103 protein-coding genes (1 of these 103 only partly in view) are annotated in these 114346 nt (G+C 64.0%); 46 read left to right on the top strand and 57 right to left on the bottom strand.

Annotated features, from left to right (window positions below; translation table 11 throughout):
* Nucleotides 1-14 precede the first annotated feature (14 nt).
* The gene (locus OOT43_RS12395) at nt 15-497 is read right to left on the bottom strand and encodes an FKBP-type peptidyl-prolyl cis-trans isomerase (protein WP_266020898.1); all 483 of its coding nucleotides are present in this window, start codon (nt 495-497) and stop codon (nt 15-17) included.
* 169 nt (nt 498-666) lie between these two features.
* Between OOT43_RS12395 and OOT43_RS12400 the strand changes: the two genes are divergently transcribed.
* Genes OOT43_RS12400 through OOT43_RS12410 form a run of 3 tightly spaced genes read left to right on the top strand, consistent with a single transcriptional unit; the run spans nt 667 to nt 5541 of the window.
* On the top strand, nt 667-1677 hold the full coding sequence (locus OOT43_RS12400; protein WP_266020899.1) for an efflux RND transporter periplasmic adaptor subunit: 1011 nt from the start codon (nt 667-669) through the stop codon (nt 1675-1677).
* Nucleotides 1677-4778, top strand: a complete 3102-nt coding sequence (locus tag OOT43_RS12405; RefSeq protein ID WP_266020900.1) for an efflux RND transporter permease subunit — start codon at nt 1677-1679, stop codon at nt 4776-4778. Before OOT43_RS12400 ends, OOT43_RS12405 begins: the two co-directional genes overlap by 1 nt.
* Before the next feature lie 40 nt (nt 4779-4818).
* Nucleotides 4819-5541, top strand: a complete 723-nt coding sequence (locus tag OOT43_RS12410) for a hypothetical protein (RefSeq protein ID WP_266020901.1) — start codon at nt 4819-4821, stop codon at nt 5539-5541.
* Between the two features lie 7 nt (nt 5542-5548).
* Here the strand turns inward: OOT43_RS12410 and OOT43_RS12415 are convergent, their stop codons facing one another.
* From OOT43_RS12415 to amrS, 3 genes are read right to left on the bottom strand one after another with little or no spacing between them, the layout of a single operon-like run.
* On the bottom strand, nt 5549-5878 hold the full coding sequence (locus tag OOT43_RS12415; RefSeq protein ID WP_266020902.1) for a DUF1840 domain-containing protein: 330 nt from the start codon (nt 5876-5878) through the stop codon (nt 5549-5551).
* A gap of 11 nt (nt 5879-5889) precedes the next feature.
* Nucleotides 5890-6501, bottom strand: coding sequence for a glutathione transferase GstA (gstA, locus tag OOT43_RS12420; protein WP_266020903.1), 612 nt, complete (start codon nt 6499-6501; stop codon nt 5890-5892).
* A gap of 40 nt (nt 6502-6541) precedes the next feature.
* Complete coding sequence (gene amrS / locus OOT43_RS12425) at nt 6542-7639, bottom strand: AmmeMemoRadiSam system radical SAM enzyme (RefSeq protein ID WP_266020904.1); 1098 nt, start codon at nt 7637-7639, stop codon at nt 6542-6544.
* A 100-nt stretch (nt 7640-7739) separates the two neighbouring features.
* On the opposite strand from amrS, the gene amrB reads away from it, so the two are divergent.
* The 3 genes from amrB to OOT43_RS12440 all read left to right on the top strand — a co-directional run bounded on the left by amrB (nt 7740) and on the right by OOT43_RS12440 (nt 10124).
* Nucleotides 7740-8543 carry an AmmeMemoRadiSam system protein B gene (gene amrB, locus OOT43_RS12430; protein ID WP_266020905.1) on the top strand — a complete coding sequence of 268 codons (804 nt, stop codon included), beginning with the start codon at nt 7740-7742 and terminating at the stop codon, nt 8541-8543.
* On the top strand, nt 8512-9096 hold the full coding sequence (gene amrA / locus OOT43_RS12435; protein WP_266020906.1) for an AmmeMemoRadiSam system protein A: 585 nt from the start codon (nt 8512-8514) through the stop codon (nt 9094-9096). Before amrB ends, amrA begins: the two co-directional genes overlap by 32 nt.
* A gap of 62 nt (nt 9097-9158) precedes the next feature.
* Complete coding sequence (locus OOT43_RS12440; protein WP_266020907.1) at nt 9159-10124, top strand: hypothetical protein; 966 nt, start codon at nt 9159-9161, stop codon at nt 10122-10124.
* Here OOT43_RS12440 and OOT43_RS12445 read toward each other — a convergent pair.
* On the bottom strand, nt 10116-11726 hold the full coding sequence (locus tag OOT43_RS12445) for a Na/Pi symporter (protein ID WP_266020908.1): 1611 nt from the start codon (nt 11724-11726) through the stop codon (nt 10116-10118). The two genes, OOT43_RS12440 and OOT43_RS12445, sit on opposite strands and share 9 nt — an antisense overlap.
* A gap of 61 nt (nt 11727-11787) precedes the next feature.
* On the bottom strand, nt 11788-12525 hold the full coding sequence (locus OOT43_RS12450; protein ID WP_266020909.1) for a hypothetical protein: 738 nt from the start codon (nt 12523-12525) through the stop codon (nt 11788-11790).
* A gap of 214 nt (nt 12526-12739) precedes the next feature.
* On the opposite strand from OOT43_RS12450, the gene ppk1 reads away from it, so the two are divergent.
* Complete coding sequence (ppk1, locus tag OOT43_RS12455) at nt 12740-14854, top strand: polyphosphate kinase 1 (RefSeq protein WP_266020910.1); 2115 nt, start codon at nt 12740-12742, stop codon at nt 14852-14854.
* Nucleotides 14855-14933: 79 nt separating this feature from the next.
* Complete coding sequence (locus tag OOT43_RS12460; protein ID WP_266020911.1) at nt 14934-17432, top strand: glycogen/starch/alpha-glucan phosphorylase; 2499 nt, start codon at nt 14934-14936, stop codon at nt 17430-17432.
* A gap of 22 nt (nt 17433-17454) precedes the next feature.
* Here the strand turns inward: OOT43_RS12460 and coaD are convergent, their stop codons facing one another.
* Genes coaD through OOT43_RS12480 form a run of 4 tightly spaced genes read right to left on the bottom strand, consistent with a single transcriptional unit; the run spans nt 17455 to nt 21190 of the window.
* On the bottom strand, nt 17455-17943 hold the full coding sequence (coaD, locus tag OOT43_RS12465; protein WP_266020912.1) for a pantetheine-phosphate adenylyltransferase: 489 nt from the start codon (nt 17941-17943) through the stop codon (nt 17455-17457).
* Nucleotides 17940-18506, bottom strand: coding sequence for a 16S rRNA (guanine(966)-N(2))-methyltransferase RsmD (rsmD, locus tag OOT43_RS12470; protein WP_266020913.1), 567 nt, complete (start codon nt 18504-18506; stop codon nt 17940-17942). Before rsmD ends, coaD begins: the two co-directional genes overlap by 4 nt.
* The gene (locus tag OOT43_RS12475) at nt 18496-19821 is read right to left on the bottom strand and encodes a M16 family metallopeptidase (protein ID WP_266020914.1); all 1326 of its coding nucleotides are present in this window, start codon (nt 19819-19821) and stop codon (nt 18496-18498) included. Before OOT43_RS12475 ends, rsmD begins: the two co-directional genes overlap by 11 nt.
* Nucleotides 19811-21190 carry a M16 family metallopeptidase gene (locus tag OOT43_RS12480; RefSeq protein ID WP_266020915.1) on the bottom strand — a complete coding sequence of 460 codons (1380 nt, stop codon included), beginning with the start codon at nt 21188-21190 and terminating at the stop codon, nt 19811-19813. Before OOT43_RS12480 ends, OOT43_RS12475 begins: the two co-directional genes overlap by 11 nt.
* Nucleotides 21191-21269: 79 nt before the next feature.
* Between OOT43_RS12480 and cyoE the strand changes: the two genes are divergently transcribed.
* The 7 genes from cyoE (at nt 21270) to rho (ending at nt 28629) form a co-directional block, all read left to right on the top strand.
* Nucleotides 21270-22166: a heme o synthase gene (gene cyoE / locus OOT43_RS12485; RefSeq protein ID WP_266020916.1), complete on the top strand. Its 897-nt coding sequence runs from the start codon at nt 21270-21272 to the stop codon at nt 22164-22166.
* 183 nt (nt 22167-22349) lie between these two features.
* Entirely contained in the window at nt 22350-23984 is a 1635-nt protein-coding gene (locus OOT43_RS20465; RefSeq protein ID WP_317133987.1) for an ExeA family protein, read from the top strand.
* Between the two features lie 21 nt (nt 23985-24005).
* Nucleotides 24006-24803: a general secretion pathway protein GspB gene (locus tag OOT43_RS12500; RefSeq protein WP_266020917.1), complete on the top strand. Its 798-nt coding sequence runs from the start codon at nt 24006-24008 to the stop codon at nt 24801-24803.
* Between the two features lie 372 nt (nt 24804-25175).
* On the top strand, nt 25176-25952 hold the full coding sequence (locus tag OOT43_RS12505; protein WP_266020918.1) for a GNAT family N-acetyltransferase: 777 nt from the start codon (nt 25176-25178) through the stop codon (nt 25950-25952).
* Nucleotides 25927-26694 carry a lysophospholipid acyltransferase family protein gene (locus OOT43_RS12510; protein ID WP_266020919.1) on the top strand — a complete coding sequence of 256 codons (768 nt, stop codon included), beginning with the start codon at nt 25927-25929 and terminating at the stop codon, nt 26692-26694. The genes OOT43_RS12505 and OOT43_RS12510 overlap by 26 nt, the downstream gene beginning before the upstream one ends.
* A 163-nt stretch (nt 26695-26857) precedes the next feature.
* A complete protein-coding gene (gene trxA, locus OOT43_RS12515) occupies nt 26858-27187 on the top strand; it encodes a thioredoxin TrxA (RefSeq protein ID WP_266020920.1) in 330 nt (109 codons plus the stop codon).
* Between the two features lie 185 nt (nt 27188-27372).
* Entirely contained in the window at nt 27373-28629 is a 1257-nt protein-coding gene (gene rho / locus OOT43_RS12520; RefSeq protein WP_266020921.1) for a transcription termination factor Rho, read from the top strand.
* 15 nt (nt 28630-28644) lie between these two features.
* Here the strand turns inward: rho and OOT43_RS12525 are convergent, their stop codons facing one another.
* Genes OOT43_RS12525 through apbC form a run of 4 tightly spaced genes read right to left on the bottom strand, consistent with a single transcriptional unit; the run spans nt 28645 to nt 33526 of the window.
* On the bottom strand, nt 28645-30555 hold the full coding sequence (locus tag OOT43_RS12525) for a VTT domain-containing protein (RefSeq protein WP_266020922.1): 1911 nt from the start codon (nt 30553-30555) through the stop codon (nt 28645-28647).
* Nucleotides 30552-31832: a glutamate-1-semialdehyde 2,1-aminomutase gene (gene hemL / locus OOT43_RS12530; RefSeq protein WP_266020923.1), complete on the bottom strand. Its 1281-nt coding sequence runs from the start codon at nt 31830-31832 to the stop codon at nt 30552-30554. Before hemL ends, OOT43_RS12525 begins: the two co-directional genes overlap by 4 nt.
* A gap of 28 nt (nt 31833-31860) precedes the next feature.
* Nucleotides 31861-32430 (bottom strand): dCTP deaminase, encoded by a 570-nt coding sequence (gene dcd / locus OOT43_RS12535; RefSeq protein ID WP_266020924.1) that lies wholly within the window; start codon nt 32428-32430, stop codon nt 31861-31863.
* Between the two features lie 10 nt (nt 32431-32440).
* On the bottom strand, nt 32441-33526 hold the full coding sequence (gene apbC, locus OOT43_RS12540) for an iron-sulfur cluster carrier protein ApbC (RefSeq protein WP_266020925.1): 1086 nt from the start codon (nt 33524-33526) through the stop codon (nt 32441-32443).
* Between the two features lie 262 nt (nt 33527-33788).
* Between apbC and gcvH the strand changes: the two genes are divergently transcribed.
* A complete protein-coding gene (gene gcvH, locus OOT43_RS12545; protein WP_266020926.1) occupies nt 33789-34172 on the top strand; it encodes a glycine cleavage system protein GcvH in 384 nt (127 codons plus the stop codon).
* A 46-nt stretch (nt 34173-34218) separates the two neighbouring features.
* Here the strand turns inward: gcvH and OOT43_RS12550 are convergent, their stop codons facing one another.
* On the bottom strand, nt 34219-36423 hold the full coding sequence (locus OOT43_RS12550) for a cellulose-binding domain-containing protein (RefSeq protein WP_266020927.1): 2205 nt from the start codon (nt 36421-36423) through the stop codon (nt 34219-34221).
* A gap of 244 nt (nt 36424-36667) precedes the next feature.
* Between OOT43_RS12550 and OOT43_RS12555 the strand changes: the two genes are divergently transcribed.
* Genes OOT43_RS12555 through nfi form a run of 4 tightly spaced genes read left to right on the top strand, consistent with a single transcriptional unit; the run spans nt 36668 to nt 39481 of the window.
* Nucleotides 36668-37030, top strand: coding sequence for a diacylglycerol kinase (locus OOT43_RS12555; RefSeq protein WP_266020928.1), 363 nt, complete (start codon nt 36668-36670; stop codon nt 37028-37030).
* Nucleotides 37031-37085: 55 nt separating this feature from the next.
* Nucleotides 37086-38018: a carbohydrate kinase family protein gene (locus OOT43_RS12560; protein WP_266020929.1), complete on the top strand. Its 933-nt coding sequence runs from the start codon at nt 37086-37088 to the stop codon at nt 38016-38018.
* 2 nt (nt 38019-38020) lie between these two features.
* Entirely contained in the window at nt 38021-38809 is a 789-nt protein-coding gene (gene mazG / locus OOT43_RS12565) for a nucleoside triphosphate pyrophosphohydrolase (RefSeq protein WP_266020930.1), read from the top strand.
* A gap of 3 nt (nt 38810-38812) precedes the next feature.
* A complete protein-coding gene (gene nfi / locus OOT43_RS12570) occupies nt 38813-39481 on the top strand; it encodes a deoxyribonuclease V (protein WP_266020931.1) in 669 nt (222 codons plus the stop codon).
* Between the two features lie 9 nt (nt 39482-39490).
* Here the strand turns inward: nfi and OOT43_RS12575 are convergent, their stop codons facing one another.
* From OOT43_RS12575 to OOT43_RS12590, 4 genes are all read right to left on the bottom strand, one after another.
* Entirely contained in the window at nt 39491-39712 is a 222-nt protein-coding gene (locus tag OOT43_RS12575; protein WP_266020932.1) for an acetyltransferase, read from the bottom strand.
* Between the two features lie 128 nt (nt 39713-39840).
* A complete protein-coding gene (locus OOT43_RS12580; protein WP_266020933.1) occupies nt 39841-40644 on the bottom strand; it encodes an SDR family NAD(P)-dependent oxidoreductase in 804 nt (267 codons plus the stop codon).
* A gap of 60 nt (nt 40645-40704) precedes the next feature.
* On the bottom strand, nt 40705-41133 hold the full coding sequence (gene rpiB / locus OOT43_RS12585; RefSeq protein ID WP_266020934.1) for a ribose 5-phosphate isomerase B: 429 nt from the start codon (nt 41131-41133) through the stop codon (nt 40705-40707).
* 39 nt (nt 41134-41172) lie between these two features.
* A complete protein-coding gene (locus tag OOT43_RS12590; RefSeq protein ID WP_266020935.1) occupies nt 41173-41679 on the bottom strand; it encodes a peroxiredoxin in 507 nt (168 codons plus the stop codon).
* A gap of 181 nt (nt 41680-41860) precedes the next feature.
* Between OOT43_RS12590 and OOT43_RS12595 the strand changes: the two genes are divergently transcribed.
* Both OOT43_RS12595 and dhaK read left to right on the top strand, forming a co-directional pair.
* The gene (locus OOT43_RS12595) at nt 41861-42877 is read left to right on the top strand and encodes a Gfo/Idh/MocA family protein (protein WP_266020936.1); all 1017 of its coding nucleotides are present in this window, start codon (nt 41861-41863) and stop codon (nt 42875-42877) included.
* Between the two features lie 26 nt (nt 42878-42903).
* Entirely contained in the window at nt 42904-43893 is a 990-nt protein-coding gene (gene dhaK / locus OOT43_RS12600) for a dihydroxyacetone kinase subunit DhaK (protein WP_266020937.1), read from the top strand.
* A 119-nt stretch (nt 43894-44012) separates the two neighbouring features.
* On the opposite strand, the gene dhaL is transcribed toward dhaK, so the two are convergent.
* The 3 genes from dhaL to edd all read right to left on the bottom strand — a co-directional run bounded on the left by dhaL (nt 44013) and on the right by edd (nt 47431).
* Nucleotides 44013-44651: a dihydroxyacetone kinase subunit DhaL gene (gene dhaL, locus OOT43_RS12605; protein ID WP_266020938.1), complete on the bottom strand. Its 639-nt coding sequence runs from the start codon at nt 44649-44651 to the stop codon at nt 44013-44015.
* Nucleotides 44652-44946: 295 nt separating this feature from the next.
* Nucleotides 44947-45570, bottom strand: coding sequence for a bifunctional 4-hydroxy-2-oxoglutarate aldolase/2-dehydro-3-deoxy-phosphogluconate aldolase (locus OOT43_RS12610; protein ID WP_266020939.1), 624 nt, complete (start codon nt 45568-45570; stop codon nt 44947-44949).
* A 31-nt stretch (nt 45571-45601) separates the two neighbouring features.
* Nucleotides 45602-47431: a phosphogluconate dehydratase gene (gene edd / locus OOT43_RS12615; RefSeq protein WP_266020940.1), complete on the bottom strand. Its 1830-nt coding sequence runs from the start codon at nt 47429-47431 to the stop codon at nt 45602-45604.
* A 262-nt stretch (nt 47432-47693) separates the two neighbouring features.
* Here edd and zwf point away from each other — a divergent pair, with 262 nt between their 5' ends.
* Both zwf and pgl read left to right on the top strand, forming a co-directional pair.
* Entirely contained in the window at nt 47694-49181 is a 1488-nt protein-coding gene (gene zwf, locus OOT43_RS12620) for a glucose-6-phosphate dehydrogenase (RefSeq protein WP_266020941.1), read from the top strand.
* A 1-nt stretch (nt 49182) separates the two neighbouring features.
* Nucleotides 49183-49890, top strand: coding sequence for a 6-phosphogluconolactonase (gene pgl, locus OOT43_RS12625; protein WP_266020942.1), 708 nt, complete (start codon nt 49183-49185; stop codon nt 49888-49890).
* Nucleotides 49891-49906: 16 nt separating this feature from the next.
* Here pgl and OOT43_RS12630 read toward each other — a convergent pair whose 3' ends face one another.
* On the bottom strand, nt 49907-50800 hold the full coding sequence (locus OOT43_RS12630; RefSeq protein ID WP_266020943.1) for a sulfite exporter TauE/SafE family protein: 894 nt from the start codon (nt 50798-50800) through the stop codon (nt 49907-49909).
* Between the two features lie 62 nt (nt 50801-50862).
* Here OOT43_RS12630 and OOT43_RS12635 point away from each other — a divergent pair, with 62 nt between their 5' ends.
* Complete coding sequence (locus tag OOT43_RS12635) at nt 50863-52101, top strand: multifunctional CCA addition/repair protein (RefSeq protein WP_266020944.1); 1239 nt, start codon at nt 50863-50865, stop codon at nt 52099-52101.
* On the opposite strand, the gene OOT43_RS12640 is transcribed toward OOT43_RS12635, so the two are convergent.
* Nucleotides 52098-52991: a phosphoribosylaminoimidazolesuccinocarboxamide synthase gene (locus OOT43_RS12640; RefSeq protein ID WP_266020945.1), complete on the bottom strand. Its 894-nt coding sequence runs from the start codon at nt 52989-52991 to the stop codon at nt 52098-52100. The two genes, OOT43_RS12635 and OOT43_RS12640, sit on opposite strands and share 4 nt — an antisense overlap.
* 87 nt (nt 52992-53078) lie before the next feature.
* On the opposite strand from OOT43_RS12640, the gene djlA reads away from it, so the two are divergent.
* Entirely contained in the window at nt 53079-53909 is an 831-nt protein-coding gene (gene djlA, locus OOT43_RS12645; protein ID WP_266020946.1) for a co-chaperone DjlA, read from the top strand.
* Between the two features lie 3 nt (nt 53910-53912).
* Here the strand turns inward: djlA and OOT43_RS12650 are convergent, their stop codons facing one another.
* The 20 genes from OOT43_RS12650 to pap all read right to left on the bottom strand — a co-directional run bounded on the left by OOT43_RS12650 (nt 53913) and on the right by pap (nt 75194).
* Nucleotides 53913-54374 carry a CopD family protein gene (locus OOT43_RS12650; protein ID WP_266020947.1) on the bottom strand — a complete coding sequence of 154 codons (462 nt, stop codon included), beginning with the start codon at nt 54372-54374 and terminating at the stop codon, nt 53913-53915.
* A gap of 34 nt (nt 54375-54408) precedes the next feature.
* Entirely contained in the window at nt 54409-55140 is a 732-nt protein-coding gene (locus tag OOT43_RS12655; RefSeq protein WP_266020948.1) for a 16S rRNA (uracil(1498)-N(3))-methyltransferase, read from the bottom strand.
* Nucleotides 55141-55144: 4 nt separating this feature from the next.
* Nucleotides 55145-56500 carry an adenosylmethionine--8-amino-7-oxononanoate transaminase gene (locus OOT43_RS12660; RefSeq protein WP_266020949.1) on the bottom strand — a complete coding sequence of 452 codons (1356 nt, stop codon included), beginning with the start codon at nt 56498-56500 and terminating at the stop codon, nt 55145-55147.
* Nucleotides 56501-56507: 7 nt separating this feature from the next.
* Nucleotides 56508-59153 (bottom strand): methionine--tRNA ligase, encoded by a 2646-nt coding sequence (metG, locus tag OOT43_RS12665; RefSeq protein ID WP_317134075.1) that lies wholly within the window; start codon nt 59151-59153, stop codon nt 56508-56510.
* Between the two features lie 86 nt (nt 59154-59239).
* Complete coding sequence (gene glmS, locus OOT43_RS12670; protein ID WP_266020951.1) at nt 59240-61072, bottom strand: glutamine--fructose-6-phosphate transaminase (isomerizing); 1833 nt, start codon at nt 61070-61072, stop codon at nt 59240-59242.
* Entirely contained in the window at nt 61060-62445 is a 1386-nt protein-coding gene (gene glmU / locus OOT43_RS12675) for a bifunctional UDP-N-acetylglucosamine diphosphorylase/glucosamine-1-phosphate N-acetyltransferase GlmU (protein WP_266020952.1), read from the bottom strand. The genes glmS and glmU overlap by 13 nt, the downstream gene beginning before the upstream one ends.
* A 116-nt stretch (nt 62446-62561) precedes the next feature.
* Nucleotides 62562-62984, bottom strand: coding sequence for a F0F1 ATP synthase subunit epsilon (locus tag OOT43_RS12680; RefSeq protein WP_169601955.1), 423 nt, complete (start codon nt 62982-62984; stop codon nt 62562-62564).
* A 25-nt stretch (nt 62985-63009) separates the two neighbouring features.
* Nucleotides 63010-64392 (bottom strand): F0F1 ATP synthase subunit beta, encoded by a 1383-nt coding sequence (gene atpD, locus OOT43_RS12685; protein ID WP_266020953.1) that lies wholly within the window; start codon nt 64390-64392, stop codon nt 63010-63012.
* Nucleotides 64393-64427: 35 nt separating this feature from the next.
* Nucleotides 64428-65291, bottom strand: coding sequence for a F0F1 ATP synthase subunit gamma (gene atpG / locus OOT43_RS12690; RefSeq protein WP_266020954.1), 864 nt, complete (start codon nt 65289-65291; stop codon nt 64428-64430).
* Nucleotides 65292-65301: 10 nt separating this feature from the next.
* A complete protein-coding gene (gene atpA / locus OOT43_RS12695; RefSeq protein WP_449406819.1) occupies nt 65302-66843 on the bottom strand; it encodes a F0F1 ATP synthase subunit alpha in 1542 nt (513 codons plus the stop codon).
* Nucleotides 66844-66857: 14 nt separating this feature from the next.
* Entirely contained in the window at nt 66858-67394 is a 537-nt protein-coding gene (locus tag OOT43_RS12700) for a F0F1 ATP synthase subunit delta (protein ID WP_266020955.1), read from the bottom strand.
* A 6-nt stretch (nt 67395-67400) separates the two neighbouring features.
* Complete coding sequence (locus OOT43_RS12705) at nt 67401-67874, bottom strand: F0F1 ATP synthase subunit B (protein WP_266020956.1); 474 nt, start codon at nt 67872-67874, stop codon at nt 67401-67403.
* A gap of 62 nt (nt 67875-67936) precedes the next feature.
* The gene (gene atpE / locus OOT43_RS12710) at nt 67937-68182 is read right to left on the bottom strand and encodes a F0F1 ATP synthase subunit C (protein ID WP_010959380.1); all 246 of its coding nucleotides are present in this window, start codon (nt 68180-68182) and stop codon (nt 67937-67939) included.
* Between the two features lie 56 nt (nt 68183-68238).
* Nucleotides 68239-69018, bottom strand: a complete 780-nt coding sequence (atpB, locus tag OOT43_RS12715) for a F0F1 ATP synthase subunit A (protein ID WP_266020957.1) — start codon at nt 69016-69018, stop codon at nt 68239-68241.
* Between the two features lie 21 nt (nt 69019-69039).
* Nucleotides 69040-69417, bottom strand: coding sequence for an ATP synthase subunit I (locus OOT43_RS12720; RefSeq protein WP_266020958.1), 378 nt, complete (start codon nt 69415-69417; stop codon nt 69040-69042).
* Between the two features lie 55 nt (nt 69418-69472).
* The gene (locus tag OOT43_RS12725) at nt 69473-70321 is read right to left on the bottom strand and encodes a ParB/RepB/Spo0J family partition protein (RefSeq protein ID WP_266020959.1); all 849 of its coding nucleotides are present in this window, start codon (nt 70319-70321) and stop codon (nt 69473-69475) included.
* A gap of 21 nt (nt 70322-70342) precedes the next feature.
* On the bottom strand, nt 70343-71131 hold the full coding sequence (locus OOT43_RS12730) for a ParA family protein (protein WP_266020960.1): 789 nt from the start codon (nt 71129-71131) through the stop codon (nt 70343-70345).
* Entirely contained in the window at nt 71132-71764 is a 633-nt protein-coding gene (rsmG, locus tag OOT43_RS12735) for a 16S rRNA (guanine(527)-N(7))-methyltransferase RsmG (RefSeq protein ID WP_266020961.1), read from the bottom strand.
* The gene (mnmG, locus tag OOT43_RS12740; protein ID WP_266020962.1) at nt 71755-73641 is read right to left on the bottom strand and encodes a tRNA uridine-5-carboxymethylaminomethyl(34) synthesis enzyme MnmG; all 1887 of its coding nucleotides are present in this window, start codon (nt 73639-73641) and stop codon (nt 71755-71757) included. Before mnmG ends, rsmG begins: the two co-directional genes overlap by 10 nt.
* Nucleotides 73642-73721: 80 nt before the next feature.
* Nucleotides 73722-75194: a polyphosphate:AMP phosphotransferase gene (gene pap, locus OOT43_RS12745; protein WP_266020963.1), complete on the bottom strand. Its 1473-nt coding sequence runs from the start codon at nt 75192-75194 to the stop codon at nt 73722-73724.
* Between the two features lie 323 nt (nt 75195-75517).
* Here pap and OOT43_RS12750 point away from each other — a divergent pair, with 323 nt between their 5' ends.
* From OOT43_RS12750 to OOT43_RS20685, 3 genes are read left to right on the top strand one after another with little or no spacing between them, the layout of a single operon-like run.
* Entirely contained in the window at nt 75518-76447 is a 930-nt protein-coding gene (locus OOT43_RS12750; protein ID WP_266020964.1) for an SPFH domain-containing protein, read from the top strand.
* Nucleotides 76444-76887: an NfeD family protein gene (locus OOT43_RS12755; RefSeq protein WP_266020965.1), complete on the top strand. Its 444-nt coding sequence runs from the start codon at nt 76444-76446 to the stop codon at nt 76885-76887. The genes OOT43_RS12750 and OOT43_RS12755 overlap by 4 nt, the downstream gene beginning before the upstream one ends.
* A 39-nt stretch (nt 76888-76926) precedes the next feature.
* Nucleotides 76927-80163 carry a DUF748 domain-containing protein gene (locus OOT43_RS20685; RefSeq protein ID WP_449406820.1) on the top strand — a complete coding sequence of 1079 codons (3237 nt, stop codon included), beginning with the start codon at nt 76927-76929 and terminating at the stop codon, nt 80161-80163.
* A 7-nt stretch (nt 80164-80170) separates the two neighbouring features.
* On the opposite strand, the gene OOT43_RS12770 is transcribed toward OOT43_RS20685, so the two are convergent.
* From OOT43_RS12770 to OOT43_RS12780, 3 genes are read right to left on the bottom strand one after another with little or no spacing between them, the layout of a single operon-like run.
* Nucleotides 80171-80929 carry an HvfC family RiPP maturation protein gene (locus tag OOT43_RS12770; RefSeq protein ID WP_266020967.1) on the bottom strand — a complete coding sequence of 253 codons (759 nt, stop codon included), beginning with the start codon at nt 80927-80929 and terminating at the stop codon, nt 80171-80173.
* Nucleotides 80922-81776, bottom strand: a complete 855-nt coding sequence (locus OOT43_RS12775) for an HvfB family MNIO-type RiPP peptide maturase (RefSeq protein ID WP_266024909.1) — start codon at nt 81774-81776, stop codon at nt 80922-80924. The genes OOT43_RS12770 and OOT43_RS12775 overlap by 8 nt, the downstream gene beginning before the upstream one ends.
* A 26-nt stretch (nt 81777-81802) precedes the next feature.
* Nucleotides 81803-82129: a hypothetical protein gene (locus OOT43_RS12780; protein ID WP_266020968.1), complete on the bottom strand. Its 327-nt coding sequence runs from the start codon at nt 82127-82129 to the stop codon at nt 81803-81805.
* A 234-nt stretch (nt 82130-82363) separates the two neighbouring features.
* Here OOT43_RS12780 and clpB point away from each other — a divergent pair, with 234 nt between their 5' ends.
* The 6 genes from clpB to nadC all read left to right on the top strand — a co-directional run bounded on the left by clpB (nt 82364) and on the right by nadC (nt 90489).
* Nucleotides 82364-84943, top strand: a complete 2580-nt coding sequence (gene clpB, locus OOT43_RS12785) for an ATP-dependent chaperone ClpB (protein ID WP_266020969.1) — start codon at nt 82364-82366, stop codon at nt 84941-84943.
* Nucleotides 84944-85044: 101 nt separating this feature from the next.
* Nucleotides 85045-85743 carry a phosphate regulon transcriptional regulator PhoB gene (gene phoB, locus OOT43_RS12790; protein ID WP_266020970.1) on the top strand — a complete coding sequence of 233 codons (699 nt, stop codon included), beginning with the start codon at nt 85045-85047 and terminating at the stop codon, nt 85741-85743.
* Between the two features lie 3 nt (nt 85744-85746).
* On the top strand, nt 85747-87072 hold the full coding sequence (phoR, locus tag OOT43_RS12795) for a phosphate regulon sensor histidine kinase PhoR (protein ID WP_266020971.1): 1326 nt from the start codon (nt 85747-85749) through the stop codon (nt 87070-87072).
* A gap of 196 nt (nt 87073-87268) precedes the next feature.
* Nucleotides 87269-88321, top strand: a complete 1053-nt coding sequence (locus OOT43_RS12800) for an OmpA family protein (protein WP_266020972.1) — start codon at nt 87269-87271, stop codon at nt 88319-88321.
* A gap of 170 nt (nt 88322-88491) precedes the next feature.
* Nucleotides 88492-89643: a substrate-binding domain-containing protein gene (locus tag OOT43_RS12805; RefSeq protein ID WP_266020973.1), complete on the top strand. Its 1152-nt coding sequence runs from the start codon at nt 88492-88494 to the stop codon at nt 89641-89643.
* A 3-nt stretch (nt 89644-89646) separates the two neighbouring features.
* Entirely contained in the window at nt 89647-90489 is an 843-nt protein-coding gene (gene nadC, locus OOT43_RS12810; RefSeq protein WP_266020974.1) for a carboxylating nicotinate-nucleotide diphosphorylase, read from the top strand.
* Between the two features lie 8 nt (nt 90490-90497).
* On the opposite strand, the gene OOT43_RS12815 is transcribed toward nadC, so the two are convergent.
* Entirely contained in the window at nt 90498-90866 is a 369-nt protein-coding gene (locus OOT43_RS12815; RefSeq protein WP_266020975.1) for a response regulator, read from the bottom strand.
* Nucleotides 90863-92638 (bottom strand): sensor histidine kinase, encoded by a 1776-nt coding sequence (locus OOT43_RS12820; RefSeq protein ID WP_266020976.1) that lies wholly within the window; start codon nt 92636-92638, stop codon nt 90863-90865. Before OOT43_RS12820 ends, OOT43_RS12815 begins: the two co-directional genes overlap by 4 nt.
* Before the next feature lie 51 nt (nt 92639-92689).
* On the opposite strand from OOT43_RS12820, the gene OOT43_RS12825 reads away from it, so the two are divergent.
* Nucleotides 92690-93763: a hypothetical protein gene (locus OOT43_RS12825; protein ID WP_266020977.1), complete on the top strand. Its 1074-nt coding sequence runs from the start codon at nt 92690-92692 to the stop codon at nt 93761-93763.
* A gap of 5 nt (nt 93764-93768) precedes the next feature.
* Entirely contained in the window at nt 93769-94215 is a 447-nt protein-coding gene (locus tag OOT43_RS12830; RefSeq protein ID WP_266024910.1) for a type 2 periplasmic-binding domain-containing protein, read from the top strand.
* Between the two features lie 13 nt (nt 94216-94228).
* On the opposite strand, the gene OOT43_RS12835 is transcribed toward OOT43_RS12830, so the two are convergent.
* Nucleotides 94229-95002, bottom strand: coding sequence for a SixA phosphatase family protein (locus OOT43_RS12835; protein ID WP_317133990.1), 774 nt, complete (start codon nt 95000-95002; stop codon nt 94229-94231).
* Here OOT43_RS12835 and OOT43_RS12840 point away from each other — a divergent pair.
* The 5 genes from OOT43_RS12840 (at nt 94960) to ppnN (ending at nt 101286) form a co-directional block, all read left to right on the top strand.
* Nucleotides 94960-96546, top strand: a complete 1587-nt coding sequence (locus OOT43_RS12840; RefSeq protein ID WP_266020979.1) for a glucan biosynthesis protein — start codon at nt 94960-94962, stop codon at nt 96544-96546. The two genes, OOT43_RS12835 and OOT43_RS12840, sit on opposite strands and share 43 nt — an antisense overlap.
* Nucleotides 96543-97022, top strand: a complete 480-nt coding sequence (locus OOT43_RS12845; protein WP_266020980.1) for a hypothetical protein — start codon at nt 96543-96545, stop codon at nt 97020-97022. Before OOT43_RS12840 ends, OOT43_RS12845 begins: the two co-directional genes overlap by 4 nt.
* A gap of 14 nt (nt 97023-97036) precedes the next feature.
* Nucleotides 97037-99076, top strand: coding sequence for a glucans biosynthesis glucosyltransferase MdoH (gene mdoH, locus OOT43_RS12850; protein WP_266020981.1), 2040 nt, complete (start codon nt 97037-97039; stop codon nt 99074-99076).
* Between the two features lie 65 nt (nt 99077-99141).
* Nucleotides 99142-99696 (top strand): uracil-DNA glycosylase family protein, encoded by a 555-nt coding sequence (locus OOT43_RS12855; protein WP_266024911.1) that lies wholly within the window; start codon nt 99142-99144, stop codon nt 99694-99696.
* A 225-nt stretch (nt 99697-99921) separates the two neighbouring features.
* Nucleotides 99922-101286, top strand: coding sequence for a nucleotide 5'-monophosphate nucleosidase PpnN (ppnN, locus tag OOT43_RS12860; RefSeq protein ID WP_317133991.1), 1365 nt, complete (start codon nt 99922-99924; stop codon nt 101284-101286).
* Between the two features lie 13 nt (nt 101287-101299).
* Here ppnN and OOT43_RS12865 read toward each other — a convergent pair whose 3' ends face one another.
* Together OOT43_RS12865 and argS are read right to left on the bottom strand one after the other, a co-directional pair.
* A complete protein-coding gene (locus OOT43_RS12865; RefSeq protein WP_266020982.1) occupies nt 101300-101941 on the bottom strand; it encodes an SPOR domain-containing protein in 642 nt (213 codons plus the stop codon).
* Between the two features lie 2 nt (nt 101942-101943).
* Entirely contained in the window at nt 101944-103704 is a 1761-nt protein-coding gene (argS, locus tag OOT43_RS12870; protein ID WP_266020983.1) for an arginine--tRNA ligase, read from the bottom strand.
* 115 nt (nt 103705-103819) lie between these two features.
* Between argS and OOT43_RS12875 the strand changes: the two genes are divergently transcribed.
* Nucleotides 103820-104020: a hypothetical protein gene (locus tag OOT43_RS12875; protein ID WP_266020984.1), complete on the top strand. Its 201-nt coding sequence runs from the start codon at nt 103820-103822 to the stop codon at nt 104018-104020.
* Here OOT43_RS12875 and OOT43_RS12880 read toward each other — a convergent pair.
* From OOT43_RS12880 to OOT43_RS12900, 5 genes are read right to left on the bottom strand one after another with little or no spacing between them, the layout of a single operon-like run.
* Nucleotides 104017-105765 (bottom strand): BatD family protein, encoded by a 1749-nt coding sequence (locus OOT43_RS12880; protein ID WP_266020985.1) that lies wholly within the window; start codon nt 105763-105765, stop codon nt 104017-104019. The two genes, OOT43_RS12875 and OOT43_RS12880, sit on opposite strands and share 4 nt — an antisense overlap.
* Nucleotides 105766-105767: 2 nt before the next feature.
* Nucleotides 105768-107558, bottom strand: coding sequence for a vWA domain-containing protein (locus tag OOT43_RS12885; protein WP_266020986.1), 1791 nt, complete (start codon nt 107556-107558; stop codon nt 105768-105770).
* On the bottom strand, nt 107555-108541 hold the full coding sequence (locus OOT43_RS12890; protein WP_266020987.1) for a vWA domain-containing protein: 987 nt from the start codon (nt 108539-108541) through the stop codon (nt 107555-107557). Before OOT43_RS12890 ends, OOT43_RS12885 begins: the two co-directional genes overlap by 4 nt.
* Nucleotides 108542-108552: 11 nt before the next feature.
* Nucleotides 108553-109029, bottom strand: a complete 477-nt coding sequence (locus OOT43_RS12895; RefSeq protein WP_266020988.1) for a DUF4381 domain-containing protein — start codon at nt 109027-109029, stop codon at nt 108553-108555.
* A 4-nt stretch (nt 109030-109033) separates the two neighbouring features.
* A complete protein-coding gene (locus OOT43_RS12900) occupies nt 109034-109975 on the bottom strand; it encodes a DUF58 domain-containing protein (RefSeq protein WP_266020989.1) in 942 nt (313 codons plus the stop codon).
* 232 nt (nt 109976-110207) lie between these two features.
* Here OOT43_RS12900 and OOT43_RS12905 point away from each other — a divergent pair, with 232 nt between their 5' ends.
* The 3 genes from OOT43_RS12905 to OOT43_RS12915 form a co-directional block, all read left to right on the top strand.
* Nucleotides 110208-110609 carry a hypothetical protein gene (locus OOT43_RS12905; RefSeq protein ID WP_266020990.1) on the top strand — a complete coding sequence of 134 codons (402 nt, stop codon included), beginning with the start codon at nt 110208-110210 and terminating at the stop codon, nt 110607-110609.
* A 120-nt stretch (nt 110610-110729) separates the two neighbouring features.
* Nucleotides 110730-114158: a hybrid sensor histidine kinase/response regulator gene (locus tag OOT43_RS12910; RefSeq protein ID WP_266020991.1), complete on the top strand. Its 3429-nt coding sequence runs from the start codon at nt 110730-110732 to the stop codon at nt 114156-114158.
* Nucleotides 114155-114346, top strand: partial view of an EAL domain-containing response regulator gene (locus OOT43_RS12915; protein ID WP_266020992.1) — the 5' portion only. The gene runs 1941 nt beyond the window's last position; 192 of the gene's 2133 nt are visible here — the first part of the coding sequence; it begins with the start codon at nt 114155-114157; the stop codon falls past the right edge of the window. Before OOT43_RS12910 ends, OOT43_RS12915 begins: the two co-directional genes overlap by 4 nt.

Below are 114346 nucleotides of genomic sequence, written 5' to 3' on the forward strand. Positions count from 1 at the left end.
CGAGCCTTGCGAAATCAGTGGTGGTGACCGCCGGGACCGTGGACGTGGCCGTGTTCGAGCTCTTCGGAGGTTGCATCGCGGATTTCGGCCACTTCGACGTCGAAATGCAGGGTCATGCCGGCCATGGGATGGTTGCCATCCAGCACCACCTCTCCTTCCAGCACTTCCAACACCGTCACGATCTGCATGCCTTCGTTGGATTCGGCATGGAACTGCATGCCGGGCAGGATTTCGTCGACGCCTTCGAATGCGTCGCGCGGCACCGCCTGAACCAGGTTCTCGTCGTGCAGGCCATAGGCTTCTTCGGGCGGAACGGTGACCTTGAAGCTGTCGCCGACGGTCCGGCCGGTCAGCGCCTCTTCGAGGCCGGAAATGATGTTGCCCAGCCCGTGGATGTAGGCCAGCGGCTCGTCCGCGCTGGAGCTGTCGAGGACGTCTCCCTCGTCGTTGGTTAGGGTATAGTGGATGAGAACAACCTTGTGGGGGGAGATTTGCATGGGAATACCTGCTGAGATTGGAATCGCCATCATAGTCTTTTTCCCCGGATGCAGACAGGTTTTCGACGTCACAGCGGACGGTGGACGGCTCCCCCCATCTTCTCCCGCCTGACCGGGATCCGTCCCTTTTCGAGAATACTCCCGGTCCTCCCCGATGCCGCATTTCCGCATGGCGCCCCGTTCCTCGCGCGCGGCCGCCCTGCTCTGTTGTCTGCTCGCAGGCTCTGCTCGCGCCGGTGACGAAGCCGAGGCGGTTTCCGAACATCCGGCCCGGGTGGCACAAGAATTCGGGGTCGTACTTGAACCGGCGCGGCAGCGACTCGCCGGCATCGAAACCCGTGTCCTGGAGGCCGTCGAATACCAGCCCGAGACGCGGTCGTTGGGCCGGATCGTGGACATCCAGCCGCTGCTCGAGCTGCGCTCGCGCTACCGCGCGGCCCAGGCCGACGCCAAGATCACCGACGCCGCCCTTCGGCTCGCCCGCAAGAACCGCGACCGGCTCGCCAGCCTGCACAGCGAAGCCATCGTCGCCACCCGCGAACTGATCCATGCCGAATCCCAGCTCGCCGCCGACGAAGCGCGGGCCGTGACGGCACGCCAGCATCTCCGGGAATTGCAGGAGGAAGGCCTGCAGGTTTGGGGGGCCGAGCTTTTCAAGGCCGCCGTGGCGGGGGACTCCCGCTTGTTCGACGACCTGCTGCAACGGCGCCGGGTGCTGATCCTGGTCACCCTGCATCACAACCAGGCTCTGCCCGCGGACGCTTCCCGCGTCATGGTGGCGCGCGAGGGCGACCGGCAGGCGGCGCAGCCCGCCGAACTGGTCTCGGCGGCGCCGAGAACCGACGACATCGTGCAAGGGGAAACCTGGTTCTTCCACACCGACGCCCGCAAGCTGCGCACCGGAATGCGCATCGAGGCCTGGATTCCGGTATCGGGCGAAAAGCTGAGCGGCGTCGTGATTCCCCGCTCGGCGCAGGTCTGGCACGAGGGCCGGACCTGGGTCTACCTGCGGGCCGCGGAAGACCGTTTCATCCGGCGCCCGGTGGACGCCCACCGCGACTACGGCGACGCCTGGTTCGTCGATGCCGGCATCGCGCCGGGCGAGTCGCTGGTGACACGGGGAGCCCAACTCCTGCTGTCGGAGGAACAGCGCCACGCGATCCCCGAAGAGGACGACTGATGCTGGGGCCGGTGGTCCGCTTCGCCGTGCGCCGCAGCGGCGTCGTGGTCGCGCTCGCCGTCCTGCTGGCGGCCTACGGCCTGTACCGCGCGGCGACGGCGAAACTGGACATCTTCCCCGAATTTTCCGCCAAGCGGGTGGTGGTACAGACCGAGGCCCAAGGCCTCACCGCCCGCCAGGTCGAGACCCTCCTGACCCTGCCCATCGAACGGAAGCTGGCCGGCATCGTCGGGCTGGACACCCTGCGCTCGGAGTCGATCCAGGGCTTGTCGGTGGTGACGGCAGTGTTCGAGGACGACACCGACCTCTACCGCGACCGGCAGCTGGTGAGCGAGCGCTTGGCGCTCCTGGCCGGGCAGCTTCCGGAGGGCGCCGGCACGCCTGTGCTGGTGCCGCTGTCCTCCTCTTCGGCCACAGTGCTGACGCTGGGCCTGACCGCCAAAACGGTCAGCCCGATGGAACTGCGGACCCTGGCGGACTGGGTAGTGACGCCGCGTATCCTCGCCGTACCGGGCGTCGCCGACGTCAACGTCTTCGGCGGCGCGGTGCAGCAGTTGCAGGTCGAAGTCGACCCCGCACGGCTCAAGCGCTTCGGCTTGGACCTCAACGCCGTGAGCGTGGCGGTGCGCCAGTCGTTCCGCACCCAGGGCGCCGGCTTCGTGGAGAACGAGAACCAGCGTTTGGCCCTTCAGGTCACGGGCCTCCCGCTCGGCCCGGAAAGCCTCGGCAACGTCATCCTCAACCGTTCGCCCGGCGCGGTGCTCAAGCTGCAGGACGTCGGGACGGTCGCTTTCGGTCCCAGGCCGCCGATCGGCGCGGCCGCGGTCAATGGCGCCGCCGGGATCGTCATGATGGTGATCGGCCAGTATGGCGCCAACACCCTCGAGGTATCGCGCGGCGTGGAACGCGGCCTGGCGGAACTCGCCCCCGTGCTCGCCGAACAAGGCGTGACGCTGCATCCCCATCTCTTCCGCCCCGCCGACTATATCGAGCGGGCGCTGGACAGCCTTGCCGGCCACCTGTTGGCGGGCGGGCTGCTGGTGGTGGCGGTGCTCTACGCCTTCCTGTACAACCTCCGCAGCGCCCTGATCTCCGCGGTGGCGATCCCGCTCTCGCTGCTGGGCGCCTTCGTGGTGCTCCAAGCCTTCGGCGTCAGCCTGAACCTCATGGTGCTGGGGGGACTGGCGATCGCCCTGGGTGAAGTCGTCGACGACGCCATCATCGACACCGAGAACATCTTCCGCCGGCTGCGGGAAAACCGCGCCGCTGCGCTTCCCCGCCCGGCGCGCGAGGTCGTTTACGAAGCCTCCATGGAAGTCCGCGGTTCGGTGGTTTACGCCAGTTTCATCGTGGCCCTGGTGTTCGTGCCCCTGCTGGGGCTGGGCGGGGTCGCCGGCCGTCTGTTCGCGCCGCTGGGCTATGCCTACATCGTCGCCATCCTGATCTCGCTGGCGACCGCGCTGACCGTCACGCCCGCGCTTTGCGTCGCCCTGCTGGCGGGCTCGAAGGAAACCGCCGGGACGCCGCCGCTGATCCGTTGGCTCCAGCCCCTTTACGGGCGATGGCTGCGGCGGACCGCGAAGCGGCCGGGACGGCTCGCGGCCGGCAGCCTCACGATCTGCATCCTGGCGGTTGCCCTGGCACCCGGGCTGGGCGGGGACTTCCTGCCGCGCCTGCGCGAGGGGCATTACATCGTGCACACGGCCAGCCTCCCCGGCACCTCGCTGCAGGAGTCGCTGCGCATCGGCGGCTTGATCGTGCGCGCCATCCTGCAGATTCCCGGCGTCGAATCGGCCTCGCAATGGGCGGGGCGGGCCGAGCGCGGCGCCGATACCTATGGCAGCCATTACAGCGAATACGAGGTGCGCCTCCACCCAATGTCCGGCGGCGAACAGCAGGCCGTGCTGGACCGGCTGCGCGGACTGCTGGAAGGCTTTCCCGGGATACGCGCCGAGGTGAACACCTTCCTGACCGAGCGGGTCAACGAGACCATTTCGGGCTACACCTCGCCGGTCGCGGTCAACCTGTACGGCGACGATCTGGACCTGCTGGACCGGAAAGCACGCGAGCTCGCGGCCGAGATCGGCAAAGTCGCGGGAGCCGCGGACGTACAGCTACGCTCGCCGCCCGGCTCGCCGCTGGCGGAAATCCGGCTGCGGCCCGATCAGCTCCAGATCTGGGGGCTGCGTCCGGGAGACGTCATGGATGCCGTGGACACCGCCTTCGCCGGCCGGACCGTGGGCCGCTTCGCGCTCGGCCAGCGCATCTTCGACGCTGCCGTCATCCTCCGGCCGGACCTGCGGCATTCGCTCGAGGGGCTGCGCGAACTACCGCTCAAAGGCCAGGACGGCATTCTCGTGCCCCTCGGCGAGGTGGCCGAAGTCGCGGAAACCGGGGAGCGCTACAACATCCTGCACCGCGGCGGCCGCCGCATCCAGACCGTGACCGCTGGCGTCGAGGGACGCGACCTCGCCTCGTTCCTGGAGGAAATGCGGACCCGGCTGGACGCAGTGCTGAAACGCTCGTCCGGCGTTTACGGGGAGATAGCCGGCGCCGCGGTAGAACAGGGCATCGCCCGGCGTGACCTGATCGCCCGCGCCTGCCTGGCCGGCGGCGGTGTGCTGATCCTGACCTATCTCGCGATCGGCAGCTTTCGGCACACCGTCATCGCCCTGGCCAACCTGCCGTTCTCGCTGGCCGGCGGGGTGCTGGCGGCGGTATTGTCCGGCACCAGCCTTTCGGTGGGCGCGCTGGTCGGCTTCGTGACGCTGTTCGGCATCACCATCCGCAACTCCATCATGCTGCTTTCGCATTACCGCCATTTGGTGGAAAGGGAAGGGCAGAACTGGAACCTCGACACCGCCGTACAGGGCGCCCAGGAACGCCTGCCGTCGATTCTGATGACGGCGCTGGTGACCGCCCTGGCGATGCTGCCCATCGCCATCGGCAGCGACAATCCGGGGCGGGAGATCATGGGGCCGATGGCCGCCATCATCATCGGCGGACTGCTCTCTTCCACCTGCCTCAATCTCGCTCTGCTGCCGGCGATGCTGCTGCGCTGGGGCCGGTTTTTTCGAAAACCGGTAGAATGTCGCCCGTGAGACCGAACCATTCCCCTCCGCCTCAAGGATCGACCGCTCGATGATCAAAAAAATCCTGGCGGTGCTGATCGTCCTGGCCGCCGTATTCGGCTTTTCGTGGCACATGGGAGTTCGCCAGCGCCTCGCGAACGAGGCGAAGCTCGCCCAGGCGCGGACACCGGCACCAACGCCAACCGCCAGTGCGACTCCCGCACCCATACCGCTTGCAGCGCCGGAAGAGCAGGCGGCGCCCGCGGCCTCGGCCGAACCCCAGCCGCCGGTGGATCTGCTGAAAAAAGCCGCGAAGATTCACACGGGCGGACAAAAAAAGGTTTGCAAAAAGGTATTCGGCCTCGAGACTTGCGCCGATACCGAATGGAACGTCGACGTGGTGACCGAAGGCCAGCCGTCCGTCATCCGCAACGGGGACCTCTTCCATGTCTCCATCCCCGTCCGGTTCACCGGCGAAGCGGCGGCCTCCAGCGAGGACTTCAAGAGCCTGAAGCTCGACAGCCGGAAATTCACCGGAGCGGTCGATGCCTGGGCCGATGTGGGCATCGATCCCGCCGACGGCTGCACGATCAACGCGGTGTCGACCGGCATCGAATGGCGGGAAGAGCCGGAAATCGAGCTCGTGGGCGGCCTGCAGGTGAAGGTGGGCGATCTCGTGAGGAGCCATTTCGAGAAAGCCCTGCAGGAGGCGGTCGACTCGCTGAAACTCCGGGCCACCTGCGAAATGGTCAGGCAGCAGATCGAACGGCTGCGCGAAGCGGGCGGAAACTGACGCCGCGTCAGAACTTGAGCGGAGCCTCTCCTTCCTGCTCCCACAGCACGTCGCAGTCGTGCTTCAGTGCGTCCTTGAACAGTCCGATCAGCGGGAAAGCCCGGACGCGCAGGGACGGCTTCTCTTTCTTGTCCTCTTCCTCGTCTTCGGGCGAAGCGGAAACCGGAGCCGCTTCGGCCGTCAGGGCACCTTCGAGCTTCTCGAGCGCAGCCGGGATGTCCCCGGCCAGCAAGGCGCCCGGTACCGAGCCGGAGTTCCCCATCATCCTCAGCAGTTGCAGCGCGACATCGCCGAACATCGTCACCCGTCCGACTTTGCTTTCGAAGGTTATCAGCATGAGGGCCTCCTTTATCCGGTCAGTCCTTCGGCCTTCATCGCGGCCTGAACCGTCGGCCGTGACAGACTCCGCTCCAGGTAGGCGAGAATGCGCGGCCACTTCGAGAGATCGATCTTGAGGTATTCGCACCAACCCAGCACGGTAAAGAGATAAGCGTCGGCCACGCTGTAGCGGTCCCCCATCAGCCAGGGACCGCCCGCCGCCAGCTGATCTTCCACGTAATCCAGCCTCCGCGACAGCAGCCCGAGTGCAATCTGCTTGCTGGCCTCGGGAGATTCCGGATTCCAGAACGGGCCGAAGGTTTTGTGGATCTCGGTGGAGATGAAGGCCAGCCACTCCAGGAGCCGGTAGCGCTCGAACGTCCCCGACGGCGGCATCAGGCCGGACTCGGGCTTGAGGTCCGCGAGGTATTGCAGGATGACCTGGTCCTCGGTCAGCACCTGACCATCGTCCAACTGCAATGCCGGTACGTAGCCCTTGGGATTGACCTGGAGAAACTCTGCGCCGCTTCCGGTCTTCTTGGTGCCGAGATCGACGTTCTCCAACTCGAAATCCAGACCTGCTTCGCGCAGCACGATGTGGGGCGCCAGGGAACAGGCACCGGGGAAATAGTAGAGTTTCATGGGTGCATCCTCATTTCGGTAGGATTGAAGGGGGCTGCCGTCAGACACGCCCGGCCATGCTGACGGGCATGCGTTTCGCGCCCCAGTCGCCCGGCTCGGCCTCGAACACGCCGGCACAGGGCGTGCCGCAGCGGTTGCAGCGGCCTTCCGGCGTGAGGTTCCACTCCGACAGCTCGTACCAGTCGCGGCCGATCAGCATCTGTCCGCAATGGTGGCAATAGGTGCTGTCGCCTTCCTTGTGATGGATGTTGCCGACATAGGCGTAGCGCACGCCGTTCTTCATGGCGATCCGCCGCGCCTCGAGCAGCGTCGTGGGCGGGGTGGCGCTCTTGTTCAGCATCTTCCAGTCGGGATGGAAGGCCGAGAAATGCAGCGGCACGTCCGGCCCCAGCTTCTCGACCACCCATCGCGTCAGCGCCTCCAGCTCCTGTTCGGAATCGTTTTCGTCCGGAATCAGCAGGGTGGTTATTTCCAGCCAGACGCTCGTTTCATGTTTGATGTATTCCAGCGTCTCCAGCACCGGCTGCAGATGGCCGCCGCAGATCTTGTGGTAGAAGTCCTCGGTGAAGGCCTTCAGGTCGATGTTGGCGGCGTCCATGTAGCGGTAGAACTCGGCGCGCGGCTCGGCGCACTGGTAGCCGGCGGAGACGGCGACCGACTTGACGCCGAGCTCCCGGCAGGCGCGCGCGGTATCGATCGTGTATTCGTGGAAAATGACCGGGTCGTTGTAGGTGTAGGCGACGCTGCGGCAGCCGAGCGCCTTGGCGGTCTGGGCGATCGCCTCGGGGCTGGCCCGGTCCAGCAGCGAATCCATTTCGCGCGACTTGCTGATGTCCCAGTTCTGGCAGAACTTGCAGGCCAGGTTGCAGCCGGCGGTGCCGAAGGAGAACACCGGCGTCCCCGGCAGGAAATGGTTCAGCGGCTTCTTCTCGATGGGATCGACGCAGAACCCGCTGGAGCGGCCGTAGGACAGCAGCGCCACCTTGCCGCCGACGTTGCCGCGCACGAAGCACAGGCCCCGCTGGCCCTCGTGCAGCTTGCAAAAGCGGGGACAGACGTCGCACTGGACGCGGCCGTCGTCCAGGGTATGCCAGAAACGGGTGGGAAAGGCTTCCGCGGCATCGATGTAGGTGTCCATGGCGCACCCCCGGAACGACGGGAAGTTGACAGATGAGGCTACAGTATGAATTCTGTATCCGCCAAGCAAGTGTTTCTTCTTCGCAAAGCCGGAGGGCGCCATGCGATCCGTTCGAACTCCCGCCGTCGCCGGCCTGTTCTATCCCGCGGACCGTCGCCAGCTCCACGCCATGCTGCAAGGCTACATCGGCGAAGCGAGAACCGTCGGCACACCGCCCAAGGCCCTGATCGCCCCTCATGCCGGCTACGTCTATTCCGGCCCCGTCGCCGCCAGCGCCTATACCTTGCTGAAGCCTGCGCGGAGCAGCATCCGCCGCGTCGTGCTGCTGGGCCCTTCGCACCGCGTAGCCTTCCGGGGCCTCGCCTTGAGCAGCGCGCAAAGCTTCTCGACACCGCTAGGGGACATCCCGCTGGACCTCGACGCCGAAGCGACCCTGGCCGCGCTGCCGTTCGTACATGTCCTGGATCAGGCCCATGTGCTGGAACACAGCCTCGAAGTCCAACTGCCGTTCCTGCAGGAAGTACTGGAAGATTTCAAACTGGTGCCGATCGTGGTCGGCGATGCCGCTCCCGCCCAGGTCGCCGAGGCGATCGACCTGTTGTGGGGCGGAGACGAAACCCTCATCGTCGTCAGCTCGGACTTGAGCCATTATCACGACTACGCCACGGCCAAGCGGATGGACCGGGCGACCTCCGAGGCCATTGAGTCGCTGCGCCCCGAGGACATCGGCTTCGACGACGCCTGCGGACGGCTGCCGGTGGCGGGCCTCCTCATCGCCGCACACCGCCGGGGCCTCACGGCGATTACGGTCGATCTGCGCAATTCCGGCGATACCGCCGGTTCCAAGGACAGCGTCGTAGGATACGGAGCCTATGTCATCGAATCAGGACACTTGTCCGCTTGAACCCGCCTACCGGCAACACCTGCTCGACCTTGCGCTTGCCTCGATCCGGCACGGCCTGGAAACCGGCAGGCCTCTCCCGGTCGATCTCTCGAACCTGCCCCCGCCGCTCCGTGAACGGCGGGCGACTTTCGTCACGCTGAAAAAGGGCGGCGAACTGCGCGGCTGCATCGGCTGCCTGGAAGCGGTGAAGCCGCTGGCCGCCGACGTGGCCGACAATGCCTTTTCCGCCGCCTTCCGCGACCCGCGCTTCCCGCCCGTCACGGCGGACGAAATCGACGGCCTGGACATCCATATCTCCCTGCTCACCCCGCCCGAACCCATGAATTTCGTTTCCGAGCGCGACCTGATCGGACAACTGAGGGCCGGCATCGACGGCCTGATTCTTCAGGACGGCCTTCTGCGCGGCACCTTTCTGCCTTCCGTGTGGGAAGCCTTGCCGCGGCCGGGGGAGTTCTTCCGCCAGCTCAAGCTCAAGGCGGGTTTGCCGGAGGACTATTGGTCGGACACATTGAGGATTTCCCGGTACCGGGTCGAGAGCATCGAACAGGCTTAATATCGTCCGCTTAACTTTCTTCCAGAATTGCACACAATCCCCAACTGCCCGGAAAAACCACCATGAAAAAACCCAGGCCAGCCCAAGGCGCTGCTGAACCGGAAGCGAGCGGCATGTCGAACCCGCTCGAGCGCGCCGGGATCAAGCTGGCCGAGATGGCAAGGCGGGCAGCGTCCTTGGGCAGCGCAGCGGCGAAGAAGGTGCGAAATACGGCGCGGTCCGCAGCCAAGAAGACGGCGATAACGGTCACTCCGGCGATCGAGGCGACGAAACAGGCGGCCCAAAGTGCCAGTGAAAAAGTGGACCCTGCGGCAGTGGGCGGAGCCGTAGCGGGCTTGGCGGCGGGGGAAGCGCTCGGGGGGGTGATCGGCGGCGTGCTGGGCTCGGTAGCAGGACCGGGAGGAACCGTGGTGGGTGCCCAGATCGGCGCCTTCGCCGGCCAGACCGTGGGGGCGAAGATGGGCTACGACCTGACCCACGAGGCCATGCACCCGGAGGCCGCCCAACCGCAGGCCGGCTCCGGAAAGCACTTGGGAGATGTCGCCAAGGCCGTCACCCGCAAGGCGGGCGAAAAAGCCGGAGAAGCCGCCGGCATCGCCGCAGGCACAGCCGTTGGCGCAGTGCTGGCCGGACCGGCGGGCGGCCTGGTAGGCGCCATGATCGGCGAGGCACTGGCCAGCGAGGCCGGGGGCAAGGCCGCCGCGGAAGTCTGCCGCCAGGTGCAAGGCGACGATCCGGACAAACCGGTGCCAGCAGATGAGCCGGCCAAGGCCGGGGTGGGCGAGTGGCTGGGCCAGGTCGCTCGCGACTACACTGGGGAAACCGTCACGGCTGCCGTTTTGGGCGCGGTGGGAGGGAGCCTGGCGGGCCCGGCCGGCGCCGCGATCGGCACTCGCGCCGGCGTCATCGCGGCAACCCGGGTCGACTGGTCGTTCAAGAAGACGCCCCGGGCGAAAAACTCCGTTAAGACCAAGCGGAAGAGAGGAAAGCGCGGCGGTGGGAAGGACGGCGAGCCGGAGTCACCCTGAAGCACGGGCCATCGGCCTGAAAGCCAAGCCTGGGAGCAGTTTGGCGAAGCGATGCAACAGCCAGACGCACAGCTCGAAGTCCGTATCCAAGATGCCGGCCTCGATGCTCTGCTCTGTTTCCAGGGCAGCGACCCCGTCCAAATACGCCTGCCGGAGCGCTGTGACCGGCTCGCCGTGGCGGCGGGTCTGCGCGTGGAATTCGGCGATCCCTGCCGAGTCCAGCGAGGTGACCGCTCCCGCCGCCAGGATGAGCAGGTGCTCCAACCGGGCTCGCAGAGGAGCGGCCACCACCTCGACCGGTCCGGGCAGGGCACCGAGATGGATGGAGAACTCGGCGGAAGCTTCCGCGACATGCCACACGATGGCGAGCGCCGTCCGGAATCGGTGCAGACGGGCGGTCTCGGCCGGCCCGAGCCCGTCGCGCAAGGCCAGCTTGACGCAGAAGCTCTCGATGGCGGCGGCGAGCCGGAGGAATTCCGGCTCCAGCAGGTCGGGGTCGGTATCGGCGGACGGCTTTCTTCCGTCCGATCGGCGCGGTGCCACCCGCACAGAACCGAGCAGCCTCCCCAGTTCCTTCGCGAGAAGATCGAGCGCAGTCGGCGGATCCGTGAGCGCATGGCTGAACAGGAACGCCGGCTCGCCCAGCGCCTTTTCCGGCGCGGGCGGCCAGAAGCGGTCGAGCAGGCGGGCGCAGGCGGGCAGGAAAGGCGAAAGCGCCAGCGCAGGCAGCAGATTCGAGAGCAGAAACGCCACGGCGAGTTGGCCAGAGGAAGAAGCCGTCAGTTCCGCCGCCAAAGCGCCCACCAGGGGCACGCCGAAGTGCTCGCCCACGAACAGCGCCATCATCAGCAGCCCGCTGGCGAGGCAGAACAGGTCCTCGGTGCGGACCAGACGGATGGCGTCGCCTTGCATGCCGAGAGCCAGCATGGCCCGCAGCGGAATCGCTCCCAGGTTGGTGCCGTAAATCATCGGAAGCGCGGCGGATGCCGGCATCGCACCCGCCCCGCACAAGGTGATCACCAGCATCGTTGCCCCCGCGTTGGATTGCAGCAGCGCCGCGGCACCGAAGCCGCAGGCGAAGGCGAACCACGGCGAAGCCAGCGCCGTCTCCAGACCTGCCCGGAACCAGGGCTCGTTCTTCAACGGGGCGGCACCTGCCCCCATGTTTTCCAGCGCGAACAGCAACAGGCCGACGCCGAGTAGGGCAGCGGCGACGGTACTCCAGGGCTTGGCGCGCACGGAACCCAGGGCGATGCCGGTCCCGCCGACGAAATAGGCCACCAACGGATGGATGTCGACGGCGGCGAGAAAAGCCAGGGCGGTGAGGCCGACGTTGGACCAGACGACAACGAGGCGGGCCGCCGCCGGCTTGATCAGGCCGCTGCCGAGCATGCTGGCCAGAATGAAGGTCACGGCGGTGGCGCTCTGGGTCAGCGCACCGCTCATGACGCCGAGCATCGAAGCCAGCGGCGGGGTATGGGTGGCAGCCTTGACCGCGTGGCGGAATCCGCCGCCGCCCAACTCGGAAAGGCTCTGGCCGATCAGTCTGAGGCCGAGAAAGAACAGGCCCAAGCCCAGGACGAGTTGGTCGAAGGATTCCATGGAACGCGTGGCTATGCAGTTCGGGGGCTGTGCGGCAGCGGCATGGCAAGGAATACGGCGCCTATTCCTTGCACTCGCTGCCGGAGGGAAACTCGGGTTTCTTCCCCCAGTCGTTCGAGGGCAGATCGTCGTACGGCGCGGCGTAGACCTGCTTCAGCATCCGGAAACCGGTGGGGACGGCCGAGCCGGGGTTGCCGTAGGTGACGATCCACAAGTAGTCGTAGTTGGAGCCATCCCAGCTCGCCGGCACACCGTCGAGGCGGTCCAGGTTGAGAAGCTGGCGCAGCGTGATTTTCTCCCCCGGATAGTCCTTTTCCAGACTCTTGCTGGCGATGCGCTTGTGCTCCCATGCCATCACGACCGTCTTGCCCTCCCACAGCGGATTGTTCAGCACATCACGGGCGGCAGCTTGGGTAAGCTTGTTGAGCAGCAGGTCTTTCTCCTCGTCGGACTGGTCCGGCAACGGTACGGCAGAATAGGTGACGACTGGCTTGCCCCAGATGTTCGCCACCGGCGAGACGGTTTCCAGCGTGTGCAGGGTGATGGCGAGCAAGGCCGCCGGGCCTTCGGACGGTAGAACCGAATCGGCGGCATTCCCGCCCAGATACCGAAACCCCAGCGCCAGTGAGCGCTCTCTGCCGACATCGCACAATGCGTATTTGTCCTGCTTTTCGCCGTGGCGCAGGATGACGATCTTGCCCGGAACGGCAAGTGCATGGGAAGAAACCGCCAGCATCCCCGCCACCACTGCGAGGCGGCAGAATCCGGACCGCTTCTCGCCGCTTCTCGTACCCGTCATCTGCAACCTAGCCTCCAGAATGCTCGACCGGCATCAAGGGGACGCCATCGGCCCCATGGTATCCGAGCTTAGACGCCGAATGTTACGAATGAATCCGCAAAGGCATCCGTTTCCGTCAATCTGCCTTAACAAACGTCCGGTACCGTTCCTGACGAGTTTGACCGCTTAGGTCCGCCTTTGGGAACGGGCCAGCCCCTTTGCCAGGAAATCCGACATGAGCATCGAGACCGCCAAACCCGCCGCCGCTGCGGCCACGGAGCATTTTTTCAACCGCGAACTGAGCTGGCTCGATTTCAACGACCGGGTTCTGCAAGAGGCGCTGGACGCACGCACGCCGCTGCTGGAACGCCTGAAATTCGCGGCGATCTTCAGTTCCAACCTGGACGAATTTTTCATGGTCCGGATTTCGGGCCTGATCGAGCGGGAACGGGCCGGCGCCGCCGGTTCCGCGCCGGACGGCATGTCGCCCTCGCAGCAGCTCGACGCCATTCGCGTCCATCTGGCCAGGCAAACCGACCGGCAACACCGGCTGTTCGACGGCGAACTACGGGAGCTCATGAGGCGGCACGGCATATTTCTGCTCGACTACGCCGCGCTGGACGAGCCGCAGCGCAGCGCACTCGAAGCGCATTTTTCCGAACAGGTGTTTCCGGTGCTCACGCCGCTGAGCGTCGATGCGGGCCATCCGTTCCCGCAGATGTCGAATCTCAGCCTGAACCTGGCCGTCGTCGTGGAGGATCCGGCAACCGGCCTGCGGAAATTCGCCCGGATCAAGGTGCCGGACACCCTTCCGAGGTTTGTCGCATTGCCGCAAGGACCAGCGGAGCCGGTCTGGGCCGGGGTCCCGCTGGAACAGCTCATCGCCGGCAACCTGGCGCGGCTGTTCCCCGGCATGATCGTCCGCGGCCACCATATGTTCCGGATCACCCGGGATGCGGATTTCACGGTCCGGGAGGATGAAGCCGAGGACCTGATGCTGGCCATCGAGGAGGAAATCGGCAAGCGCAGGCTGGACGGCTTCGTCTGCCGCCTGGAAATCGAAGGTTCGATGCCGGCCGAGCTGCGCGAGTCGCTGATGGAGGAACTGGAGGTTTCCGGCCGGGACGTCTACGAATTCGACGGGCTGCTGAACCTCAAGGACCTGTTCTATTTCCTGTCACTCCCGCTGCCCGAACTCAAGGATGCTCCCTGGACGCCCGTGGTGCCGGCCCGCTTTCACGCCGCGCCCGATGAATCCGGCGAGCCCCGCGCCACGCTGTTCGACGAGATCAGGAAGGGCGACCTCCTGGTCCACCATCCCTACCATTCCTTCGCCGCCACGGTGCAGGAGTTCATCACCCAGGCCGCCCACGATCCCCAGGTGCTCGCGATCAAGCTGACCCTGTACCGGACGTCGGGCGATTCGCCCATCGTCCGCGCGCTGGTCGATGCCGCTGCGGCCCGCAAGCAGGTCGCCGCGCTGGTCGAGCTGAAGGCGCGGTTCGATGAAGAGAACAACATCGCCTGGGCGAACAGGCTGGAAGACGCCGGAGCGCACGTGGTCTACGGCGTCATGGGACTGAAGACCCATACCAAGATCGCCCTGGTGGTCCGCAAGGAGGGCGACGCCCTGCGTCGCTACGTTCACGTCGGAACCGGCAACTACAACCCGAAGACGGCGAACCTTTACACCGACCTCGGCCTGTTCAGTTGCCGGGACGATCTGGTGGCCGATGTCGGCGACCTCTTCAATTACCTGACCGGCTATTCCCGCCAGGACGCCTACCGCAAGCTGCTGGTCGCTCCGCTCACCCTGCGCCGCCGGATGTACGAGCTCATCGCGCGGGAGATGGAGCATGCCCGCAGCGGCGCCGGCGGCCACATCGTCGCCAAGATGAACGCGCTGGTCGATCCCGACATGATCCGGCACCTGTACGACGCCTGCCGCGCCGGGGTGCGGATCGAACTGGTCGTCCGCGGTATCTGCTGCCTGCGCCCCGGCATCGCCGGCCTCAGCGAAAACATCCGGGTGGTCAGCGTCGTCGGCCGTTACCTCGAGCATTCGCGCATCTTCCGCTTCAAGAACGGCGGCGCCGACGAATTCTACATCGGCAGCGCGGACTGGATGACGCGGAACCTCGACCAGCGCGTCGAAGCGGTCGCGCCGGTGGAGGACCCCGCCGCCGTCCGCCACCTCGAGCAGGTGCTGGATTTCCTGCTGAATGACAACCGCCACGCCTGGGACCTGCAGCCGGACGGACGCTATCTGCAGCGGCAGCCAGCGGAAGGCGAACCCGAACGAGCCGCGCAGTCGCTGTTGATGGAAGGCGCCCGGCTGGGCGAATTCTAGGCCCGATCTTGACAGGAACGAGCGTTTGACCCTTTATCGGGAGAGTTGCCGACACACCCTCCTCGACCCGGAGTTCCCCATGGCGAGCAAGAAATCCGACCCGAAAAAGACCACACCGGCCCCGGACGCGCCGGAGCACACCCGCACCGGCATGAGCCAGGAGATCCTCAAGGCCGCCTTCGTCGACAACCTCAACCTGGCCGTGGGGCGGCCGCTGGAAACCGCCGTGCCCGAGGACTGGTACCAGGCCATCGCGCTGTCGGTGCGCGACCGCATCATGCAGCGCTGGGTCCGCCAGTACGAAAAGCGGAATGCCCCCGACGTCCGCCAAGCCGCCTATCTGTCGGCGGAATTCCTGCCCGGCCCTCATCTGGGCAACAGCCTGCTCAACCTCGGCCTCGCCGACAATGCCCGCGAGGCGCTGGCCGGCCAGGACCTCGACCAGTACATCGGGCTGGAGGAGGAGCCGGGCCTCGGCAACGGCGGCTTGGGACGGCTCGCCGCCTGTTACCTGGACTCCCTGGCGACGCTGCGCTATCCGGCGACCGGCTACGGCATCCGCTACGAATTCGGCATCTTCGACCAGGCCGTCAAGAACGGCTGGCAGGTGGAGGTCACCGACAAGTGGCTGCTTTACGGCAATGTCTGGGAAATCAAGCGCCCGAATTTCGCCCAGGTCGTCAAGCTCGGAGGGCACACCGAGACCTATACCGATGAGCACGGCGCCTTTCGCGTGCGCTGGATGCCGGACCGCGTGGTGGTCGGCGTGCCCTACGACACGCCGGTCATCGGCTACCGCTCCGACTCCTGCGTCCTGCTCCGGCTGTGGAGCGCGGAAGCCGCCCAGTCGTTCGACTTCGCCGATTTCAACCGGGGCGACTATTACGGCGCGGTGGAGGAGAAGGTCTTTTCCGAGAACATCTCCAAAGTCCTTTATCCCAACGACGAGCAGCTCGAAGGCAAGCGGCTGCGGCTGGAGCAGCAATATTTCTTCGTCGCCTGCTCGATCAAGGACATGATCCGCCTGTGCCTGCGGCGCGGCTCGACCCTGGAGCGCTTCCACGAGATGTACTGCATCCAGCTCAACGACACCCATCCCGCCATCGCGGTGGCGGAGCTGATGCGCCAACTGGTGGACAAATACGCCCTGTCCTGGGAGCAGGCCTGGGACATCACCCGCAAGACCTTCTCCTACACCAACCACACCCTGCTTCCGGAAGCCCTGGAGAAATGGCCGCTGCCGCTGTTCGGCTCGGTCCTGCCCCGGCACCTGGAGATCATCTACGAGATCAACCGCCGCTTCCTCGACGAGGTCCGCACCCGTTTCCCTGGGGACGAGGGCAAGATCGCGCGGCTGTCGATCATCGACGAAAGCGGGGAGAAATACGTGCGCATGGCCAACTTGGCGATGGTCGGCAGCCACACCGTCAACGGCGTTGCGGAATTGCATTCGGAACTGGTGAAGACCCAGCTCTTCCCGGACTTCCACGACCTCGACCCGAAGCGTTTCCAGAACGTGACCAACGGCGTCACGCCGCGGCGCTTCCTGGGGCTGAGCAATCCGGGGCTGACCCGACTGATCGACGGCCGCATCGGCGACAGCTGGCTGTCGGATCTGGACCGGCTCATGGAGCTGGAAACGTTCGCCAACGATGCCGGCTTCCAGCAGGACTGGGCGCGGGTCAAGCGGGAAAACAAGGCGCGGCTGGCCCGGATCATCCGCGACCGCACCGGTGTCGTCGTCGACCCGGTTTCCCTGTTCGACATCCAGGTCAAGCGCATCCACGAATACAAGCGCCAGCACCTCAACGTGCTGCACATCATCACGCTGTACCAGCGCCTCAAGCACGACCCCAGGCTGCAGATCACGCCGCGGACCTTCCTGTTCGGGGGCAAGGCCGCGCCCGGCTATTTCATGGCCAAGCTGATCATCAAGCTGATCAACGCCGTCGGCGAAACCGTGAACCAGGACCCGGCCGTGCGCGATCTCATCAAGGTCGTGTTCCTCCCGGACTACAACGTCAAGCACGCGCAGAACATCTATCCGGCGGCCGACCTGTCCGAGCAGATATCGACCGCGGGCAAGGAAGCCTCGGGCACCGGCAACATGAAGCTGTCGCTGAACGGCGCGCTGACCATCGGCACGCTGGACGGCGCCAACGTCGAAATCCGCGAAGAGGTGGGAGCGGAGAATTTCTTCCTGTTCGGCCTGACCTGCGAGCAGGCGGCCAGACTCAGGGCCGACGGCTACAACCCCGGTGACTATTGTCATGGCGACCCCGAACTGCGCGGCGTCATCGAACTCATCGACAGCGGGCTGTTCTCACACGGCGACACCGAGCTGTTCCGGCCGCTCACCGCACATCTGCTGGAGCGGGACGATTACTTGCTGATGGCGGACTACCGGCCCTATGTCAACTGCCAGCAGGAGGTGGATCACGCCTACCGCGACTGGCAGCACTGGACGCGCATGTCCATCCTCAACGTCGCCCGCATGGGCAAATTCTCCTCGGACCGGGCGGTGCGGGAGTATGCGGAGAACATCTGGAAGCTGCAGCCGTTCGCGCCCGATGCGTGAACGGAGAGGATGAGAAACCGGTTCAGCCGGAAACGGCGAACTTGCGCATCAGCGCCGCCTTCACGTGCCCCGGCACGAAGGCCGAAACGTCGCCGCCGAATTTGGCGATCTCCCGGATGACCGAGGAGGAAAGGAAGGCGTAGCGTTCGCCGGGGGTAAGGAAGATCGTTTCGATCTCCGGGCCCAGCGAGCGGTTCATGCCGGCCATCTGGAACTCGAATTCGAAATCGGAGACGGCGCGCAGGCCGCGCAGGATGACGGTGGCGCCATGGGTCCGGGCGCAGTCGACCAGCAGCGAATTGAAGCCGACCACCTCGACGTTGGCCATTTCGGCCACCGCCTCCCGGGCCAGCGCCAAGCGCTCGGCGAAATCGAACAGCGGGGTCTTGGCCTTGCTCTCGGCCACCGCCAGGATGACGCGGTCGAAGATCCGGCTGGCCCGGCATACCAGGTCCACGTGGCCCAGCGTCATCGGATCGAAAGTGCCGGGGTAGATCGCGGTGACATTCAAACTCGAGACTCCTTGAGACGCTGATACAGACGGTAGGCGACGTCGCCGCTGGCTTTCTCCCGCAGCAGCGTCCAGTTTGCCGGGATCCCTTCGGGCTGAGGGCCGGCCTCCGCCTCCACGTAAATCCTGGCTCCGGCCTCAAGCCAGCCGCCATCCTCCAGTCTCCGGCAGCACGGCCCGACTTGGCCGGTGCGGAATGGCGGGTCGAGAAACACCAAGTCGAATGCCTCCGGCTTGCCTGAGAGAAATTTCATGGCTTCGGCGCACACCACGGTGATCTGCCCGGCATCCAGCATCGCACAGGATTGTTTCAGTACCGCGCAGACCCTGGGATTGCGCTCGACCTGGACGACCCGGGCGGCCCCCCGCGAGGCCGCCTCGAAGCCCAGGGCGCCGCTGCCGGCGTAAAGATCGAGGCAGGCCGCTCCGGCCACAGCGGTCTGCAGCCAGTTGAAGACGGTTTCCCGCACCCGGTCGGGCGTCGGGCGCAATCCCGGCTCCGGCGCGAACCGGATCCGGCGGCTGCGCCACAGCCCGCCGATGATGCGCAGCTCATTGCGCACTTTTGCCGGCGGAATTCGCACCCACCAGCACCGTCTGCAGCCGGTCCGGATGAATGCGCGCCTGCCAGACCCGGCGGACGTCGTCCTTGGTCACGGCCTCGATTTTCGGGATGTAGGTCGCCAAGTAGTCGAGCGGCAAGCCGTAGAACGCCATGGAGGCGATCTGCTCGACCAGTTTCTGGTTGCTGTCGAGCCGCAGCACGAAGCCGCCGACGATGTTCTTCTTCGACGCCTCCAGCTCCTTGTCGGTCGGTCCCTTGGCGATGAAATCCCTGAGCGTCTGGAGCAGCACGTTCAAAGCCTCGTCGGCCTTTTCGTTGCGGGTCTGCAACCCCATCAGGAACGGGCCCTCGACCCGGAACGGATAGAAGTGGCTGTGCGCGCTGTAGGACAGCCCTCGCTTCTCCCGCACCTCCTCACTGATCCGCGACACCAGTCCGCTGCCGCCGAGGATGTGGTTGCCGACATACAGCGGGAAATAGTCCGGATCGTTGATGCGCATGCCGGGCTGGCCGGAATACACGTGGGTCTGCTCCGAGGGGAAGGCCCGCTTGAGCGTCTGTGCCGGCTTGTCCATCGGCACCGGCGGCAAGACGGAGGGTGCTTCGCCCGGCGCGAGGCCCGACATCAGCTCTTCCGCGATCTTTTCCGCCTGGGCCCGTTCGATGTCCCCGACCAGCGCCACCACCGCGTTCCTGGCCACGTAGAACTTGCGGTAGAAGGCTTCCAGGTCATCCCGCGTCAGCTTCTCCACGGTCGCGATATGGCCGTCCTTGGGGTGAGCGTAAGGGTGATCGCCGTACATCGCCTCGAAAAAGGCGATGCCGGCCAGGTCGGCGGGCGATTCTTCACGCTGTTTCAGCACCAGCAACACGCGGTTCTTTTCCCGTTCGAAATCCTCCGCGGCGAAACGGGGTTTCGCCAGGATGACCTTGGCGGTCTCCAGCGCCGGCTCCAGCAGGTTCGGCTGGGTCAGGCTGCGCAGCGAGAGCGAGGCGGTGTCGCGGGAAATCCCGGTGCCGAGCACCGCGCCCACGCCGTCCAAACGCTGGGCGATGGCATCGGCGTTCCAGTCGCCGGCACCGGTGTCCAGCACCGAGGACGTCAGCGAGGCCAGACCGAACTGGTCGCGGTCGCGGGCGCTGCCGGCGTCGAACACGACGCGGACGTCCAGCAGCGGCAGGCCGTGGGTCCGGGCGAAATACACCCTGGCCCCGTTGGCCGTGCTCCAGGTCTGGATTTCCGGGAGGGCGAAGACCGTCCGCAACGGCAGCAGGACGAAAAAGAGAATGGCGACGAAGCGCTTAGTGGACATGGCCGCCTCCCATGCTGTCAGCCCCTTCCTGGATCTTCGCCCCTTCCGGGATCGGCTGCGGGTCGAGATGGGCGATGGTGAGCCCGTCTTCGATCAGGTATTTCCGGGCCACTTCACGTACCTGCTCGGCCGTCACGGCATTGATCTTGTCCACGTATTCCTCCACTTTGCGCCAGCCCAAGCCCACCGTCTCGGCCATGCCGAGCTGCATCGCCTGATAGAACACCGAATCCCTCTGATACACGTTGCTCGCCAGCACCTGGGCCTTGACCCGGGCCAGCTCATCCTGGGCGACCGGCTCCTCGCGCAGCCGCCGGACCTCGTCCAACAGCGCCGCTTCCAGCTCCGGCATGGTCTTGCCCTGTGCCGGCGTGCCTTCCAGGGTGAACAGCGACGACAGCCGCGCATAAAGGTCGTAGCCGGCGCCCGCGCCCGCGGCGACTTGCTGGCCCCGGACCAGGCGGCTGGAGAAACGCGCGCTGTTGCCGCCATCGAGGATGCCGGCCGCGACTTCCAGGGCGTAGGCCTCCCATTCCGCGCCAGCGGTCTTGAGCGAGGGCACCTTGTAGCCCATCTCCAGATGCGGCAGCTTCGCCGGCACCTTGACCACCATCCGCCGCAAGCCGAGCTGCTGCACCTCGCCCTGCGGCTTCAGCACAGGCAGCTTGCTCGGCTTGAGCGGACCGAAGTGCTTCTTCGCCTGCTCGAACACGGCCTTGGGATCGACGTCGCCGACCACCACCAGCGTGGCGTTGTTGGGCGCGTACCAGCGCTGGTACCAGGTGCTCAGATCGTCCAGGCTCAGGCCGGCCACGTCCTCGGGCCAGCCGATCACGGGATTGCGGTAGGGGCTGTCGGTGAAAGCGACCGCCTGGAAATGCTCGTCCATGCGCGCATGGGGCTGGTCCTCGGTGCGCAGGCGCCGTTCCTCGATCACCACCTGCTGCTCCTTGACGAATTCGTCCTGCAGCAGCCGCAGATTGCGCATCCGGTCCGCCTCCAGCTCCAGGCTAACCGGCAAGCGGCTCTGCTCCAGGGTCTGGAAATAGGCGGTATAGTCCTGGCCGGTGAAGGCGTTTTCACTCCCTCCGTTTGCTGAGATAATGCGGGAAAACTCGCCCGGCGGATGCTTTTTCGTGCCCTTGAACATCATGTGTTCGAGCATGTGCGACACGCCGGTGATGCCGCCGTATTCGTAGCTCGAACCGACCTTGTACCAGACCTGCGACACGGCGACCGGCGCACGGTGGTCCTCCTGAACCAGTACCCTGAGGCCATTGGCCAAGGTAAATTCGTGCACCTTGGGCGGTGCCGCCGACGCAGCCAGAGGCAGCGCCATGAGCAATAATCCGAATCTCGGCATCGACATTGAATTGAACTCCGTTGATAAAGCGGCCGGCTTGGCCGTCGTGAAGCCGGGGCATTTTAACCCAACAGATTCTTGAGCGATGACGACGAATTCCAGCGTCAAGCCGGCTGGCGGCATCTCCTGGCGCACCTATCTGGCCCTGTGCAAGCTGAAAGTGGTGGGCCACATCGTGTTCACCGCCATCATCGGCATGTTCCTCGCCGTGCCGGGCGTGCCGCCGCTGGATACCGCCTTCTGGGCCTCGCTCGGCATCGGCTTCGCCGCGGCCTCGGCGGCGGCGCTCAACCATTTCCTCGACCGCCACGCCGACGCCGAGATGGCCCGGACCCAGAATCGTCCGCTGCCCTCCGGCGACATCCGGCCCGCCCAGGTCGTCGGCTTCGCGCTGTTGCTGGGCATCCTCGCCATGGCGATCCTGATCGCCTTCGTGAACCTACTGACCGCCTTCCTGACCTTCCTGTCCCTGATCGGCTATGCGGTCATCTACACCGTCTATTTGAAACGGGCGACTCCGCAGAACATCGTGATCGGCGGCGCCGCCGGGGCCGCGCCGCCGGTGCTCGGCTGGTGCGCCATCACCGGAACGGTGCACCCCTATGCGCTGCTGCTGTTCCTGCTGATCTTCGTCTGGACCCCGCCGCATTTCTGGGCCTACGCCATCGCCAAGCGCGACGACTACGCCAAGGTCGATATCCCGATGCTGCCGGTCACCCACGGCATCGCCTTCACCCAGCTCCATATCCTGCTGTACACCATCCTGCTGTTCCTGGCCGGCCTCATGCCCTATGTCACCGGCATGAGCGGGGAAATCTACCTGGCCGCCGCGGTGGTCTTCGGCGGCATCTTCGTCTACTACGCCATCCGCCTGAAGCGCAAGGCCGATCCCCGCCTCGCCATGCAGACCTTCGCTTACTCGCTGGTCTATCTCGTCGGGATATTCACGGCGCTGCTGGTGGATCACTACGTGGTGCTGTGAACGGTTGACCTGCATCCGTCCGCTCGAACCTAAGGACGCTTCGCTTCTGCTGGCAGGCGTCAGTGGTTCCCTGCGCATTCGCGGCAACTTGCCCCGGTCGTGCATTTTTCGCGTTCCTGCGATTGTTGCCCATGTTCCGTTGATTCGGATTACCATTGCCGAATTCTCCCCGGTCGAGAAACGATGTACACCCAATTCTTCCGGCTCAATGACGCGCCCTTTTCGATCGCGCCGAACCCCCGGTTCCTTTACCCCAGCGCCAAACACCGCGAGGCCCTGGCACACCTGCTTTACGGCATCAAGGAAGAGGGCGGGGGGTTCGTCGCGCTCACCGGCGAAGTCGGCACCGGCAAGACCACGCTGTGCCGCTGCCTGATCGAGCAGTTACCGGAAAACGTCGACGTCGCCCTGATCCTGAATCCGCGGCTGGATGCGCTGGAGCTGCTGGCCGCCGCCTGCGACGAACTGCGCATCACTTACCCGCGGGCAGGCGCCAGCCTGAAAATTCTGGTCGATGCCCTGAACGAGCACCTGCTCGCCGCCCATGCCAAGGGACGGCGGACGGTGCTGGTGATCGACGAGGCGCAGAATCTCAGCTTCGACGTGCTGGAGCAGGTTCGCCTCCTGACCAATCTCGAAACCAGCGAGCACAAGCTGCTCCAGATCATCCTGATCGGCCAGCCGGAACTGATCCGGCTGCTGGAACAGAAGCGGCTGCGGCAGCTCGCCCAGCGCATCACCGCGCGCTACCATCTGGCGCCTCTCACCCGCGCCGAAACCGTCGACTACATCAAGCATCGGCTCACGGTCAGCGGCTGCCCCGCCCCGCTGTTCACTCCAGGGGCGCTGGCGGCGGTTCACCGGCTGTCCGGGGGCATTCCGCGTCTGATCAACATCATCTGCGACCGGGCATTGCTGGGCGCCTATGCCCAGGGCAAGTTCCAGGCGGACCGTGCCACGGTGCGGCGGGCGGCCCGCGAAGTGCTGCCCTCGGACCTGCTTCCCCGCTACTGGCGGCCGCTGGCCCTGGGGGCAGCCGTCGCGATCCTGATCGGCGCCGCGGCCCTGATCAGCGACCGCTCCCCGGACGGCAATGCGGCGTCATCCGCTCAGGAAGCACCATCGCCCACACCGGCAAATGTGCCCGCCGCCTCACCGCAAGCCGCTCCGGAACAACCCAGCGACGCCGCTCAGGAAACGCCCCTCCCGACCACGCCAACCGGCCGCGCCCGCTTCGAAGATATGCTCAAGTCGAAGGGAACCGGCGAAGCCGCAGCCTTTGGCCGGCTGTTCGCGCTCTGGAGAGTCGAAGGAGACGCCGGCAAGCCGTGCGAAACCGCCGAACGCCAAGGCTTGCGCTGCCTCAGCGAGAGCGCCACCTGGCCGGCTTTGCGCCTGCTGAACCACCCGGCGGTCCTTGAATTCGCTCTTCCCGGCGGCGAAAAGCGCTTCGGCACCCTGACCGGCATTGCCGGCGGTCTGGCGACGGTGGAAATTGGCGGCGAGCCGGCGGCCCTACCGCTGGCGGAAAGCCCGCCGTTCTGGGAAGGCAGGTTCACGCTGCTGTGGCGCCCACCGGTGACGGACGTCGCGGTGCTGAAACCGGGCCAGTCGTCGCCGGCGGTGAAATGGCTGCGCCAGCGCTTCCCTGCGAAGAAGAAACCCGCCGATCCGCAACGCTTCGACGAAGCCTTGAAAGCCCAGATCGCGGCCTTCCAGAAACAGCACGGCCTGATTGTCGATGGCGCCGTCGGACCGCATACTTTCATCGTCCTGACCAATGAAATGAAGCGTCCCGATATTCCCCGCCTGGATTGACCCCTTCGCCCAAGTAGATCGATGTCCTATATTCTCGATGCGCTCCGCAAGTCGGAGCGGGAACGAAAACTCAGCCAACCCGCTTCGCTGGACAGCATGATCTTCTCGCCGGAACCGGCGCGGAGGCGCCCCTGGCTGCCGTGGGCTCTGGGCGCGGTGGCCGTGGCCAACGTGGCTGCCCTGGGCTATTTTCTCGGGCTGACCTCCGGCACCCCGACGGAGCCCCAAGCGACGGCAAGCCAGTCGCCGCCGACTTTGGCCCGGGAAAACCCGCCGCAACCGACTCCCGCTACGACGGTTCCGCCCTTCGCACGACGGTTCGGCGGCGCCGACGCGCCCCCCGGAGGGCCCCATCAGCGCTTGGCCGCGCCGCCTGCAGCCAAGCCGGCAGTTCCGCCGCCGGCGGCAGTCCAGCCCGCCGGACGCAAGGGACCGGAAACCGAGGCCGAAGACACGGCGGGAGAGAATGCCGAGGAAGAATCGATGGCAGGGGAAACCGACGATACGGCCGATGCGGAGGACGGGCCGGAAACCGGCGAGCCGGCGCGGAAGACGCCGCCGGCCGCTACCCCTGCACCGCGGCGAAATGCGGTTCCGTTGCTCAGCGAAATGCCGCCCTCATTCCAGAGCCGGGTCCCCCAGCTCAAGATCAACCTGTTCGCGTACGGTTCGCACCCTGACGAGCGCTTCGTCGTCATCAACATGAACCGGCATTCGGCGGGCGACACCGTCGCCGAAGGGGTAAGCCTGGAAAGCATGGACGAGGACAGCGTGACCCTGGTGTTCGAGGGCCAGCGCTTCCGCCTCGAGCGCCCCTGAAGCCGCCGCGGCGCGTCTTGAACGCGCCGCGGCCGGAAAAACTCAGGCGACGAACGCAGCCACCAGCATCATGGCCGCCAGCCAACCCAGCGCCAGGCTGAAACCGGCGATCAGCCCTTCGAATACCGTGGAAAAAAGACGTGTGCCAAACATGAGAGGACCCTCCGAATCGGTCAGTGGTTTGCGGGGCTTCCAGAACCAGTCCCCGACCGGATGGTAGAAGAGGTTCTTCAGGCCTGTCCAGATGACGCCAGGGCGGCCTGACCGAAAGCTTGGGCTTTCATCCAAACGTCACCGAGTCTTAGCAAATCTGTCAATTCCGCTCCGTATCTTCTGCCGAACGTCCTTACCAAGTTCGCTGGGAGATATACGTTGGGAGCACCGGAATCACGCACAAGCCGGCCGGGCCGGCTACAGGCATTCGTCGCGAGAGACGAAGCAACGATCGTCGCCGCGCAGAAACTGCGCTACCGCGTCTTCGCCGAGGAAATGGGCGCGCGCCTTCACACCCCCGTCGACGGTCTCGACATCGACGAATTCGACGCCTACTGTGACCACCTGGTGGTCGTGGACAACCGCGAGAAACGCGTCATCGGCAGCACCCGCCTGCTGAGCGACAGCCAGGCCAAACGGCTGGGCCGCTTTTATTCGGAGGGCGAATTCAGCCTGTCTGGCATTCTCGCCCTGGAGGGCCGATTCCTCGAGATCGGCCGCACCTGCGTGGACCCGAACTACCGCGGCGGCGCCGTCATCGCCTGCCTGTGGGGAGCATTGTCGGAATACGTCACGCAAGGCGGCTTCGACCACCTGATGGGTTGCGCCAGCATCCCGCCGGGCCCCAGCGGTTTCGCGGTGGACGCGGTCTACCGCAACATCGGGGAAGAGCGGCTGGGTCCGACGGAACTGGGCGTCAAACCCCGCCAGCCGGTCCCCGCATGGAAACGCTGCCAGCGCGACGAGAGCGGGGTCCCGCCTTTGCTGCAGGCTTATCTGCGGCTGGGCGCCTGGGTCTTCGGCGAACCTTGCTGGGATGAGGACTTCGACGTCATGGACGTCTTCGTCCTGCTGAAAATGGAACGTCTGCAAGGACGCTATGAACGCCACTTCGTCGGAGGCGACCGGAATGCCACGCTTCAGACAGGCCTATAGAGCCCTCCTGGTCGCGCTGGCCTGCCTCGGCGGCATAGCGGCGGCAGTACTGTTCTTTCCGCCGCTGCGCATCCTCGGCGAAAACCGCGCGCAGGCGCTGAGGGACAGGGTACAGATGGCCTGGTTCCGCAGTTTCCTGCTCATCCTCGGCGTGCATGTCGAATGTCGGGGCCAATGGAGCCCGAATGCGCCGCTGTGGGTCGCCAACCACATCTCGTGGCTGGACATCGTCGTCATCGGCGCCCAGGCCCCGCTGACTTTCATTTCCAAGCAGGACGTCGCCGGCTGGCCGGTCTTCGGCTTCCTGGCCAGCCGCACGGGAACCCTGTTCCTGCGGCGCGGCGACCGCGAAGACACTCAGCGGGTAGGCGAGCGGATGACCTGGCTGCTGCGCCAAAAACGCACCCTTCTGCTGTTCCCGGAAGGCACCAGTTCAAGCGGCGAAAGGGTGCTGCGCTTTCATCCCCGCCTGTTCCAGCCGGCAAAGCGGGCATGCGTCGCGGTTCAGCCAATCGCGCTCGCCTACCGCGGCAGCGCGGGCGAGATCGTGCCTTTCGTCGGCGAGGCATCGTTTCTTCCACACCTGCTGCAGATGCTCATGGTTCCTCGGACCGTGGTCGAACTCAGCTTCGGCCCCGCTATCGACAGCGAGCATCTCAATCGCGACGAGCTGGCCCATGCGGCCCGCCAGACCGTGGTCGACTGCCTGGGTAAAACCGAAGTGCGGCGTCAGGTCGCCTGAATCCGTCGCCTCCACGGCCCCCGGGGCACCGCCATCGTGAAGAGGGCTTGCATCCATTACGTTTTGGCCCGAAAATGCCAGCCATCTACGCAATCACAGCCCGCTGCAGGCACGCCTTTAGTCCAGGGAGCGGGCCGGTGATCACCTACGAGGAGCCGCCCAAGTGAGCAGTGATAAAATCCTTCACGTTACCGACGCTGAATTCGAAGACAAGGTCCTCCAGGCATCCGGACCGGTGCTGGTGGACTACTGGGCCGAATGGTGTGGCCCCTGCAAGATGATCGCACCGATCCTCGACGAAATCGCAGGTGAATATGAAGGCCGCCTCACCGTAGCCAAGCTCAACATCGACGAGAACCCGGCGACACCGCAGCGTTACGGCGTGCGGGGCATCCCGACCCTGATGGTATTCAAGGGCGGCGAAGTGATCGCCACCAAGGTGGGCGCATTGACCAAATCCCAGCTCGCGGCGTTCCTCGAAGGCAATCTGTAAGCTCCCGGGGCATTCGCCGTCATTCCCCGGAGCGAGTGCCCTTTTCGTCCGAAGCATCGAGCACCCCGTTTTTTCCCCTGACCCGGCAGTTTCTGCCGGATTGACTCTGACCCCAAGTCCAGCGGCCTTCCTGGCCACTTCTCCCGGACTTTTTCCATATCCCGATAATTCCTTAATGGAAACGCATGAACCTCACTGACCTCAAGCGCAAACCCGTATCCGAACTGATCGAAATCGCCGAATCCCTGGACATCGAAGGCGTCGCCCGAACCCGCAAGCAGGACCTGATCTTTTCCATCCTGAAGAAGCTCGCCAAGAGCGGCGAAGACATCTACGGCGACGGTGTGCTGGAGATTTTGCAGGACGGCTTCGGATTCCTGCGCTCGCCGGACAGCTCCTTCCTGGCCGGACCGGACGACATCTACGTCTCGCCGAGCCAGATCCGGCGCTTCAGCCTGCGCACCGGGGACACCATCTCCGGCAAGATACGGCCGCCCAAGGACAGCGAGCGCTATTTCGCCATGCTCAAGGTCGAGCAGATCAATTACGAGCCGCCGGAAAACGCCAAGCACAAGATCCTGTTCTCGAACCTGACGCCGCTGTTCCCGGTCGATCGCTTCGTGCTGGAACTGGGCAACGGCACCACGGAGGACCTGACCGCCCGGGTCATCGACCTGGTCGCCCCCATCGGCAAGGGCCAGCGCGGACTGATCGTCTCGCCGCCGAAAGCCGGCAAGACGATGATGCTGCAGAATGTCGCCCATTCCATCGCGGAAAAGAGCCCCGAGTGCTATCTCATTGTCCTGCTCATCGACGAGCGGCCGGAGGAAGTGACCGAGATGCAGCGCAGCGTCAAGGGCGAGGTCGTGTCCAGCACCTTCGACGAGCCGCCGGCTCGGCATGTGCAGGTTGCCGAAATGGTCATCGAAAAGGCCAAGCGTCTGGTCGAACACAAGCGGGATGTGGTCATCCTGCTCGATTCCATCACTCGCCTGGCTCGCGCCTATAACACCGTGGTGCCCTCCTCGGGCAAAGTGCTGACCGGCGGCGTCGACGCCAACGCCCTAGAACGCCCGAAGCGCTTCTTCGGCGCGGCGCGCAACATCGAGGAAGGCGGCAGCCTGACCATTATCGCCACGGCCCTGATCGACACGGGATCGCGCATGGACGAAGTGATCTACGAAGAATTCAAGGGCACCGGCAACATGGAGCTGCACCTCGAGCGCAAGATCGCTGAGAGGCGCATCTACCCCGCGATCAACATCAACCGCTCCGGCACCCGCCGCGAGGAATACCTGGTCGGTCCGGACGAGCTGCAAAAATCCTGGATTCTCCGGAAGATTCTCCAGCCCATGGACGAAATGGCGGCAAACGAATTCCTGCTGGGCAAGCTCAAGGATTCCAAGACCAACCGCGAGTTCTTCGACATGATGAAGCGCTGAAGGAAGGCAGCGCCTTCAGCGCCCCCGGATCAGAACGGTACGGTATCCGGCGTCCCGGATCGCCACGGTGACCATGAGATCGGGCATGTGCTCCGGCGCCAGCAGCGCCGCAGCGTCGACGCGGTCAGACACCCTCGCCTCCCTGAAATAGCCCAGAAAGCCGAAGCGGCTGGTCGTTTCGAGCAGATCGACCCTCCCCACCCAAAGCGGGACCCCGCCCTCCGTCAGGACGTGCCGGCTCGGCCACAGGCGCAGCACCGCCCACCGCCCACCGCCTTCGGGATGCAGCATCCGCAAGGCGTCTTCGCTGTCCTGGTTGAAGCGCGCCAGCACCGGCCAGTCTTCCGGCTTCGCACGGGGATTGAACCACTGGAGCGCCGAGACCCAGGATAACGGTATCGCCATGCGCCAGCCCTGCTTTTCGAGATCCGCCCGGGCGGCAGCCAGATTGGACGCCCACTGAATCGGCAGGGGCTGATGCGGCCTCCCCAGAGGCTGTATCCGGTAAGCCGGCAACCGTTTCCAGCCGTCCGACAGCCACTCGGCGGTCGTCATTGGCCGAATCCGCTGATCGTGGGCGAAATCGGCTGGACCATGCCGGATCGCTTCGGCCGCCAGGACCGCCGCCAGGCTGGCCGCCAGCAACGGCGCGGCGCCGAGTGACGCCGCCTTCGCTTCGCAATGTCTGCGGCAGGCGATCCCGAGCGGAACCAGCCAGGCCAGGCCGATTACCAGCGCGAACAGGACTGCGGGTATTTCGCTGCGGTCCAGGTAAATCCGGGCGAACCCCAAGGCCGCGACCAGTGCCGCCGCGAACGCGTACACCACCCGTCCCCCGATCGTCCGGAATGCAGGGGCGAGCAAGGTCGCGACAAACCCGAATCCCACACATCCGCGGAGGAGATAGGCGTCGAAGGGCGGCGCGGCGAACGCGTGCTCTCCGATCCAGGCCATCAGCAATGCGAAAGTCACCGCAATCAGCCAGTGGGCAAGGGCGACGAACGAACGCCGGGAGCCTAGCCAAAGTGCCAGGGCGCCAAACTCGATCAGCAAGGACTCGGGACTCCCCAGCGACTCCAGCACCGTAAAGCCGTAGTCCGCCTCCGGCGTGCGCCAGGCGTCGAAAGAGACGGGCAGCGGGGGGCCGGCGAATATCCGCCCCACGGCGAACGACATCGCGATGATGAGGCCGCCGACCAGCGCCAAACCGCCGTAATCGCGCTGCTCGGCGTCGAGCAGCGGCAGGGTGATGCGTCCGAGCAGACGGTGTTCCCCGGCGAGGCGGAACATCATCAGGATCAGGTCGCGAGTTCTGGGCTGAAGGAAAGCGTAAACCCGCGCCGTCAACCAGACCGCGAACCAGAGCAGGGCGATGAGGCCGAGGCCGAGGCCGACCAGTCTGGCCGTCGTTCCAGAGGCCAGTTCCAGCGATGCGCCGAACAGGATGCCGGGGGCCAGGAAGACCGGAACCCACAAGGCTGCCGCCACGGCGCTGTAACCGACGAAGCGGCCGGCCGGCATGCCGGCCATGCCGGCCACCAACGGAACGATACCGCGCACGGCGCCGAAAAACCGCCCGAACAGGACGCTATGGCCGCCGTAGCGCCGGAAGAAGCCGATGCCGCGCTCCAGCACCGCCGGGAAGCGGCTGAACGGCCAGGTGGTCCGGATCCGCTGGCGATGGCTCCAGCCCAGCCAGAAGCTGATGCCGTCGCCCAGCAGCGCACCGCTCAGCGCCCAGGCGTAAGTGGAGGCGAAATCCATGGAGCCGCCGCCCACCAGCGTCCCGAAGGTGAAGATCAGCAGCGTGCCCGGCAGCAGCAGGCCGACGACCGCGAGCGATTCGGCCAGGACGATGGCGAAGACCGCCAGCCCGGCGAGATGCGGGTGCTGGCCAACCCAGAGATGGACGGCTTCCAGGCTCAAAGCCCGGCGAACACCCGCTCGGCCGCGGTGAGGGTGCGGTCCAGGATGTCGTAGTCATGGGCCGCGGACACGAAGCCTGCCTCGAAAGCCGAAGGCGCGAGGTAGACGCCCTCTTCGAGCATGCCGTGGAAAAACCGGCGGAAACGCTCCGGGTCGCAGGCCATGACCTGATCGAACCGGCTCACCCCCTGCTGTTCGGTGAAGAACAGGCCGAACATGCCGCCGACCCAGTTGACGCTCAAGGGCACTCCGGCTTGCTCGGCCCGGATCCTCAAGCCTTCGGCCAGATGGCGGGTCTTTTCCGCCAGGTCTTCGAAAAACTTCGGCCGCGAGATCAGTTCCAGGGTCTTCAGCCCCGCCGCCATGGCCACGGGATTGCCCGACAGCGTGCCGGCCTGATACACCGGACCCAGAGGCGCGAGCTGGTCCATGATGTCGAGCCGCCCGCCGAAGGCACCGACCGGCATGCCGCCGCCGATGACCTTACCCAAGGTCGTCAGATCCGGGCAGATGCCGTAATGCGCCTGGGCCCCGCCCAGGGCCACCCGGAATCCGGTCATCACCTCGTCGAAAATCAGCACCGCGCCGCTGGCGTCGCAGACATCGCGCAGGGTCTCCAGAAAGCCCGAAACCGGCGGCACGCAGTTCATGTTGCCGGCCACGGGTTCCACGATGATGCAGGCGATCTCGCGGCCATGGCGTTCGAAGGCTTCCTGGACCGCGGCGGCGTCGTTGTAGGGGAGGGTCAGGGTGTGTTCGGCGAGGCCTGCCGGTACGCCGGGAGAACTCGGCACGCCCAGGGTGAGGGCCCCCGAGCCGGCCTTGACCAGAAGCGAATCGGAATGGCCGTGGTAGCAGCCCTCGAACTTCACGATCTTGTCGCGACCGGTATAGCCGCGCGCCAGCCGGATCGCGCTCATGGTCGCCTCGGTGCCCGAGCTGACCATCCGCACCCGGTCCAGCGACGGCACCAGCGCGCAAACCGTCTTGGCCATGGCCGTCTCGCTCACGGTGGGAGCGCCAAAACTCAGACCGCGATCGACGGCGTCGTGCACCGCTTGCAGCACGTCCGGGTGGGCATGGCCGAGCACCATGGGTCCCCAGGAGCCGACATAGTCGATGTAGGCCTTGCCGTCAGCGCCATAGAGGTAAGGACCTTCGGCGCGTTCGACGAACACCGGTGTCCCGCCCACGCCGCGGAATGCGCGGACCGGCGAGTTGACACCGCCTGGGATGAAGCGGTTGGCATCGGCGAAAAGGGTAGTCGAATCGAGCATAAACGACGTTCTCCAAAAATCGTTGAAATCAAGCCTTGGGCAGGGTCACGCCGGTCTGGCCCTGATATTTGCCGCAGCGGTCGCGGTAGGAGGTTTCGCAGACGTCGTCGGCGCCGACGAACAGCACCTGGGCGACGCCTTCATTGGCGTAGATCTTGGCGGGGAGCGGTGTGGTATTGGAAAACTCAAGGGTGACGTGACCCTCCCATTCCGGCTCCAAGGGCGTCACGTTGACGATGATGCCGCAGCGGGCATAGGTCGACTTGCCCAGGCAGATGGTCAGTACGTCGCGGGGGATGCGGAAGTACTCCACGGTCCGGGCCAGCGCGAACGAATTGGGCGGAATGATGCACACGTCCGACACCAGGTCGACGAAACTGTTCTCGTCGAAGTTCTTGGGATCGACGATGGCGGAATTTATGTTGGTGAATATCTTGAACTCGTTGGAACAGCGGACGTCGTAGCCATAGCTCGAGGTGCCGTAGGAGATGACGCCGGCGTCGCCGCCGCCGTGCCTGACCTGATGCGGCTCGAACGGCTCGATCATGCCGTGCTCATACGCCATCTTCCGTATCCAGCGGTCTGATTTGATGCCCATGTCGATCCAGTCAGTTGTTTACGATGCTGATGGTGGGGAAGCGGCTGCTGTAGTCCTTGGCCTTGAGCGCCAGCCGCGCCGCGATCTTACGGGCGATGTTCCGGTACATTCGGGCAGGCTCGCTGTCCGGCGCCGCGATCACCGTGGGCCGGCCGCCGTCGACACTCTCGCGGATGCTGCGGTCCAGCGGCAACTGGCCGAGCAGTTCGGTGCCGTATTTCCGCGCCATCTTCTCGCCGCCGCCCTCGCCGAAAATCGGCTCGGCATGGCCGCACTGGCTGCACACATGGACGCTCATGTTTTCGATGATGCCCAGCACGGGGATGCCGACCTTCTCGAACATCTTGAGACCCTTTTGCGCGTCCAGCAGGGCGATGTCCTGCGGGGTGGTGACGATCACCGCCCCGGACACGGGAATCTGCTGCGCCAGCGACAGCTGGATGTCGCCGGTGCCGGGCGGCAGGTCGACGATGAGGTAATCGAGGTCATCCCACAAGGTGTCGCTCAGAAGCTGCTGCAAGGCGCCGACGACCATGGGACCGCGCCAGATCATCGGGGTGTCTTCGTCGATCAGGTAGCCGATGGACATGGATTGCAGGCCGTGCGCGATAATCGGGTGGATTTTCCTGCCTTCCGTTTCGGGCCGTCCGGACACGCCCAGCATCAGCGGCTGGCTGGGGCCGTGGATATCGGCGTCGAGAATGCCGACCCGTGCGCCTTCCGCCGCGAGCGCCAGCGCCAGGTTGACCGCCGTGGTCGATTTGCCCACACCGCCCTTGCCCGAGGCGACCGCGACGATGTTCCTTACCCCCGGCATCGGCTTCAAGCCCTTCTGCACGGCATGGGAGACGATGTCCGACACGATGTCGATATCGACTTCGGCCGCCCCGGTCGCGGTGCGAACCGCCGCCGTCGCGGCCTGCGCCAGTTCGCCGCGACAGGAATCGGCGGGATAGCCCAGCACGATGCGCAGGCTCACGCGGTCGCCGTTCACGTCGACCTTTTTCACCGACTTCGCGGCGAGCCAGTCGACGCCGAGGTTGGGATCGATGAAGTCTTTCAGGGCGGTTTCGACATCCGCCGTTGTAACGCTCATTTCGGGGCTCCTGACTTGGCATGTCTTGAACTGAATTGCGGCTAGTTTACCCGCAAACGGTCGAGGCGGAGTCGGACACCTCTCACGGCGCCAGCTCCCGCGCCGCAAGGAACGGCCCGATGCAGGGAACAGCGCAGACAGGGACCGGGATCGCACAGGTAAGCGACACAGCGTTCCTGCCGCGCGGCTTTACCTGCCTTCCGATTTCACTTAAGTTGTGGCCACCGCCGTTTCACCCACCAGAGGAAGAGGACACGGACTCATGAGCAATTTGCCGGCCGGGCTGAAATACGCCAAGACCCACGAATGGGCCCGCCAGGAACCCGACGGAACCGTCAAGGTGGGAATTTCCGACCATGCCCAGGAAGCGCTGGGGGATCTGGTCTACCTGGAACTGCCGGCCATCGGCCGCCGGGTCGGCGCCGGCGAGGCGTGCGCAGTGGTCGAATCGGTGAAAGCGGCATCGGACGTCAACAGTCCCTTGAGCGGAGAGATCGTGGCCCGCAACGAGGCGCTGGCCGATTCGCCGGAACGGGTCAACCAGTCGCCCTACGAGGCTTGGCTGTTTGCCGTGAAGCCCGACGACATCTCCGAACTGGACCGGTTGCTCGATGCCGAAGGCTACCGCGCCGTAGCCGAAGATTGAAAAGGGAGCGGGAACTAGACAACCCGCTCCCCGGTTCGATTGGAGCCTATTGCGACAGTAGGCTTTTCACCGCATCGTACTTGGGCGCGGAACCCTGGTCGCGGTATTCCAGCAGTCCCCAAGCCCCCCATTTCGAATAGGGCTCCACGCTGTTCCACAGGTTGTAGAGTCCGCCGCCCGCGGCGCTCCAGGCGTTCAGGTGCTGGGTGTAGGCCGCGCCCATCCGGCTGTCGCGGTTGGCGGCCAGAAACAGATCGGTGACGGCGCTGTTGTCGACCACCGCTCCGACGCCCGCCAGGTGCTGCCCGCCTTCGTAGGCGATCAGCTCCAGGCCGTATTCCGCTGCGATGGCCTTGTTCTGCACCATCTGCTGCCTTGCGTCCTCCAGCGCGCCGCCCGCCGGGCTGTTGGCGAACGAACCGCCCTGCAGGAGTTCGGCGAACAGGCTGGCCAAGCCACCGTCGGCTTGGCCGGTCCACGCGTTTACGGCGGTCAGATGCTCCGGCAATCCGAGGTAGTAGCCGAAATAAGGTGCGATGGCCAGCGCACGGATGTTGTGCTGCACACACGAGGTTCCGCCGTTTTCCGCCGCCCATAGCGGACAATCCAGCGACTGCGCGGCGGTCCAGGTGTTGGCCGCCTGGGCACCCATGACGCACACCACCCGGCCGAACGACGCTCCCCAGACCGCCTTCCAGATGTCGCAGACCTGCGCGGTCCGCATGCCGTACCATTGCAGTCGCTTGCCGAAGGTCGTATCGCCGGCGCTGGGCCAGCGCGTCAAGGCCTGGTTCTCCATCCAACTACCGGCGGAAAACGCGCCGTTCCAGGCTTCGTTGCTGTATTCGACGTAGACTTTGCGGCTTGAGGCGAGCGTGTTTTTTACCAGGGTGGCGAAACTGCGCACATAGTCGTCGTCCGCGTGCGTCGGAATGTTCACCCAGATATCGGCATTCAGCTGATTGCCGAGCGCGACTGCCATTTCCACCGGGCCGCCGTCGCCCTGGTCGGATACCCAGGTCACGTCGTCGGGCAGGGTGCGATCGGCCCAGAGTTCGACCCGCGAATTGTTGGTGTTCTGGAACGCCATGAAGCGAACGGCTTTAAAGCTCCCCAGGTTGCGGAGGAAACGGGGGTCGAACGGCTGGGCCGCGTAAACTTGTTCGAACGACTGGCACGAACCGCCACTTGCGCAGCCGCTCTGCACCGTCGAAGGATCGCAATACGCGGCCGGATCGTTGCTGCACACTCCGCCGCCCTGCAACACTCGTATATTCCTGAGGTAATTGCCGGTCTTGTTGGGATCGGTGGCCTTGATGGAGAACTGGAACCAGCTCTGAACCCCGTCGGTCGAGACGTCTATCACGTCGTGCCCCGGTGAGGACAGCGAGGCATTCCTGCTCGCGCCGCGGCCGTAAGCCAAAGTGCCTTCGCCGTCGTAAAGGACGACGAATCGTCCCGCCGGCGCAGCGGAAGTCAGGCCGGTCGGAACCAGGGTCGCGACCGACGTGTAGTTGGTGCCGGTGTTCGCGCCCTGGCTAGGGTCGGGCAATGAACGCGGATAGCCGTTCGAATCCAGCACCAGCTTAGCCTGCTCCCGCGTGTTCCAGGCGCTGCCGCCCGGCTCGACGAAAGTGCTGCAGTACGGGTCCTGGTACGAGTCGCACTGGGTCAGCCAGGGCTCCGACAGCTTGAACAGATTCAGGAACGGCACCTCGGTCCCGTAGTAGGTCAGCCCGGTGATGTTGATGCCGATCGGGCTCGCCGCCGCGCCCGGCGTCGGCGTCGGCGTCGGCGTCGGCGTCGGAGTCGGAGTCGGAGTCGGAGTCGGAGTCGGAGTCGATGAGCATTGTGCCCCATTGAGCGTCATGCCCGAAGGAATCCCGTTGACTCCGGAATAGCTGGCATCGAATCCGAACTCGATGATCCCTCCGCTCGGTACCTTGCGGTTGGAATCCAGGTGGCGCACGGTGACCGCGGATCGCTTTTGCGACCATCGGCCGTTCCACAGCCGGGTGACCCGTTGTCCATTGGGCATGTTCCAGACTACGGTCCAGCCGCTCAGCGCGCTGCCCGAGTTGGTTACCCTCACGCCGGCGGTAAAGGTGCTAGCCGCCTGGCTGGTAATGGTGTATTCGAAGCTGCACGCATTGGCCGCCCATGCCGGAACCGAGGAAACGACCCAAACACATGGGCTCAAGGCCAAAAGCCAGAGTGGATTCTTGAGATGACCGCTTCGCTTCGTATCCATGACTCACTCCTCTGCGTAGGCCGATTGCACGACGCTCTCGGACGGATGCGTGGCCCACGGCCCGCTCAGCACCGTCAACCCGCCATCATCCTGGCGATAAAGCCACCATCGCTTCTTGACTGCAAAGCATAGCGCTTTTTCGCGTTCAGTTTGATAGCCGAGCCACAACACGGTTGTAACCTCTAAGTGTGATAGTGGCTGATTGCAACTTTGGCTTTTGACAACCGTTTTCGAAGGAAATTGCATGGCTGGACAAAATCTCAAGGGCTTTGCCCGCCTTTACGCCGCGTTCATCAATTCTCTCGCCGGCTTCCGCGCTACCTGGCACCACGAAGAGGCTTTCCGCCAGGAGTGCTGGCTGGCCCTGGCCGGCGTGCCGCTCGGACTGTGGCTGGGCCAGACGGGGATCGAGCGGGCGTTGCTGGTAGGCGTGCTGATCAACGTCCTGATCGTGGAGCTGCTCAACACCGCCGTCGAGGTGACGATCGACCGCATCGGCATCGAGCGGAATAACCTCTCCGGCCGGGCCAAGGACATCGGTTCCGCGGCGGTGCTGAGTTCGCTGATCCTTGCCGGAGCCGTGTGGCTCCTCGTCTTGATTCGTTGAAGCACTCTCGGCACACTAGGTCGTTTAACTCCGACCACAGCAGGACGATACCGGCATGAGCGCTCTCATCTGCGGCTCCATGGCCTATGACACCATCATGGTGTTTCAGGACCGTTTCAAACACCACATCCTGCCCGATCAGGTTCATATCCTGAACGTTTCCTTCCTGGTACCCGAGTTGCGCCGCGAATACGGCGGCTGTGCCGGCAACATCGCCTACAACCTCAAACTGCTGGGCCACGACCCGCTGCCGATGGCCACCGTCGGCAAGGATTTCGGACCGTATGCCCAATGGATGGCGTACTGCGGCGTCCGGCGCGACTACATCCGCACGGTCGAAGACAGCTACACCGCGCAGGCGTACATCACCACAGACATGGACGACAACCAGATCACGGCTTTTCATCCGGGAGCCATGTCCTTCTCCCATCTGAACGACGTGCCGGCCGACGCCGGCATCCGCCTCGGCATCGTGGCACCCGACGGCAAGGACGGTATGCTCCAGCATGCGCGCCAGTTCGCCGATGCCCGCATCCCCTTCATCTTCGATCCGGGCCAGGGCATGCCCATGTTCGACGGCGAGGAGCTGCTCAAGTTCATCGAGCTGGCGAACTGGGTCACGCTGAACGACTACGAGGCGCGCCTGATGCAGGAGCGGACCGGCCTGAATCCGGCCCAGCTCGCCGAACGGGTCGATGCCGTGATCGTCACGCGCGGTGCCGGCGGCTCGGTCGTCTACGCCGCCGGCGCCTGCCATGAAATCCCCGCCGCGCGTCCCACTGCCGTGCTCGATCCCACCGGCTGCGGAGATGCCTACCGAGCCGGGCTGATCTACGGCCTGCTCGAAGACCTGGACTGGGTGACCACGGGCCGGATCGCCTCACTCATGGGCGCGATCAAGGTGGAAACCGCCGGTACCCAGAATCACAGCTTCTCGCTCGAGGCCTTCCGGGAACGCTTCCGCGAAAACTTCGACTACACCTTCTGACCGTGCAGCAGACCCGCCGCCTCATCGGGATCATGGCCCGCTTGCGGGACCCGGACACGGGCTGCCCGTGGGACCGCCAGCAGGACTTCGCCAGCCTGATCCCGTACACGCTGGAAGAGGCCTACGAAGTCGCCGATGCCATCGAGCGGGGAGATTTCGCCGATCTGCGCGACGAGCTGGGCGATCTGCTCTTGCAGGTCGCGTTCCATTCGCGGATGGCGGAGGAACAGGGACTGTTCGATTTCGAAGCCGTCGCCGCAGCGATCGCCGACAAGCTGGAGCGCCGCCATCCACACGTCTTCGCCGGCCTCGACTTCGACAGCGACGCAGAACGGCTGCGCTACTGGGAGGCGTCCAAGCTCGAAGAACAGTCGGAGAAGACCGGCCGGACCCCCGGCAGCGTTCTCGAAGGCGTCGCCGCCGCGCTGCCAGCTTTGATGGAAGCCCAGAAGCTGCAGAAGCGCGCGGCCCGCCACGGCTTCGACTGGAATGCGCCCGAAGCGGTATTCGGCAAAGTCCGCGAAGAGTTGGACGAGTTGGAAGAAGCCGTGGCCTCCGGCGATACGGCGCATGTGCGGGAGGAAATGGGCGATCTGCTGTTCGTGCTGGTCAACCTCGCCCGCCACCTGGACGTGGATGCCGAAACCGCGCTGCGCGACGGCAACCGCAAGTTCCGCCGGCGTTTCCAATTCATCGAGGAATGCGTCAACCGGACCGGCAAACGGCTGGCCGACTGCACCCTGGCCGAACTCGATGCCTTCTGGGACGAGGCCAAGCGGGCCGGGCACTGATTCATGGGCTTGGCGCTCTGCCACGAGCATCGCTGGGATCTGAGCCCAAAGGAAGCGGCCAACCTGCAGACCCAGCTCCGCCCGCTGGTGCTGGCCGAAGACGCGCTTCCTGCCGAAATCCGCACCGTGGCCGGCGTGGACGTGGGCTTCGAGGACCAGGGCAGCATCACCCGGGCCGCGGTCGCCGTGCTCGAATTTCCCTGCCTCCGCCTGATAGACCAAGCCATCGTTCGCCAGCCGACCCGTTTCCCCTACGTTCCCGGCCTGCTTTCCTTTCGCGAACTGCCCGCGCTGCTCGAAGCGCTGGAGCGGCTGAATCTCCTCCCCGAACTCATCCTGGTGGACGGCCACGGCTACGCGCACCCGCGGCGTTTCGGCATCGCCTGCCATCTCGGGGTGCTTACGGGAATTCCGACCATCGGCGTCGGCAAGACGCGCCTCGTCGGAACACAGGGAGAATTGGGGGAGGAGCGGGGAAGTTGGATACCGCTGATCGACAGGGAGGAGACCATCGGCGCGGTAGTGCGGACCCGCCGGGGCGTCCAGCCGGTGTACGTCTCGGTCGGCCATCGGCTGAGCCTGCCGACCGCGGTGGACTGGGTGCTGCGCTGCGCCCCCAGGTACCGCCTGCCGGAAACGACCCGGCAGGCACACCGTCTCGCTTCCGGCTGAAGCCGGAAGTTATTTTTTCAACTCGCTATCGCGGTAGTGGGGATCGACCCAGCAGCGGGGCAAATCCTCGCCCGAGGGGAACACCAAGTCCGACTTGTCGAACTTCTCCGGATCCTGCATCTCTTCCCCGTAATGCAAACGGCCCGGCACCAGCTTGTGGATGGGATTGAACAAATCGCCGAGGCCGAGAATCTCGACCAGATGTCCGTTCTGTTTTTTCTTGAGAAACATGGGTCTTCTCCATCTATGGCTGAAACGGCAATCCGAAGGCGATTCGCATATCGACGATCGATCCATCGGTCCCGCGCAAAGACTACTCCCTCCGCGAAAACATTTTCAACATGCGGTGCGCTTAGACATCACCCTCGCGGCCTAAGCAGCATCGCATTGATCGCGAGGGTGATGCGCCGGGGCGCCATCTGCCCGCCAAACGCGAGAAGTTTCGCGAACGGCCCGGGAACGCAGACCATCCGACCCCGCTGCATCGCGCGATAGCCCGCCTTCGCCACCGACTCGGGCCGGCCGGTCATGAAAGAGCGGTATAACAGGGTCCTGGCAAACTCCCCCGCTTCCTGGAACCGGGTCTCGATCGGACCGGGACACAAGGCCGTGACACCGACCCCCGAACCTCGCAGCTCGGCGCCGAGCCCTCCGGAAAAGGAAAGCACGAACGCTTTCGACGCGTAATAGACCGCGGCGCCGGGGCCGCCCGGCTGCAGGGCGGCGAGCGAGGCCACGTTCAAAATCCTGCCGGACCGGCGCATCAGCATGCCGGGCAGGAACAGTTTGGTGAGATGAACCACGGCGGCGGTGTTCAACCGCATCATCGCCAGTTCGTCCTCCAGCCCCGTGTCCCGGAAACCGCCCTGCACTCCAACTCCCGCGTTATTGACCAGATAGTCGACGGCAATCCCCGCCGCAGCCACGGCGGCGTGGACGGAGGCGGGCGCTTCCGGTTCGGACAGATCCGCCGTAATGGTCATCGCGTCGATGCCGTGGCGGCTCCTGAGCTGCCCGGCGAGGGTGTCCAGACGATCCCGGTTGCGTGCCACCAGGATCAGGCCAATGCCGTCGGCGGCGAACAGCCGAGCGAGGTCGGCGCCGATGCCGGAAGAAGCCCCGGTGATCAGCGCCGTTTTCTTGCCATCTGCTGTCGTATTCATGACAGTGTCTCCATTGCGGTTTCACACACCCCGTTCAACATTCCCCGGCGGACGCTGGATCTATTCGTCGATCGCCACGATCCGGGGAATGTGCCTGCCGCCCTCGAAGCCGGTCGAGAGAAACGTCTCCACGATCTTCTTGGCCATGTCCAAAGTGACGATGCGCTGGCCCATGGCGATGCAGTTGGCGTCGTTGTGCCAGCGGGTGAGGTAGGCGGTTTCTTCGTTGAAACAGTAGCCGCAGCGGCAGCCTTTGACCCGATTGGCGACGATGGCCTCGCCATTGCCGCTGCCGCCGAGGACGATGCCGCGCTCGACGTCGCCGCGGGCCACGGCCAAGGCGCAGGGGCGTATCCAGGTGGGGTAGTCGGTACGCTCGTCGCTGAAGCAGCCGTAGTCGACGACTTCATGGCCGAGCGAGGTCAGCCAGGCGCGGAGTTGTTCCTTGTGGTCGAAACCGGCGTGATCGGATGCGATGCCTATTTTCATGAGGGATTCCTTGCGTAAGGTTGCGGACGGGTAGCCTCGCTACAGATGCGCCAGCACGGCCTCCGCATTCGAGACTTCGAACTTGCCGGAGGCTTCGACGCCGAGGTATTTGACCACACCGTCGTCGACGATCATGGCGAAGCGGTGGCAGCGGACACCCATGCCATTGGCGGTGAGGTCGCGATCGAGGCCGAGCTTTTTGGCATAGTCGGCGCTGCCGTCGGCCATCATGCGCACCTTGCCGGCGGCCTTTTGCTCGCGGCCCCAGGCGGCCATCACAAAAGCGTCGTTGACGGCCATGCACCAGATTTCGTCCACGCCTTTGGCCTTGAGCGAGTCGTAGTTGGCCACGAAGCCAGGCAAATGCTTGACCGAACAGGTGGGGGTGAAGGCGCCGGGCACGCCGAAGATCACGAGCTTCTTGCCTTTGGCCTGTTCGCCGACAGCGAGCCCCTTGGGATTCATCGGACAAGCGGTGGCCGGATCGAACTCGGTGCATTCGGTGAGCGTGCCGTCGGGCAGGCGATCTCCTACTTGGATGGTCATGGAATATCCTCCGGATACTTTGTTATAGGATGGGCGAAACGGAGAATGGCCCAAGCGATTGCGGAAGTCAAAACCTGGCGGCCGACAAAACCTCATGAGTTTCATGGATTTGGAACGCCGAGCCGGCGCCGCCGTCCTGTGCTAGAGTCCCCGCCCTGAATCTGCGATCAGGAGACACACCATGGACAAGCCATCCAAACTCCGCTGGGGCATCCTCGGCGCGGCGCGCGTCAACGAGCGCCTGATGCCCGCCATCGTCGAAGCCTCGAATTCCGAACTCATCGCCATCGCCAGCCGGCGCCCTGGCGCCGCCGCGGAAACCCTGGCCAAATACGCCCCGCACGAGCTGGGAGTACGCTGCTACGACCAGCCCGAAGCCCTGCTCGCCGATGCCGAGGTGGAGGCCGTCTATCTCCCCATGGCCAATCACGAGCACGCCGAATGGGCGGTGCGGGCGCTGCAGGCCGGCAAACACGTGCTGTGCGAGAAGCCCATGGCGCTGACGGCGGCGGATATCGACGCGATCGAGGCCTCGGCCCGCGGACGCGGCCTCACGGTGATGGAAGGCTTCATGTACCGCTTCCATCCCCAGCACGCCCGTGTGCTGGAGATCGTCCGCTCCGGTGTGATCGGCGAAGTGCGCTATGCCCGCGCCAGCTATTCGTTCATGATGCGCCCGGCCCGGCGCTATCGCCTGGCGCAGGATGTCCGGCACGGCGGCGGCGCGATGTGGGACATCGGGCCCTATGCAGTGCATTCCTTGCGCCTGTGCTTCGAACAGGACCCGATCGCGGTAGCGGCGATGGCGAAATACGTCGAGAGCGGCGCGGACATCGCCACCAGCGGCATCATCGACTTCGGCGACGGCCGGCGCGGCCATTTCGACATCAGCTTCGAATGCGCGCGGCGTTCGGAGTACGAAATCACCGGCACCCTGGGCGGCGTGAAATGCCACACCGCCTGGCAGAATCCGGGCGACGTGCCGGTCATCTCGTGGTGGACCGAGGACGGCCGCCAGTGGGTCGAGCAGCTGCCGGTCGCCAACCATTTCCGGCTGGAGATCGAACACTTCGCCGACTGCGTGATGAACGGCAAGCTGCCGCTGCTGTCGCTGGACGATGCCAAGATGAATTGCCGGACCCTCGTGGCCGCGCTGGAATCCGCCGCCAGCGGCCAAACCGTGAAATTGAACGACTGAATCTTTTGTCGGCCCCAAGGAACCCCATGAAAAAATTCATCAACACGGTCGAGGATTTTCTGGACGAAAGCCTGCGCGGCTTCGCCAAGGCCCATGCCGACATCGTCGATTTCAGCCCCGAACCCCGTTTCGTGTCCCGCAAGGCGCCGGCAAAGGCGGGCAAGGTGGCGCTGGTCTCGGGCGGAGGATCGGGGCACGAGCCCCTGCATACCGGCTTCGTCGGCCTGGGCATGCTGGACGCCGCCTGCCCCGGCCAAGTCTTCACCTCGCCCACCCCGGACCAGATGTTAGCGGCCGCCCAGGCCGTGGACCACGGCGGCGGCATCCTGTTCATCGTCAAAAACTACGCCGGCGACGTGATGAACTTCGAAATCGCCGCCGAGATGCTGGACATTCCCCACGACTCGCTACTCGTGCACGACGACGTCTCCCTCCCCGAAAACCGGGGCATGGGCCGGCGCGGCATCGCCGGCACCACGGTGGTGGAGAAGATCGTCGGCGCGGCGGCGGAAGCCGGCTACGACCTCGCCGCCTGCAAGGCCTTGGGGGAACGCGTGGTCCATGCCACCGCCTCCATGGGCGTCGCCCTGACCAGTTGCACCGTGCCAGCCTTGGGCAAGCCGATGTTCGAGCTCGGGGGGCAGGAAATGGAAATGGGGGTCGGCATCCACGGCGAGCGCGGGCGGGAGCGCATGGCACTGGGCAACGCCGGCGAGATCGTGGACTACATCGCCGCCGTCATCGACGAGGAACTGCAGCCTCAAGCCGGCCAGCCGGTGCTGCTGCACGTCAACGGCTTCGGCGGCACTCCCTTGATCGAGCTGCATCTGGTGTACGGGCTGGCGCACCGGTACTGGAGCGGACGCGGCGTCGACATCGCGCGCTCACTGGTAGGGAATTACACCACTTCGCTGGACATGGCCGGCTGCTCCCTCACCCTGACCCGGCTGGACGAGGAAATGCTCCGGCTGTGGGACGCGCCGGTACACACGGCCGCCTTGCGCTGGGGATGCTGAGGCGGTCGGGGAAGTCAAGACGCGCATCTCGCACAGATACAAAGGCGGATGCCGACAGGCGATCCACCGACCAAGTGACCCGTTTCGAACCGGCGGAACCCGAAAAAGACGGTTCCGCCCTACCGCGATTTTCCGGTCAGGACCTCGGCGATGGCCGAAATCATCAACTGGCTGCTGCGGGCGCCGGCATCGACGTGGCCGATGGCGCGCTCGCCAAGGAATGAAGCGCGGCCCTTGGTGGCGATCATATCGCGGGTGGATTCCATGCCCGCCTCGGCGGCGCGGCTCACCTCGTCCACCAGTTGCGGCAAAGGCAGCGCATGCTCAGCCGCCGATTTCAGGGCGTCAGCCACCGGGATCAGCACGTCCAGCATGGTCTTCTCGCCCCGATCCGCCTTGCCGCGCGCCTTCATTGCCTCCACGCCCTGAGCGAAGGCCTCGGCCAGATTCGCCAGATTCATTTCCCGGTCTTTCATGGCCTTGCCCGTGGCGATGAACAACGTACCGTACAGCGAGCCCGACGCCCCGCCCACCGACGACATCAGAGTCATGCCGATTTTCTGCAGAGCAGCCGGCCAGTCCAGTGCCGAGATACTTTCGGCCTGCTTCGCCAGGGCATCCAGGCCCCGCTGCAAGTTGAGGACATGATCGCCGTCGCCGATGGCCTGATCGAGAGCGGTCACCTCCTCGGCATGGGTGTGGATAGCCGAAGCGGCGCCTTGGACGAGGCTGGGGATGAGATGGGGAGTAGCCGGCATCGGATCACCTTTCATACAGATGGTGGAAGCTGAAGCGTTTGGTGACTTCGATCAACGCGTCCAAGGGCGATGAATATTGAATCGTCGGTTTTCGCATGGCAGTCTCGCGACAGCCGTCGGCGATTGAATTCCGGAATTACTCGCCGCATAAACTCGTCGAACGAGGGCACAGTAGACGCCGCATCGCCGTGAGCGGAGCTACAGACCATCCCCCCTTGATCAGCTTGGCGCGGACTCGATACGTCCGTGGAACGATGCGGACGGCCCATCGACGGGCCGTCCCTGCCAGGACGCTTCAGGGCTTGAGCGCGGCCGCTTCTTTCGCCAGGCGGGTGATTTCCGCCCAGTTGCCGGCGGCGACGAGGTCCTTGGGGGTCAGCCAGGAGCCGCCGACGCAGACCACGTTGGGGAGCTTGAAGAAATCCGGGGCGTTCTGGGCGTTGATGCCACCGGTCGGGCAGAACCGGACCTGCGGGAACGGGCCGCGGAAGGAGTCCAGCATCTTGATGCCGCCGGCGGCCACCGCCGGGAAGAATTTCATCACGGTCAGCCCGCCTTCGAGCACCTGCATCACCTCGGTAGTGGTGGCGACGCCGGGGAAGAACGGCAGCTTGCTGTCGACGATCGCCTTGAGCAGGGTCGGGGTGGTGCCGGGCGAGACGCCGAACTGGGCGCCGGCGGCGATCGAGGCTTCGAGCTGGGCCGGGGTGGCGATGGTGCCGACGCCGACGATGGCGTCCGGGACTTCCTGGCGGATGGCTTTGACGGCTTCGAGCCCGGCGGCGGTGCGCAGGGTGATTTCCAGCACGCGGATGCCGCCCTCGACCAGGGCGCGGGCCAGCGGCACAGCGTCTTCGGGGCGGTCCACCACCATCACGGGCATGACGCTGGTGGCGTCGATGATCTGATCCAGATTCATAGTTTTTCCTAAGGTTGCAGAAGGGCGCGCCTCAGCGGCCGCCGTCGTCGAAATTGAAGGTGAAGGCGCCGCGTTCCGGCGTGTCGGCCAGATGGCGGAAGCCGCTGAACAGTTCCCGTCCGCTGCCGAACTGGTTACCGGACAGGTCGTCCGTCACAGGTTCGCGCAGCGACCAGCGGTCGGCCGGCACTTCGGCTTCCAGTTTGCCCTGCACGGCGTCGAGCAGAATGGTATCGCCGGTGCGCAGCAGAGTCAGCGGGCCGCCCATGGCGCATTCCGGCGAGATGTGGATGGCCGCCGGCACCTTGCCGGAGGCGCCGGACATGCGGCCGTCGGTGATCAGGGCGACCTTGAAGCCGCGGTCCTGCAGCGAGGCCAGGGCCGGCGTAAGCTGGTGCAGCTCGGGCATGCCGTTGGCGCGGGGGCCCTGGAAGCGCAGCACGGCGACGAAATCGCGCTCCAGCTCGCCGCGCTTGAAGGCGTCGATCAGCTCGTCCTGGCTCTCGAACACGATGGCGGGAGCGCGCACCACCCGGTTTTCCGGCGCCACCGCCGAAACCTTGATGACGCCACGGCCGATGTTGCCGGTGACCAGGCGCAGGCCGCCGTCCGGGCTGAACGGTCCGCTCGCCGGGGCGAGCACCGCCGGGTCGTGGCTCTTTTCCGGCGCATCGCGCCAAGCCAGGGTACCGTTCTCCAGCCAGGGCTCTTCCGCCCAGCGGCGCAGGCCGGGGCCGAGGATCGTCTGCACGTCTTCGTGCAGCAGGCCGGCGTCGAGCAGTTCCCGGATCAGGAAGCCCATGCCGCCGGCGGCATGGAAGTGGTTCACGTCTGCCTTGCCGTTGGGGTAGACCCGGGCCAGCAGGGGCACGACAGCGGAGAGGTCGTTGAAGTCGTCCCAGTTGATCTCGATCCCCGCGGCACGGGCGATCGCCACCAGATGGATGGTGTGGTTGGTCGAACCGCCGGTCGCCAGCAGGCCGACAATGGCGTTGACGATGACGCGCTCGTCCACGATGTGGCAGAGGGCGGGCGCGGTGGCGTCCTGGGCCAGCTCCGCTGCCACCCGGGTGGCGGCGCGGGTCAAGGCATCGCGCAGCGGCGTGCCGGGGTTGACGAAGGACGAGCCCGGCAGTTGCAGGCCCATGATCTCCAGCAGCATCTGGTTGCTGTTGGCGGTGCCGTAGAAGGTACAGGTGCCGGCGCCGTGATAGGACGCCATCTCGGATTCGAGCAGCGCGTCGCGGCCGACCTTGCCTTCGGCGAATTCCTGCCGGACCTTGGCCTTCTCCGAGTTCGAGATGCCGGACACCATCGGGCCGGCCGGCACGAACACGCCGGGCAGATGGCCGAAGCGCAGCGCGGCGATGAGGAGGCCCGGCACGATCTTGTCGCAGACGCCGAGGTAGAGGCTGGCGTCGAACACGTGGTGCGAAAGGGCCACGGCGGTGGACAGCGCGATCACGTCGCGCGAGAACAGCGACAGCTCCATCCCGGTCTGGCCCTGGGTCACGCCGTCGCACATCGCCGGCACGCCGCCTGCGACCTGTGCGGTAACGCCGGCCCGGCGTGCCTCGGCCTTGATGATCTCGGGGTAGTGCTCATAGGGCTGATGCGCCGAAAGCATGTCGTTGTAGGCGGTGACGATGCCGATGTTCGGCGCGGTCGCGGCCTTCAGCACCAGCTTGTCGTTGGCGGGCGTCGCCGCATAGGCATGGGCCACGTTGGTACAGGCGATGTGGGAGCGCTCGACACCCTTCTGGCGTGCGCGGTGCATGAGTTCGAGGTAGGCCGCCCGGCGGTCGTGGCTGCGGGCGCGGATGCGGTCGGTCACGTCGACCAGTGTCTGGTGCAGGAACATGGGTTCGTCGATGCTCTTCTTCTGTGGGGCGCCGGGAAAGCACCCATCGCCGGAGATAAAACCTTCGCATTTAAGCCAAGCGGGAAACGAGTGTCAAGAAACGGCAACACACTGTCTTCTGCTGTGAATTTCTCGCCATTGCTCGACAGCCCGTATCGCGGCGACTAACATTTGTCGATTTTTGGCCGGGCTTTTTCGTTGTAGACCCGGCGCGTCACGCGCACCCTGCCGGCCACGCACTGGCGGGGGCCATAACAAGAGGATGTCAGCGGTGAGTCAGCTCCCATTTCCCGAATCGTTCAACATGGTTTTCTTCGGCGGCGCCGGCGACCTGGTCACGCGCAAGCTGCTGCCGGCGATGTACCAGTGCCACAAGAACGGCCTGCTGGTCGAAGCCGGCCATATTCTCTGCGTCGACCGGCAGGATCTGAGCGAGGAGACCTTCCTCGAACTGGCGGACGAAAAGGCCCGCCACTTCATTCCCGCCGCCGATTGGGACGAGACGGTGTGGGCCGAATTCCGCCCGCGCCTGACCTATCTGCGCATCGATGCGACCCAGCCCGAGCAGTACGCGCCGCTGAAGGAGCGGCTGAAAAAAGCGCCGGCCGCCGTCACTGTGTTCTACCTGTCCACCGCGCCGTTCCTGTTCGCGACGATCTGCGCGCATCTGACCCGGCAGGGCCTCAACGGCCCCAACAGCCGGGTGGTGCTGGAAAAGCCGCTGGGGCACGACTTGGCCTCCGCCAATGCGATCACCGCCGACGTGGACCGCTACTTCCACGAGAATCAGGTCTACCGGATCGACCATTACCTGGGCAAGGAGTCGGTGCAGAACCTGATGGCCCTGCGCTTCGGCAACGCGCTGTTCGAGCCGCTGTGGCGAAGGATGTGGATCCGCGACGTCCAGATCACCATCGCCGAGGACGTCGGCATCGGCACCCGCGCCGGCTTCTACGACAAGGCCGGGGCGCTGCGCGACATGGTGCAGAACCATCTGCTGCAGCTGCTCTGCTTCGTGGCGATGGAGCCGCCGGCCAGCCTGGATTCCAACGCCATCCGCAACGAAAAGCTCAAGGTGCTGGAATCGCTGGTGCCGTTCACCGACGAGGGCGTGCACGAAAAAACCGTGCGCGGCCAGTATCGTGCCGGCATTTCCGGCGGCAAAGCGGTGCCGGGCTACCTGGAAGAGGAGGGCATTCCGCCGGGCAGCCACACCGAGACCTTCGTCGCCATCAAGGCGGAAATCGCCAACTGGCGCTGGGCCGGGGTGCCGTTTTACCTGTTCACCGGCAAGCGGCTGGCAGAGCGGCTGGCGGAAATCGTCATCCATTTCCACGACGTCCCGCACCCGATCTTCCCGCTGCCCAAGAGCGGCGCCTGCGCGCCGGCCAAGCTGGTGATCCGCCTGCAGCCGGACGAATTCATCCGGCTCTATCTGTATGCCAAGCAGCCGGGCGATTCGATGGAACTGCAGCCCGTGTCGCTGGACTTGAACTTCGCCGAGCAGTTCAAGGTACGCCGCACCGAAGGCGGCTACGAGCGCCTGCTGCTCGACGCCATCCGCGGCAACCAGGCGCTGTTCGTGCGGCAAGACGAACAGGAGCAGGCCTGGCGCTGGGTCGAGCCGATTCTCAACACCTGGGCCAACGATCCGAAAGGACCGTTGCCCTACGCCGCGGGCACCTGGGGACCGGCCGCTTCCCTGGATCTGCTCGAACGCGACGGCATTTGCTGGCACGAGGGGAACTGAAATGACCGAGATTCGTTGGTTCGATGACAACGCAAGCCTGGCCCCGGCGCTGGCCGCGGCGGTCGCCGAGGATCTGCGCGCCGCATTGCAGGCCGCGCCTTCCGCCACGCTCGCCGTGTCCGGCGGCCGCTCGCCGGTGCCGGTGTTCGAAGCCCTGCGCGAAGCCGATCTGGACTGGGCGCGGATCGTCGTCACCCTGGTCGACGAACGCTGGGTGCCGGAAACCGATCCCGCCAGCAACGCCGCCCTGGTGAAGACCCATTTGCTGCGGGGCAAGGCGGCGGCGGCGCGCTTCCTGCCGCTCTACACGGGCGACACGTCTGCTGCCGCAGGCGAGGCGAGCCTGGCCGAAGCCTTCGCCGATCTGCCGCGGCCGTTCGCGGCGCTGATCCTCGGTATGGGCGACGACGGCCATACCGCCTCGCTGTTTCCCGCCAGCCCCAATCTGGAAGCCGGTCTGGCACTGGGCGGCACGGCGGACGACACGCCGCCCTGCCTGGCCCAGGTGGGCGCGGTCGCGCCGACCGAGCGCATCAGTCTCACCCTGCCCTGGATCCTCGACGCCCGGCGGATCTACCTGCAATTCGGCGGTGCGAGCAAGGTGGAAGTATTCAACGCCGCCCAGTCCAGTCCGAACCGGCAGTATCCCGTGAGCTTCGTGCTGGCCCAGACGCAGACCCCGGTCACGGTGTTCGCGGCGCGGAACTGAACGGCCGGCGAGCCTTTCAGGGTTCGAGAAAAGACCTCAGCCCCTGTACTGCCGCAGCGGCGGTTTCGAGCCCCTCGTTCAGAACGCCGAGCCACGAGGGATCGGCGGATTTCCACAGCATGCGGGCACCCAGCAGGAACAGCACGGAGGCGAACAGCCGCTTGAGACCCTGCATCGGCAGGCGGTGGGCCAGCGCCGCCCCGTACGGCGCGGTCAGCACGCTGGCGGCGCCGATGCCGAGGAAGGCGGGCCAGTAGACGTAGCCCAGGCTGTGGGCGGGCGCCGACGGATGGCCCCAGCCCAGGACGACGTAGCTCAGAGTGCCGACGACGGCAATAGGAAAACCGCAGGCCGAGGAGATGGCGACGGCATGGCGGATGTTCTGCCTGCAGCGGAGCAGGAATGGCACGGTGATGCTGCCGCCGCCGATGCCGAACAGCGCCGACAGAAGGCCGATCATGAGCCCCCCGCCGGTCAGCACGCCGAGCGGGACGGGCTTTTCGCCCGCCGTTTCTTCCCGCCTTCCCCGGTATACCTGCACCGCGACCAGCATCAGGAACACCGCGAACAACTGCTTGAACCGCTGGGTGGGCAGATGGTCGGCGACGATAGAGCCGGCCACCGTACCCAGGGCGATCCCCGGCACCAGCCGCCACACCAGCGGCCAGACCACCGCGCCGCGGCGGTGGTGGGCACGGACCGAAGAGACCGAAGTCACCACGATGGTGGCCAGCGAGGTGGCGACCGCCATGATCATGAGGATGCTTTCCGGCACGCCCTGGCCGGGGAACAGCCAGACCAGGAAGGGCACGATAATGGCGCCGCCGCCGATGCCGAACAGGCCGGAAGCGACACCTGCAATGGCGCCGAAGGCGAGATAGAACGCGAGCGTGGTATACATATCGGTCATGCAGCCGTCCGGCAGGTTCCGCAGGCGCCGGAACGAACCTTGAATCCTTACGAGTCAAATCGATGAAAGCCTTTCTGGTCGGCGGCGCCGTCCGCGACCGCCTGCTCGGCCTGCCGGTCCGCGAGCGCGACTGGGTCGTGGTGGGCGAATCGCCGGAAGCCATGATCGCGCGCGGCTTCCGCCCCGTAGGCCGCGACTTCCCGGTGTTCCTGCACCCGGAAACCCACGAGGAGTATGCCCTCGCCCGCACCGAGCGCAAGACCGCGCCCGGCTACCGCGGTTTCGTGGTGCATGCCGAGCCCGACGTCACCCTGGAGCAGGACCTGGAACGGCGCGACCTCACCATCAACGCGATGGCGGAAACGCCGGACGGTCGGCTCGTCGATCCCTTCGGCGGCCGGCGCGACCTGGACGCGCGGCTGCTGCGGCACGTTTCGCCCGCCTTCGCCGAAGATCCGGTGCGCATCCTGCGCGTTGCCCGCTTCACGGCCCGGCTGACGCCGCTCGGTTTCCGCGTGGCGCCGGAAACCCTGGTGGAAATGCGGCGCATGGTCGAGGCCGGCGAGGTCGACGCCCTGGTTCCGGAACGGGTCTGGGCCGAGCTCGGCAAGGCCCTGGCCGAACCGGCGCCCTCGTCCTTCTTCCGGACCCTGCGCGACTGCGGGGCGCTGGAACGGCTGTTCCCGGAAATCGAGCGGCTGTTCGGGGTACCCCAGCCGCCGCAGCATCACCCGGAGATCGACACCGGCGTGCACACCCTGATGGTGCTCGACCAAGCGGCACGGCTGACCGCCGACCCTTCCGCTCGCTTCGCCGCCCTGACCCACGACCTCGGCAAGGCGCTCACGCCGCCGGAACTCTGGCCCAGCCATCGCGGCCACGAGCGCCTCGGCCTCGACGCCCTGAACGCGCTGTGCGACCGCTTCCGCGCGCCCAACGCCTACCGCCGGCTGGCGGAGAAGGTGATGCGCTACCATGGCCTCTGCCACCGCGCGGCGGAACTGCGCACCTCGACCCTGGTGGATCTGCTGGACCGGCTGGGCGCGCTCAAGCGTCAGGACGACACACTGGAACTGTTCCTGCTTGCCTGCGAGGCGGACGCCAGAGGAAGGACCGGCTTCGAGGACCGGCCCTATCCCCAGGCTGACTGGCTGCGGCAGGCGCGGCGCGCCGCCGTCGAAGTCGACAGTCGCGCGCTGCTGGAGCAGCAGCTGAAAGGCCCGGCGTTCGGCCAGGCCCTGCGGCGTGTGCGCATCGCCGCCGTGCGGCGCCTCAAGGCCGACCGGCAGGCGCCGGCCTAAACCCCGGTCAGCCGCCGCTCCGCCTCCCGGTATTTCTCCGCGGTGCGAGCCAGGATGTCCGCGGGCAGATGCGGCGCCGGAGGCTTTTTGTCCCAGTCCAGCGTCTCCAGGTAATCGCGCACGAACTGCTTGTCGAAGCTCGGCGGGCTGATCCCGGGGCGGTAGCTGTCGGCCGGCCAGAACCGCGAGGAATCCGGCGTCAACGCCTCGTCGATCCAGTGCAGCACGCCAGCCTCGTCCACCCCGAATTCGAACTTGGTGTCGGCGATGATGATGCCGCGCTCCAGCGCATAGGCCGCCGCTTCCCGGTACAGCCCCAAGGCCACCTCGCGCATCTGTTCGGCCAGTTCCCGCCCGATGAGGCCGACCACCTGGTCGAACCCGATGTTTTCGTCGTGCGAGCCCATTTCGGCCTTGGTGGACGGGGTGAACAGCGCTTCCGGCAGCCGCTCGGCCTGCTGCAGCCCCGGCGGCAGCGCGATGCCGCAGACGGCGCCGCCGCGCTGGTAGTCCTTCCAGCCCGAGCCGATGAGATAACCCCGCACTACCGCTTCCACCGGCAACGGCTTGAGGCGCTTGACCACCATGGCCCGGCCCTCGACCCGCTCGCGCTCGGCCGTGTCGGGCAACACCGCCTCCAGCGGCGTCCCGGAAAGGTGGTTGGGCACCCGGTCCTTCAAGCGGTCGAACCAGAATCGCGAGACATGGGTGAGCACCCGGCCCTTGCCGGGAATGGGGTCGGGTAAAATGACGTCGAACGCCGACAGTCGGTCCGTCGTGACGATCAGCATCAGATCGTCGCCGGCCTCGTAGATATCACGCACTTTTCCCCGCGCTTTGAGTCGCAGTGAAGACAGGCTGGATTCGAACAATGTCTCAGGGGCGGTCATCGGGCTGACTCTTCCAGACTTTAAGGACAAACATCAATCATGTAAGGTGAGAGGATTTATGGCAAGTATCAAGGAATGGTTTCTTAAGTGAGCTGGCTCGGCAAACTCTTGGGGGGCACTTTCGGCTTTCTGCTCGGGGGCCCGCTGGGCGCCTTGCTGGGCGCCGCCATCGGCCACAAGCTGGACGGAGACAAGGACAAGTATGCCCAGATCGAGTCGGATCTGTCGCCGGGCGCCCAGCACCGGATCCAGATGGCCTTCTTCACCGCCACGTTCTCCGTGATGGGCCACATCGCCAGGGCCGACGGTCGTGTGTCCGAGGCCGAAATCACCGTGGCGCGGACGGTGATGAACCGCATGGACCTGTCCGAAGGCATGCGCCGCACCGCCATCGAACTCTTCACCCGCGGCAAGCAGCCGGACTTCCCGCTGCGGGAAGCGGTCGAGCAGTTCCGCAAGGAATGCCACCGCCGCTACGCCCTGATCCGGATTTTTCTGGAAATCCAGCTCGAAGCCGCCTTCGCCGACGGCCCCGTCAATCTGGCCGAGGAACGTGTCCTGATCGGCATTTGCGACCAGCTCCGCATTTCCCGCTTCGAATATCACGCGATGAAGGGACGCCTGGATGCGGCGATACGCTTCGCCCGCGCCTATCAGAATTCCTCTTACAGCGGCAACCGGAACATGCCGTCGCGCCGCCGCGAGGATACGCTGGAGGACGCCTACACCATGCTCGGCATCAAGGCATCGGCCGGTGCCGACGAGATCAAGCGCGCCTACCGCAAGCTCATCAGCCGGCATCATCCGGACAAGCTGGTCGCCAAGGGGATGCCCGAGGAGATGGTGCGCATCGCCAACGAGAAGACCCAGCAGATCCGCAAGGCTTACGAGGTCATCGCGGCGGCGAGAAACCTCTGAGCCTCAAATCGGCAGGAAACTTCCGCCGCTCGCCACCGCCACGGTGATCAATCCGAGCACCAGATTGATGCCGACCAGACGGCGGATCACGCTCAAGGCTTCCGTCCCCATCGCCCAGTCCTCCGCGGCCACCGCGGCTTTCAGCGCCTTGTACGGCCTAGCGTAGATCACCCCGAAAATCACGGTCATGGTGATGGCGATGAGCAGCATCAGATGCACCGGCCACCCCACCTGCCCGAAGCCGCCATAGGCATGGATCAACCCGAAGCCGGTGAGGAACAGCAGCACGATGGCGCCCTTGACCCAGGGAAAGAAGCGCGCAAACACCGCGTTCCACAGCCGCAGCCGTTCCGGCGCCTGCAGCAAGCCTGCGGCGACGGGGCGCAAAACCTGATGGGCGAAGAACATGCCGCCGACCCAGAGGACGGCGGAAAGAACATGCAGTACGAGTGCCAGTAACATCATGGGATTTCCTGCTCGGTATCGAAGGGTGAAAGGGTCAAGCGGCCAGATCGCCCCACAGGGTCTGGATCGCCGCGAGCGCGGCCAGGGCGGCAGTTTCGGTGCGCAGTACACGCGGGCCGAGCCGGACGGGAATAAACGCAGCCAACACCGCCGCATCGCGCTCGGCGTCGCTGAACCCGCCTTCCGGTCCCGACAGCAGGGTCACCGAGCCGACGGGCGGATCCAGCGCCCGCAGGCCACTGGCGGCATGAGGGTCGAGAAAAATCTTGAGGCCCGCTGCGACCGGTAGCCAGGCCTCGAGGGAGCGCGGCTCCAGCACTTCCGGCACCCGGTTGCGCCCGCTCTGCTCGCAGGCGGCCCAAACCACCCGGCGCCAGTGCTCCAGCCGCTGCGCCTTGCGTTCGGGGTCGAGCTGGACCACACAGCGCTCGGTGAACAGCGGGGTGATCGCGCCGACACCCAGCTCCACCGCCTTCTGGATGGCCAGGTCCATGCGCTCGCCCCGCGAGATCCCTAAGCCGAGATGGACACCGAGCCAGGATTCCCGGTCGACCGGCCGATATTCGCCTACCGTCAGGCTCACCTCCTCCCGATGGCAAGCGACGATGCGCGCGGCGAATTCGCCGCCTTCGCCGTTGAACACCGTGAGATCGAAGCCGCGCTTGAGCCGCAGGACCGTGCGCAGATAATGGGCGCGCTCCTCGTCCAGCGCGATTTCGGCGCCGGTTTCCATCGGCACCGGGAGATAAAGCCTGGAAATACGCATGCGCTCAGTCCTCCGTCGCCACCAGCAGGCCTTCCCAGGCCACCTCCGCCATGAAGCGAATCTGCTCGGGGGTGATGACATAAGGCGGCATGAAATAAATCACATGGCCCAGAGGGCGCAGCAGCACGCCCCGCTCCAGCGCGCGGCGGTAGACCCGCAGGCCGCGCCGTTCCTTCCAGGGATAGGATTCACGGGTCGCCTTGTCCTTCACCATCTCGATTGCCAGGATCATGCCGCGCTGGCGGACTTCGGCGACATGGGGATGTTCCTGGAAACGCTCCGTGGCATCCGCCATGCAGCGCGCCAGTTCGCGGTTCCGCCCCAGAACGTCCGTCTCATCGAACAGCTCCAGCGTCGCCAGAGCCGCCCGGCAGGCCAGCGGGTTGCCGGTGTAGCTGTGGGAATGCAGGAAAGCCTTCTGCGTGCCGTAGTCGTCGTAGAAAGCCGCGTAGATTTCCGGGCGTGTCAGCACCGCCGCCAGCGGCAGATAACCGCCGGTGAGTCCCTTGGACAGGCACAGAAAGTCCGGGCTGATCCCGGCCTGCTCGCAGGCGAACAAGCTGCCGGTGCGGCCGAAACCGACTGCGATCTCGTCGGCGATGAGATGGATACCGAGCCGGTCGCAGGCCTCGCGCAGCAAACGGAGATAGAGCGGGTCGTACATGCGCATGCCGCCGGCGCATTGCACCAGCGGCTCAACGATCACGGCGCAGATTTCATCGGCGCCCCGCTCCAGAATTTCCAGCATGTCGCGGAAGCGCCGCTCGGCGTAGCCGGCTTCGGTCTCCCCCGGCTCGCGTCCGTAGGCGTCGGGGCTGGGCGCAACCAAGGCCTCCATCAGCAGAGGCCGGTAGGTCTCCTTGTACAGCGGGACGTCGCCCACCGCCAGAGCGCCCAGGGTCTCCCCGTGATAGCTGTTTTCCAGGGTGACGAAGCGGGTCTTGCCATGGCGGCCCAGGTTGCGCCAATAGTGGAAGCTCATCTTCAGGGCCACCTCGACCGCCGCCGAGCCGTTGTCGGCGTAGAAGCAGCGCTCCAGCCCCGGCGGGGTGAGGTCTACCAGCCGCTCCGCCAGCCGGATGCCCGGCTCGTGGCTGAAACCGGCGAAGATCACCTGCTCCAGCCGCCCGAGCTGGTCGGCCAGCGCGGCGTTGATCGCGGGATGGCAGTGGCCGAACAGGTTGACCCACCAGGAGCTGATCGCGTCCAGGTAGCACTTGCCGTCGAAATCCTCCAGCCAGACACCCTCGCCGCGCCGGATCGGGATCAGCGGCAGCGACTCGTGGTCCTTCATCTGGCTGCACGGATGCCAAAGCACCGCGAGATCGCGATCCATCCATTCGCGGTTGGCGGATGTCATGCTCCGGCTACTTGACCTTCATGCCGGGCTGGGCGCCTTCATCCGGCGACAGGATGAAGATGTCGCCACCGCCCGGCCCCGCCGCCAGCACCATGCCTTCCGACAGGCCGAACTTCATCTTGCGCGGCGCCAGGTTGGCGACCATCACAGTCAACCGCCCGATCAGGGTCTCCGGCGCGTAGGCCGACTTGATACCGGCGAACACCGTGCGGGTCTCGCCGCCCAGGTCCAGCGTCAGCTTCAGCAGCTTGTCCGCGCCCTCGACATGCTCGGCATTGGCGATGCGGGCGACGCGCAGGTCGACCTTGGCGAAGTCGTCGATGGAAATCGTCTCGCCTTCCGGGCTTTGTTCCCCTCTCCCTTTGGGAGAGGGGCCAGGGGTGAGGGCGCTTTCCGCTGACGTCAAAGCCAGCCACACGGCCTCGGCCACAGACTCCGTCTGGGTCAACACCTCGTTGTTCCAGAAGCGCAATACCCGGATGCCATGCGCAGCCAAAGTCCTTGTCCGCTCCGTATCGTAGTGCACCTGCTCGGCATGCTGGCTTCCGTCGATCTCGATACAAAGCGCAGCTTCCGGACAAAAGAAGTCCAGAATGTAGCGGCGGTCCCCCAATGTCAGAGGATGCTGCCGCCGGAATTTTGCATTGGCGATGCGGCGATCTCGCAATAGATTCCACATCAGGGCCTCGGCATCGGTCGGATTCTTTCTTAGTTCCCGCGCATGCGCCAACAGGTCTTCGGGCACCGTCAGCGCGCCGTGATGGCCCTCACCCCCGACCCCTCTCCCAGAGGGAGAGGGGGGAACCGCGGCGTGCTGCTGGTGTTCGGCATGGCGCACCTGGGAATGCGGCTCCGGCGTTACCGCCGAGGCTTGTAGGCTTTGGCGGTTGGCTTCGACCAGGGCATCGATTTGTTTGGGATCGATGCGGGTCATGAGGTGTTGGTAGGGCTGGATTTCCTCTAGTGGGAAATAACTTAGATTACTCCAACTGAATTCCACAGTTGAACCGAGCAACTCTTTTTCGATACGAGCAGTTGTATGGGGCAATATCGGCTTCAGATATGCGCTCAGCAAGCAAAAGAAACGAATGCTGGCACTGCAAATCATATGTAAGCGGAGTTCTTGAGAAGAGTCTTTGGCTACTTCCCAAGGCTTGGTGTCATTAACGTACTGATTTACCCGGTCTGCCAAACGCATGATTTCACGGATGGCTTTACCGTAATCTCTTTCTTCGTAAAGCGCTTCGATCGCTGCCGCCGCTTGCTCCAATTCCTGGCTAATCGACCACTCCTCTGGCGTAAATTCCTCCCCAGCCAACGGTAAAACCCGGCCTTCAAAGCGCTTGGTTAAAAACCCCGCCGTCCGGCTGGCGATATTGATGTACTTCCCCACCAAATCACTGTTCACCCGGGCGACGAAGTCTTCCAGACTGAGGTCGATGTCCTCCATCGTGCCGTTCAGCTTGCAGGCGTAGTAATAGCGCAGCCATTCGGGATTGAGACCCTGCTCGAGATAGCTCTGGGCGGTGATGAAAGTGCCGCGCGACTTGGACATTTTCTCGCCGTTCACGGTCAGGAAGCCGTGGGCGAAGATTCTGGTCGGGGTGCGGAAATCGGAATGTTCCAGCATGGCCGGCCAGAACAGGGCGTGGAAATAGAGGATGTCCTTGCCGATGAAATGGTATAGCTCGGCCCCTGAATCCTTTTTCCAGTATTCCGCGAAATCGAGTTTCCCCTCACCCCGGCCCAGTGATTCCAGGCTGTCCTGCCTGGAACCCTCCGGGTGGACTTCGTCCATCCAAATCCGCTCCCGACGGACTTGTCCCAAAGGGAGAGGGGGAGTCTTGTCGCACAGGTTCTGGAAACTCCCCATGTAGCCGATCGGCGCATCCAGCCAGACGTAGAAATACTTGCCCGGTGCGTCGGGGATCTCGAAGCCGAAATACGGCGCATCGCGGGAAATATCCCAGTCGGAAAGGCCGGCCTCGAACCATTCGTTGAGTTTATTGGCGGCCTCGGTCTGCAGGGTGCCGGAGCGGGTCCAGGCTTTCAGGAACTCGGCGCATTCGCCCAGCTTGAAGAAGTAATGTACCGACTCCTTGCGCACCGGCGCGGCGCCAGATACCGCGGAGTAGGGGTTGATCAGGTCGGTGGGCGAATAGGTGGTACCGCAGACTTCGCAGGAGTCGCCGTACTGGTCCTTGGCGTGGCACTTGGGACATTCGCCCTTGATGAAACGGTCGGGCAGGAACATTTCCTTGACGGGGTCGAAGTACTGCTCGATCGCCCGCGATTCGATCAGTCCGCGGTCCTTGAGCCTGCCGTAGATCTCGGCAGCATGAACTCGGGTCTCCTCGGAATGGGTCGAATAGTAGTTGTCGAACTCGATGTGGAAACCGGTGAAGTCGCGCAGATGCTCGCCGTGGACGCGGGCGATCAGTTCCTCCGGCGTGATCCCCTCCCGCTCGGCCCGCAGCATGATGGGCGTGCCGTGGGTGTCGTCAGCGCAGACGTAGCGGCAGTCGTGTCCGCGCATCTTCTGGAAGCGAACCCAGATGTCGGTCTGGATGTATTCGACCAGATGGCCCAGGTGGATCGGGCCGTTGGCGTAGGGAAGAGCGCTGGTGACGAGGATTTTTCGCGGGCTGGTCATGGAAACGAAGGCTGGCAAACGGATCGAATGCGCCATTATCCCATAATCGACCGGGGCGGCTCCGGCGAGAGCTTAAGCCGCCCGCCTCACTCCACCGTCACCGACTTGGCGAGATTGCGCGGCTGGTCGACGTCCGTGCCCTTGATCAGGGCGACGTGGTAGGCGAGGAGCTGCAGCGGCACGCTGTAGACGATCGGCGCGACGACTTCGTCGGTCTCCGCCACCCTGAGGATCCTGACGCCGGGCACGTTTTCGATCGGCGCTTCGGCATCGGCGAACACGTAGAGTTCGCCGCCGCGCGCCTGGACTTCCTGCAGGTTCGACTTGAGCTTTTCCAGCAGCTCGTTGTTGGGCGCGACGGCGACCACTGGCATCTCGTTGTCGATGAGCGCCAGCGGCCCGTGCTTGAGCTCGCCCGCCGGATAGGCTTCCGCGTGGATGTAGGAGATTTCCTTGAGCTTGAGCGCACCTTCCATGGCGACCGGATACTGGGCGCCGCGGCCGAGATAGAGGGCGTGGTGCTTCTCGCCGAACAGCTCGGCCCAGGCCGCGATTTCGTCTTCGAGTTGCAGAACATGCCGGATCTGCGCAGGCAGGGTCTCCAGCTCGCGGACGATCTTCGCTTCCTGTTCGGCGGCCAAGGCATGGCGCCGGCCCAGCGCCAGCACCAGGAGCAGCAGGGCGGTCAGCTGGGTGGTGAAAGCCTTGGTCGAGGCCACCCCGATTTCCGGGCCGGCCCGCGTCATCAGGCAGGAGTCCGATTCTCGCACGATCGAGCTTTCCGGCACGTTGCAGATGGCCAGGGTATGCGCATAGCCGAGTTCCTTGGCGGCTTTCAGCGCCGCCAGCGTGTCGGCGGTCTCGCCGGACTGGGAAATGGTGACGAACAGGGTGCCGGGCTGCACGACCTGCCGGCGGTAGCGGAATTCGCTGGCAACCTCCACGCTGCAGGGCAGGCCGGCCAAGGCCTCGAACCAGTAACGCGCCACCTTGCCGGCGTGGTAGCTGGTGCCGCAGGCGACGATCTGCACCGCCCGGACGTGCTCGAACGCGGCCTCGGCCCGCTCGCCGAATGCGGCAGACAGCACCTTGCCCTGATGGATGCGGCCGCTCAGGGTCTTTTCGACCGCGACCGGCTGCTCGTGGATTTCCTTCTGCATGTAATGGCGGTATTCACCGCGCTCCACCGAATCCGGCGCCAGCCGGGTCTCGTGGACCGGGCGCTCGACCCTGCCGCCATCCTTGCCGTAAACCCGGACCGACTCGGTGGTCAGTTCGGCGAGGTCGCCCTCTTCCAGGAAGACGAAGCGCTGCGTTTCGCCGACCAGGGCGAAAACGTCGGAAGCGATGAAGTTTTCGCTTTCGCCCAAGCCGACCACCAAGGGACTGCCCTTGCGGGCGGCTATCAGCCGGCCCGGATCGCAAGTGCTGACAACGCCAATGGCATAAGCGCCTTCCAGGACGCCGACGGTGGCGCGCACTGCCTCCAACAGCGGGAACCCCTGTTCCAGGAAGTCGTGGATCTGGTTGACGACGACTTCGGTGTCGGTCTCCGACAGGAACTCGTACCCCTTCTGCTGGAGCTGCCGCCGCAGCGCCTCGTGGTTCTCGATAATGCCGTTGTGGACCACGGCGACCCGCTCGCGGCAGACATGCGGATGGGCGTTGCGTTCGGACGGCACGCCGTGGGTGGCCCAGCGGGTATGAGCGATGCCGGTTTCGCCTTCGACCAGGGCGGATTCGAGTGCGGACTCCAGCTCCCGCAGCTTGCCGGGGCGGCGCACCCGCTCCAGCGAACCGTCCCCGGCAATCACGGCGATGCCGGCGGAATCGTAGCCGCGGTATTCCAGTCGCCGCAGGCCTTCCAGCAGGACTGGGGTGACATTGCGGTGCGCCACCGCGCCGACTATTCCGCACATGGTTCTTTCCTCGACTTTCCGGGACGCTTCCAGTCGTCGACACTGAATTGCTTGACCCGGCTCAGCGTGAGCCGGCCCTCCGGGGTATCTTTGGTAATGGTCGACCCGGCACCAATGGTGGCGTTGCGACCGACCCGCACCGGCGCAACGAGCTGGGTGTCGGAGCCGATGAATGCGCCGTCCTCGATGACGGTCCGGTGCTTGTTGACGCCATCATAGTTGCAGGTGATCGTGCCGGCCCCGACGTTGACCCCGCTGCCGATGCTGGCATCACCGATGTAGCTCAGGTGGTTGACCTTGGAGCCTGCGGCGATGTCCGATTTCTTCACTTCCACGAAATTGCCGATATGGACTTCTTCGGCGAGTACGGATTCCGGCCTCAGCCTGGCAAAGGGGCCGACCCTCGAGCCCGCGCCGACGACGGCACCCTCGATGACGCTATGGGCGAGGACTTCCACCTCCGGGCCGATCACGGCGTCCTTCAGATAAACGTTGGGACCGAGGCGTACCTTGTCGCCCAGGCGGATCCTGCCTTCGAGAATCACATTGACGTCGATTTCCACGTCGCGGCCCAGTTCGACGATCTCGCCTCTCAGGTCGAAGCGCGCCGGATCGCGCAGGGTCACGCCTTGCTCCATGAGCGCACTCGCCTGGCGGCTTTGGTAAATACGCTCCAGCTCGGCCAGTTGCCGGCGGTCGTTCACGCCGAGGACCTCGTCCGGACTGGCGGGATGCGTGGCATCGACGAAATATCCCTCTGTCACCGCCATGCCGATGATGTCGGTGAGGTAGTACTCGCCCTGGGCGTTGTCGTTGCGCAAGGCCTTCAGCCAACGCTTCAGCGGAGCCCCTTCGACCGCCAGGATGCCGGTATTGACCTCGCGGACGGCACGCTCTTCCGGCGTGGCGTCTTTCTCCTCGACGATGCGGAGCACCTTGCCGGCGCCGTCGCGAATGATCCGGCCGTAGCCGGTCGGGTTGTCCAGCTCGACCGTGAGTAGCCCTAAGCTCGATTCGCCGGCATGGTGCAGCAGGGTCCCGACCGTCTCCCTTTTCAACAGCGGGACATCACCGTAAAGAATGAGAACTTTCGAATCGTCGCCGATCCGGTCCACGGCCTGCATCACGGCGTGCCCGGTCCCCTTGCGGTCCTTCTGCTCGATCCATGTCGCCGGCAGATGGCCCAAGGTGGACAGCGCCTGCTCGCCGCCGTGACCATAGACAATCACCGTCTCGCGGACTTCGAGCGCCGCGGCGAGCCGGTATACATGCTCGAGCAGGCAAAGGCCGCCGATCCGGTGCAGAACCTTCGGCAAATCGGAACGCATGCGTGTGCCCTGGCCTGCCGCCAGAATCAGAGCGATGACTTCCACTCCAGTCTCCTTCACGACGATCAACGAAAAAGCGGGTATTTTCGCCAACAAAAAAACCCGGTAAAGGTGAAGCATAGCATCACCTTTACCGGGCCTTTGACCGCGGGATCGAACGATTACGCCCGGCCCTTCCGGTAATTCTCCAGCGTCCGCAACTGCGCCACCGCCTCCGCCAGCTGCGCCTGGGCCTTGGCGTATTCCAGCCGGCCGGAGCGGTCCGACAGCGCCTCCTCGGCGGCCCGCTTGGCTTCCTGCGCCGCGGCTTCGTCGATGTCTTTCGCGCGCACCGCGGTTTCCGACAGGATGGTCACCAGGTACGGCTGAACCTCCAGCATTCCGCCGGACACGTAAAACGACAACGGCTCCTGGCCTTCGCTCTTGACCCGGACCTCGCCGGGCTTAAGCGGGGACAGGAAAGGCGCGTGCCGCGCGGCGATACCGACCTCGCCTTCCTGGCCGGGCGCCACCACCAGCTCGGCTTGTCCCGAGAAGATCTCGCCTTCTGCGCTCACGATGTCCACATGCATCGTCATGGCCATCTTCATTACCTCCTATGGCTGCCGATCAAGCGGCCAGGCGTTTGGCTTTCTCCAGCGCCTCGTCGATCGAACCGACCATGTAGAACGCCTGCTCCGGCACGTCATCGTACTCGCCTTCGACGATCCCCTTGAAGCCCGAAATCGTGTCTTTCAGCGAAACGTACTTGCCGGGCGAACCCGTGAACACTTCGGCCACGAAGAACGGCTGCGACAGGAAACGCTGGATCTTGCGGGCGCGCGAAACGATCAGCTTGTCGTTTTCCGAGAGTTCGTCCATCCCTAGGATCGCGATGATGTCGCGCAGCTCCTTGTACCGCTGCAGGGTGCTCTGCACCCGGCGGGTGGTCTCGTAATGCTCGTGGCCGATCACCAGCGGATCGAGCTGGCGGCTGGTGGAATCCAGCGGATCGACCGCCGGGTAGATGCCCAGCTCGGCGATCTGGCGCGACAACACCACGGTGGCGTCGAGATGCGCGAAGGTCGTTGCCGGAGACGGGTCGGTCAAGTCGTCGGCCGGGACGTACACGGCCTGGATGGACGTGATGGAGCCGGTCTTGGTCGAAGTGATGCGCTCCTGCAGGATACCCATCTCCTCGGCGAGGTTCGGCTGGTAGCCCACGGCGGACGGCATGCGCCCGAGCAGTGCCGACACTTCCGTACCCGCCAGGGTGTAGCGGTAGATGTTGTCGATGAACAGCAGCACATCGCGGCCTTCGTCGCGGAATTTCTCGGCGATGGTGAGGCCGGTCAATGCCACCCGCAGACGGTTGCCCGGCGGCTCGTTCATCTGGCCGTATACCAGCGACACCTTGTCGAGAACGTTCGAGTCCTTCATTTCGTGGTAGAAGTCGTTGCCCTCACGGGTACGTTCGCCTACGCCCGCGAATACCGAGTAGCCGCTGTGTTCGATGGCGATATTGCGGATCAGCTCCATCATGTTCACAGTCTTGCCCACGCCGGCGCCGCCGAACAGCCCGACCTTGCCGCCCTTGGCGAACGGGCAGATCAGGTCGATCACCTTGATGCCGGTCTCCAGCAATTCGTTGGCGGCGGCCTGGTCCTGATAGGAAGGCGCCTTGCGGTGGATGCCCCAGCGTTCCTTCTCGCCGATCGGACCTTTTTCGTCGATCGGGTCGCCGAGCACGTTCATGATGCGGCCGAGCGTTTCGGTGCCCACCGGCACCGAGATCGGTGCGCCCGTGTTGGTTACGGTGACGCCGCGCTTGACGCCATCGGTGGAACCCATGGCGATACAGCGCACCACGCCGTCGCCCAGCTGCTGCTGGACTTCGAGGACGAGGCCGACCTCGTCAACGCGCAGTGCGTCGTAAATCTTCGGTAAGGATTCGCGCGGAAATTCCGCGTCGACCACCGCGCCGATGATCTGTACGATTTTCCCAGAACTCATTTCTGCCCTCTTCGGATATCTAATGATTTATTCCGCTAGACCGCAGCCGCGCCGCCGACGATTTCGGCGATTTCCTGCGTGATGGCCGCCTGCCGCGCCTTGTTGTAGATCAGCTGCAACTCCTTGATGAGTTTGCCGGCGTTGTCGGAGGCGCTCTTCATGGCGACCATGCGGGCGGCCTGCTCGCAAGCGTTGTTCTCGACCAGACCCTGGAACACCAGCGACTCGATATAGCGCGTGATCAGCGCATCCAGCACGGTCTTGGCGTCGGGCTCGTAAAGGTAATCCCAATGGCCCTTGAGCTCATCGGAGATCTCTTCCGCCTTGATCGGCGCCAGGCATTCCAGCTTCGGCTTCTGCGTCATGGTGTTGACGAACTCGTTGTGAGCCACGTAAAGCTCATCGATCTCGCCTTCGCCATACGCGTCCAGCATGACCTTCAGGACGCCGATGATGCCTTCCAGGTGCGGCGTATCGCCCAGCCGGACGACCTGCCCGGCGATGTCCGCTCCCACGCTGCCGAAGAACGACGCGCCCTTCTGGCCGATCACGCCCAGGCGTACTTCGACGCCCGCTTCGCCCCATGCCTTCATCCGCCGCAGCATCAGCCGGAACAGATTGGAGTTCAGGCCGCCGCACAGACCGCGGTCCGAAGACACCAGGACCACGCCCACGCGTTTGACGGGGCGTTCGATCATGAACGGATTCCGGTACTCCGGATTGGCTTGCGCGAGGTGCTTGATGATCCGGGCAATCTTGCGCGCATACGGGCGGGTCGCCTGCAGCCGGTCCTGGGTGCGGCGCATCTTGCTCGCCGCAACCATTTCCATGGCGCGCGTGATCTTCTGGGTATTGCGAACGCTCGCGATCTTTAAACGGATTTCTTTGCCGACGGCCATGGTTGCACCTTTACCAGGCGTGAGTCGCTTTGAACTTCTTGATCGCTTCGTGCAAGCCGGCCTGAATCGCTTCGTTGTAATCGCCGGTTGCGTCGATCGACTTCAGCAGCTCGGCGCACTGCGACTTCATGTATTCCTGCAGGGCATCTTCGAAGTCGCGCACCTTGCTGACCTCGATGTCGTCCAAATAGCCTTCGTTCGCCGCGAACAGGGAGACGCCCATCTGCGCGATGCTCATGGGCGAATACTGGTTCTGCTTCATGAGCTCGGTCACGCGCTGGCCGCGCTCGATCTGCTTGCGGGTCGCCTCGTCCAAATCCGATGCGAACTGGGCGAAGGCCGCGAGCTCGCGGTACTGTGCGAGGTCGAGACGAATACCGCCGCCGAGCTTCTTGATGATCTTAGTCTGGGCCGCACCGCCGACGCGGGACACCGACAATCCGGCGTTCACGGCCGGACGGATGCCTGCGTTGAACAGGTTGGTTTCCAGGAAGATCTGGCCGTCGGTGATCGAAATCACGTTGGTCGGTACGAAGGCGGACACGTCACCGGCCTGGGTCTCGATGATGGGCAGGGCGGTCAGCGAGCCGGTCTTGCCTTTCACCTCACCCTTGGTGAGACGCTCGACCTCTTCTTCGTTGATCCGCGATGCGCGTTCCAAGAGGCGCGAATGCAGGTAGAACACGTCGCCCGGATAGGCTTCGCGGCCCGGCGGACGGCGCAGCAGCAGCGAGATCTGGCGGTAAGCCCAGGCCTGCTTGGTCAGGTCGTCGTAGATGATGAGCGCATCTTCGCCGCGATCGCGGAAGTATTCGCCCATGGCGCAACCGGAGTAGGGGGCGATGAACTGCAGCGCGGCGGATTCGGAGGCGGAGGCCGACACCACGATGGTATGTTCCATCGCGCCGTGCTCCTGCAGCTTGCGCACCACGTTGGCGATCGAGGACTGCTTCTGGCCGACCGCGACGTAGATGCACTTAACGCCGGTGCCCTTCTGGTTGATGATGGCATCGATCGCGATGGCGCTCTTGCCGGTCTGGCGGTCGCCGATGATCAGCTCGCGCTGGCCCCGGCCCACCGGGATCATCGAGTCGATGGCCTTGAGGCCGGTCTGCAGCGGCTGGCTCACCGACTGGCGCGAGATCACGCCCGGCGCGATCTTCTCGATCGGCGAGAAGCGCTTGGCGTCGATCGGGCCCGCGCCGTCGATCGGGTTGCCCAGCGCATCGACCACTCGGCCGAGCAGCGCCTCGCCCACCGGCACTTCCAGGATGCGGCCGGTGCACTTCGCGGTGTCGCCTTCGGAGAGATGCTCATAGGAACCGAGCACCACCGCACCGACCGAATCGCGCTCCAGGTTGAGCGCCATGCCGTAGGTATTGCCGGGGAACTCCACCATTTCGCCCTGCATCACGTCCTGGAGACCGTGGATGCGGACGATGCCGTCGGTCAGGCTGACGATGGTTCCTTCACTGCGTGACTCAACGCCCAGATCGAACTTCCCGATCCTCTGCTTGATGAGATCACTGATTTCAGACGCGTTCAATTGCATGATACTGTCTCATTCTAATTGGAGAGTCGTTTCGCCAATCGCTGGAGCTGGCCACGTATGGAAGCATCGACGACCCGGCCGCTCGCGCGCAGAATCACGCCGGCGATCAGGGATTCATCCACGGTGACGTGAAGGCGCCCCTTACGCGACATCCACTTTTCCACCAACGCATTGAGATTCGTTTCTTCGCTCTCTTCGAGCGGGTAAGCGGTAATGACGTCGACGTCAACGTACCCTTCTTCTTCCGCCCGGAATTCGGCGAACATGTCGGCGATCGTCCCGACCAGTCCCAGACGGCCGTTGTTCGCCAGAAGACGAACGAAATTCTCGCCGTCGGAGGTGACATGACCTTTGCAGAGGTCCAGGAAGTTGGCGACGAACTTGTCTTTTCCGGCCTTCGGATCGCTGGCGGCCCGGTCGATGAGAGGATCGGCCATGACCTGCTTCAGGAATTCGAGCATGTCGGCCCATTCCTGCATCTTGCCGGCCTCCTTGGCCGACTTGAATACGGCGACGGCATAGGGCCGGGCCAGGGTGGTCAGTTCGCTCATCGATGTCTAGCCCAACTGCTTGCCGAGGCCGGAAAGGATTTCCTTGTGCTTTTTCTGGTCGACCTCGCGCTGCAGGATTTTCTCCGCAGCACTGATCGCCAGCACGGAAACCTGCTTGCGGAGATCTTCCTTGGCATTTTCCAGCTCGCGGTCGATCTCCGACCTGGCATTCGCGAGGATGCGTTCGCCCTCGAGCTTGGCGGACTCCTTCGATTCGTCCACCAGCGCGTTGGCGCGTTTTTGAGCCAGGTTCACGATTTCCGCGGCTTGGTCTTTGGCATCCTTCAAGGCGCTGGTCGCGCGCTTTTCGGCAAGCTCCATCTCGTGCTTGCCTTTTTCGGCCGCAGCCAGACCTTCGGCGATTTTTTTCTTGCGCTCTTCCAGAGCTTGCAACAGGGGCGGCCAGACGTACTTCATGGTGAACCACACCAGAAGCGCGAATGTGACCATTTGCCCGAATAGCGTGGCATTGATGTTCACGGCGCTGTCCTCACTTGCTTGAGTGCTTTCGCTAAGGTTTCAACCGTATGCGAATGGTCAGCTTATTTCACGAACGGGTTCGCGAAGGTGAAGAACAGTGCGAGACCGACGCCGATCATGGTCACGGCGTCGAGCAGACCCGCAACGATGAACATCTTGACCTGCAGCATGGGGACCATTTCCGGCTGGCGGGCGGCGCCCTCCAGGAATTTGCCGCCGAGCAGGCCGAATCCGATGGCCGTGCCCATGGCGCCCAGACCCAGGATGATGCCGACAGCGATCGCGGTCATACCATATACAGTTTCCATTTTTCCTCCAAAAGGTAAGTTAAAGTGATTTAGAAAAAAGAAGTGGAAGCAATGCCTTAGTGACTTTCGTGCGCCAGGCTGAGATAGACGATGGTCAACACCATGAAGATGAACGCTTGCAGCGTGATGATCAGGATGTGGAACACCGCCCACGGGAAACTCAATGCCGGCTGGATCCACCAGGGCAGCAGCGCGATCAGTATGAAGATCAGCTCGCCCGCATACATGTTGCCGAAAAGTCGCAAACCGAGAGAGACCGGCTTCGCCAGATACTCAACCGTATTCAGCAGCAGATTGAAGGGAATCAACGCCCAGTGATCGAACGGATGGAACAGGAATTCCTTCGCGAAATGGACCGGCCCCTTGACTTTCAGGCTGTAAAAAATGATCAGGAAAAACACCGAGATCGACATGCCGAAGGTGGCGTTGAGGTCGGTGCTCGGTACCACGCGCAGATATTCGAGCCCAATCGCCTTGCCCACGTCGGGCAGCAGGTCGACCGGCAGGAGATCCATGGTGTTCATCAGGAAGACCCAGGCGAAAATGCTCAGGGCCAGCGGTGCGATCAGGGCGTTGCGGCCGTGGAAGCTGTCCTTGACCTGGGTATCGACGAATTCGACGATCATCTCGACGAAGTTCTGCAAGGGCCCGGGCACACCGGCGGTCGCCTGTTCGGCGGCCTTGCGGAAGAAGAAAAGGAACACTGCGCCCAGGAACACGGAGAAGAACAGCGTGTCCACATGCAGGGTCCAGAAACCCTCACCGGAGGAGAGGGGGGTCAGGTGATGGACGATGTAGCCGGTGGCGCCACCGGTATCGTGCGCTTCAGTCGCCATTGTCAGCCTTGCTCTAGTTGTTCAAATTCGTTGCAGCAGGGCGATCCAATACACCCCGAGTGCCACTATAAATCCGGAGAAAAGCGGCAAAAATTCTAGTTCGCGGAATTGAAATGCCAGGAAGAACAGGGTGCCGGTCAAGACGAGCTTCAAGGATTCGCCGACATAGAAGGCGCGCACGATGTCGCGCGCACTACGGGCCGGGTCGAAGAAGCCGAAACGGAGCGCAAAGACCACATTCGGTAAGAACGCGATCAGCCCCCCTGCAGACGCCGATATTGCTGTTTTCCATCCGCCTGCAATGTAGGCAATCGCTCCGCAGACAACCATCACGATGAGTTGCCAGCGGATGATCCGTCGTACCCCCCCGTACAAACGCGCGCCCAACACTTCAGGCATCCCCGCATAAACGCCGCGGCATCATAGCAGCGGGTTTCTCAAAGATCAAACCGGTTCAGCCCCCGAATCGCGCCAGCAGACCTTCGAGCTGCTCCAGGCTGGCATAGGAAATGACGAGCTTGCCCGCCCCCTTCCCACCGTGCTGAATCCTTACGCCTGCGCCCAAATGCTCGGCCATGCGCCGTTCCAGTCCGGCAATGTCGGGATCGACCGCGGCGGCGGCTTTCGGGCCTGACTCGGCGGCTTTCAACAGACTATTCACCAGTGACTCCGCTTCCCGCACGCTGAGGCGCTTGTCGGCGATACGCCGGGCGATTTCGCCCTGCTGGCCGGCGGGCAGCGTGAGCAAAGCTCTTGCGTGGCCCATATCGATTTCGCCGGCGCGCAGCAGCGCTTTCACGTCTGCATGCAAGTCATTGAGCCGGTTGAGATTGGTAATGGTGGCGCGGGACTTGCCCAGGGCATCGGCCACCTGCTGGTGCGTCAGCCGATGCTCTTCCAGCAGGCGCTGAATCGCCTCGGCTTCCTCCATCGGGTTCAGGTCTTCGCGCTGGATGTTTTCGATGAGTGCGATCGCCAGGGCGGCCTGGTCCGGCACTTCGCGCACCACCACCGGCACCTCGCGGATGCCGGCGATCTGCGCTGCGCGCCAGCGCCGTTCGCCGGCAACGATCTGGTAGCGCCCCTGTTCAGCGGACCGCACCACGATCGGCTGGACGATGCCCTGGGCGCTGATGGAGTCGGCGAGTTCGCGCAGCTTGGCCGAATCGAAATCCTTGCGAGGCTGGAACGGGCTCGGTTCCAGGTGTTCGATGGGGAGTTTCCGCAGGGATTCCTGCTTCGGATCCAGCTTGGCTTCTCCCAGCAGGGCTTCCAGTCCTCTGCCCAAGGCGGGTCTTTTCATGCTCGTCGATTCACTCGTTTTCTACGCGGCGGCGGTCTTTCGCTCATTGCGGCGGACGATTTCGCCGGCCAGCGCCAGATAGGCCAGCGCGCCCTTGGAACTCTTGTCGTGATACATGACCGGCACGCCGTGGCTGGGTGCCTCGGCCAGGCGGATGTTGCGGGGAATGACGGTGCGGAATACCCGGTCCGGAAAATGCTCGAGCAATTGCTCGGAAACCTCGTTGGCCAACCGGCTGCGGGTGTCGTACATGGTGCGCAGCAGGCCTTCCACCGCCAGCCGGGGGTTCACGCTCGCGCGGATCTTGCCCAGGGTGTCCATCAGATCCGACAGGCCTTCCAGCGCGTAGTACTCGCATTGCATCGGGATCAGCACGCTGTCGGCCGCAACCAGGGCGTTGACCGTCAGCATGTTCAAGGACGGCGGGCAGTCGATCAGGATGAACCGGTAAACGCTGAGGCAGGGCTCCAAGGCCTCGGCCAGACAGCGGTCGCGTCCTTCGATTTGCAGCAGATCGACCTGCGCCGCGGCCAGGTCGGAATTGCTGGGCATGAGGTCGAAACCCAGCCCTTCGAGTTCGACGATCGCATCCGTGGCCCGGGCATGCCTGATGAGCACCTGGTAGCTCGATCTGCGGAGAGTTCGCTTGTCGATGCCGCATCCCATGGTCGCGTTGCCTTGCGGATCGAGGTCGATCAGCAGCACTTTGTTTTTCGTCGCCGCCAGCGATGCGGCCAGGTTGACGCCGGTCGTGGTCTTGCCGACCCCCCCTTTCTGGTTCGCGATTGCGATGATCTTTGCCTTGCCCATTTACGAATCCTGCCCTGTCGCCCTGAGTTCTGCAAGATGCCGTTCCGCGTCCACGCCGGGCACCCGCAGCCGATGGATACCGACCGTCACTCCAGCCGGCAGTTCGCCGAGTTCGGCTTCGGGCCGGCGCCCCTTGAGGGCCAGCACGGACCCGCCCGCCTTGAGCAGGCGGCTTGCATCGGCCCAGATTTCCGCCAGCGAGGCATAAGCCCGCGCCAGCACGCAGTCGAAACCCGCCGCATCGGTGAAAGACTCGATACGCGCCTGCGCCGGCACGACGTTGGAGAGACCCAGTTCGATCACCGCCTGATGGACGAAGCGGATTTTCTTCGCATTGCAGTCGAGCAGCACGAACCGCCGCTCCGGCTGCACGATCGCCAGCGGAATACCCGGCAGGCCCGCGCCGGTTCCGACGTCCAGCACCCGCTCGCCGTGCAGGTAGGGTGCGACCGAAAGGCTGTCGAGGAGATGCAGTTGCACTGACTCCCGCGGATCTTCGATGGCCGTGAGGTTGTAAACCCGGTTCCACTTGCGCAGCAGTTCGACGAAATGCAGCAGACGCCGGCGTTGTTCGGGATCGGCGGACAAGCCCAGTTCGCTCAAGCCTCGCTCGAGCAGTGCGGTCAGGGGCATTGCGCGGCGCCGGTTCTGCGCAGATGTACCAGCAACAGCGAGATCGCCGCCGGCGTGACGCCGGGAATACGCGCCGCCTGGCCAACGGTGCCAGGCCGGACCCGGCCGAGCTTTTCCCGCACTTCGTTGGAGAGCCCAACGACCTTGCCATAATCCATCGCCTCCGGCAGATGCCAAGCCTCGTAGCGCCGGACGCGCTCGATTTCGGCCTGCTGGCGTTCGATGTAGCCGGTGTATTTGGCCTGGATTTCCACCTGCTCCCGCACCGCCGCGTCCATGCCTTCGAACAATTCCGGGGCGCAGCCCGCGATGAGATCGAGGCCGACGTCCGGGCGCCGCAGCAGCTCCAACAGGCTGGCTTCGCGCTGCAGCGGTATCGCGGTGCGCTTGCTCCACGCTTCCGCTTCCTCGGTATCGGGACGGACGCGCCGTGCCGCGAGACGCGCGCCCAGCGCTTCGATGGCGCCGCGCTTGGCTTCGAACGCCGCCCAGCGCGCATCGTCCACCAACCCCAGGGCACGGCCGGTTTCGGTCAAACGCAGGTCGGCATTGTCTTCCCGCAGCACCAGGCGGTATTCGGCGCGGCTGGTGAACATGCGGTAGGGCTCGGACGTGCCGCGGGTGATGAGATCGTCGACCAGCACGCCGAGGTAGGCCTCGCCCCGGCCCGGCCACCACGATTCCAAGTCCCGCGCCTTGCGCGCCGCGTTCAGGCCCGCCAGCAATCCCTGCGCCGCCGCCTCCTCGTACCCGGTGGTGCCGTTGATCTGGCCGGCGAAAAACAGGTTCTCCATGTGGCGCGTTTCCAGTGAGTAATGGAGGTCCTGCGGGTCGAAGAAATCGTATTCGATCGCATAGCCGGGCCGGGTGATTCTTGCGTTCTCGAACCCCTCGATCGAGCGGACCACGGCGATCTGCACGTCGAACGGCAGGCTGGTGGAGATCCCGTTGGGATAGATTTCCAGGCTGTCGAGGCCTTCCGGCTCGACGAAAATCTGGTGCGAACCGCGTTCGGCGAAACGCACCACCTTGTCTTCGATGGACGGACAGTAGCGAGGTCCGACTCCCTCGATCACGCCGGTGAACATCGGCGAACGGTCGAGGCCGGCGCGGATCAGCTCATGGGTACGCTCGTTGGTGCGGGTGATGTGGCAGGACACCTGCGAAGGGTGTTCGTCGCGACTGCCGATGAAAGAAAACACGGGGGTCGGATCATCGCCCGGCTGTTCGACCATCCGGCTGAAATCGATGCTGCGGCGATCGATGCGCGGCGGGGTCCCGGTCTTCAGCCGCGAGACCTTGAACCCCAGATCGCGCAGGCGCCGCGCGAGATCGGTCGCGGGCGGGTCGCCGGCCCGGCCACCGTCGTAGTTTTCCAGGCCGATGTGGATGCGCCCGGCCAGAAATGTCCCGACGGTGAGCACCACGCAGCGGGAACGGAACTTGAGCCCCATCTGGGTCACGACGCCGGCCGCCCTGCCGTCTTCGACGATCAGGTCGACCACGGTCTGCTGGAACAGGCTGAGGTTTTCCTGAGCGCCCAGTCCCTGCCGCACGGCCTTGCGGTAGAGGCTGCGGTCCGCCTGGGCGCGGGTCGCCCGCACCGCCGGTCCCTTGCTCGCGTTCAAGGTGCGGAACTGAATGCCCGCGCGGTCCGCCGCACGCGCCATCAGGCCCCCCAGGGCGTCGATTTCCCTCACCAGATGGCCTTTGCCAATACCGCCTATGGCCGGATTGCAACTCATCTGGCCCAGGGTTTCGACGTTCTGCGTCAGCAGCAGAGTGCGCGCGCCGGTACGCGCCGCGGCCAGGGCGGCCTCGGTGCCGGCGTGTCCGCCGCCGACTACGATTACATCGAATTCGTCATGGAAAAACATGGGGCTCCGCCGGTTTCGGCCCGGCTGGGGATGGCTCGAGGGGGGGCGAAGTTTATCAGACTTTTCATACCGTTAGGTAACTAGAGTTTCAGCGCCCGCTGGTACGCCTTGCACAGGGTGCGGAACACTTCGACGCGCGCATGGTATTTGTCGTTGGCGGCGACGATGTGCCAAGGCGCGTAGCTGGTGCTGGTCTGGGTCACCATGTCGTTCACGGCCTGTTCGTAGGCATCCCATTTCTCCCGGTTGCGCAAGTCCTCCTCGGTGATCTTGTAGCGTTTGTAGCGCGTCTGCTCGCGCTCCCGGAACCGTCTGGCCTGTTCGTCCTTGGAGATGTGCAGCCAGAACTTGAGCAGGACGATGCCGTGGCCCGTCAGCTCCTCCTCGAAGTCGTTGATTTCGGAATAGGCGCGGTGCCATTCCTCGTCGCTGGCGAAGCCTTCCACCCGTTCCACCAGCACCCTCCCGTACCAGCTCCGGTCGTAGATAGTGACGTTGCCGTCGCGCGGCAGATGCCGCCAGAACCGCCAGAGGTAGTGATGCGCCTTTTCCTCGTCGGTCGGCGCGGCGATCGGGATGACCCGGTAGTTGCGGGCATCCATCGCCGGCGTGATTCGGCGGATGACGCCGCCCTTACCCGCAGCGTCCCAACCCTCGAACACCAGCATGGCCGAGCGCTTCTGCTGGCGCGCCAGCCGGGTCAGGCGGCTGATCTTGGCCTGAAAGGCGGTTTTTTCCTCCTGATAGGCTCTTTTTCCAAGTTTGGCTTTCAAATCCACTGTGCCCAGGATGCTGGGGCCGGGACTCGAAACCGGGGGTTCCGGCTTGACGCATTGTTCCCGGACACCTTCCAAACGCGCGGTAATGCACTGAGCCAGATGGCGGCCGATCGCGATCCGACGGTAATGCGAGTCATAGCCGTTGACCAGGAACCACGGGGCTTCCGGGGTATTGGTTTCCCGCAGCGCCTTTTCCGCGATCACCAGAAAATCGTCGTAAAGCTTCAGGTGTTCGTGCTCTGTATCGGTGATCTTCCAGCGCGTCTCGGGATCGCCCTCGGTTTTCTCGATGATCTTGCGCTGCTGCTTCTTGCTGAGATGCAGCCAGCATTTGACCACCAGAGCGCCATCGCTGGTCCAGGCTTTTTCCAGGCGGTTGACATGGGCCAGTTCGGCCAGGAAGACGGCCTCGTCGATGCGCGAATACAGCCGGTCCGCTAGCGGCGGTCCGTACCAGCCAACGGTGACAATCCCGATCCGGCCGCGCGGCGGCTGAGCCATCCAATAGCGCCAGTGGTTGGGGCGCTCCCGTTCGTCCTCCGAAAGCCTGCCGAAGGCATGGGTTTCCATGTAGCGCGGGTCCATCCATTCGTTCAACGTATGGATGGTGTCGCCCTTCCCCGCGCAGTCCAGACCCGCCACCAGAAAGACGACGGTGATCCCCGCGGCTTCGATCCTCTGCTGCAAATCCAGAAGCTGCATCCGCAAATCGGGAATCTGCGCGGCGTATGTGGCTTTGTCGAGCGTGGACTTGAGTTCTGCAACTTCGAACATCGGTGCGGTTCCTTGGTTTGGAGTCTGTGTGGGAAAAAGCAGGCCGTTCCCTGTGCATAACGTGTGCTGTCCTTCGAGGTCCGTGGGCGTGATCAAGTTATCCACAATCCATCTACATGTCAGCCCGGTTTTGCCAACACCCATGCAGATATTACAAATAACTGATATTTATATGGAAATTCTGTTATCCACAGATTGGTTTCACGCTAGTCATAAATCAAATCTCTTTTTTCAAAGAACTTTCTGAATCTGGCCGTGTGGACGAATGAATGATCAAGCTATCCTAAACGCGTCTGATTCGTCAGCTTCCATGGGAGACACACATGTCCGGCTTTGCGCTGTTCGTTCTGTTTTTCTTCGTCCTCTGCATCGTCCTGGTGGTCCTTAGCGTCAAATTCGTTCCTCAGGGCACTGAGTACACGGTGGAACGCTTTGGCAAATACACGAGGACGCTGAGTCCAGGCATCAACTGGATTCGCCCGGTCATCGATCAGATCGGGGCCCGCATGAGCATGATGGAGCAGGTGCTGGATGTGCCTTCCCAGGAAGTGATCACCAAGGACAACGCCATGGTCACGGTCAACGGCGTGGTGTTCTACCAGGTGGTGGATGCCGCGCGGGCCGCCTATGAAGTCAGCAACCTCCAGTTCGCCATCATGCAACTGACGATGACCAACATCCGCACCGTTATGGGATCGATGGATCTAGATGAATTGCTTTCGAAGCGGGATGAGATCAACGCACGTCTCCTCACCGTCGTGGATGACGCCACCACTCCCTGGGGCGTCAAGGTCACGCGCATCGAAATCAAGGACATTGCCCCACCGCAGGATCTGGTGGATTCGATGGCTCGGCAGATGAAAGCCGAGCGCGACAAACGCGCCTCCATCCTGGAAGCGGAAGGCCATCGCCAATCCGAAATCCTGAAGGCGGAGGGTGAAAAGCAGGCGGCAATTCTCGAAGCCGAAGGACGGCGTGAAGCGGCTTTCAGGGACGCCGAAGCCAGGGAACGGCTGGCGGAAGCCGAGGCGCGCGCGACGGCGCTGGTCTCCGAGGCCATCGCCAAAGGCGACATCCAGGCTGTCAACTATTTCGTCGCCCAGAAATACGTCGAAGCCTTGCGCGATGTTGCGGCGGCGCCGAACAACAAGCTCATCCTCATGCCGCTGGAGTCCTCCAGCCTGCTCGGTTCCCTGGTAGGCATCGCCGAGTTGGCCCGGGAGACCTTCGGCGAATCCAAGGTTCGCAAATGATCGGGTATACCCTGGTTTTCTGGCACTGGTGGACACTGGGTGCCTTGCTGCTGATCCTCGAACTCCTCCTTCCAGGCATGTATTTCCTCTGGATGGCGGAAGCGGCGCTGGTGACGGGAGCGGTATTCTGGCTGCTTCCCTGGCTGGGCTGGGAAATCCAGTTGCTCGTGTTTTCCATACTTTCCCTGGCCAGTATCTTCGTCGTCGAAAAGTTCATGGGCCGCAAACCCATCATTTCCGACCGGCCATTGCTCAACCGCCGGGCGGCGCAATACATCGGCCGGATCTTGACACTCGAGCAGCCCATCGTCAACGGCATGGGGAAAATCCGTATCGACGACTCGATCTGGCGGGTACATGGGGAAGATTGTCCCGCAGGCACGAGGATCAGGGTCGGTGACGTGGAAGGCGTCATTCTCAAGGTCGAGCGAGTCGACTGATACCAATCGTTAGAATCGTATATTTGTCGGTTTTTGGACATGTCTTTCGAATCCGTTCGGAATAAAAATACGCGTGCATGGATTTATTGGACGGCGGGTGTTTCTTTCCTCGCCGTCCTGTATACGGGTATCGGTTTCTGGGTCGTTCCATATTTATTGAAAACGCGGTTACCGGAGATCGCGGCGGCACAATTGCAAGGCGCGTTCCGGTTGGCGGAGGTGAGGTTCAACCCGTTTTCCGGCAGGCTTGAACTCGATAGGGCTGCGCTCGATACCCTCGACGGCCAATCTGCCATGACGGCGGAGCATGTCGTTTTCGATGTCGCTGTGACGGCCAGCCTGAAAATAGGATACCTGGTCGTGGAAGGCATGGCGGACCGGGTCGGTATACGAATCGGTCTGGATCGGAAGGGAGTCTCCAACTGGACGAAGCTCATTGGCGAGACCGGCGACGCATCGTCCCCGACGATCCCCTTCGTAGTCAGATCATTCTCGATTGAAAACAGCACCTTGGAATTAGTCGACGAAGGCGGCAACGTCACGCTCACCGCCGTGGAGGTAGATGCCGATCTTTACGATCTGGGCCCGGACTTGAGCCGGCCCGCACGGTTGGAACTGAAAGGCTCGAGCGGCGGCCAAGCCAAATTGAACGCCAAGGCGGCACTTGCGCTCGATCCGGTTGAAATAACTGCCGATTTCCATGTGGACAACTTCGATTTGATGCCTATGTCTGGTTATATCGAAGGCACCGGAATTGCGCTTAAGAAAGGGATGCTGAATGGAAATCTGGCGTTTGAATACAGATCGATCGATGACGGATCGGTGTTCTTGCTTGGTAAATCGAATCTTACGGGACATGACGTTCAATGGCGCGTAGAAAACGGTCCAGCCGTCGAAAATAAAGTCGACGATATCCAACTCGACGAACTGGAATACGATGGCGCGACATCGACACTGACATTGGGCAAAGCTCATCTCAATACCCTTTCCGTCGACGGTCAAGAAGGGGTCCATGTTCGCATCGTCGATGTCGATGTAGGAAAGCTGTCGGTCGATTGTTCCGAATTTTCCATGCGGGCTGGAAGCGTCGGCATCAATACAATAAATCTCACTCAGAAAAAAGGGTCTGGCAGAATAGATGCGGTGGTATCGAATATCCGGATGAACGGCCTCGGACTGGGTGAAACCGCCATGTTCGCGAAGGGACTTGGATTGGACAGCGTTATTCTCCATGACTTTTCCGATACCGCGGATGTACCGCGGGAGATTCGTTTCGGGAAAATTTCGGCAGAGGCGTTGTCGGCCGATCTGGGGAAAAAGCTATTATCAGTAGAGAAATTTGATACGGCCGACGCGGAAATCAACGCCTGGGTTTCGCCGAAAGGGAGATTCGAAATGCCGGGCTTCCTCGGCGCCGAAGCCACCGGAAAGCACGCCAATTCTTCGAAGGAACACTGGGCGTTCAAGCTGGAAGAGGGGCTGATACGAAACTACCGACTCAACCTTGCCGATCACAGCGTCGATCCGCCGGCCGGTATCGGCTTCGATGGCTTGGAAATCCGGCTCCGGGGGCTGGATACGCGGCGGGGACAATTCACGCTCCGTTTGGAGTCCGGCGTCGGCCGGCGGGGCAGGATCACGGCGGAGGGCTCCGGAATGTTCGATCCGCCGGAAGTCGATCTGAACCTGCAAGTGGCAGAAGTCGGCCTGCGGCCGTTCAGGCCTTATCTCGACGGTTTGGCCCGGATCGATCTCGCCAAGGGACGGCTCAACCTCAAAGGGAATCTGGCGTACCGGTCCACCAGGAACGACGTCCGTTTCAGTGGGATGGCCGAAATCGCCGGCCTGGTTACTTTGGACAGAAAGGAGGGACGGGATTTCGTCAACTGGCACTCCCTGCGTGCGGAAGGGTTGACACTGGAAACGTCGGAGAACCGGCTGAGCATACGCGAACTGATTGCCGATAAGCCGTATGCCCGTATCGTCGTGAGCCAGGAACGCACGCTCAACCTGATCGAGAACCTGTTCCAGCCGCGGCCCAGGCCCCTTATGGCGCCACAACAGGCGAGCCGGCCGCTCGCGGTCACGGTGGGCTCCCTGCTGGTCCGCAACGGGTCCGCGGATTTTTCCGACCTCAGCCTCCAGCCGAGCGTTTCCGTCGACATCCACGGCCTGACCGGCTTCATCCAGTCTTTGTCCTCCAAGCGTGATGCCAAGGCGGAGGTCTCGATCAAAGGCAGCATCAGCGACGCCTCTCCGGTGACTATCAGCGGCCGGATCAACCCGTTTCAGATCGGCACCTTTGCCGACGTCAGCATGCGCTTCGCGAACGTCGATCTGACTGAACTCTCGCCCTATTCCGCCAAGTTCGCCGGCTACCGGATCGACAAGGGCAAGGTCGACTTGGACCTGCATTATCGGCTTTCCGACCGGAAACTGCTGGCCGACAACAATATGGTTTTCGACCACCTGACTCTGGGCGAGCGCGTCGAAAGCCCGGACGCGACTTCCTTGCCGGTGAAGCTCGCGGTCTCCCTGATGCGGGGGCTGGACGGCAAGATCAACATCGACCTGCCCATCAGCGGCAATCTGGACGATCCCAAATTCAGCATTACCGGCCTTTTGGCGAAAGCTGCCATGGGCGCGATCACCCAGGTGGTCAGTTCGCCGTTTTCGGCGATCGGTGTACTGTTCGACGGCGGCAGCGATGATGCCGGCTCGATCGGGTTTCGTCCCGGCTCGTTTGAGCTGGATGGTGCGGAAAAGACCAAGCTGGACGAGCTGGCGACCGCGCTTTCGGAGCGCTCCGGCCTTTCCCTGGAAATCCGGGGAACGGCCCGGAGCGGCAAGGATGCTAGCGCGCTGGCGGAGCAGCAATTGCGGCGGCAACTGGAGAACGCCAAGGCCATCGAATTGCGCCTTGCCGGGGGAGACCGGGACAGGGGAGCGGCCGGTCCCTTGGCCCTGTCCGACGAGGATTACCGCCGTCTGTTCAGCCAGTTCTACCGCCTGCGTTATCCCGGAGCGAGCGAATGGGCCGAGCTGCCGAAGGGGGAGCGGCTTCTGAGCAGCACGGTTGTCGAAAGTGCCCGCCGGAAGGTACTGAAGGACTGGTCCATCAGCCAAATCGATCTGCGCCGTCTGGCGCAGGCGCGCGCCGCCGGGATACGCAGCTACCTCATGCAGAAAGGAATCGAGCCGAATAGGATTTATCTGCTCGACGCGGAACTGGCCGCCGGCGACGGCGACACCGTCGCCCTGCTGAGCCTGAGTTGAGCTGCTGTCAGACGAAGCGGAGGATGCCGCGTTCGTCGAGGTCTGCCAGCACCGGTTCGACCTGCCGGTTCAGGACCATGGAGTCGCCACCGGTTTCTGCCGCCAGCCGTTCGATATGCCTCCCGAGGACCGCGGACCTCGCTTCGTCGAACAATTCGAACAGGCGGTGAAGCAGGGGCGGACTCTCCAGGAACCGGACGCGTTCGTCCCGGCCGCGGTAGACCAGGAGGAAGCTAGGCGTCTCCGGCGGGGAATCCGGGATGAAATCCGGGTCGATGCGGTGGACCGGGTAGCGGTAGCCGAGATGCCAGGCCAGGGGGGAAATCTCCACGCGCCGCTCCGGCCAGTTCGGCGGCAGCCCGGCCGATCGCAGAAATGCCTCGGCCGGATGGATGGCCAGGGCGAGCTCGACCCATTCGTAATGGGCGAGTTCGAACAGGAAAGGCGGGTCGTCCCCGCCCAAGTTCCGCTCTTCTTCAAGATAAGCGAGGAATTCTTCGCAGATTTCGGAGAAATACGGCGTGGTGCAGACATGGCGGGCGAAGAAGTCCCGCACTAGCGAGTTCCAGCGCTCCTCACCCAGAATCCGTTTGACGACCGGAAACCCGTTGCCGACGAAGCTTTCGATGTTGTTGTACAGCAGTTCCCGGTAGATCGCGATGCGCTCGGAGGGAACCCCGGCCGGGGCCGGATAGCGGGCGGGGTCCCGGATGTGGGAGGCGAATTCCCGTTGCAGGCGCTGGAAGGCGAATTCGGTTTCAGCCATGGCATAGCCGTAGCGCAGGTTCGGCCGTTCGTTGCTGCAAGTTTCGGATGGCGGCAACTTCGTCCAGGAGTTCGGCCAGCGGAGGGATGTTGAAGTCCCGTTCCAGCAGCGTAGGGAAAATGCCGAAGGCCTGGTAGGCGGTGCCGAGCAGCCTCCAGACCGGGTCGATCACCGGTGCGCCGTGGGTGTCGACCAGGAAATCCGGGGCTTGCACGTAATGGCCCGCCATGTGGGCATAGACGATGCGCTGGGGCGGCAGGGCCAGGAGGAAGTTTACGGGGTCGTAGCCGTGATTGACGCTGTTCACGTAGACGTTGTTGACGTCGAGCAGCAGGTCGCAATCGGCTTCCACGAGCACTGCGTTGAGGAAATCGATCTCCTCCATTTCCCGGCCCGGTGCGGCGTAGTAGGACACATTTTCGATGGCGATGCGCCGCTCCAGAATGTCCTGGACCCGGCGGATGCGTTCCGCGACGTAGCCTACTGCTTCGGCGGTGAACGGGATCGGCAGCAGGTCGTAGAGATGTCCCTGGTCGCTGCAGTAGCTCAAGTGCTCGCTGTACAGCGAAATGGAATGGAGTTCCAGGAACTCCCTGAGTTCGGTGAGAAACGGTTCGTCCAGCGGCGTCGGCCCGCCGAGGGAAAGCGTCAGCCCGTGGCAGACGAAAGGGAGGCGTTCGGTCAGGGAGCGAAACAGGCGGCCGTTGCGGCCGCCCATTCGCATCCAGTTCTCGGGCGCGACTTCATAGAAGTCCACCGATCCCGGCGGATCGGCGGCAACGGATTCGATGAAGTTGCGCCGCAGACCCAGGCCCGCGCCGCGAATGCCGGTGGACTGGTCGATCATCCCGCGCGGCGCTGGCAATCAGAGACTCAGGGTTTCGGGGTTTCGGCGGGAGCCGGAGCCGGGGATGTGCCATCCTTTTTCATGCCGGCGCATTTGCCTTCCATTGCCTTGGCATCGGTGCCTTGCATCATGGAGGCGCCGCATTTCATCTCCGGGTTGCTTTTCATCACTTCGGCGCCGCACTTCATTTCCTTTTGCTCCTTGCCGGCCTCGGCGACCTGCATGTAGCCGTTCGTCAGTTCCTTGGCGGCGAAGGGATTCTCGGCGGCCACGACGGCACCGGCCGAAAGGGAGGTGGCGAGGGCGGTACCCACGACGGTCGACAGCGAGGTTTTCTGGAATTTATTGCTCATAGCAGCTCGAATCCTCCAAGGTAAATAATTACGCATGATCGAAACATGCGCTTGTTAGACAACGCCGGAACGAAAAGTCACCATGAATCGCCAAGCGGTTGTCCGGGGTGTTTTCCCCTCGGGCTATTGTCACATATGGCCCTAACCTTGGGTACTCCGGGAACTATGCTTGAAATGGGCGCACCTGCCCTCACAACCACGGACAATTGAACACAGCCTTGAGGGGTTGAAGCGATGCGAATGGACAAACTGACCAGCAAGTTTCAGGCGGCCCTCGCCGATGCCCAGAGCCTGGCGCTCGGGCGCGACCACCAGTTCATCGAAGCCGTGCATGTGATGTCGGCGCTGCTCAGTCAGGAGGGCAGCACGGTGCGGCCGCTGCTGGCTCAGGCCGGTGCGAATGTAAGCCAGTTGCAGGACGAGTTGAACGCAATGTTGGAACGCCTGCCATCGGTGGAAGGTGTGGGCGGCGATGTGCAGATTTCCGCCGACCTTTCGCGGGTGCTGAATCTGAGCGACAAGCTCGCGCAGAAACGCGGCGACCAGTACATCACCAGCGAAATGTTCGTACTCGCGGCGCTGGAATCCCGCGGCGAACTACCCGCGGCGTTGAGCAAGGCAGGGCTCAATAAGAAAGCGTTGGAGCAGGCTGTCGATACGATGCGCGGCGGCCAGGCGGCGGATGATCCGAACGTCGAGGAGCAGCGTCAGGCCTTGCAGAAATATACGATCGACCTGACCGAGCGCGCCGAACGCGGCAAGCTCGATCCGGTGATCGGCCGCGACGACGAAATCCGCCGGACGATCCAGGTGCTGCAGCGGCGCACCAAGAACAACCCGGTGCTGATCGGCGAACCCGGCGTGGGCAAGACGGCCATCGTCGAAGGCTTGGCCCAGCGCATCGTCAACGGCGAAGTGCCGGAGGGCGTCAAGGGCAAGCGCCTGTTGGCGCTGGACATGGCGGGGCTGATCGCCGGGGCGAAATTTCGCGGCGAGTTCGAGGAGCGGCTGAAGGGTGTGCTCAACGACATCGCCAAGCTGGAAGGCCGCGTCATCCTGTTCGTCGACGAGCTGCACACCATGGTCGGTGCCGGCAAGGCGGAAGGGGCGATGGACGCAGGCAACATGCTCAAGCCGGCGCTGGCGCGGGGCGAGCTGCACTGCATCGGCGCGACCACGCTGGACGAGTACCGCAAATATGTAGAAAAGGATGCGGCGCTCGAACGGCGGTTCCAGAAGGTGTTGGTCGACGAGCCGACCGTGGAGGACACCATCGCCATCCTGCGCGGGCTGAAGGAGCGCTACGAGGTCCATCACGGCGTCACCATCACCGATCCGGCGATCGTGGCTGCGGCCACGCTGTCGCACCGTTACATCACCGACCGCCAGTTGCCGGATAAGGCGATCGACCTGGTCGACGAGGCCGCCAGCCGTATCCGCATGGAAATCGATTCGAAACCGGAGGAGATGGACCGGCTCGACCGCCGCCTGATCCAGCTCCGGATCGAGCGCGAAGCCTTGAAAAAGGAAACCGACGAGGCGTCGAGGAAACGGCTGGAGGCCCTGGAGGGAGAGATCGGCAAGCTGGAAAAGGAATACGCCGATCTGGAAGAAATCTGGAAGAGCGAAAAGTCCCGGTTGTCCGGCGCCGCCAGCGTCAAGGAAGAATTGGAAAAGGCCCGCCTCGACCTCGACAGCGCCAAGCGCAGCGGCGACCTGACCCGCGCCGGCCAGATCCAGTACGAGCAGATTCCGGCGCTGGAAAAGCGCCTGGCCGCAGCCGAAGCCGGCGAAGACGACGAGTTCAAGCTGCTGCGCAACAAGGTCACCGACGAGGAGATCGCCGAAGTCGTGTCCAAATGGACCGGAATTCCCGTGGCGAAGATGCTCGAAGGCGAGCGCGAGAAGCTGCTGCAGATGGAAAAAAATCTCGGCCGCCGGGTGGTCGGGCAGCAGGAAGCGATTGCCGCAGTATCCAACGCCATACGACGGTCCCGCGCCGGTCTGGCCGATCCCAACCGACCGAACGGCTCTTTCCTATTCCTAGGCCCGACCGGCGTGGGCAAGACCGAGCTCTGCAAGGCCCTGGCCGAGTTTCTGTTCGACACCGACGAGGCGATGGTGCGCATCGACATGTCGGAGTTCATGGAGAAGCATTCGGTCGCCCGCCTGATCGGCGCTCCGCCCGGCTATGTCGGCTACGAGGAGGGCGGCTATCTGACCGAGGCCGTGCGGCGTAAGCCCTATTCCGTGATTCTGCTGGACGAGGTCGAGAAGGCGCATCCGGACGTCTTTAACGTGCTGCTGCAGGTGCTGGACGACGGTCGCCTCACCGACGGCCACGGCCGCACCGTGGATTTCCGCAATGCGGTGGTGGTGATGACGTCCAATCTGGGTTCCAATCGCATCCAGGAATTGGCGGGTGAGGCGCATTACGCCGAGATGAAGGCCGAGGTCATGGAGATCGTGGGCCAGTATTTCCGGCCGGAGTTCATCAACCGCATCGACGAGGCCGTGGTGTTCCATCCCTTGGGGCAGGAACAGATCCGCGCCATCGCCCGGCTTCAGGTCCGCCATCTCCAGGAACGCCTGGAGGCACGCGAACTGTCCCTGGTGGTGTCCGACGCGGCGCTGGACCAGCTCGGCGAGGCCGGATTCGATCCGGTGTATGGTGCGAGGCCGCTGAAGCGGGCCATTCAACAGGAGCTGGAAAATCCGCTTGCGCTGGATATACTCGGCGGCCGATTCGCACCCGGCGACGTGATCGGCGTGGATGCCGAAGACGGACGGTTAAAATTCTCCAAGATGGGCTGACCTCTTCTGTCCGAACCCTCCGGCCTGACTCGGAGTTGTAACGGGACGGTAATCTTCGGTAATTAGATTAGACGCGGTTTTTTAACGCTGGAATCCGAAGAATGTCCGATATCAACGTGCTGGTAGTGGAAGATGAGGAAGCCATCCGGGAGATGCTGACCCTGGTCCTCGAACAGGCGGATTTCGCCGTGCACACCGCGGGAGACGTCCAGCAGGCCTTGAGCCGGATGGATGAGCAGGAACCCGATCTGATCCTGCTGGACTGGATGCTGCCGGGAATCAGCGGCGTCGAATGGGCGCGCCGCCTGAAGAAGGACGAAAATTACGGCGACATTCCGCTCATCCTGGTGACGGCCCGCGGCGAGGAGGAAGACAAGATCAGAGGGCTCGACGTGGGCGCTGACGACTACGTGACCAAGCCCTTTTCTCCGCGGGAACTGATCGCGCGCATCCGGGCGGTCCTGCGCCGGAGCAATCGGCAGGCCAAGCTGGATGGGCGTATCGAGATCGGCGGCATTCTGCTGGACACCGATGAACACAGGCTCAGCATCGACGAGGAGTCGGTGAACCTCAGCCCGACAGAGTACCGGTTGATGGAGTTTTTCCTGACCCATCCAAGCAAGGTGTACAGCCGTGCCCAACTGCTCGACCAGGTATGGGGCCGCAGCGCCTATATCGAGGAGCGCACTGTCGATGTCCATATCCGGAGGCTGCGCAAGATACTTTCGGAACACGACCGGGAAGAGATGATCCAGACCGTCCGAGGATTCGGTTACCGTTTCTCGACGCGGCCGGACTGACGCATGCTTCGGGCCTGGGCTTCCGAATTCTTCACGATATTCTGGGTGCTGCTGGTTGCGGTCATCGCCGGCCGAATCGTCGACGACTCCGGCTTCGCCCTGTGGGTCGGCACGGCCTTGTACCTGCTTCACCACCTGTTCCACGCCAACCGGTTGCATGCCTGGATGCGTGGCGGGCGGAGCGGGCGTATTCCCGCCGGCACGGGAATCTGGGAAGAAATCTATTATCTGATCCACAAGCTGCGCCGCCGCAACAAGCGGCGCAAGAAGCAACTCATCCGCATGCTGGAACAATTCCGGACGGCAACCGCCGCCTTGCCGGATGCCACCGTAGTGTTGGGGGCGCGGGATGAAATCGACTGGTTCAACGAGTCCGCTTGTCACCTCCTCGGACTGCGCAAGAGCGATCTGGGCCAGAACATCGGCAATCTGGTGCGCTATCCGAAGTTTGCCGAGCACCTGAAAAATCCGAGGCACAGTGCGACCGTCAGCATCCCTTCCCCGGTGGACGAGGCGATGCAGTTGGAAGTCAGGATCGTCCCCTACGGCGAGGACTCCAGGCTGCTTATCGCTCAGGACGTGACGCAGCTTCGTTTCATGGAGCGTGTCCGCAGCGACTTCGTGGCGAACGTTTCCCATGAGCTCCGCACGCCTTTGACGGTACTGAGGGGATACATGGAAACCCTGAACGACGGTGGGCAGGATCTCCCGGCGTCCGCCTATGGAAAAATGGTCCAGCGCATGGTGGAACAGACCGGCCGCATGCAGAGCCTGGTCGACAATCTGCTGTCGCTGACACGGCTGGAATCGGGCCCGCCCAAACCGGCGACCGTCGTTCGGGTTCCCGCTCTGCTCGAGCGGCTGTGCAAGGAAGCCAACGTGGTGGAGGCGAATGAGCACACGCCCGTGCGGCTGACGCTCGATTCCCGGGATTCTTTACTGGGCAACGAAACCGACCTGCACAGCGCATTCGCCAATCTGATTTCCAACGCGATCAAGTACAGCAGGCCGTCCGATACCGTGACAGTACGCTGGTCCCGGGAAGAATCGGGCTGCGCCCGGCTGGATGTCGAGGATACCGGCCCGGGGATTCCGAAAGAACATCTTCCCCGCCTCACCGAACGTTTCTATCGGGTCGAAATCGAAGGCTGCCGCAACAAGTCAGGCACTGGCTTGGGACTCGCCATCGTTAAGCACGTCATGTCGCGCCATGATGCCGAACTGCTCATCGCCAGTGAACTCGGTCGAGGCAGCCGATTCACCTGTCTTTTTCCGCCGAGCCGCGTGGTGTGCGGGGCGGATGCCGACCTGCCGGATCTGCCGGCGTAATGGGCCGGTTCCATTCCGTTACACCGTTCACTATCATTCTGCCCGAAGATCTTGAGACGGACCTTAAACCCGCCTGTCAACAAAATTCTATGGAAGGGGTGGGATTGTGGTTGCGCTACGCTGCGAGGCTGTTTTACTATTGGGCCTGTTGTTTTATCGCGCGTGATTTGTTGCATTTTTGCTAAGGAGACGGGGTATGATTAAACGCACTTTGATAGCGCTGGGCATGGTCGCCGCAGCGACTGCTTCGGTACAGGCAGATGACACTTTCATGGATGACCGCTGGTACGTCGCGCCGTTCGGCGAGTACTACTACACCGGCAAGAGTCCTGGACTCGTTTCCCAGGGTTGGGGTGCAGGTCTTGGCATCGGCAAGATCATCAACGAATATTTCAACATTGAAACGCGGTTCATCTGGAACCACTTTCAGGGCAACGCCACCAACCGGCCTATTTTCGGGCAGCACTACAACGCCCAGTTGGACCTGCTCGGCGGCACCGTCGATGTCCAATACTATTTCTCGCGCGACACCTTCCAGCCGTATGCCGTCATCGCGGCCGGCGGCGCAAGCTGGGGTGGGCACGAAAATTATCGTTCGACCCGCTTCATCGGGGAGGCCGGTTTCGGTGCCAACTATGAGCTCAGCGACAACTTCCTGCTGCGCAGCGATATCCGTTATCGTGCAAACATGGGGACCTGCGACAACTGCGGCAATATCAATGGGTTTGTCGTGAATGTCGGCTTCGAAGTCCCCTTCGGCGAGAAGCCCCACGCGCCCGTAGCCGCCGCACCGGTTGCGCAGGACACCTGCGAATCGCGTGATTCCGACGGCGACGGCGTGAACGACTGCCTCGACAAATGCCCCGGCACGATGAAGGGCGCGAAGGTCGACAGCGACGGTTGCTTGATCCGCATCGAGCTCCATGGCGTCAACTTCAAGTACGATTCGGCCGAGCTGACCGACAGCGCCAAGCGCATCCTGGACGAGACGGCGGAAAACCTGATCGTCTTCCCGGAGAAGCGTGACATCGAAGTTGCCGGCCACACCAGCACCGAGGGCACCAACGAGTACAACATGCGCCTGTCGATTCGCCGCGCGCATTCGGTGGCCGACTACCTGAAGGCCAAGGGTGTGACCAACCAGCTCTATCCGAAGGGCTATGGCGAGGAATACCCGCTGGTTCCGGAGCATAGCGAGGCGGATCGCGAGAAGAACCGCCGCGTGGAACTGATCTGGATGGGCGACTGATACTGGGCCGGCTTCGGCCGGCCTTCACAGCTCAGCTTAGCCTGCAAACCCGCCTTCCGGCGGGTTTGCTTTTTTTGGGATATGCCGACGAAGTACAATCGGCTCGCAGACGGCCGGATTCCGGGCAAAACCTCTCTGCTGTCGATTTACCCTATTCATGAGGATGTCAGGTGCTAAATAGATTTCCGGCGTATGCCGCCGCTTCAATCCTGTTTTTTCATGCCGCAACTGCACAGGCGGAATTCGGACGCCCTTACCTGCTGATTGCAGGCTCGTCGACGATTTTCCCCCTGGCCAGTGCCGTGGCGGACCATGTTTCGGCTTCGGGAAAAGTGCGAAAGCCGAAAGTCGAGTCGACCGGAACCGGTGGCGGCATCAAGCTGTTCTGCGAAGGGACGGGTCGGAACTATCCCGACATCGTGCTTGCTTCCCGCATCATGAAAAAGACTGAACGGGACGAGTGCGGGCTCAACGGCGTGAACGAAATCACCGAGTTGAAGATCGGCTATGACAGCATCGTCGTAGCGCAGTCGCGCAAGGACAAGCCTTTGGCCTTGACCAATCGAGACCTGTACTTGGCTCTGGCCAAGACGGTTCCTGATCCCAAGTGTGGCGGCTCCTGCGACAGGCTGGTACCGAACCCCTACAAGAAATGGAGCGAAGTGAATCCGGCACTGCCCGATGCGCCCATCGCGGTTTGGGGGCCGCCTCTGAGCTCCGGAACCCGCGATACTTTCGCCGAGGACGTGCTCGAAGCGGGCTGCGCGAGTTTTCCGGCGATGAAACAGATGATGCTGGCCAACGAAGCCAAGTTCAAGAAACTCTGCCAGACTATCCGCGAGGACGGCGTTTACGAGAACGAGCCGGAAAGCGGCATCATCGATCATGTCGAGGGAGGCCAGGGCCTGGGCATCGTCGATTTCGGCGCCCTCGCCAAGCACAAATCCGAGCTGGCCGCGGCTTCCATCGAAGGCATCGAGCCGACCTACGAATCCGTCAAGTCGCAGCGCTATCCGGTTGGGCGTCCCCTCTACATGTACATCAAACAGGCGCATTTGGGACTTGCACCGGGCATGGAGGTTTATCTCAAGGAGTTCACCAGTGACAAGGCCTGGGGAGACGAGGGTTACCTGATTGCCGACGGCTTGATTCCGATGCCGTCCGCCGAGCGGACCATCGAGCTGGAGAAGTTGAAAGGGATCGTCGCCTCGGCGGAGCCCGCGGCAGCGAAGAACGGAAAGAAATCGGGAAACAAGGAAGGCAAGCCGGCCGGCAAGGCCAAATCCGCGACGGGCAAGGGGTCCAGGAAGACGCAAGGGTAGGCGGTGAATGCGGCCCCTGTCGAGCTGAACCTCGACGACATCGAGCGCTATCTTTCGGAAGACATCGGCTCCGGCGATCTGACTGCGGACATCGTCCCGGCCTCAGTTTTCGCCAGGGCCGAGGTCGTCACACGGGAGCCGATGGTCTTGTGTGGGCGGGCTTGGTTCGAGGCGGTCTTCCGGCGGCTCGACCCTGCGATCGAGCCGGCCTGGTTCGTGGAGGAAGGCGGGGAAGCTTCCGCCGGTACGCTTCTATGCGGAGTCGAGGGCAGTGCCAGGGCATTGCTCAGCGGCGAACGCACGGCGCTCAACCTGCTGCAGACTCTGTCCGGAACGGCGACCGTGGCCCGCCTTTATGCTCGGGCCGTCGCGGGCACCGGCGTGAGGGTGCTCGACACCCGGAAAACCCTTCCCGGCCTGCGCTTGGCCCAGAAATACGCCGTGCGGTGCGGAGGCTGTCATAATCACCGCGCGGGTCTCTACGACGCCGTGCTTATTAAGGAAAACCACATCGCGGCCGCCGGCTGCCTCGTTGAGGCAGTGGCGATGGCGCGACGACTGCATCCGGAGGTCATGGTCGAGGTCGAGGTGGAAAATTTCGCGGAACTCGAAGAGGCTTTGGCCGCTGGGGCCGACCGGATCATGCTGGACAACTTCGAGCGGAATGCCTTGAGCAAGGCGGTTGCCGTTGCTGCAGGGCGTGCGGAACTGGAAGTGTCCGGCAACATCGATCTCGACAATATTCGTGCCGTCGCGGAAACCGGGGTGGATTTCATTTCAGTGGGCGGATTGACCAAGCACCTCCGCGCCATCGATCTGTCCATGCGTATCGCCCTGCTCGGCTGACGGCCGTCTCATTGTGATTCCAACGCTTTGCGTACGACCGATTCCACCCGGTCCAGGCAGAGCGGGCGTACCAGATAGTCGAACGCACCCTGATTCAGGGCGGTGACTGCACTTTCGTCGGTGCCATAGGCTGTCACCAGGATGACCGGGGTCGCAATGCCCTTGGCCTTCAGCGCCGCGAGCAGGCTCAACCCGTCCAGTTCCGGCATGTTGATGTCGGTGATGATCAAATCGATGGCGCGTTCGCCGAGTTGCTTCAGGGCCGATTTTCCATCGGCTGCCGACAGCACTTCGCAGCCCAGGCGGGACAGCAGTATCTCCAGCATCCGCCGGCCGTTGGGTTCATCGTCCACTACCAGGATGCAGGGTTTGGTCATGAAATGGTTTCCTCCTTCAGTGGCAGGCTGACCTTGAAGCGCGCTCCACCCCACTCGGAGGCTTCCGCGACGATGCGGCCATGATGGGCGTCGACGATCTGGCGGGTGACGGTGAGCCCCAGGCCGATGCCGCCTTCGCGAGTGGTGAAGAACGGATCGAACACCTTTGGGCGGTTTTGCTCGGGAATTCCGGGACCATCGTCGTCGACTTCTACGGACAGTACTTCCCGATCGGAGCTCGAGCGGACTTCCACACGTCCCCCGGAAGGGGTGATCTGGATGGCGTTCATGACAAGGTTAAGGAACACTTGCATCAGCAGCTCCTCGTCGCACGCCGTTGTCGAATTTTCCGCTTTTAGCGAGCAGCCGAGGCGGATGTTTTTTTTCCGCGCCTGAGTCGCCAACAAATCGGCGACGCGCCGCACGATGGCATGCACATCGCACGCCCGCATTCTCGGCGGGCGGGGTCGGGCGCATTCCAGCAGGGTGGAGATCAGCCGCTCGAGCCGCGCCGACTCCTCGAGCATGAAGCGGGTCAGTTCGAGCCCTTCGGCGCTCAGTTGAGGCTCGCGCTGGAGCATCTGCGCCGAGGTGTGCAGGATTCCCAGGGGGGTTCGCACCTCGTGCGCCATGATTGCGGCCATTTCGCCGACCATCGCCAGCTTCGCGGCGTGGATGACTTGCTGGCGGGATTGTTGCAAATTTTCGAGCATCTGCCCGAATGCCGTTCCCAGTTCCCTCACTTCACGGGTGCCGGCGATGTGAGGGCCGACGGGGTTTTCGTGACGCACGAAATCCTGGGTCCAGGCTGTCAGCCTGACCAGGGGGCGGGCGATCCTGCCGGCGACCGCCAGCGCGGCGACGCTAGCGAGTAGCCCGGTGATAAGGAAAGCCAGGCTGAACAGCCAGAGCAGCGCCCTCACCGAGCGAAAGGCCTGATCGGTCGGCTCGAATACCAGGACCGACCAGCCGAGGCCGGCATAACCCTGATAGCCGCGGGAAGCGGCATGTCCGATCAATACCTCGCCCTCCAACAGCGGCATGCCGTTCCGGGTGAACGTCGCTATGCCGTCGGGGCGCCAGTCCGACAGCACTTTTGCCAGCAGGAGTCCACGATCGCGCAACGACGCCGAACCGGCAATCAGACGCCCTTCCTGGTCTACGAGAGCGACGTACCGGTTGCCTGAAACGGAATGCTCGGCCTGATCGAACAGGCGGAAAATCTGCCACAGGTCGAATGCGCCGTACAGGCCGCCGATTTCGCCTCCATCGTAGCGGCTGTAAACCGGGGCGTGGATTAGGAGGGAGGCTTGGCTGTAGGGCGCTTGCAGATCCAACGGTTGCAGGAAGACTTCGCCATTGGGCAGCTTGGCGCCGACCCAGGTTGCCTGGATCGCCTGGGTTCGGCCGATGGCGGCGGCGGTGCTGGAGGCGACGATACGGCCGGTCCCGTCGGCGAAGAAGAGCTTGCTGTACACCTCGCCATAGCCGTGGCAGATATCCGTGAGGAAGCGGGCGAGCCGTTTGTCCACATCGCCGACTCTGGCGTCCTGCATGACGTCCAGCCGGCTCCAGGAATGGATGTTCTGCAGGCGCTCGAACAACTGCATGTCGACCTGTTCCATCAACAGCGTGGCGTCCTTGGCGAGGTTGCGGCCGATTTCCGCCGCCAGCGCTTCGCGCGAGGCGAAGAACGAAAGGCTCGCCAACAGGGCCGACGCCAGGAAAGTCAGCGACAGGAAGGCGATCAACAGCAGGCGGGAGATGGTCATGAGACGGGAAAGGGAGTCCGGTTCGCGAAGTTAATGTAACATTCGTCGTTCGTGTGGAGCCTGCTTTCGCAGGCCCAATTTTTTACCATCCTGTCGCCGACGGCCAAGCTTTTGCTCGCCCGACTTTTTCTCTTCCTCTCGGTTCTCGCCCTGTCTGCCGCGCGGGCCGAATCGGGCGGCGATGGCTCCAGCTATCAACTGGGGCGCGGTTTAGCCGTCGGCGATACCGGCATTCGCTTCGGGGGCTATGCCAGCGTCGAAGCGGGGGCGCCGAGTCCCGGCCCATGGGAGTTCAGCGTCAGCGACCTCAGCCTTTTCACGACCTGGACCGACCACGCGCACTGGCGCTTCTTTTCGGAAACCGAGGTAGGCGAAGCGCTGACCGCTGGGGGGAACCAGGGCCTCAGCACACGCAACGCGCATTTCGAACTCGAACGTCTGTACATCGACCGGCTGTTCGACGATTTGTTCTCGCTGCGTTTCGGCAAATTTCTGACCCCCGTCGGCCGATGGAACCTGCTCCACGCCAGTCCCCTGACCTGGACCACAACACGGCCGGTCGCGACCTACGATCTGTTCTCCAAGCATGCCACCGGCCTGATGCTGCACGGCGGGTTCCCCGTGTTGGATCGGCGCATGGACTATGCCTTTTATGCCGACCTGACCGAAGAGCTCGATCCGTACCGCTCGGCCGATCCGTTCAACAATGCTCTGGGTTCCCATTGGCTTTATTCGGCGGCGGACAACCTGGAACTGGGGCTGTCCTATGTCAATTACCAATTGCATGACGATCCCAGCCACCGCTTCAACCTCGTCGGCGTCGAAGGGGCCTGGTTTTACCGCAGGTTCGAATTCAACACCGAGTGGGTGTACCGGAACGGCGGGCTCCAAGGCCTGTACCAGGGCTTTGTGCAGGGGGTGGCGCCGCTGGTAAGCCATTGGTACGCCATCGGGCGCTACGAGTATTTCGATCAGGTACAGCAGCCAGCCGGGCAACTGGGCGTGTTCGGACTGGCGTTCCGACCCGTTCCGCCGCTGGTCTGGAAGGTGGAATACCGGATCGGCACCCATAACGAAATTTCGGCTCCGGACGGTCTGTACGGGTCGTTTGCGGTGTTGTTTTGATCGCCGTGCGCCGGTTGCTCCTGGTCCTTGTTCTCGCATCCTGGCAGGCGCTTCCCTGGGCGGAGGAGTCCATTGCCGTAGTCGTCGCGGCGGGAAGCCGGCTGGACAAGCTGTCCCTCGATACGGCCAAGCTCATCTTCAAGCGTAAGAGCATGGTGGACGCCTACGGCGACCGCTGGATTCCAGTAAATCTGCCTCCCGCGCATCCGTTGCGCCGGATTTTCTCGCTCGCCGTATTCGATACCCTGCCGGAGGACATGGAGGAATACTGGAACGAGCAGTATTTCCAGGGCATCAATCCGCCAGAGGTGCTCTCGTCCGAGGAGGCCGTGCTCCGGTTCGTCGCTGCCACGCCGGCTGCCATCGGCTACGTCCGGTCAGCCCAGGCCGATGCGCGAGTGAAGATCCTGTTGCTGGTCCGGTCGGCAGCCGACCTCGGCGAGCCCCCTTGAGAAACTCGAACCTTCAGGGCGACAGGTGTTTCTTCGGGTAGTCGAAGAATTTCAGCCGACCGGCGCCTTCCATGACATGCGTCCAGCTATAGACCGGGAATTCGATCGCCACCATGCCGCAGGTGGGTAGTTCTCCCAGACTTTCGCCGGTGAGGCAGGAAGCGGCTTCGGACAGGTCGGGATTGTGGCCGATGATGTAAACCCGCTCGTCCTCGTCATTAAGCGCTTGCACGAGTTCCACAACGGCCCGTCTCCCGCCGAGATAGATTTGTTCTGCGATGACGATGGCGTCTTTGTCGTAGCCGACTTCGCCGGCAATGAGGCGGGCGGTTTTCCGCGCGCGCCGCGCGGGACTGGAGACCATGCAATCCGGTTCCATGCCTCTGAACCGGAGGAGGCTTCCCATGAAAGGGGCGTCGCGCTTCCCTCGCTCGTTGAGAGGACGGTCGCGGTCAGTGAGCGACGGGTCGGTCCAAGCGGATTTCGCGTGCCGGATCAATAGCAGTTCTCTCAAAAGCCTTTTCCTCTCTCGGGACTGACGGCTGGGGTTCAAGTTCAGGTAATTGGCGCCCCGTTGTATACTATGAATGGCTCGATGTGCGCGAGCATTTTGATATCTAATGCCGTCGGCGAAGATGCGCCGGGCGCTTTGACGGGCGCTGCCACATCCGTAGCTCTCCCCGCCCGGCGGCGTGCCGGCACTCTGATTGGTTTTTTGCAACTCTCTTGGTGAGAACAATTCCATTGAACAGACGCACCGGGATGCTCCTGTATCTGTGCCTGGCATGGGCCGGCGGTTTTGCACACGCAGGCCCGGCGAGACAGCCGGCACCGGTGCCGCTTCCGAGTTCGACTCCGCTGCCGACGGCCGCGGAGGAACACAGACCCTTCGGTTTCGATGCGGTCGAGCAGCGTGCGCGAGCGTTGGCGGCGCAGCCCTATGTCCGCGACGACGGCGGAGTGCCGGACTTCCTCGGCAAACTGGACTACGACCAGTACCGCGACATCCGCTTCAAGGCCGACAAGGCGCTGTGGCGCGAGGAGGGTCTGCCCTTCCAGGTCCAGTTGTTCCATCGGGGATTCATGTTCAAGGATCGGGTCGTGATCAACGTGGTCAGCAACGGCGAAGCGACCCGGCTGGCTTATTCGCCGGAATTGTTCGACTTCGGCAAGAACCCGGTGCCGGGACCGCTCGATGCCGATCTCGGTTTTGCGGGGGTGCGGTTCCATTACCCCCTGCGCCGCAACGACGTTTTCGACGAAGCCAGCGTCTTCCTTGGTGCCAGCTATTTCCGCGCGGTGGGGCTGGGCCAGACGTACGGCCTTTCGGCGCGGGGGCTCGCGGTCGACACCGGGCTCACCAAGGCGGAGGAATTCCCGATTTTCCGGGAGTTCTGGATCGAGAAGCCGGCGCTGGGCGGGTCCGAGCTGGTCGTGTATGCGCTCATGGACAGTCCCAGCATCACCGGCGCCTATCGCTTCGTGCTGCGGCCGGGCCTCGATACCGCCATGGACGTGACCCATCATCTCTATTTCCGCCGCAAGGTCGAGCGTCTTGGGATAGCGCCGCTGACCAGCATGTTCTTCCACGGCGAGAACACCGACCGCTTCGCGGACGACTTCCGCCCCGAGGTCCACGATTCCGACGGTCTGCTCATCTCGCGCAGCAACGGCGAGTGGATCTGGCGCCCGCTGAACAACCCGCGCCATCTGCGGATCAGCGTGTTCCGGGACGAGCGGCTCACCGGTTTCGGCCTGCTCCAGCGCGACCGCGGATTCGACCATTACCAGGACCTGGAAGCGAGTTATCATCGCCGGCCCACCTCCTGGGTCGAAGCCGTGGGCGACTGGGGCCCCGGTGCGATTTATCTCATCGAGATTCCGAGCGATGCGGAAAAATATGACAACATCGTTTCGTTCTGGGTGCCGGATCAGCCGACCGATGCGGGCAAGGAAATGAACTTCTCGTACCGGCTGCATTTCACTTCCGACGAGTTGATGGCGCCGCGTTCCGGCAAGGTCCAGGCGACCCGGATCGGCGCGGGCGGCACCAATGCCCAGGAAGCCGGCAGACGCAAGTTCGTGGTCGATTTCGCCAGCGAAACCCTGAAACTCTATGGCGAAGACGCCAAGATCGAGGCGGACGTCGGCACGTCTTCTGGCTCGATCCGGGACACCGTGGTCCACAAAAACACCGAGACTGGGGCTTGGCGCCTGAGTTTTGAACTGGAGCCCGAGAAAGACAAGGATCCGGTCGAATTGCGAGCGGTGCTGCGCGCCGGCAAGGATGTGCTCACCGAAACCTGGCTGTACCAGTGGAGTGCCCAATGAGCGCGGAGCCGGCGGCCGTTTCCGCGGTCATGGCATCGGAGCCGACCGGGCACGTGGCTTCCGAAGTCGGAGAAGCCGTCAAATCGTATCTCAGGCGCCTTCGATTCCGGGACCCGGCCCTCATTGACAGGCTGACCGCGGAATGCGTCGAACGCGCGCGCCGGCGCGTCGCCCGGCACGATTCCGCAGAGCTGTCACGGCGCGCCATCGAGGAAGCCCAGCGGCGGTTGGACCAGGCGCTGGCGCGGGCGCTGGGCGTGAATGCCAGCCGCGAGCCGTCGTTGATCGCGGGTGCACGCGCCGCCTTGCTGCTGGGGGATTTGGGGATCGGTGCCGACGAGCTCTACCTGAATGCCTCCGCCAACCCGGAATTCGCGTCGCGCCTGCAGCGGCACCGGCCCCAGGCTCAGCCTCCCGAGGCACCGGTGGCGATGCAGCCGCAGAAGCTTCGCTTCTTTCTTTTCAAGTCCGTCTGATTCTCAAGATCCACATGGCCGTTCATTCGCCGATGCCCCGCCGGCCCAGGCTGTTCCGTAGAACCGTGTTCCTGACCCTGGTGACGCTGACGACCTTCGCCGCCATGTTCATGATCACCAGTGCCTTCCAGCAGAACGGCCTGACGCCCCAGGAACTCGTGCTGCTGCTGCTCTACACCCTCCTCATACTGTGGATCAGCACGTCGTTCTGGACTGCGACGATCGGGTTTCTGGTCCTGCTGTTCGGCGGCGACGGCCAGTCGATCGGCCGGTTGCCACCGATGGCGTCGCCGGAACCGGAGGCGACGCCGCTGCGGACGGCCATCGTCATGCCGATCTACAACGAGGACCCGCACCGGGTGTTTTCGGGCCTGGCGGCGATTTGGCAATCCCTGCTGGAAACCGGGCGGTCCGACGGTTTCGAGTTGTTCATCCTCAGCGATACCCGCGATCCGGAGACCTGGCTTCAAGAGGAAACCCGCTGGTACCGCCTGTGCGAGGAGTTCGACGGGCACGGGCGGATCTTCTACCGCAACCGTGAAAAAAACGTCGCCCGCAAGAGCGGCAATGTCGAGGAGTTCTGCCACCGCTGGGGCAACCGCTATCGCTACATGATCGTGCTCGACGCCGACAGTCTGATGAGCGGCGAGACGCTGGTGCGCATGGTGGACCTGATGGAGGCGCATCCCAACGTTGCGCTGATTCAGTCCCCGCCCCTCCCGGTCAATCAGAAGTCGCTGTTTGCGCGAATCCTGCAGTTTGCCAGCAGCCTTTATTCGGACATATTCACCGCGGGGTCGTCTTACTGGCAACTCGCCGACAGCAATTACTGGGGCCACAACGCCATCATCCGCGTGCAGCCGTTCGTGAAGCATTGCGGTCTGCCCAAACTGCCGGGCCGTGAGCCCTTCGGTGGCGAAATCCTCAGCCACGACTTCGTCGAGGCCGCCCTGCTGCGGGAGGCGGGCTGGGAAGTTTGGCTGGCCTACGAGCTTGCCGGCAGCTATGAAGAACTGCCGCCCACCCTGATCGATTACGCCAAGCGCGACAGGCGCTGGTGCCAGGGAAACCTCCAGCACGTTCGGATGGTGTTCGCCCGCGGACTCTCCGGCATCAGCCGGCTGCACTTGGTCATGGGCATCATGTCCTACCTCTCGTCCCCGCTTTGGCTGCTGTTCCTGCTCATCACCGGCTTCGAGGCCTATATCCGTAGCCAGACCCTCCCGGTGTACTTCTTCGGCGACAACATATTCCCGGTCTGGCCGGAGTCCTACGCTGTCGAAATGACGACGGTCCTCCTGGTCACCCTGGCCATGCTGTTTTTGCCCAAGTTGTGGAGCCTCCTCCTGCTCTTTACCCGCAACCGCCGCAAGCTCAAGGCGTTCGGCGGCATTTTCCGGGCGACGCTCAGCGTGTTTTTGGAAAGCGTGTTCTCGATTTTCACCGCGCCGGTGCTGATGCTTTACCAGAGCAAATTCGTGATCTCCATTCTGGCGAGGAAGAGCGTGGGCTGGCCACCGCAACAACGGGATGCGCATGGCCTGAGCTTCAAGGAGGCGTTCCTGGCCCACGGCGGACAAACGCTGGTCGGCTTGGTCGCCGGCGCCCTCAGCTATCATTACGTGCCCAGTTTTTTCTGGTGGTTCACACCGGTTCTTGCTGGCCTCGTTTTCGCCATACCGACTTCCATGATTTCCAGCAGCGCCGGGCTAGGCCTCTTCGCCCGCCGGCTGGGGCTGTTTCTGACCCCGGAGGAGTCCCGCGCGCCCCGGGTGATAGAGCTCTTGCAGCAAAACCTCGAGCGCGATTCAGGCGTAGAGGACAGCGGCTACGGCAAGGTCGTCGATCCTGCCGCGTGTGCGCTGCATGCGGCATTGCTGCCGCAGCGGCTCCCGAAAAAGCGCCTGCGCCATCAGCTGCATGCGCTGATGTATCAGCTGGTGGAGGAGGGTCCGGAAACGCTGTCTGGCGCCGAGAAGCGCAGCCTGATTTCCGACCCAGACACACTGATGCGTCTGCACACCCTTGCCTGGACCAGGGGCGAAAGCCATTGACGGATGTCTCGGAAGCGATAGGTCGGCATCAGGCCGACTTGCGGCGGTGCAGCCGCTGCCCGGACATGGTGCCGCCGGTGGTCATGGGCAGGCCCGTCGCCTCTCCGGTGTACCTGGTCGGACAAGCGCCGGGCGCGAAAGAGGGCGTGTTGGGCAAGCCGTTTGCCTGGACGGCGGGGAAGACGATGTTCCGCTGGTTCGCAGGTATCGGCCTGGACGAGGAAGCATTCCGGGAGCGGGTATACATGGCCGCGGTGTGCCGCTGTTTTCCCGGCAAGAACCCGAAGGGCGGAGACCGTGTCCCGGATCAGCACGAGATCGACCAGTGTTCGGTCTGGCTGCACACCGAGCTCGATCTGCTCAGGCCGGCCTTGATCATCCCGGTGGGAAAGCTTGCGGCGAGCCGTTTTCTGGCGTTCGGGCAGCTCTCCGAGATCGTGGGGAAGCGGCACCGCGTCGAAATGGATGGCATGGGGGCGGATCTGATTCCGCTGCCGCACCCATCCGGTGCATCCACCTGGCATCGCCGCGAGCCCGGCAAGAGTCTGCTCGAGCAGGCGCTGGTGCTCATTCAGAGCCATCCCGCGTGGCGCTCTCTCAGTGATCCGGATGCACATTGACAGGGCATTCATTTGCGAGTTGTGCACAATTGCCCTGGTCGCCCCGGTTTGTTGACGGTCTTTGGCCTATGCCGAAGATCAATTTTGCAAGTCTTTGTTTTGTAAATAGTCTTATAAAGATTCTGAGACCCAGGGCGTGAATGCTGTGGCAGTTGACGAAGCGATTCAGGCATATCCCGCGCTTTTCCCACAAAGTTATCCACAGGTTCTCCGCCAGTTGAGCCCATGTCACCCATGAATGTCCAGGTCAGCCCGGAAGGCAGCCTCGAAGTCCTGTCCAAACTCGAAGCCGGAAAGCTGCTCGACAGCAGCGAAAGCGCTCTCCACGAACTATTCCGTAATTGTTCGCTGGCGGTGCTGAACTGCGGCGGCCAGGTCGACGATAGCAAGGCGGTGTTCGAAAAGTACCGCAATTTCGACATACGCGTTCTCCCCACGGCGCGCGGCGTGCGCCTGGAACTCATCAACCCGCCGCAAAGCGCGTTCGTGGACGGCGAAATGATCCGAGGGATACGCGAGCACCTGTTTTCGGTGCTAAGGGACATCGTCTATACCCGCTTCGAGATCGTCGGCGACCCGAAATTCGATCTGTCCGAATCGCGGCACGTTACCGACGCGGTGTTCCATATTCTCCGCAACGCCAATTGCCTGGTTCCCGACGTGCCGCCGAACATGGTGGTGTGCTGGGGCGGTCATTCCATCGATCGGGGCGAGTACGAGTACACCAAGGAAGTCGGCCACGAGCTGGGTCTTCGGGGGCTGGACGTGTGCACCGGCTGTGGACCGGGCGCGATGAAGGGGCCGATGAAGGGAGCTACCATCGCCCACGCCAAGCAGCGTATCAGAAAGCCGCGCTACGTCGGCATCAGCGAGCCCGGCATCATCGCCGCCGAACCGCCCAATCCGATCGTCAATGAGTTGGTCATCATGCCCGACATCGAAAAGCGCCTCGAGGCCTTCGTGCGGACGGGCCACGGCATCATGGTGTTTCCCGGCGGCGTGGGCACTGCCGAGGAGATTTTGCACCTGCTCGGCATCCTGATGCATCCGGAAAACAAATACCTGCCGTTCCCCCTGGTTTTCACCGGGCCCCGCCAGAGCGCCGGCTATTTCGAGCAGATTGACCGTTTCATCGAGGCGACCCTGGGACAGGAAGCGCGGAAGCGCTACGAGATCGTGATCGGCGATCCGGCGCAGGCCGCCAGACAGATGAAGGATGGCGTCGACCTGGTGCGGCAGTTCCGGCGCCACCATGACGACGCCTATTACTATAACTGGCTGCTCCACATCGAACCGGCGTTTCAGGCGCCTTTCGTGCCGAGCCACGAAAACATGGCCGGCCTCGCCCTGCACCGGAACCAGCCTCCTCATGCGCTGGCGGCGAATCTGCGGCGGGCTTTCTCGGGCATCGTCGCGGGGAACGTCAAGGCCGACGGCATCCGCCGGATCGAGCAGGAAGGTTTGTTCGAGATCCGCGGCGACCGTTCGATCCTCGATCCCCTGGACGAATTGCTTTCGACCTTCGTGGCGCAGAAACGGATGAAGCTGCCGGGGACGAAATACGAGCCGTGTTACCGGCTGGTCGCTTGAAATCTGGGCCGGCTCAGCGCTTCGCGGCGGGAGCGGGGGACAGGCGGGGCGTCATTTTCTGCACTACGCTGTCGATCCCGTTTTTTTTGAGTATCGAGCGCAGGCGGTCGGCTTCGGCAAGATTGTCGTAAGGTCCGACCTTCACGCGGAACCACTCGACGTTTTCTATCTTTACGCTCTCCAACCGGGCCTTGACCTTGAGCTTGATCAGGTCTGTGCGCATTTTTTCGGCATCGGCCCGCGATCGGTAGGAGCCTGCCTGGACGATGTAGCCGCCGCCCGGCGGCGACTTGCCCTGTTCCTCCTCGCGCTTGATGGTCCGTATTTCGGCTTCCGGGATGATCTCTTCCTTTTCCGACAATATCTTGTAAAAGGTAAAGCGTGGCGGGTTGGCTTTCTTGCCGGCGGTGGGGGCGGGTGTTTCCAGGCTTCTGGCTTCGGTATTGTTTCCAGCTTGTCCCGATTCCGCCTGGCCGGGCCTGGTTTCCGGGGACGGACTCACTGAGGCCGTTTCGGCATGTTTGGAAAGGACGACATAGGCTCCCCCGCCGGCTGCAAGGCACACCGCGGCGATGCCCGCCACCAGCCAGCCGCGCTTGCGTCGGCGCCGTGCCTGGCGGTAACCGGGAACCCTGTGTTTGTAATCCTTAGGCATTTCTACATGGTTTCGGGAGCAGACACGCCCAGCAAGCCGAGACCGTTGGCGACGACTTGCCGTACGGCATCGATCAGATTCAGACGGGCGTCCCGCAGGTCCCCGTCCTCGACCAGGAACTGGCAGCTATTATAGTAGCCGTGGAATTCTGCGGCGAGGTCGCGCAGATAGTGCACCAGGTGATGCGGCGCGTATTGCAGCGCCGCCTGCTCCAAGATTTCGGGATAGCGCGAGAGGTTGCCCGCCAGCGCGAGTTCGTGCGGCTCGCTCAGCCTTTCGAGATGCTGCATCCCGCGCCCCAGATCCCGCGCCCAGCCCTTTTCGTCGAGCTGCCGGAACACGCTGCATACCCGGGCGTGGGCGTACTGCACGTAGTAGACAGGATTTTCGTTGGTGCGGGAAGTGGCCAGCTTGAGGTCGAAATCCATGTGCTGGTCGGATTTGCGCATCACGTAGAAGAACCGCGCCGCGTCCTTGCCGACCTCGTTGCGGAGCTGGCGCAGGGTGACGAATTCCCCGGAGCGGGTGGACATCTGCACCCGCTCCTCGCCCCGGTACAGCACGGCGAACTGCACCAGCAGCACTTCCAGTTTGCCGGCATCGCCCCCCAAGGCCTGGATGGCGGCCTTGACGCGCGGGATGTAGCCGTGGTGGTCGGCGCCCCAGACGTTGACGATGCGGTCGAAGCCGCGCTCCAGCTTGTTCAGGTGATAGGCGACGTCGGAGGCGAAATAAGTGGTCTGGCCGTTCTCGCGCACCAGCACCCGGTCCTTTTCGTCGCCCAGCCGGGTGGAGGCGAACCATTGCGCGCCATCCTTCTCATAGACGTAGCCCGAGTCCTTGAGCTTCAGCAAGGCCCGCTCGACCGCGCCGGTTTCGGTCAGGCTCAGCTCGGAGAACCATTCCTGGTAATGGGTGCCGAATTCGCCCAGATCGTCGCGGATGTCGTCGAGGATGCTGTCCAGGCCGGCAGTGAACACCTCGCGGTAACGCTCGGGGCCGAGCGCGTCCTTCGCTTTGCGGACCATCGCGTCGATATATTCCTCCTTGTCGCCGCCCTGGGGTTCGTCCGGCGGCAGCCCGGCCAGGACGTCGTCCGCGGAAATCCGGTAGCGCTCGCCCTGGGCGCGGTGGAGGTCAGCCGCCACGTCGCGCACGTATTCGCCGCGGTAGGCGTTGGCCGGAAACGGCAGGACTTCGCCGCAGTTCTCCAGATAGCGCAGCCAGACGCTGGCGGCCAGGATGTCCATCTGCCGCCCGGCGTCGTTGACGTAGTATTCCCGGTGCACGTCGAAGCCGGCCGCTTCGAGCAGGTCGGCGACCACCGCGCCGTAGGCGGCGCCGCGGCCGTGACCGACGTGCAGCGGTCCAGTGGGATTGGCGGAGACGAATTCGACCTGCACCCGTTTCCCGGCCCCGTTCTTGCTGCGGCCGAAGCCCGGACCCTGGGCGTGTATCTCTGCGATGATCCGGTGCTGGGCGGCCGGGTCGATGAAGAAGTTGATGAAGCCTGGACCTGCGATTTCGGTGCGGACGACCGCCGGGTCTTCGGGAAGCGCCGCGCAAATCCTTTCCGCCAGCTGGCGCGGATTGCAGCGGGCGGATTTGGCCAGCAGCATGGCCGTGTTGGCCGCGAAATCGCCATGCGCGGGATCGCGGGTGCGTTCGATCTGAAGCGGTACTTCCGCGTCGGCGGGCAGGTCGCCCGCGGTTTGCAGTCGCTCCATCGCGCTGCGCAGCAAGATTTCCAGACGCTTTTTCATGAACGGGGAGCCGGGGAAAAGGAGAGTGGTGAAAAAGGATTTATTATCCTATAAAGGCAGGCCTGCCGCGCAATGCGGCGGACACGCCTTTCGCTATCGGAGATAACCAATAAACATGACCAAACGGGATATTTTCCACCGCCTCCGCGTGGGGCTGGCCCTGCTCGTCGGTTTCCTGGTCGGTAAATTTCTCGGGGAGCATTTCGGCCACCATGCTTCCGAGTTCTTCATCGGAGGGTTCCTGTTGGGTTTCCTCCTGACCCATGGGCTCTACTGGGCCATCGACAGGGCATTCGGCGACCACGCCCCGCTCTAAGGCGTGGTCTCGGCTGGCGGATGCAAGGAGACGATCGCCGTCGGAGCGCGGTTCTCCGCCCTGGATTTGCCGAGATCGGTGGTGACGATCGCGGCCCACAGGGCCGTACCTTGCCACTCCGTCCGGGGATGCCCGTAAAGCGCCCGGCTGAGCGTCTGGACGGCGTTCTTGAGCTCGCCTTCGGAGCGTCCGGCAATCCCTTCCAAGGACGTTTCGCTGTCCGGCCAGCGCAGCGAGGCCCAGTCGAGCAGGGCGCGGCGGGTTCGTTCGGGATCGTTGGCTGCACAGGCTTCCTTCAGTTCGCGCATGCGCCGTTGGTCGGAAGGTTTCCGGGATCCGGGCGGATTTTTTGTAATTTCCTCCCGATTCCGCCGGGCCGCTCGCCACCACAGGCCCCCTGTGATCAGCCATCCTCCCGCGAGGATGAGGCTGAGCCAGAACCAGACCGGAGAGGCCGCCATGCCGCCTTCCGCCTGTCCGGCGGCGGATGCAGGCGCGGTGTTTGCCGCTTCCGCCGCGGTTGCGGGCGCGGAGGTCGGGACCGGCTGGACCGGCACCGCGGCACCTGCGCCGACTTCGATCTCGCGTTCGGGGAGGCGCGCCACTTCGATTTTTTCGGTGGCGATGTTCCACCATGGCACCTCGATGGCGGGAAGAGTGTAGCGGCCCGGCTTATCGGGGATCAGGGCCGTCTTTTCCTGGCGGGTGCTGATGAGTCCGGTACCTTGCCGCTGCTCGTCCATGGCCGGCTGGTCGGGATAACGGCGGATGTCCGCTGGGACTCCCGCCAGGCCCAGTTCCGGCAGCACCCCTACGGTAGCCCCTTGCACCCGGAGCGTGAGGGTGCGCGTGAGCGGCTGGCCGGCCTCGACCCTGGCGTTGTCGGGCGACAGGGTTTCCTCCAGCATCACGTTTTCCGCGGGCAGCCAATGTTTGCCCGAAAATGCGGCAGGGGCCGGCCGCACTTGCAGCTCGACGGCCTCGGATTGCAGGCTGACGGTCTTCATCGGGCGCCCGAAGAACGGGTTGAAGCCACCCCGTCCGCCGGCCTGCACTTCGGCGTCCAGGGTCAGCGGCGGGATACGCAGGGCGCCGCTCTTCTGCGGAAAGATGGCATAGCGGATTTCGGTCGCCGCATAGGTGTTGCCGTTGCGTTCCGTCGAGAAATTGCGCTTGTCCCCCAGTTGCTGGACCAGTGCATCGGGAATCTCCAGCGGACTCAGCTGGGCCCGCCCCAGATTGGTCCGGTAGAGCACGCGTAGGGTATAGATCGCCTGTGCCTGGACGTACGGGTTTTTCGGCGAGGCGTCGACTTCGATCAAGAGGGCGTCGTCACCCGAACCGCGCGCCTGTCCCGGCGCCGGCCGGTCCGTGACCGTCACAGTCAAGGCCCTGGAGCGGTCGGCGCCGAAAGCGACGGGCGGCACGGTCAGCTTGCCAGCATGTTTGGCGACAACCGAGACGGTCCATTCTGTGCTGCGGCTGAGCTTGCCGTTGACCATCGAGATCTGGCTGTTCTGGCTTTGGCCCAGCACCCGGAAATCCTGATTCAGCGGGGAGAAGTCCGGCTCATCGTCGGGCGATTCGCCGGCGCTGAAGGTGAGGTTGAAAGACTCGTTGAGGGGTATGGGGTCGCGGTCGGCCGTAACGGTGATTTCCGCAGCCATGCCGGTGCCGCTCAGGCCCAGGTACAGCAGCAGGCCCAGGATCATCAGGCGCCATGCCTGTCTGTGTTGTTTCGCCATGTTCATTGTCCTCCCGAGCGTTGCTGGCGCTGCCGGTATTGATAGAGGAACTTGCGCCGAAGCAGGCCGCCGGGATCGTCTGGAATGCGTTTGAGCCATTGCTCGGTGGCCTGCTCCTTTTCGTCTTCGGATCGGGATTCGGCTTGCGGCATCTTTTGCTCCTGGTTCAGGCCTTCCTCGCCGGCTGGTTCTTGTGGCTGCGGCTGGGGCGATGACGACGGAGGCTGCTGCTGCCCCTCTGCCGTTTCGTGTTGCTGTTCCCGGTTTTGCTCACCCGCCTGTTCGGGCGCTTTTTCGTCCTGCTGGGGGGGCTCCCGAGACTGATCCTGGTCAGATTTCTGCTCCTGAGGATTCTGCTGGTCCTGGTTGCTCCCGTTCTGGTCCTTCTGTTCCTGATCCCGGTTCTCGGCATCGGATTGCGGCTTCTGCTGTTGCTGCTGTTGTTTCAGGGCCTCTTCGACCGCTTCGCGGTTGTGGCGGGCGTCTTCGTTATTGGGATCGAGCCGGAGGGCTTGATCGTAGGCCTTGAGGGCGTCGGGAAGTTTGCCGGCCCGGGCCAGGGCGTTGCCCCGATTGTAGGCGGCATCGGCTGTGTCGAGCCCCTCCAAGGACTTGGCCGCTTCCTCGTATTTGCCGGCGCGGTACTCGGCCGCGCCTTTCCAGGCCGGATTCCGGAAGTTCCCGGCGGCCTCGTCGAATTGCTTAGCTTGGAAGGCTTCCGCGGCCTGCTGGTCCGGGGTCTGCCAGAGCCCTTGCCAGTCCAGTGCCTCTGCGGGGCGCGGCAATGGCAGGGCGAACACCAGTAAGGCCAGCCAGCCGCGGCGGAAGCCCAATGCCGCCAAAGGCAGGACCAGCAGCAGCAGCCAAGGGCCGCGGTCTTCCCACAGCTCCAGTTTCATGGCGGCCTCCATGCCCTCATTGCGGCGGGCGCTTTGCTCGAAGAAGGATGTGAGGGCGTCGGTGGCCGCGGCGCCGGCGCTCAATTCGAGGTAGCGCCCGCCGCCCTGGCCGGCCAGCTCGCGCAGCGCGGGTGCGTCCAGGCGCGACAGTTCGATCTCGCCGTCGGCGCCCTTGCGGAAGCCGCCGCTTCGCTGGGGAATCGGTACGCCAGTTTCGGTGCCGATGCCCAGCACCGAGACCCGGAAGCCTTCGCCGCGCAGCTTCGCCGCCAATGCCTCGGCTGCCGGGTCCGCCTGCACCGCGGCCAGCAGGATGTCGCCCCGCCCGAAACCGCCATCCCGCAGCAGTTGGGCGGCCAGGGCCAGCGCACGCCCGACGTCGTGGCCCGTGGCCGGCACCAGGTCGGAACTCAGGGCTGGGAGCTGGGCGTCGATGGTGTCGACGTCGTCGGTCAGCGGCGTTACCGTGAAAGCATCGCCGCCGTAGACGAGCAGCGCCGTCTGGCCGTCCTTGCGGTGCTTCAGCAGGTCGGTGACCGCATAGCGCAGCCGGGTGAGGCGCGAGGGCTGAAGGTCGGCTGCGTCGATGGCCGGGGACAGTTCCAGCGCGATCACCAGCGCCGACTGGTTCCGGAATGCCGGCATCTGCTGACGCTCCCAGGTGGGGCCGGCTGCAGCCAGGACCGACAGGACACCGACGATCGTGCCGAGCCACCACGACAGCTTCCCGGTCCGCCCCGGCGTGCCGATCAACAGATGCGGCAGCAGGTCGTCGTCGCAGATATTCGCCCAGTCGCCCTCCCCCTGCCTGCGGCGGCGCCAGTACCAAAGTGCCAGCGCCAGGGGAATCCAGGCCGCCAGCCAGAGCGGGCGGAGAAAATGAAATTCCATCATGAGGCGTTCCTTCCGCGCAGCCACAGCGCGCCGACGCCGGCCAGCAGCGCGAGCGTCAGCGGCCAGGGATAGAGTTCGTCGCGGGGTCGGAAATACTGGGCATCGCGCGAGGCGGGTTCGAGCTGGTCCAGCAGGGTGTAGATCTGATCCAGCTCCTCGGTGTTGCGGGCGCGGAAATAGCGTCCCCCCGTCTTTTCCGCGATGGCGGTCATCGCGGCCTCGTCCAGGTCCTCGGAAGGATTGACCCGGCGGGTGCCGAAAAAGTCGCGCACGATCATTTCGTCCGCGCCGACGCCGATGGTGTAGATCTTGAGCCCTTCCCGCGCGGCCAGTTCGGCGGCCTGCAGCGGCTGCACCTGGCCGGCGGTGTTGGCGCCGTCGCTGAGCAGGATCAGCACCCGCTGGTCGGCCGGATTGTCGCGCAGGCGCTTGATCGCCAAGCCGATGGCATCGCCGATCGCGGTCTTGTCGCCGGCCAGGCCGATCGCGGCCTCGTTGAGCAGGTTCTGGACGGTTTTGCGGTCGAAGGTGAGCGGCACCTGGAGATAGGCCTGTTCACCGAACAGGATCAACCCGACCCGGTCGCCGGTGCGCCGCTCGATGAAAGCGGTCGCCACCCGCTTGACCGCCTCGAGCCGGTTGGAGACTTCGCGGTTGACCACGAAATCCTCGATGTCCATGCTGCCGGACAGGTCCACGGCCAGCATCAGATCGCGTCCGCTCACGGTCTGCTCGATCGGCTCGCCCAACCACTGCGGCCGGGCCGCGGCGGCGACCAGCAGCAGCCAACCCAACGCGGCGAGGATCAGCGGCGCGCGGCTGCCCGGTACCGCGGGGCTCGCGTTGCCCAAGTCGGCGAATTCTCCGGCGAAGGCGACCCGCAGCGCCGCTCCGCCGCCGCGCGGCGCGGGCCGCCAGAGCCAGCGGACGGCGAGGGGCAAAGGCAGAGCGAGAAACAGCAGGGGCCAGGCGAATTCGAACATGATGCGGGGGATCAGTGAGCGCGGCGTGCCGGCCGGGGCAGTTTACGCGCCCAGTCCCGGCACAAGGCGAACAGGGCGGCCGGGTCCGCTTCGCTGGCGGGCCGGTAGGGTGCGTCGGCGAGGCAGCGGCCGGGGCCGTCGCGGAAGCGGCGGTCGCCCAGCACGGAATCCAGCCGGTCCAGCCAGGCCTGGCCGGTCAGCCCTGCCACTTCCTGCCGGGGATAGAGAGTCAGGCAGGTGCGCCGCAACAGGACCGAGACCCGCCGGGCTTTTTCGGCCGGCTCGAGGCCGTCCAAGGCTTCGATTGCGGCCAACTCGCGCAGCACTGCTTTTCTCAGCGGGTTGCGGATGAGGCGTTTCCAAACGAGCCATAGGATCAGGGTCAGCGCGACGGCCAGCAGGGGCGCCAGCCACCAGCCGGGCGCAGGGGGCCACCAGCCAACCGGCGGGGGCAGATGGATGTCGCGGAGATCGAGTTGCGGCTCCATGCCTTCAGCGTGTTTTCGACGAGGCGCGCAGCGCCCGCTGCAGGAAAGCCAGCGGATCGTCCGCGGTGGAACATTCGAGCCAGCGCATGCGATGGCCGCGGGCGTAGCGCTCCAGTGCGCCGCGGCGCGTTTCGAATTTCTCGCGCCAGCGCTCGGCGCTGCGGTGGCCGGCGTCGAAGGCCGTTTCCCGGATCGTGTCGCTCACCCGGAAATGGCCCGATTTCGGCAATCCCGCCTCCAGCGGATCGTACACGAACACCAGCACCACCGAGGAATGCCGCGCCAGGGCGCTCAGGGCGGTTTGCGCGGCGGTGTCGAAGCCGCGGAAGTCGCTGAGCACGAACACCAAAGTCCCCGGCTTCACGTGCTGCTGCAAGCGTTTCATGGCCGTGGCCGGCACGGCTTCGGACGCCGCTGTCGGCAGCGCGGGAGCCTGCGCCTCCGCCAGTTGCCGGATGAGGCGAAGCACCCCGCGCTGGCCGTGCTCTGGCTTGAATTCGCTGCAGCCGTGATCGGAAAAGACCTGGCCGCCCACCCGATCGCCGTGGTGGCTTGCGCTCCAGGCCAGGAGGGAGGCGAGCTGGGCGACGCGCACCGATTTGAACGCCCCGCGGGTGGCGAACCACATCGCCGCGCGGTAGTCCACCGACAGCATCACCGGCCGCTCGCGCTCTTCCCGGAACAGCTTGGTGTGGGTCCGGCCCGTCCGCGCCGTGACCCGCCAGTCCAGGTTGCGGACGTCGTCTCCCGGGGCGTAGGGCCGCGACTCGTCGAACTCCATCCCGCGCGCCTTGAAGCGCGAGAGATAGCCGCCGCTTTCCACCGCCTTCACCGCGATCCGGTACAGGCCGATGCCGGAGGCCGGATGGTTCAGGCGGATCAGCCCGGCCAGCGAGGGACGGACCAGGTCGGCGGAAGGGCTCGCCGGATGCGGAACACTACTCATCGGAACTCAAAGGCAAAGCGGGGGCTGATCGGGAGCGAACGGGGTGTGCTGTGAAAAGCGGACCGGAAGCGGCATTTCGATGCATTCGGAAGTGGTGATTAAAGCGTTACCCGGCGGCGCGGTCAAATGTGTTTGTCTGTCCTTGCGTTTGGAGCCGGTTCTTGGCCGTCAAGCTAGAGCCGTTTCGATACACTTGCCGTCATCCCATCACCAACGCGTCCAGACCCCCACCATGAGTAAATCGATTCTGTTGAGCTTGATTCCGGCTATGCTGGCCGGTTGCGCGGGGGCGGTGGACAGCCTAGACAGCGACGAGGCCCTGCTTGCTGCGGCGGGCTTCCGGGCCGTGTATCCCCGCACCGCCGATCGTATCGATCAGCTCTATTCCCTCCCGCCGGGACATCTGCTGGCGGACAACGCGGGCGACCATGTCGATTACCTGTATGCCGATCCGGCCCATTGCGGCTGCTATTACCAGGGCGACGACGCTGCACACGAACGCTTGAAAAAGCTGCTGGCCGAAAAAGGCCGCGCGGACGCGCAGCTCCAGGCGAGCCTGTGGCAACTCGACCAAAGCATGAACTACGGCATGATGTACGGCGGTATGTATGGCGGAGGCTGGGGACCTTGGTGAGGTGTTGGTCTCGCCTTTGCCCGTGACATCAGTCATCGCGCGGATTTGTTGAGTGGATAGCGGCTGCAGTATAAGCGGTATTTGAGAGAACAATTTGGAGTCAATTTCTGGCCTGCGCTCATGGAATCCTTTGACCAGTTCATCCCCCATGGCTACTGCATCAAGTGGTCGCCCGCCTTGCTGTGGACTTTCGTCATCAGCGACGGTCTGACCTTCCTGGCCTATTTCGCCATCCCAATCATCCTTTTCTTCTTCGCCCGGAGGCGCGGCGGCGCGAAAGTACGCGGCGTGCTGTTGCTATTCGCCGCCTTCATCCTGGCCTGCGGCACGACGCATCTGCTGGACGTGGTGACACTGTGGATACCGATGTATTGGCAGACCGCCATCGCCAAGGCTGTCACCGCGGCGGTGTCGGCGGCAACGCTGGTTTACTTGCTGCCGCGCGTCCCTGCCTTGGCGAGCCTGCCCAGCCTGGACCGGTTGATCGCACTCAATGAGGAACTGGCCAAGGAAATTGCCGATCGCAAGCTGGCCGAAGCAGCCTTGGCGCAGCGGGAGGAGATTTATCGGACGACGGTCCAGCAGGCCGCCGACGGCATCGTGCTGCTCGATCCCCGCACCCATTGTTTCGTCGAGTTCAACGAGGCCGCTTGTCGGGATTTGGGCTATAGCCGGGAGGAGTTTTCCCGCTTGCGGCTCTCCCAGATCAACGCGCAATTCGACGGCCAGGGGCTGGAGATGCATTTTGCAGCATTGCTGCAGGGCAGCCAGAATCTCGATTTCGTGACCGTGCACCGGCATAAGGACGGTAGTCTGATCGACGTCGAAGTCAGGAGCCGGCTGGTCGAGGTCGGGGGACGCAAGTATTTCGCGGCACTGTGGCGGGACGTCACCAGTAGCAGGCAAAGCCAGCGGGCGCTGCAGATAGCCTATGATCGCTTGCGGATGGCGGCGGACGCCGCCGAGCTGGGCATATGGATCTGGACCTTCGCCGACAACAGCCTCGTCTGGGACAAGCGGATGTTCGAAATCTACGGTGTTCCCAACGATTTGCGCAAAGACGAATTGTGTTACCGGCTGTGGGAATCCAGCCTCCACCCGGAGGATCGGAAGCACGCCGTGGAAAAGCTTCAGACGGCTTTGAACGGCAAAGGGCGCTTCGATCCGGTGTTCCGGATCGTTCGACCAGACGGCGGCGTGCGCTACGTGCAGGCGATGGGTCTCATCGAGCGCGACGCGAGCGGCGCCGCGGTGCAGATGGTCGGTACCAACCAGGACATCACGGCCCAGCGCGAGCTCGAATCCCGGCTGCAGGAAGCGAGAATCGCCGCCGAGACGGCCAGCCGGGCCAAGAGCGACTTCGTATCCAACATGAGCCACGAAATCCGCACGCCGATGAACGCCGTGATCGGATTGTCGCAACTGCTGCTGGACACTCGTCTGGACCGGGTGCAGCGCGACTATGTCGGCAAAATACAGAGCTCGTCGAACGCCCTGCTCGGCATACTCAACGACATTCTCGATTATTCCAAGATCGAAGCCGGAAGGTTGGCTCTCGAATCGGTGGACTTCGATCTGGACGATTTGCTGGATACCGTCATCGACCTGTTCTCGGTCATGGCGGAAGCCAAGGGGCTGGAGCTGTTCTTGGAGGTTCCTCCGGATTTGCCGCACCGGTTGCGGGGTGACCCGCTGCGGCTGAGCCAAGTGCTCAACAACCTGGTGGGCAATGCGGTCAAGTTCACCGAGCGCGGGGAAGTCCACGTCAAATTGGAGTGGGTGCCGCAAGCCGGAAAAGAGGCAGCGTTGGGCGTGTCGGTGCGCGACACCGGCATCGGCATGGGCGAGGAAGAGCAGGGTCAGTTGTTCCAGTCCTTCAGTCAGGCCGATACCACCACTACGCGCCGCTACGGGGGCACCGGCTTGGGCCTAGCCATCAGTAAAAGTCTGGTCGAGCTGATGGGGGGCGAGATCGACGTCGAAAGCGTGTCCGGGCGGGGCAGCACTTTCCGGTTCACGGTTCCCCTGTTGCCGGCCGAAGCCGGCGCGCCGGCGCGAGATCCGGGCGAGCTGCGCGGCATGAGGGCTTTGGTGGTGGACGATCAAGACACCTCGCTGCAGTTGCTGAGCAATATTCTCGTCTCCTGGGAATTCGGTGTGAGTCTGGCGGGGAGTGCCGAGGACGGCTTGAGGCGTCTCGTCGACGCCGATCGGGCGGGTATGCCGTTCGAGCTGCTGATCGTCGACTGGAAGATGCCGGTGATGGACGGCATCGAGATGGCGCATCGGGTCAACCAAATGGCCGAACGGGGCGAAGTGGCGCGGCCTCCCGTCGTGATCATGGTCACTGCCTACGGACGGCACCAGGTGCTGGAGGCGTCCGGAAAAGTCAGGTTCGATGCGGTCCTGGACAAACCGGTGAAGCCATCGAGCCTGTTCGATACCGTCGCTCGTATCCAGAATCCCGGTGCGGCGCCGCCGCGGTCTAAGCGGCACGCGAGAGAGGCCGACTTGTTTTCGCTGACGTGGCCCATACGCGGTGCCCGTGTGCTGCTGGTCGAGGACAATCCCACCAACCAGCTGGTCGCCGAGCGCTTGCTCGAAAAGATGGGCATGGTCGTCGAGCTGGCGGTGAACGGCCGTGAGGCCGTAGAAAGGGTGAAGGAGCGCGATTACGATGCCGTCCTGATGGATTTGCAAATGCCGGTCATGGACGGTTTTGCAGCTACTGCGGCGATACGCACTCTGGACAAAGCCCGCGGGCTTCCCGTCATTGCCATGACAGCCGCGGCCATGGTCAAGGACCAGCGGCGGACCACGGCCGCCGGCATGAACGATCACATCAACAAGCCGATCGACCCGGAGAAGCTGGCGGCGGCGCTGGTCCGTTGGATTCCGCCGGGCAGGCGACTAGATGAGGGGCGACGCGCTGAGGCCGACGAAGCACCTTTCGATTTGCCCGGCCTCGACCTCGACCGCGCCCTGTCCCATACCGGCCAAAGCTGGAGCATCCTGCGCAGCGCCATCGCCCGGTGTCGCGACGATTTCGAGACCGCAGCCGGCAAGCTGGATGCTTATCTTCGCTCTGACCGGTGGCAGGACGCGGAGCGTTTGGTACACACCGTCAAGGGCCTGGCGGCTACGATAGGCGCCGGCGCGCTGTACGACGCCGCCCAGCGGTTCGAAGACGAGTTGCAGCGCAGGGAACTTCACTCGCGCATGGCCTTTGAACACGCGCTGGCGGCGGTGCTCGATAGCGTCGCTCCGCTGTGCTCGGCGCAGGCCGAGGCAATTGGCGATCAACGCGTCGCCGAGCATGCTCCGGACCCCGCGATTTGGCTGCCGCGCTTGCGTGAGCTGGAGGCCTTGCTGGCGCAGAACCGGGGCCAGGCCAGGGCGCTGGCGCAGGAAGTCGCCTCCGGTCTTGCCGGTACGGCGCTGGCTGGGGTTTTCGGCAAGATCGAGGCTGAGGTGCGGCAATTACATTTCAAGGACGCTGGTGAGGGGCTGCGTGCCCTGATGGCATCGCAAGGCTGGAGAGAGGAATGAGCGAAACTGAGGACCGGGTTGCCCGCATTCTGATCGTCGACGATGCGCTGGCGAACATAGATATCTTAATGAGCGCCCTGGAACCGGAGTTCGAGGTCCAGTTCGCGACGTCCGGGGCCGAGGCGTTATTTCTGCTGGAGGCGGGGGCGAAGCCCGACCTCATCCTGTTAGACGTGTTGATGCCGGGT

This window comes from Methylococcus mesophilus, assembly GCF_026247885.1.
Lineage (GTDB): Bacteria > Pseudomonadota > Gammaproteobacteria > Methylococcales > Methylococcaceae > Methylococcus > Methylococcus mesophilus.

Coding starts and splice junctions, on each gene's coding strand:
- pgl (WP_266020942.1), top strand. CDS start 49,183: ATGACCGAGATTCGTTGGTTCGATGACAACGCAAGCCTGGCCCCGGCG.
- OOT43_RS12680 (WP_169601955.1), bottom strand. CDS start 62,984: ATGGCCATGACGATGCATGTGGACATCGTGAGCGCAGAAGGCGAGATC.
- edd (WP_266020940.1), bottom strand. CDS start 47,431: ATGTTCCTGCACCAGACACTGGTCGACGTGACCGACCGCATCCGCGCC.
- OOT43_RS12500 (WP_266020917.1), top strand. CDS start 24,006: ATGTCCTATATTCTCGATGCGCTCCGCAAGTCGGAGCGGGAACGAAAA.
- OOT43_RS12800 (WP_266020972.1), top strand. CDS start 87,269: ATGATTAAACGCACTTTGATAGCGCTGGGCATGGTCGCCGCAGCGACT.
- OOT43_RS12650 (WP_266020947.1), bottom strand. CDS start 54,374: ATGATGTTACTGGCACTCGTACTGCATGTTCTTTCCGCCGTCCTCTGG.
- amrA (WP_266020906.1), top strand. CDS start 8,512: ATGTCATCGAATCAGGACACTTGTCCGCTTGAACCCGCCTACCGGCAA.
- OOT43_RS12730 (WP_266020960.1), bottom strand. CDS start 71,131: ATGGGCAAGGCAAAGATCATCGCAATCGCGAACCAGAAAGGGGGGGTC.
- OOT43_RS12875 (WP_266020984.1), top strand. CDS start 103,820: ATGACCAAACGGGATATTTTCCACCGCCTCCGCGTGGGGCTGGCCCTG.
- atpD (WP_266020953.1), bottom strand. CDS start 64,392: ATGAGTTCTGGGAAAATCGTACAGATCATCGGCGCGGTGGTCGACGCG.
- clpB (WP_266020969.1), top strand. CDS start 82,364: ATGCGAATGGACAAACTGACCAGCAAGTTTCAGGCGGCCCTCGCCGAT.
- OOT43_RS12580 (WP_266020933.1), bottom strand. CDS start 40,644: ATGAATACGACAGCAGATGGCAAGAAAACGGCGCTGATCACCGGGGCT.
- atpG (WP_266020954.1), bottom strand. CDS start 65,291: ATGGCCGTCGGCAAAGAAATCCGTTTAAAGATCGCGAGCGTTCGCAAT.
- cyoE (WP_266020916.1), top strand. CDS start 21,270: ATGACGACGAATTCCAGCGTCAAGCCGGCTGGCGGCATCTCCTGGCGC.
- pap (WP_266020963.1), bottom strand. CDS start 75,194: ATGTTCGAAGTTGCAGAACTCAAGTCCACGCTCGACAAAGCCACATAC.
- OOT43_RS20465 (WP_317133987.1), top strand. CDS start 22,350: ATGTACACCCAATTCTTCCGGCTCAATGACGCGCCCTTTTCGATCGCG.
- ppk1 (WP_266020910.1), top strand. CDS start 12,740: ATGAGCATCGAGACCGCCAAACCCGCCGCCGCTGCGGCCACGGAGCAT.
- OOT43_RS12655 (WP_266020948.1), bottom strand. CDS start 55,140: ATGCGTATTTCCAGGCTTTATCTCCCGGTGCCGATGGAAACCGGCGCC.
- phoB (WP_266020970.1), top strand. CDS start 85,045: ATGTCCGATATCAACGTGCTGGTAGTGGAAGATGAGGAAGCCATCCGG.
- OOT43_RS12610 (WP_266020939.1), bottom strand. CDS start 45,570: ATGAATCTGGATCAGATCATCGACGCCACCAGCGTCATGCCCGTGATG.
- OOT43_RS12780 (WP_266020968.1), bottom strand. CDS start 82,129: ATGAGCAATAAATTCCAGAAAACCTCGCTGTCGACCGTCGTGGGTACC.
- OOT43_RS12845 (WP_266020980.1), top strand. CDS start 96,543: ATGAGCGCGGAGCCGGCGGCCGTTTCCGCGGTCATGGCATCGGAGCCG.
- OOT43_RS12395 (WP_266020898.1), bottom strand. CDS start 497: ATGCAAATCTCCCCCCACAAGGTTGTTCTCATCCACTATACCCTAACC.
- OOT43_RS12640 (WP_266020945.1), bottom strand. CDS start 52,991: ATGACCGCCCCTGAGACATTGTTCGAATCCAGCCTGTCTTCACTGCGA.
- OOT43_RS12555 (WP_266020928.1), top strand. CDS start 36,668: ATGGCTGGACAAAATCTCAAGGGCTTTGCCCGCCTTTACGCCGCGTTC.
- dcd (WP_266020924.1), bottom strand. CDS start 32,430: ATGGGCATCAAATCAGACCGCTGGATACGGAAGATGGCGTATGAGCAC.
- OOT43_RS12630 (WP_266020943.1), bottom strand. CDS start 50,800: ATGACCGATATGTATACCACGCTCGCGTTCTATCTCGCCTTCGGCGCC.
- OOT43_RS12755 (WP_266020965.1), top strand. CDS start 76,444: ATGATCGGGTATACCCTGGTTTTCTGGCACTGGTGGACACTGGGTGCC.
- rsmG (WP_266020961.1), bottom strand. CDS start 71,764: ATGCCCCTGACCGCACTGCTCGAGCGAGGCTTGAGCGAACTGGGCTTG.
- OOT43_RS12775 (WP_266024909.1), bottom strand. CDS start 81,776: ATGATCGACCAGTCCACCGGCATTCGCGGCGCGGGCCTGGGTCTGCGG.
- OOT43_RS12400 (WP_266020899.1), top strand. CDS start 667: ATGGCGCCCCGTTCCTCGCGCGCGGCCGCCCTGCTCTGTTGTCTGCTC.
- zwf (WP_266020941.1), top strand. CDS start 47,694: ATGTCAGCGGTGAGTCAGCTCCCATTTCCCGAATCGTTCAACATGGTT.
- OOT43_RS12405 (WP_266020900.1), top strand. CDS start 1,677: ATGCTGGGGCCGGTGGTCCGCTTCGCCGTGCGCCGCAGCGGCGTCGTG.
- rpiB (WP_266020934.1), bottom strand. CDS start 41,133: ATGAAAATAGGCATCGCATCCGATCACGCCGGTTTCGACCACAAGGAA.
- amrB (WP_266020905.1), top strand. CDS start 7,740: ATGCGATCCGTTCGAACTCCCGCCGTCGCCGGCCTGTTCTATCCCGCG.
- atpE (WP_010959380.1), bottom strand. CDS start 68,182: ATGGAAACTGTATATGGTATGACCGCGATCGCTGTCGGCATCATCCTG.
- OOT43_RS12445 (WP_266020908.1), bottom strand. CDS start 11,726: ATGGAATCCTTCGACCAACTCGTCCTGGGCTTGGGCCTGTTCTTTCTC.
- OOT43_RS12560 (WP_266020929.1), top strand. CDS start 37,086: ATGAGCGCTCTCATCTGCGGCTCCATGGCCTATGACACCATCATGGTG.
- dhaK (WP_266020937.1), top strand. CDS start 42,904: ATGAAAAAATTCATCAACACGGTCGAGGATTTTCTGGACGAAAGCCTG.
- gcvH (WP_266020926.1), top strand. CDS start 33,789: ATGAGCAATTTGCCGGCCGGGCTGAAATACGCCAAGACCCACGAATGG.
- OOT43_RS12855 (WP_266024911.1), top strand. CDS start 99,142: ATGGTGCCGCCGGTGGTCATGGGCAGGCCCGTCGCCTCTCCGGTGTAC.
- OOT43_RS12415 (WP_266020902.1), bottom strand. CDS start 5,878: ATGCTGATAACCTTCGAAAGCAAAGTCGGACGGGTGACGATGTTCGGC.
- OOT43_RS12660 (WP_266020949.1), bottom strand. CDS start 56,500: ATGACATCCGCCAACCGCGAATGGATGGATCGCGATCTCGCGGTGCTT.
- OOT43_RS12910 (WP_266020991.1), top strand. CDS start 110,730: ATGGAATCCTTTGACCAGTTCATCCCCCATGGCTACTGCATCAAGTGG.
- OOT43_RS12450 (WP_266020909.1), bottom strand. CDS start 12,525: ATGACGGGTACGAGAAGCGGCGAGAAGCGGTCCGGATTCTGCCGCCTC.
- phoR (WP_266020971.1), top strand. CDS start 85,747: ATGCTTCGGGCCTGGGCTTCCGAATTCTTCACGATATTCTGGGTGCTG.
- OOT43_RS12890 (WP_266020987.1), bottom strand. CDS start 108,541: ATGTTCGAATTCGCCTGGCCCCTGCTGTTTCTCGCTCTGCCTTTGCCC.
- OOT43_RS12880 (WP_266020985.1), bottom strand. CDS start 105,765: ATGGCGAAACAACACAGACAGGCATGGCGCCTGATGATCCTGGGCCTG.
- OOT43_RS12475 (WP_266020914.1), bottom strand. CDS start 19,821: ATGTCCACTAAGCGCTTCGTCGCCATTCTCTTTTTCGTCCTGCTGCCG.
- OOT43_RS12770 (WP_266020967.1), bottom strand. CDS start 80,929: ATGGCTGAAACCGAATTCGCCTTCCAGCGCCTGCAACGGGAATTCGCC.
- OOT43_RS12480 (WP_266020915.1), bottom strand. CDS start 21,190: ATGTCGATGCCGAGATTCGGATTATTGCTCATGGCGCTGCCTCTGGCT.
- rho (WP_266020921.1), top strand. CDS start 27,373: ATGAACCTCACTGACCTCAAGCGCAAACCCGTATCCGAACTGATCGAA.
- OOT43_RS12750 (WP_266020964.1), top strand. CDS start 75,518: ATGTCCGGCTTTGCGCTGTTCGTTCTGTTTTTCTTCGTCCTCTGCATC.
- hemL (WP_266020923.1), bottom strand. CDS start 31,832: ATGCTCGATTCGACTACCCTTTTCGCCGATGCCAACCGCTTCATCCCA.
- gstA (WP_266020903.1), bottom strand. CDS start 6,501: ATGAAACTCTACTATTTCCCCGGTGCCTGTTCCCTGGCGCCCCACATC.
- OOT43_RS12885 (WP_266020986.1), bottom strand. CDS start 107,558: ATGATGGAATTTCATTTTCTCCGCCCGCTCTGGCTGGCGGCCTGGATT.
- OOT43_RS12820 (WP_266020976.1), bottom strand. CDS start 92,638: ATGACCATCTCCCGCCTGCTGTTGATCGCCTTCCTGTCGCTGACTTTC.
- OOT43_RS12595 (WP_266020936.1), top strand. CDS start 41,861: ATGGACAAGCCATCCAAACTCCGCTGGGGCATCCTCGGCGCGGCGCGC.
- OOT43_RS12720 (WP_266020958.1), bottom strand. CDS start 69,417: ATGCCTGAAGTGTTGGGCGCGCGTTTGTACGGGGGGGTACGACGGATC.
- OOT43_RS12895 (WP_266020988.1), bottom strand. CDS start 109,029: ATGGAGCCGCAACTCGATCTCCGCGACATCCATCTGCCCCCGCCGGTT.
- OOT43_RS12900 (WP_266020989.1), bottom strand. CDS start 109,975: ATGAGTAGTGTTCCGCATCCGGCGAGCCCTTCCGCCGACCTGGTCCGT.
- apbC (WP_266020925.1), bottom strand. CDS start 33,526: ATGAGCGTTACAACGGCGGATGTCGAAACCGCCCTGAAAGACTTCATC.
- nfi (WP_266020931.1), top strand. CDS start 38,813: ATGGGCTTGGCGCTCTGCCACGAGCATCGCTGGGATCTGAGCCCAAAG.
- dhaL (WP_266020938.1), bottom strand. CDS start 44,651: ATGCCGGCTACTCCCCATCTCATCCCCAGCCTCGTCCAAGGCGCCGCT.
- OOT43_RS12590 (WP_266020935.1), bottom strand. CDS start 41,679: ATGACCATCCAAGTAGGAGATCGCCTGCCCGACGGCACGCTCACCGAA.
- OOT43_RS12635 (WP_266020944.1), top strand. CDS start 50,863: ATGAAAGCCTTTCTGGTCGGCGGCGCCGTCCGCGACCGCCTGCTCGGC.
- OOT43_RS12835 (WP_317133990.1), bottom strand. CDS start 95,002: ATGCCAGGCACAGATACAGGAGCATCCCGGTGCGTCTGTTCAATGGAA.
- OOT43_RS12460 (WP_266020911.1), top strand. CDS start 14,934: ATGGCGAGCAAGAAATCCGACCCGAAAAAGACCACACCGGCCCCGGAC.
- argS (WP_266020983.1), bottom strand. CDS start 103,704: ATGAAAAAGCGTCTGGAAATCTTGCTGCGCAGCGCGATGGAGCGACTG.
- OOT43_RS12905 (WP_266020990.1), top strand. CDS start 110,208: ATGAGTAAATCGATTCTGTTGAGCTTGATTCCGGCTATGCTGGCCGGT.
- OOT43_RS12700 (WP_266020955.1), bottom strand. CDS start 67,394: ATGAGCGAACTGACCACCCTGGCCCGGCCCTATGCCGTCGCCGTATTC.
- OOT43_RS20685 (WP_449406820.1), top strand. CDS start 76,927: ATGTCTTTCGAATCCGTTCGGAATAAAAATACGCGTGCATGGATTTAT.
- OOT43_RS12410 (WP_266020901.1), top strand. CDS start 4,819: ATGATCAAAAAAATCCTGGCGGTGCTGATCGTCCTGGCCGCCGTATTC.
- OOT43_RS12865 (WP_266020982.1), bottom strand. CDS start 101,941: ATGCCTAAGGATTACAAACACAGGGTTCCCGGTTACCGCCAGGCACGG.
- OOT43_RS12815 (WP_266020975.1), bottom strand. CDS start 90,866: ATGACCAAACCCTGCATCCTGGTAGTGGACGATGAACCCAACGGCCGG.
- OOT43_RS12510 (WP_266020919.1), top strand. CDS start 25,927: ATGCCACGCTTCAGACAGGCCTATAGAGCCCTCCTGGTCGCGCTGGCC.
- atpB (WP_266020957.1), bottom strand. CDS start 69,018: ATGGCGACTGAAGCGCACGATACCGGTGGCGCCACCGGCTACATCGTC.
- mnmG (WP_266020962.1), bottom strand. CDS start 73,641: ATGTTTTTCCATGACGAATTCGATGTAATCGTAGTCGGCGGCGGACAC.
- OOT43_RS12550 (WP_266020927.1), bottom strand. CDS start 36,423: ATGGATACGAAGCGAAGCGGTCATCTCAAGAATCCACTCTGGCTTTTG.
- amrS (WP_266020904.1), bottom strand. CDS start 7,639: ATGGACACCTACATCGATGCCGCGGAAGCCTTTCCCACCCGTTTCTGG.
- OOT43_RS12440 (WP_266020907.1), top strand. CDS start 9,159: ATGAAAAAACCCAGGCCAGCCCAAGGCGCTGCTGAACCGGAAGCGAGC.
- ppnN (WP_317133991.1), top strand. CDS start 99,922: ATGTCACCCATGAATGTCCAGGTCAGCCCGGAAGGCAGCCTCGAAGTC.
- OOT43_RS12575 (WP_266020932.1), bottom strand. CDS start 39,712: ATGTTTCTCAAGAAAAAACAGAACGGACATCTGGTCGAGATTCTCGGC.
- OOT43_RS12725 (WP_266020959.1), bottom strand. CDS start 70,321: ATGAAAAGACCCGCCTTGGGCAGAGGACTGGAAGCCCTGCTGGGAGAA.
- glmS (WP_266020951.1), bottom strand. CDS start 61,072: ATGTGCGGAATAGTCGGCGCGGTGGCGCACCGCAATGTCACCCCAGTC.
- mdoH (WP_266020981.1), top strand. CDS start 97,037: ATGGCCGTTCATTCGCCGATGCCCCGCCGGCCCAGGCTGTTCCGTAGA.
- atpA (WP_449406819.1), bottom strand. CDS start 66,843: ATGCAATTGAACGCGTCTGAAATCAGTGATCTCATCAAGCAGAGGATC.
- metG (WP_317134075.1), bottom strand. CDS start 59,153: ATGACCAGCCCGCGAAAAATCCTCGTCACCAGCGCTCTTCCCTACGCC.